Annotated in this window: 101 protein-coding genes, 1 other RNA gene and 1 pseudogene (1 of these 103 running past the window's edge); 44 read left to right on the forward strand and 59 right to left on the reverse strand. The window is 71.3% G+C overall.

Going from position 1 to position 114,548, the window contains the following annotated elements:
* Nucleotides 1-238: 238 nt before the first annotated feature.
* The 6 genes from ABD331_RS00005 to ABD331_RS00030 form a co-directional block, all read right to left on the reverse strand.
* Nucleotides 239-2,350, reverse strand: a complete 2,112-nt coding sequence (locus ABD331_RS00005) for an RNA polymerase sigma factor (RefSeq protein WP_344469993.1) — start codon at nt 2,348-2,350, stop codon at nt 239-241.
* Nucleotides 2,351-2,401: 51 nt separating this feature from the next.
* Complete coding sequence (locus tag ABD331_RS00010) at nt 2,402-3,628, reverse strand: FAD-dependent oxidoreductase (RefSeq protein WP_344469994.1); 1,227 nt, start codon at nt 3,626-3,628, stop codon at nt 2,402-2,404.
* 37 nt (nt 3,629-3,665) lie between these two features.
* The gene (locus ABD331_RS00015) at nt 3,666-4,412 is read right to left on the reverse strand and encodes a maleate cis-trans isomerase family protein (RefSeq protein WP_344469995.1); all 747 of its coding nucleotides are present in this window, start codon (nt 4,410-4,412) and stop codon (nt 3,666-3,668) included.
* Between the two features lie 59 nt (nt 4,413-4,471).
* On the reverse strand, nt 4,472-4,702 hold the full coding sequence (locus ABD331_RS00020) for a hypothetical protein (RefSeq protein WP_344469996.1): 231 nt from the start codon (nt 4,700-4,702) through the stop codon (nt 4,472-4,474).
* A gap of 8 nt (nt 4,703-4,710) precedes the next feature.
* Nucleotides 4,711-5,382 (reverse strand): hypothetical protein, encoded by a 672-nt coding sequence (locus ABD331_RS00025; RefSeq protein ID WP_344469997.1) that lies wholly within the window; start codon nt 5,380-5,382, stop codon nt 4,711-4,713.
* Between the two features lie 185 nt (nt 5,383-5,567).
* Nucleotides 5,568-6,320 (reverse strand): hypothetical protein, encoded by a 753-nt coding sequence (locus tag ABD331_RS00030; RefSeq protein ID WP_344469998.1) that lies wholly within the window; start codon nt 6,318-6,320, stop codon nt 5,568-5,570.
* A gap of 226 nt (nt 6,321-6,546) precedes the next feature.
* Here ABD331_RS00030 and ABD331_RS00035 point away from each other — a divergent pair, with 226 nt between their 5' ends.
* Both ABD331_RS00035 and ABD331_RS00040 read left to right on the forward strand, forming a co-directional pair.
* Entirely contained in the window at nt 6,547-7,803 is a 1,257-nt protein-coding gene (locus ABD331_RS00035; protein WP_344469999.1) for a Scr1 family TA system antitoxin-like transcriptional regulator, read from the forward strand.
* 173 nt (nt 7,804-7,976) lie between these two features.
* Nucleotides 7,977-8,810: an SAM-dependent methyltransferase gene (locus ABD331_RS00040; protein ID WP_262379416.1), complete on the forward strand. Its 834-nt coding sequence runs from the start codon at nt 7,977-7,979 to the stop codon at nt 8,808-8,810.
* Nucleotides 8,811-8,873: 63 nt separating this feature from the next.
* Here the strand turns inward: ABD331_RS00040 and ABD331_RS00045 are convergent, their stop codons facing one another.
* From ABD331_RS00045 to ABD331_RS00055, 3 genes are read right to left on the reverse strand one after another with little or no spacing between them, the layout of a single operon-like run.
* Nucleotides 8,874-9,293 (reverse strand): hypothetical protein, encoded by a 420-nt coding sequence (locus ABD331_RS00045; RefSeq protein ID WP_344470000.1) that lies wholly within the window; start codon nt 9,291-9,293, stop codon nt 8,874-8,876.
* A complete protein-coding gene (locus tag ABD331_RS00050; RefSeq protein ID WP_344470001.1) occupies nt 9,290-10,807 on the reverse strand; it encodes a hypothetical protein in 1,518 nt (505 codons plus the stop codon). Before ABD331_RS00050 ends, ABD331_RS00045 begins: the two co-directional genes overlap by 4 nt.
* Nucleotides 10,808-10,837: 30 nt before the next feature.
* The gene (locus ABD331_RS00055) at nt 10,838-11,656 is read right to left on the reverse strand and encodes a DUF4253 domain-containing protein (protein ID WP_344470002.1); all 819 of its coding nucleotides are present in this window, start codon (nt 11,654-11,656) and stop codon (nt 10,838-10,840) included.
* Between the two features lie 112 nt (nt 11,657-11,768).
* Between ABD331_RS00055 and ABD331_RS00060 the strand changes: the two genes are divergently transcribed.
* A complete protein-coding gene (locus ABD331_RS00060) occupies nt 11,769-12,347 on the forward strand; it encodes an HAD family hydrolase (RefSeq protein ID WP_344470003.1) in 579 nt (192 codons plus the stop codon).
* On the opposite strand, the gene ABD331_RS00065 is transcribed toward ABD331_RS00060, so the two are convergent.
* Nucleotides 12,320-12,988 carry a TenA family protein gene (locus tag ABD331_RS00065; RefSeq protein WP_344470004.1) on the reverse strand — a complete coding sequence of 223 codons (669 nt, stop codon included), beginning with the start codon at nt 12,986-12,988 and terminating at the stop codon, nt 12,320-12,322. The genes ABD331_RS00060 and ABD331_RS00065 overlap by 28 nt on opposite strands.
* 109 nt (nt 12,989-13,097) lie before the next feature.
* A complete protein-coding gene (locus tag ABD331_RS00070; RefSeq protein WP_344470005.1) occupies nt 13,098-14,135 on the reverse strand; it encodes a TIGR03118 family protein in 1,038 nt (345 codons plus the stop codon).
* A 217-nt stretch (nt 14,136-14,352) separates the two neighbouring features.
* Between ABD331_RS00070 and ppgK the strand changes: the two genes are divergently transcribed.
* Nucleotides 14,353-15,087, forward strand: a complete 735-nt coding sequence (ppgK, locus tag ABD331_RS00075; protein ID WP_344470006.1) for a polyphosphate--glucose phosphotransferase — start codon at nt 14,353-14,355, stop codon at nt 15,085-15,087.
* A gap of 89 nt (nt 15,088-15,176) precedes the next feature.
* Here the strand turns inward: ppgK and ABD331_RS00080 are convergent, their stop codons facing one another.
* On the reverse strand, nt 15,177-15,614 hold the full coding sequence (locus tag ABD331_RS00080) for a MarR family winged helix-turn-helix transcriptional regulator (RefSeq protein WP_344470007.1): 438 nt from the start codon (nt 15,612-15,614) through the stop codon (nt 15,177-15,179).
* 61 nt (nt 15,615-15,675) lie between these two features.
* Between ABD331_RS00080 and ABD331_RS00085 the strand changes: the two genes are divergently transcribed.
* Nucleotides 15,676-16,035, forward strand: a complete 360-nt coding sequence (locus ABD331_RS00085; RefSeq protein ID WP_344470008.1) for a VOC family protein — start codon at nt 15,676-15,678, stop codon at nt 16,033-16,035.
* A gap of 94 nt (nt 16,036-16,129) precedes the next feature.
* Nucleotides 16,130-20,002 carry an ATP-dependent RNA helicase HrpA gene (gene hrpA, locus ABD331_RS00090; protein ID WP_344470009.1) on the forward strand — a complete coding sequence of 1,291 codons (3,873 nt, stop codon included), beginning with the start codon at nt 16,130-16,132 and terminating at the stop codon, nt 20,000-20,002.
* Here hrpA and ABD331_RS00095 read toward each other — a convergent pair.
* Complete coding sequence (locus ABD331_RS00095) at nt 19,992-20,639, reverse strand: Uma2 family endonuclease (protein WP_344470010.1); 648 nt, start codon at nt 20,637-20,639, stop codon at nt 19,992-19,994. The genes hrpA and ABD331_RS00095 overlap by 11 nt on opposite strands.
* Before the next feature lie 127 nt (nt 20,640-20,766).
* On the opposite strand from ABD331_RS00095, the gene ABD331_RS00100 reads away from it, so the two are divergent.
* Nucleotides 20,767-21,420 carry an HAD family hydrolase gene (locus tag ABD331_RS00100; protein ID WP_344470011.1) on the forward strand — a complete coding sequence of 218 codons (654 nt, stop codon included), beginning with the start codon at nt 20,767-20,769 and terminating at the stop codon, nt 21,418-21,420.
* On the opposite strand, the gene ABD331_RS00105 is transcribed toward ABD331_RS00100, so the two are convergent.
* From ABD331_RS00105 to ABD331_RS00135, 7 genes are all read right to left on the reverse strand, one after another.
* Nucleotides 21,413-21,736, reverse strand: coding sequence for a DUF5709 domain-containing protein (locus ABD331_RS00105; RefSeq protein WP_344470012.1), 324 nt, complete (start codon nt 21,734-21,736; stop codon nt 21,413-21,415). The genes ABD331_RS00100 and ABD331_RS00105 overlap by 8 nt on opposite strands.
* A gap of 33 nt (nt 21,737-21,769) precedes the next feature.
* Nucleotides 21,770-22,306 carry a hemerythrin domain-containing protein gene (locus ABD331_RS00110; protein ID WP_344470013.1) on the reverse strand — a complete coding sequence of 179 codons (537 nt, stop codon included), beginning with the start codon at nt 22,304-22,306 and terminating at the stop codon, nt 21,770-21,772.
* Nucleotides 22,307-22,329: 23 nt separating this feature from the next.
* Entirely contained in the window at nt 22,330-23,877 is a 1,548-nt protein-coding gene (locus ABD331_RS00115) for a gamma-glutamyltransferase family protein (protein WP_344470014.1), read from the reverse strand.
* 24 nt (nt 23,878-23,901) lie between these two features.
* Entirely contained in the window at nt 23,902-24,213 is a 312-nt protein-coding gene (locus ABD331_RS00120; protein WP_344470015.1) for a MerR family transcriptional regulator, read from the reverse strand.
* Nucleotides 24,214-24,269: 56 nt separating this feature from the next.
* Nucleotides 24,270-24,704: an Hsp20/alpha crystallin family protein gene (locus ABD331_RS00125; RefSeq protein WP_148434199.1), complete on the reverse strand. Its 435-nt coding sequence runs from the start codon at nt 24,702-24,704 to the stop codon at nt 24,270-24,272.
* 111 nt (nt 24,705-24,815) lie between these two features.
* Nucleotides 24,816-26,069: an MFS transporter gene (locus ABD331_RS00130; protein WP_344470016.1), complete on the reverse strand. Its 1,254-nt coding sequence runs from the start codon at nt 26,067-26,069 to the stop codon at nt 24,816-24,818.
* Nucleotides 26,070-26,173: 104 nt separating this feature from the next.
* Nucleotides 26,174-27,907, reverse strand: a complete 1,734-nt coding sequence (locus tag ABD331_RS00135) for an ABC transporter ATP-binding protein (RefSeq protein ID WP_344470017.1) — start codon at nt 27,905-27,907, stop codon at nt 26,174-26,176.
* Nucleotides 27,908-27,977: 70 nt separating this feature from the next.
* Here ABD331_RS00135 and ABD331_RS00140 point away from each other — a divergent pair, with 70 nt between their 5' ends.
* Nucleotides 27,978-28,397 carry a MarR family winged helix-turn-helix transcriptional regulator gene (locus tag ABD331_RS00140; RefSeq protein WP_344470018.1) on the forward strand — a complete coding sequence of 140 codons (420 nt, stop codon included), beginning with the start codon at nt 27,978-27,980 and terminating at the stop codon, nt 28,395-28,397.
* A 19-nt stretch (nt 28,398-28,416) separates the two neighbouring features.
* Here the strand turns inward: ABD331_RS00140 and ABD331_RS00145 are convergent, their stop codons facing one another.
* Together ABD331_RS00145 and ABD331_RS00150 are read right to left on the reverse strand one after the other, a co-directional pair.
* The gene (locus ABD331_RS00145; RefSeq protein WP_344470019.1) at nt 28,417-29,418 is read right to left on the reverse strand and encodes an amidohydrolase family protein; all 1,002 of its coding nucleotides are present in this window, start codon (nt 29,416-29,418) and stop codon (nt 28,417-28,419) included.
* A 64-nt stretch (nt 29,419-29,482) separates the two neighbouring features.
* A complete protein-coding gene (locus tag ABD331_RS00150; protein ID WP_344470020.1) occupies nt 29,483-30,640 on the reverse strand; it encodes a PucR family transcriptional regulator in 1,158 nt (385 codons plus the stop codon).
* A gap of 106 nt (nt 30,641-30,746) precedes the next feature.
* Between ABD331_RS00150 and ABD331_RS00155 the strand changes: the two genes are divergently transcribed.
* Both ABD331_RS00155 and ABD331_RS00160 read left to right on the forward strand, forming a co-directional pair.
* Entirely contained in the window at nt 30,747-32,873 is a 2,127-nt protein-coding gene (locus ABD331_RS00155) for a M6 family metalloprotease domain-containing protein (RefSeq protein ID WP_344470021.1), read from the forward strand.
* Between the two features lie 130 nt (nt 32,874-33,003).
* The gene (locus tag ABD331_RS00160) at nt 33,004-35,475 is read left to right on the forward strand and encodes an ATP-binding protein (protein ID WP_344470022.1); all 2,472 of its coding nucleotides are present in this window, start codon (nt 33,004-33,006) and stop codon (nt 35,473-35,475) included.
* Nucleotides 35,476-35,481: 6 nt separating this feature from the next.
* Here the strand turns inward: ABD331_RS00160 and ABD331_RS00165 are convergent, their stop codons facing one another.
* Entirely contained in the window at nt 35,482-36,354 is an 873-nt protein-coding gene (locus ABD331_RS00165; protein WP_148434205.1) for a hypothetical protein, read from the reverse strand.
* A 64-nt stretch (nt 36,355-36,418) separates the two neighbouring features.
* Between ABD331_RS00165 and ABD331_RS00170 the strand changes: the two genes are divergently transcribed.
* Nucleotides 36,419-37,210 carry a tyrosine-protein phosphatase gene (locus ABD331_RS00170; RefSeq protein WP_344470024.1) on the forward strand — a complete coding sequence of 264 codons (792 nt, stop codon included), beginning with the start codon at nt 36,419-36,421 and terminating at the stop codon, nt 37,208-37,210.
* A gap of 16 nt (nt 37,211-37,226) precedes the next feature.
* Here ABD331_RS00170 and ABD331_RS00175 read toward each other — a convergent pair whose 3' ends face one another.
* Together ABD331_RS00175 and ABD331_RS00180 are read right to left on the reverse strand one after the other, a co-directional pair.
* Nucleotides 37,227-38,270: a Gfo/Idh/MocA family oxidoreductase gene (locus ABD331_RS00175; RefSeq protein ID WP_344470025.1), complete on the reverse strand. Its 1,044-nt coding sequence runs from the start codon at nt 38,268-38,270 to the stop codon at nt 37,227-37,229.
* A gap of 27 nt (nt 38,271-38,297) precedes the next feature.
* The gene (locus ABD331_RS00180; protein WP_344470026.1) at nt 38,298-39,197 is read right to left on the reverse strand and encodes a proteasome assembly chaperone family protein; all 900 of its coding nucleotides are present in this window, start codon (nt 39,195-39,197) and stop codon (nt 38,298-38,300) included.
* 94 nt (nt 39,198-39,291) lie between these two features.
* On the opposite strand from ABD331_RS00180, the gene ABD331_RS00185 reads away from it, so the two are divergent.
* Both ABD331_RS00185 and ABD331_RS00190 read left to right on the forward strand, forming a co-directional pair.
* Nucleotides 39,292-39,684 carry an ankyrin repeat domain-containing protein gene (locus ABD331_RS00185; protein WP_344470028.1) on the forward strand — a complete coding sequence of 131 codons (393 nt, stop codon included), beginning with the start codon at nt 39,292-39,294 and terminating at the stop codon, nt 39,682-39,684.
* Nucleotides 39,685-39,808: 124 nt separating this feature from the next.
* Nucleotides 39,809-40,759, forward strand: a complete 951-nt coding sequence (locus ABD331_RS00190) for a terpene synthase family protein (protein WP_344470029.1) — start codon at nt 39,809-39,811, stop codon at nt 40,757-40,759.
* 68 nt (nt 40,760-40,827) lie between these two features.
* Here ABD331_RS00190 and ABD331_RS00195 read toward each other — a convergent pair whose 3' ends face one another.
* Nucleotides 40,828-42,948: an ATP-binding protein gene (locus ABD331_RS00195; protein ID WP_344470030.1), complete on the reverse strand. Its 2,121-nt coding sequence runs from the start codon at nt 42,946-42,948 to the stop codon at nt 40,828-40,830.
* A 109-nt stretch (nt 42,949-43,057) separates the two neighbouring features.
* On the opposite strand from ABD331_RS00195, the gene ABD331_RS00200 reads away from it, so the two are divergent.
* Complete coding sequence (locus ABD331_RS00200; protein ID WP_262379474.1) at nt 43,058-43,189, forward strand: hypothetical protein; 132 nt, start codon at nt 43,058-43,060, stop codon at nt 43,187-43,189.
* A 47-nt stretch (nt 43,190-43,236) separates the two neighbouring features.
* Nucleotides 43,237-43,683, forward strand: coding sequence for a GNAT family N-acetyltransferase (locus ABD331_RS00205; RefSeq protein WP_344470031.1), 447 nt, complete (start codon nt 43,237-43,239; stop codon nt 43,681-43,683).
* A 128-nt stretch (nt 43,684-43,811) separates the two neighbouring features.
* On the opposite strand, the gene ABD331_RS00210 is transcribed toward ABD331_RS00205, so the two are convergent.
* Nucleotides 43,812-45,488: a glycerol-3-phosphate dehydrogenase/oxidase gene (locus tag ABD331_RS00210; protein ID WP_344470032.1), complete on the reverse strand. Its 1,677-nt coding sequence runs from the start codon at nt 45,486-45,488 to the stop codon at nt 43,812-43,814.
* A 96-nt stretch (nt 45,489-45,584) separates the two neighbouring features.
* Here ABD331_RS00210 and ABD331_RS00215 point away from each other — a divergent pair, with 96 nt between their 5' ends.
* Together ABD331_RS00215 and glpK are read left to right on the forward strand one after the other, a co-directional pair.
* On the forward strand, nt 45,585-46,391 hold the full coding sequence (locus tag ABD331_RS00215; RefSeq protein WP_344470034.1) for an MIP/aquaporin family protein: 807 nt from the start codon (nt 45,585-45,587) through the stop codon (nt 46,389-46,391).
* 19 nt (nt 46,392-46,410) lie between these two features.
* Nucleotides 46,411-47,925, forward strand: a complete 1,515-nt coding sequence (gene glpK / locus ABD331_RS00220; protein ID WP_344470036.1) for a glycerol kinase GlpK — start codon at nt 46,411-46,413, stop codon at nt 47,923-47,925.
* A gap of 304 nt (nt 47,926-48,229) precedes the next feature.
* Here glpK and ABD331_RS00225 read toward each other — a convergent pair whose 3' ends face one another.
* From ABD331_RS00225 to ABD331_RS00240, 4 genes are all read right to left on the reverse strand, one after another.
* Entirely contained in the window at nt 48,230-49,078 is an 849-nt protein-coding gene (locus tag ABD331_RS00225; protein WP_344470038.1) for an ABC transporter permease, read from the reverse strand.
* Entirely contained in the window at nt 49,075-52,392 is a 3,318-nt protein-coding gene (locus tag ABD331_RS00230) for an alpha/beta fold hydrolase (RefSeq protein WP_344470039.1), read from the reverse strand. The genes ABD331_RS00225 and ABD331_RS00230 overlap by 4 nt, the downstream gene beginning before the upstream one ends.
* A 125-nt stretch (nt 52,393-52,517) precedes the next feature.
* Entirely contained in the window at nt 52,518-52,946 is a 429-nt protein-coding gene (locus ABD331_RS00235; protein ID WP_344470041.1) for a nuclear transport factor 2 family protein, read from the reverse strand.
* A gap of 87 nt (nt 52,947-53,033) precedes the next feature.
* Nucleotides 53,034-53,441 (reverse strand): PaaI family thioesterase, encoded by a 408-nt coding sequence (locus tag ABD331_RS00240; RefSeq protein WP_344470043.1) that lies wholly within the window; start codon nt 53,439-53,441, stop codon nt 53,034-53,036.
* Between the two features lie 222 nt (nt 53,442-53,663).
* On the opposite strand from ABD331_RS00240, the gene ABD331_RS00245 reads away from it, so the two are divergent.
* The 3 genes from ABD331_RS00245 to ABD331_RS00255 are packed head-to-tail and all read left to right on the forward strand — an operon-like array spanning nt 53,664 to nt 57,032.
* Nucleotides 53,664-54,971 carry a cytochrome P450 gene (locus ABD331_RS00245; RefSeq protein ID WP_344470045.1) on the forward strand — a complete coding sequence of 436 codons (1,308 nt, stop codon included), beginning with the start codon at nt 53,664-53,666 and terminating at the stop codon, nt 54,969-54,971.
* Nucleotides 54,972-54,997: 26 nt separating this feature from the next.
* Nucleotides 54,998-55,789, forward strand: a complete 792-nt coding sequence (locus ABD331_RS00250) for a class I SAM-dependent methyltransferase (RefSeq protein ID WP_344470046.1) — start codon at nt 54,998-55,000, stop codon at nt 55,787-55,789.
* A 49-nt stretch (nt 55,790-55,838) separates the two neighbouring features.
* Nucleotides 55,839-57,032, forward strand: coding sequence for a hypothetical protein (locus tag ABD331_RS00255; RefSeq protein ID WP_344470048.1), 1,194 nt, complete (start codon nt 55,839-55,841; stop codon nt 57,030-57,032).
* 129 nt (nt 57,033-57,161) lie between these two features.
* Here the strand turns inward: ABD331_RS00255 and ABD331_RS00260 are convergent, their stop codons facing one another.
* Together ABD331_RS00260 and ABD331_RS00265 are read right to left on the reverse strand one after the other, a co-directional pair.
* The gene (locus ABD331_RS00260; protein ID WP_344470050.1) at nt 57,162-58,193 is read right to left on the reverse strand and encodes a copper resistance D family protein; all 1,032 of its coding nucleotides are present in this window, start codon (nt 58,191-58,193) and stop codon (nt 57,162-57,164) included.
* Complete coding sequence (locus tag ABD331_RS00265; RefSeq protein WP_344470052.1) at nt 58,190-59,029, reverse strand: copper resistance CopC family protein; 840 nt, start codon at nt 59,027-59,029, stop codon at nt 58,190-58,192. Before ABD331_RS00265 ends, ABD331_RS00260 begins: the two co-directional genes overlap by 4 nt.
* A 50-nt stretch (nt 59,030-59,079) precedes the next feature.
* Here ABD331_RS00265 and ABD331_RS00270 point away from each other — a divergent pair, with 50 nt between their 5' ends.
* Entirely contained in the window at nt 59,080-59,850 is a 771-nt protein-coding gene (locus tag ABD331_RS00270; RefSeq protein ID WP_344470053.1) for a class I SAM-dependent methyltransferase, read from the forward strand.
* On the opposite strand, the gene ABD331_RS00275 is transcribed toward ABD331_RS00270, so the two are convergent.
* Both ABD331_RS00275 and ABD331_RS00280 read right to left on the reverse strand, forming a co-directional pair.
* The gene (locus tag ABD331_RS00275) at nt 59,807-60,796 is read right to left on the reverse strand and encodes an AurF N-oxygenase family protein (RefSeq protein ID WP_344470054.1); all 990 of its coding nucleotides are present in this window, start codon (nt 60,794-60,796) and stop codon (nt 59,807-59,809) included. The genes ABD331_RS00270 and ABD331_RS00275 overlap by 44 nt on opposite strands.
* Nucleotides 60,797-60,871: 75 nt before the next feature.
* Entirely contained in the window at nt 60,872-61,471 is a 600-nt protein-coding gene (locus ABD331_RS00280; protein ID WP_344470056.1) for a TetR/AcrR family transcriptional regulator, read from the reverse strand.
* Nucleotides 61,472-61,752: 281 nt separating this feature from the next.
* On the opposite strand from ABD331_RS00280, the gene ABD331_RS00285 reads away from it, so the two are divergent.
* Genes ABD331_RS00285 through ABD331_RS00295 form a run of 3 tightly spaced genes read left to right on the forward strand, consistent with a single transcriptional unit; the run spans nt 61,753 to nt 65,440 of the window.
* Nucleotides 61,753-62,919 (forward strand): acyl-CoA dehydrogenase family protein, encoded by a 1,167-nt coding sequence (locus ABD331_RS00285; RefSeq protein ID WP_344470057.1) that lies wholly within the window; start codon nt 61,753-61,755, stop codon nt 62,917-62,919.
* A complete protein-coding gene (locus ABD331_RS00290) occupies nt 62,916-63,938 on the forward strand; it encodes an acyl-CoA dehydrogenase family protein (RefSeq protein ID WP_344470059.1) in 1,023 nt (340 codons plus the stop codon). Before ABD331_RS00285 ends, ABD331_RS00290 begins: the two co-directional genes overlap by 4 nt.
* Entirely contained in the window at nt 63,938-65,440 is a 1,503-nt protein-coding gene (locus ABD331_RS00295; RefSeq protein ID WP_344470061.1) for an AMP-binding protein, read from the forward strand. The genes ABD331_RS00290 and ABD331_RS00295 overlap by 1 nt, the downstream gene beginning before the upstream one ends.
* Here the strand turns inward: ABD331_RS00295 and ABD331_RS00300 are convergent.
* The 6 genes and pseudogenes from ABD331_RS00300 to ABD331_RS00325 form a co-directional block, all read right to left on the reverse strand.
* Nucleotides 65,407-66,522 (reverse strand): C45 family autoproteolytic acyltransferase/hydrolase, encoded by a 1,116-nt coding sequence (locus tag ABD331_RS00300; protein ID WP_344470063.1) that lies wholly within the window; start codon nt 66,520-66,522, stop codon nt 65,407-65,409. The two genes, ABD331_RS00295 and ABD331_RS00300, sit on opposite strands and share 34 nt — an antisense overlap.
* A gap of 35 nt (nt 66,523-66,557) precedes the next feature.
* A complete protein-coding gene (locus ABD331_RS00305) occupies nt 66,558-67,517 on the reverse strand; it encodes a helix-turn-helix transcriptional regulator (RefSeq protein WP_344470066.1) in 960 nt (319 codons plus the stop codon).
* 17 nt (nt 67,518-67,534) lie between these two features.
* A complete protein-coding gene (locus tag ABD331_RS00310) occupies nt 67,535-68,443 on the reverse strand; it encodes an NADP-dependent oxidoreductase (RefSeq protein WP_344470727.1) in 909 nt (302 codons plus the stop codon).
* A 12-nt stretch (nt 68,444-68,455) separates the two neighbouring features.
* Nucleotides 68,456-69,502 (reverse strand): annotated as a pseudogene (locus ABD331_RS00315) (zinc-binding dehydrogenase); the annotation flags it as partial.
* 34 nt (nt 69,503-69,536) lie between these two features.
* The gene (locus tag ABD331_RS00320) at nt 69,537-70,970 is read right to left on the reverse strand and encodes an Nramp family divalent metal transporter (protein WP_148434229.1); all 1,434 of its coding nucleotides are present in this window, start codon (nt 70,968-70,970) and stop codon (nt 69,537-69,539) included.
* A gap of 154 nt (nt 70,971-71,124) precedes the next feature.
* Nucleotides 71,125-71,946 carry a GNAT family N-acetyltransferase gene (locus tag ABD331_RS00325; protein ID WP_344470068.1) on the reverse strand — a complete coding sequence of 274 codons (822 nt, stop codon included), beginning with the start codon at nt 71,944-71,946 and terminating at the stop codon, nt 71,125-71,127.
* A gap of 186 nt (nt 71,947-72,132) precedes the next feature.
* On the opposite strand from ABD331_RS00325, the gene ABD331_RS00330 reads away from it, so the two are divergent.
* Nucleotides 72,133-72,531 carry an SSI family serine proteinase inhibitor gene (locus tag ABD331_RS00330; RefSeq protein ID WP_344470070.1) on the forward strand — a complete coding sequence of 133 codons (399 nt, stop codon included), beginning with the start codon at nt 72,133-72,135 and terminating at the stop codon, nt 72,529-72,531.
* Nucleotides 72,532-72,742: 211 nt separating this feature from the next.
* On the opposite strand, the gene ABD331_RS00335 is transcribed toward ABD331_RS00330, so the two are convergent.
* Complete coding sequence (locus ABD331_RS00335) at nt 72,743-73,285, reverse strand: DinB family protein (protein WP_344470072.1); 543 nt, start codon at nt 73,283-73,285, stop codon at nt 72,743-72,745.
* A gap of 98 nt (nt 73,286-73,383) precedes the next feature.
* On the opposite strand from ABD331_RS00335, the gene ABD331_RS00340 reads away from it, so the two are divergent.
* The 3 genes from ABD331_RS00340 (at nt 73,384) to ABD331_RS00350 (ending at nt 76,606) form a co-directional block, all read left to right on the forward strand.
* Complete coding sequence (locus ABD331_RS00340; protein ID WP_344470074.1) at nt 73,384-74,340, forward strand: helix-turn-helix transcriptional regulator; 957 nt, start codon at nt 73,384-73,386, stop codon at nt 74,338-74,340.
* Between the two features lie 464 nt (nt 74,341-74,804).
* Complete coding sequence (locus ABD331_RS00345; protein ID WP_344470077.1) at nt 74,805-75,377, forward strand: P-loop NTPase family protein; 573 nt, start codon at nt 74,805-74,807, stop codon at nt 75,375-75,377.
* A gap of 728 nt (nt 75,378-76,105) precedes the next feature.
* A complete protein-coding gene (locus tag ABD331_RS00350) occupies nt 76,106-76,606 on the forward strand; it encodes a DinB family protein (RefSeq protein ID WP_344470078.1) in 501 nt (166 codons plus the stop codon).
* A gap of 576 nt (nt 76,607-77,182) precedes the next feature.
* On the opposite strand, the gene ABD331_RS00355 is transcribed toward ABD331_RS00350, so the two are convergent.
* The 3 genes from ABD331_RS00355 to ABD331_RS00365 form a co-directional block, all read right to left on the reverse strand.
* Entirely contained in the window at nt 77,183-78,283 is a 1,101-nt protein-coding gene (locus ABD331_RS00355) for a M20 family metallopeptidase (RefSeq protein ID WP_344470079.1), read from the reverse strand.
* Between the two features lie 55 nt (nt 78,284-78,338).
* On the reverse strand, nt 78,339-79,367 hold the full coding sequence (locus ABD331_RS00360; RefSeq protein WP_344470081.1) for a dipeptidase: 1,029 nt from the start codon (nt 79,365-79,367) through the stop codon (nt 78,339-78,341).
* Nucleotides 79,368-79,756: 389 nt separating this feature from the next.
* Nucleotides 79,757-81,196 carry a flavin-containing monooxygenase gene (locus tag ABD331_RS00365; RefSeq protein WP_344470083.1) on the reverse strand — a complete coding sequence of 480 codons (1,440 nt, stop codon included), beginning with the start codon at nt 81,194-81,196 and terminating at the stop codon, nt 79,757-79,759.
* A gap of 121 nt (nt 81,197-81,317) precedes the next feature.
* Here ABD331_RS00365 and ABD331_RS00370 point away from each other — a divergent pair, with 121 nt between their 5' ends.
* The 4 genes from ABD331_RS00370 to rnpB all read left to right on the forward strand — a co-directional run bounded on the left by ABD331_RS00370 (nt 81,318) and on the right by rnpB (nt 84,676).
* Nucleotides 81,318-82,118, forward strand: coding sequence for a Nif3-like dinuclear metal center hexameric protein (locus ABD331_RS00370; protein WP_344470085.1), 801 nt, complete (start codon nt 81,318-81,320; stop codon nt 82,116-82,118).
* 2 nt (nt 82,119-82,120) lie between these two features.
* A complete protein-coding gene (locus ABD331_RS00375; protein WP_344470087.1) occupies nt 82,121-82,861 on the forward strand; it encodes a zinc ribbon domain-containing protein in 741 nt (246 codons plus the stop codon).
* On the forward strand, nt 82,858-84,126 hold the full coding sequence (locus ABD331_RS00380) for a bifunctional RNase H/acid phosphatase (protein ID WP_344470089.1): 1,269 nt from the start codon (nt 82,858-82,860) through the stop codon (nt 84,124-84,126). The genes ABD331_RS00375 and ABD331_RS00380 overlap by 4 nt, the downstream gene beginning before the upstream one ends.
* Nucleotides 84,127-84,284: 158 nt before the next feature.
* Nucleotides 84,285-84,676: RNase P RNA component class A (gene rnpB / locus ABD331_RS00385), an RNA gene on the forward strand.
* Between the two features lie 37 nt (nt 84,677-84,713).
* On the opposite strand, the gene ABD331_RS00390 is transcribed toward rnpB, so the two are convergent.
* Nucleotides 84,714-84,950, reverse strand: a complete 237-nt coding sequence (locus ABD331_RS00390) for a hypothetical protein (protein WP_344470090.1) — start codon at nt 84,948-84,950, stop codon at nt 84,714-84,716.
* Nucleotides 84,951-85,131: 181 nt separating this feature from the next.
* On the opposite strand from ABD331_RS00390, the gene ABD331_RS00395 reads away from it, so the two are divergent.
* The 3 genes from ABD331_RS00395 to ABD331_RS00405 all read left to right on the forward strand — a co-directional run bounded on the left by ABD331_RS00395 (nt 85,132) and on the right by ABD331_RS00405 (nt 87,007).
* Nucleotides 85,132-85,941: a hypothetical protein gene (locus ABD331_RS00395; protein WP_344470091.1), complete on the forward strand. Its 810-nt coding sequence runs from the start codon at nt 85,132-85,134 to the stop codon at nt 85,939-85,941.
* 179 nt (nt 85,942-86,120) lie between these two features.
* Nucleotides 86,121-86,738: a chemotaxis protein CheB gene (locus tag ABD331_RS00400; RefSeq protein ID WP_344470092.1), complete on the forward strand. Its 618-nt coding sequence runs from the start codon at nt 86,121-86,123 to the stop codon at nt 86,736-86,738.
* Between the two features lie 65 nt (nt 86,739-86,803).
* Entirely contained in the window at nt 86,804-87,007 is a 204-nt protein-coding gene (locus ABD331_RS00405) for a hypothetical protein (RefSeq protein ID WP_344470093.1), read from the forward strand.
* A 279-nt stretch (nt 87,008-87,286) separates the two neighbouring features.
* Here the strand turns inward: ABD331_RS00405 and ABD331_RS00410 are convergent, their stop codons facing one another.
* From ABD331_RS00410 to ABD331_RS00435, 6 genes are all read right to left on the reverse strand, one after another.
* A complete protein-coding gene (locus ABD331_RS00410; protein ID WP_344470094.1) occupies nt 87,287-87,922 on the reverse strand; it encodes a class I SAM-dependent methyltransferase in 636 nt (211 codons plus the stop codon).
* A gap of 330 nt (nt 87,923-88,252) precedes the next feature.
* The gene (locus ABD331_RS00415) at nt 88,253-88,927 is read right to left on the reverse strand and encodes a serine hydrolase (RefSeq protein ID WP_344470095.1); all 675 of its coding nucleotides are present in this window, start codon (nt 88,925-88,927) and stop codon (nt 88,253-88,255) included.
* A 583-nt stretch (nt 88,928-89,510) separates the two neighbouring features.
* The gene (locus tag ABD331_RS00420; RefSeq protein ID WP_344470096.1) at nt 89,511-90,524 is read right to left on the reverse strand and encodes an NAD-dependent epimerase/dehydratase family protein; all 1,014 of its coding nucleotides are present in this window, start codon (nt 90,522-90,524) and stop codon (nt 89,511-89,513) included.
* Between the two features lie 4 nt (nt 90,525-90,528).
* Entirely contained in the window at nt 90,529-92,763 is a 2,235-nt protein-coding gene (locus ABD331_RS00425) for a SulP family inorganic anion transporter (protein ID WP_344470097.1), read from the reverse strand.
* Between the two features lie 78 nt (nt 92,764-92,841).
* The gene (locus ABD331_RS00430; RefSeq protein WP_344470099.1) at nt 92,842-94,296 is read right to left on the reverse strand and encodes a hypothetical protein; all 1,455 of its coding nucleotides are present in this window, start codon (nt 94,294-94,296) and stop codon (nt 92,842-92,844) included.
* 184 nt (nt 94,297-94,480) lie between these two features.
* Complete coding sequence (locus ABD331_RS00435) at nt 94,481-95,029, reverse strand: YbhB/YbcL family Raf kinase inhibitor-like protein (RefSeq protein ID WP_344470100.1); 549 nt, start codon at nt 95,027-95,029, stop codon at nt 94,481-94,483.
* Between the two features lie 568 nt (nt 95,030-95,597).
* Between ABD331_RS00435 and ABD331_RS00440 the strand changes: the two genes are divergently transcribed.
* Nucleotides 95,598-96,110, forward strand: a complete 513-nt coding sequence (locus ABD331_RS00440) for a PH domain-containing protein (protein WP_344470728.1) — start codon at nt 95,598-95,600, stop codon at nt 96,108-96,110.
* A gap of 323 nt (nt 96,111-96,433) precedes the next feature.
* Entirely contained in the window at nt 96,434-97,870 is a 1,437-nt protein-coding gene (locus ABD331_RS00445; RefSeq protein WP_344470102.1) for a PH domain-containing protein, read from the forward strand.
* A gap of 403 nt (nt 97,871-98,273) precedes the next feature.
* On the opposite strand, the gene sepH is transcribed toward ABD331_RS00445, so the two are convergent.
* Together sepH and ABD331_RS00455 are read right to left on the reverse strand one after the other, a co-directional pair.
* Nucleotides 98,274-101,315, reverse strand: coding sequence for a septation protein SepH (gene sepH, locus ABD331_RS00450; protein WP_344470103.1), 3,042 nt, complete (start codon nt 101,313-101,315; stop codon nt 98,274-98,276).
* Nucleotides 101,316-101,475: 160 nt separating this feature from the next.
* Complete coding sequence (locus ABD331_RS00455; protein ID WP_344470104.1) at nt 101,476-102,423, reverse strand: protease inhibitor I9 family protein; 948 nt, start codon at nt 102,421-102,423, stop codon at nt 101,476-101,478.
* A gap of 113 nt (nt 102,424-102,536) precedes the next feature.
* On the opposite strand from ABD331_RS00455, the gene ABD331_RS00460 reads away from it, so the two are divergent.
* Nucleotides 102,537-103,301: a hypothetical protein gene (locus ABD331_RS00460; protein WP_344470105.1), complete on the forward strand. Its 765-nt coding sequence runs from the start codon at nt 102,537-102,539 to the stop codon at nt 103,299-103,301.
* Here ABD331_RS00460 and ABD331_RS00465 read toward each other — a convergent pair.
* From ABD331_RS00465 to ABD331_RS00475, 3 genes are read right to left on the reverse strand one after another with little or no spacing between them, the layout of a single operon-like run.
* On the reverse strand, nt 103,274-104,551 hold the full coding sequence (locus tag ABD331_RS00465; protein ID WP_344470106.1) for a D-arabinono-1,4-lactone oxidase: 1,278 nt from the start codon (nt 104,549-104,551) through the stop codon (nt 103,274-103,276). The genes ABD331_RS00460 and ABD331_RS00465 overlap by 28 nt on opposite strands.
* 37 nt (nt 104,552-104,588) lie before the next feature.
* Nucleotides 104,589-105,311, reverse strand: coding sequence for a polysaccharide deacetylase family protein (locus ABD331_RS00470; protein ID WP_344470107.1), 723 nt, complete (start codon nt 105,309-105,311; stop codon nt 104,589-104,591).
* Between the two features lie 54 nt (nt 105,312-105,365).
* Complete coding sequence (locus ABD331_RS00475) at nt 105,366-106,568, reverse strand: MFS transporter (protein WP_344470108.1); 1,203 nt, start codon at nt 106,566-106,568, stop codon at nt 105,366-105,368.
* 91 nt (nt 106,569-106,659) lie between these two features.
* Between ABD331_RS00475 and ABD331_RS00480 the strand changes: the two genes are divergently transcribed.
* Nucleotides 106,660-107,856 carry a lytic transglycosylase domain-containing protein gene (locus ABD331_RS00480; RefSeq protein ID WP_344470109.1) on the forward strand — a complete coding sequence of 399 codons (1,197 nt, stop codon included), beginning with the start codon at nt 106,660-106,662 and terminating at the stop codon, nt 107,854-107,856.
* Here ABD331_RS00480 and ABD331_RS00485 read toward each other — a convergent pair.
* On the reverse strand, nt 107,847-108,797 hold the full coding sequence (locus ABD331_RS00485) for a ferrochelatase (RefSeq protein WP_344470111.1): 951 nt from the start codon (nt 108,795-108,797) through the stop codon (nt 107,847-107,849). The genes ABD331_RS00480 and ABD331_RS00485 overlap by 10 nt on opposite strands.
* Nucleotides 108,798-108,808: 11 nt before the next feature.
* Here ABD331_RS00485 and ABD331_RS00490 point away from each other — a divergent pair, with 11 nt between their 5' ends.
* Both ABD331_RS00490 and ABD331_RS00495 read left to right on the forward strand, forming a co-directional pair.
* Nucleotides 108,809-110,830 carry a S9 family peptidase gene (locus ABD331_RS00490; RefSeq protein WP_344470112.1) on the forward strand — a complete coding sequence of 674 codons (2,022 nt, stop codon included), beginning with the start codon at nt 108,809-108,811 and terminating at the stop codon, nt 110,828-110,830.
* A complete protein-coding gene (locus ABD331_RS00495) occupies nt 110,830-111,618 on the forward strand; it encodes an inositol monophosphatase family protein (protein WP_344470113.1) in 789 nt (262 codons plus the stop codon). Before ABD331_RS00490 ends, ABD331_RS00495 begins: the two co-directional genes overlap by 1 nt.
* Nucleotides 111,619-111,734: 116 nt before the next feature.
* On the opposite strand, the gene ABD331_RS00500 is transcribed toward ABD331_RS00495, so the two are convergent.
* The gene (locus tag ABD331_RS00500) at nt 111,735-111,899 is read right to left on the reverse strand and encodes a hypothetical protein (RefSeq protein WP_165974805.1); all 165 of its coding nucleotides are present in this window, start codon (nt 111,897-111,899) and stop codon (nt 111,735-111,737) included.
* 233 nt (nt 111,900-112,132) lie between these two features.
* Here ABD331_RS00500 and ABD331_RS00505 point away from each other — a divergent pair, with 233 nt between their 5' ends.
* From ABD331_RS00505 to ABD331_RS00515, 3 genes are all read left to right on the forward strand, one after another.
* Nucleotides 112,133-112,786, forward strand: a complete 654-nt coding sequence (locus ABD331_RS00505) for a response regulator transcription factor (protein ID WP_080036256.1) — start codon at nt 112,133-112,135, stop codon at nt 112,784-112,786.
* Nucleotides 112,787-112,824: 38 nt separating this feature from the next.
* The gene (locus tag ABD331_RS00510; RefSeq protein ID WP_425565924.1) at nt 112,825-114,090 is read left to right on the forward strand and encodes a sensor histidine kinase; all 1,266 of its coding nucleotides are present in this window, start codon (nt 112,825-112,827) and stop codon (nt 114,088-114,090) included.
* A gap of 310 nt (nt 114,091-114,400) precedes the next feature.
* Nucleotides 114,401-114,548: the beginning of a DUF4193 domain-containing protein gene (locus ABD331_RS00515; RefSeq protein WP_020542847.1), read on the forward strand. 152 nt of this gene lie beyond the right edge of the window; 148 of the gene's 300 nt are visible here — the first part of the coding sequence; its start codon is at nt 114,401-114,403; its stop codon lies off the right edge, out of view.

The raw sequence follows: 114,548 nt of genomic DNA on the forward strand, positions 1-114,548 counted from the left end.
CTTCTTTCCCGCCGGCAACAGCGGCTCCAGCACAGCCCACTGCGCGGCGGTCAAATCACCCCGACCCACACAAAGATCATCTCGGAAGTGGATCACCCGGGTGATCCACTTCTGAAACACGCCCTAGAGCGCCCGCACGCACGACGACCCCCGCCGCACCCAGCGCGGCGGGGGTCGTCCCGCAAGGTCAGCAGCGGCGCGGACGCCGAGGCAGGCAGCGACGGCGGGCCGTCCGAGGTCAGCAGCGGCGCAGGAGGTCGCCGTCGGCGTCCACCATCAGGATGCGGTCGTCCGCCGGTCGCCGCCCGACGGTCCAGGCCACGTTCATGGTCAGCGTCCCGGCGGCGGTCGTGACGCCGCCGGTGGTGCGGCCGTCGCCGGTGGCGCGGCCGGTCCACCGGACGGCGATCTTCCCGCGCCGCACGCCCGGCTCCAGGTCACACGCGTCCGAGCGGACGCTGAAGCGGTTGCCCGAGACGGCGATGCCGTTCGTGCCGGAGGCCGAGACGATCTCGCACCGGCCGTCGCACGCCAGCGAGAACGTCCCGCCGCGCCCCGATCCGAGCCACGCCGACGAGGGCGACAGCCGGGCCACCGGCGGGTCGGGACGGGGCAGGTTCGCCTTGCGCGGCACGGACTCGATCGCCGCCCCGGCGGCGGTCTGGGGGGTGACCTCGGCGGCCCACCGCGAGGGCTCCTCCAGCAGGACGCTCGTCTGCGCGGCGGCCTTCGTGAGCGTGGCGGGGTGCGACTGGGCGTTCAGCACGGCCCAGATGAGGCCGGCCGCCAGCAGGCCCACGCCCAGGATCAGCGCGAGCCTGGCCACGGCCCTGATCGGGGTGCCCGGCTCGGGATCGTCGTCATCGTCGGCCGGCAGCCGCCAGTACTCCTGCCACTGCACGGCGTCGCCGTTCGCCGGTTGTTCCAGGGCGGACAGGGTGATGCCGCCGTAGCGGATGACCGCGCCCTCGTGGTGGGTGCCGTTGCTGTCGCCCTTGGTGGCGGCGGTGAAGACCAGCTTGTCGCCGTACGCGCCGCCGCGGAAGGGCCGCGTACGGCTCGGCGGCGTGAACGGATGCCGCCCACGCACGGCAGGCGCACCCGGATGCCCGAGCCCACCACCGGGCCGCTCCACCTCGTCACCAGGCTGCCCCGCCGGACGGTCCGACTCACCGGGCCGTCCCAGCGCCGCGGCGGGACGGTCGCCGGCCTGACCCGGAGCCACGCCCGGCCGGTCGCCGGGCTGACCTGGCACCGTGCCTGGGCGGTCGCTGCGCTGGCTCGGAACCGCGTATGGACGGTTGCCGGGCTGGCCAGGAAGCGCGCCTGGGCGGTCGCCGGGCTGGCTTGGAGCCACGCCTGGGCGGTCGCCGGGCTGGCCCGGAGCCGCGCCTGGGCGGTCGTTGCGCTGGTTCGGGATCGCGCCTGGGTGGTGGTGGCCCGGCGTCGTGGCCGGGTGGTCGGGGTCGGTGGGGTGCTCCTGGTCGGCGGCAGCCGCGCCCGCCGCCGACCAGGGCTTTCCCGGGGTCGCCGTCGTGGGGCCGGCGACCGGGGCGGGCGGCGTGACGTCGGCGGCCGGAGGAGCCGGCGACGAGGTGCCGGTCTCCACCAGTGTGCGGGCCTGCACAGGAAAGCCGTCGGCCCGCCAGAGTGGCCCCTCGCCGGGCAACGGCTGCGCCGACGCCAGCCGGTTGGGAAGTGTGCCGGGCAGTGCCGCGATGGGCAGGCGGCGCAGCAGCGCGCCCGCCGTCATGGTCCTGGGCGCGGCCCGGCAGGTCGCGCAGGACTGGATGTGCCGGCCGATTCTGGCCCTGGCCCGCCGTCCGGGGGCGGCGACCCATTCGGCCATGCGGGCGGTCAGGTCGGGGCAGCCGTCGCGGGAGCGGGCGGCGATGATCGCGGCGAACCACTCCTCCAGGGCCGCCGCGGCCCGCGTCACGATGGCGCGCACCTCGGGCTCGGGCAGCTCGAAGATCGCGGACAGCTCGCGGTCGGCCAGCCCGTGCCGTACGGACAGGTCGAGCAGCTCCCGCTGCGGCCGTTCCAGGGACAGCAGCGCCTCGGGCAGCAGCTCCGACATGCGGCCGGGCCGCGACCACGAGCCGATGCTCGCGGGCTTGGCGACGACCGCCCGGTGGGCTCGGGCCACCGCGTACAGCCAGGGCCGCCGCAGGGCCGGATCCACCACGCGATCCGCGTACAGGTGCACCGTCATCGCCGCGCCGGCGACGGCCTGCTCGGCGTCGCCCGCCGCGAGCTCGGTGCGGCAGTAGTCGTAGAGGCGGGCTCCGTGCTTGTCGCACAGGTCACGAATGGCCTGGCGCGCGTCGTCGGACAGGGTTCGCCACATCCGGTGTTCACCTCCTCCAGGTCGGTACGCGGTCACGGGTGCGTCGTGGTGCTAGGTCCTCCCGGCCGAGTCGGCGGCGCTCGCGGTTCTGGGAGTGCTCGCGGCGCCCGTAGAGCCGGCGGCGCTCGGCGTGTCCAGCAGTGACGCCTGGGCCAGGTAGGCTCGGGTGGCGTCGGGGTCGCCGGCGATGGCCCGCAGCCCCGCCATGGCCGCCGCGAGCCGTGCGCTGTCACGTTCCCGCACCCCTGCCAGCCGGGTCTCGCCGCGCGGGATCACCCGTTGCAGCAGCACCGAGCGGCGCCGCCAGGCCCACGCCTCCAGCGCGGCGGGCCGGGCGTGGCCGCCGAGCACGGCCGCGAGCACCTGCCCGGCCTCGGCCGCGTCGTGGATGCCGGCGTTCATGTTCAGCCCGCCGACGGTGGACGTCAGGTGGGCGGCGTCGCCCACGAACAGCACCCGCCCGCACCGGTACGACGTCAGCACCCCCCGAGACAGCCCGAACCGGTCGGCGCCGGTGATCCTGACCGGCTCGGAGGTCCCCGGCAGGGCGCGCCGGATCAGCAGGGACAGGTTCGACGGGGACAGCGGCTCGTGCGTGTCGCAGGGGATCTTGAAGATGATCCGCCAGTGGTCGGGCAGCGCGAGCAGGGTGCACGACTGCTGGACGTCCCGTACGTACGTCAGCGGCGCCACGCTCGGCAGCAGCCGGTCGAGCGGCGAGTCGGTGAACACCCGCAACGCCTGCGCCGGGCAGGCGGACCGGGGGAAGGGCAGCCGGAGTGAGCCGCGCACGGTGCTGTTCGCGCCGTCGGCGGCGATCATGTACCGGGCCCGCGTCCAGGTGTGGCCGACGCGGACCCGGATCCCTGTGCCGCCCTCAGCCACGCCGTCCACGTGGGTGCCGAACCGCACGTCCACGTCCGGGTAGACGTTCAGGGCCTCGAGCAGCAGCGGGGTCAGAGAGGCCTGGTCGGCGTGGATCCTGAACGGGTGCTTGGTCAGGCCGTTGAGCCGGTTCATGCCCATCTCGGCCAGCACGATGCCCGACCGGTCGCGCCACTGCACCCGGTCGACCACCCGGCCGGCGCTGACCAGCCTGGCGGCCACGCCGAGGTCGTCCAGCAGGTCGAGGGTGGCGGGGTGGAAGGTGCAGGCGCGCGCCTGCCGGGGCAGCTCGTTCTCGCGCTCCAGCACGGTGACCGGGATCCCGGCCCTGGCCAGGCAGAGCGCGGCCGTCAGGCCGGCGGGCCCGGCTCCGACGACGATCACGCCGTTCATGGCCGGTCTCCGGTGGCGATCCTGGGGGTGACGCCGTTCATGGCCTGCCTCCCATGCGGGCCGCGGCTGCCGCCATGTGGCGGCGGTACGGCACGCGGCTGAGCGTCACGTGCCGGCCGACGGCCTTGGACAGGGCCCACCAGGCCATGCAGAGGTTCGAGGTGAGCAGGGTACGGTCGTTGCCGCTGGTCAGCGGGCGCAGCACGGGCAGAGTGGGCAGCCCGGTGCCGGTGAAGAGCAGCACGGCGTCGCCGGGCAGCTCCGCCACCTCGACCTGGGTGATCAGCGAGTCGGGGGTGTGCCCGTAGGGCGAGTATCCGTCGGGCGCGCGTACCTGGACGACCTGGGTGACGTTCAGCCCGGCCGTCTTCCAGAACCGCTCGGCCAGGTCAGTCACCCACGGCTGGTACGGCGAGACCAGCACGATGTCGCTGACCATCACGTGCTCCAGCGCCTCGCGCGTGGCCTGCGTGGCGGTGGCGAACGGCACCCCGGTGGCGGCCGTCAGCTCGGCGCACTGCTCGCGGTCCTCCTCAGGGGCGAGCAGGTAGCGGGGCTCGCTGCAGGCCATGACCATCGCGTCCAGCCGCAGGCCGTCGAACGCGCCGATCATGGCGGGCACGGCCGCGTTGTAGCTCTCCAGCCGGTCGAGCAGGGACGGCCCCGGCCGCGCGGGAAGGCGGGCGACGTGCATGTCGGCCCGCGAGCCGAGCAGCCTGGTCAGCTCCGGTTCCGCCGACGGGTTCGCGGGCGCCACGAGCACGCCGACCCTGCGGCGGCTCATCGTGTGCCCCGGACGGTGCGCATGGTTCGTGTCCTCCTGTGCGGGAAGGCGAGAGTGAGTCAGTGGGCGGGGTGCCGCAGCATTTCGTCGATCTCGGTGATGGCTTCTACGGACACCTGCCGGATGCGGCGCAGCCGGTGCACGGTGCGCGCCGATCCCGCCGTCTGTTCCTCGCCCCGTGGTTCCTCGCCTCGTGGTTCCCCGCCCCAGGACGGTGGCGGCGCGCCGGGCCTGATGCCCCGCGCGTGAACTTCGTGTGGTTGTGACCTGCGCGACTCGTCGGTGAGCATGATCACTCCTATGTGCAGCGGGTGGTTACTCGGGGTGGTTCTCCCAGGCGGGCCGGTGGTCGCCCGGCCGTGCCGTGTACCCGTTCGAGAGTTGCGCGCGGCCCGGCGAGGGGCCGGCGGCGCGTCGCCGTCGGCCCCTCCTGTGCCGCGCGTCGGGATCGAGGTCCGGTCTGACGTTCCGACGCCCCGGCGACCCGCACCAGCGCCGTGGCGGCGAGCAGAACGGTGGCCGGCAGGACGGCCATGGGCACGCAGCCGTGCCCGGGTGCCGGCCTCCGCCGGCCGATCGGCACCGTGGCGCCCGTCACGGCGATCGTTCCACCCGGCGTCGCTGCCGTACCGATGATGCCGTCCAGGCCGGAATCACCGCCGTAGACGACCCTGCGGAGCCCGACGCGGCGGACGACCGGCACGGCCGGAGGCGCCGCCGCCATCGTGGCGGCCCTGGTGGCGGCCCTCGGGGGGCCGCCGGGCCGCGAATCGGCGGCTCCCGAGGAGCCGCTCAGCCGCCGCGGGTCGCGGGTACGCCGCCGCCACGTGTTCAGCGGCAGGGCGGCGGACGTGTCCGCGCGACCCGGCGGACGGTAAGAAAGCCAGCCCCAGGCGCCACCCTCCGAGACGGCCAGCACGCCAGCCGCTACCGCGCTGGCCGACAGCACCGCGCCGACTGAGTCGGGCACGTGCCGCACGGTGCCGGGGGGGTGGGGAAGCGCCGGGGCCAGCGCTGAGAGCGCTGCCACGCGGGCCGCGTACGGATCGCGCCCGCCGCGAGCGGCAGGCGGCCGTGCGCCGCCGGGTGGCAGCGGCAGCCGGGACGCGGACGGGATGACCGCCGTCGCGCCTCGGCAGGTGGGGGTAAGGAGTCTCATCGAGCCGTCACCGCGCTCTCGGCGCTCTCGGCCACGTTCGGCACGCTGACGCAGACCATGCGCTCCGTCAGCCCGGCTCTCGGGCCGGCCGCCCGCGTACGGGCCGCCCCCGAACCGCCGGCCGCCCGCGTACGGGCCGGTCCCGCACCGCCGGCCACCGCGCGCGCGACCTTGGAGGCGAGCGCCAGGTGCTCGCCGCAGCGGCGGCCCACCTTGGCCTCCAGGCCGGCCACCTGGGCCAGCCGTAGCCTGATGGGCTCCAGCGACGAGCGCCGTTCGAGTCCGTCGAGGTCGGCCAGCCTGGCCGGCCAGCGCAGCTCCTCGGCGCAGTGTGCCTCGACCTCGACGGGCAGCTCCGCGGCCGGCAATCCCTCGTGCCGCAGCCGGGTGGCGACCATGACGGCGGTGAACGCCGTCCTGTCGAAGTCGGCCAGCCGTCCCGTGAGGGCCGCGCCGAGCATCCTGACGCGGTGACTCAGGCAGACCGCACTCCACCCGAGCAACAGCAGCCGGTCGGGGCCCGTCTCGGTGTGCCAGCCCGCCAGCCGCAGCTCGCGGGCCATCCGGTGGTGGAAGCGCCAGCGGTGATCCGGGTCGTCGAGCCAGACCTGGACGCCACCGAGCGGCAGGCTCGCGACGTGCACGCCCGGCCCGGCCACCGGTCCCGCGACGCGGGCGCAGATGCGCTGGACCACCGGCTCCTGGCCAGGGACGGCCGGGCCGTCCAGGAAGGTCGAATCCATGGTCACGTCCGGCCACCTCCTCGCAGGGGGATCTCTCCAGAACCCCTGGGGCCTGTTAAGCCCCAGTTACCACGTGCTCCGATAGTCCGCTTCTGCAGGGGGCTATGTCAACTGACAGTTTGCGCATAAGTTGATACCTGCCTGCGTGGCAGAGCTTGCCCGCATGGCAGGGGACAGTGGGGCTCGCGTCCCTTACGCTGGACCATGTTCACGGGCGGCTAGGAGGTGTGCCGTGGCGAACTTCGCCGAGCGGCTCGATCTCGCGCTGACCAAGCGCGGCTTCACCGGCGCGCAGGTCGCCTCCGCCCTGACGGAGGCCGGCATCCCGATCACCCGTGCCTACGTCAGCCAGTTGCGCACCGGCAAGCAGACCAACCCCACGCTCCAGGTGCTCAGGGCGCTGGCCGCCTGCCTCCAGGTGAGCGTCGGCTGGCTGGTCGGCGACGACTACCTCGAGTCCGGCTCGGTCGAAGACCTGCAACTGCGCGCGGCCACCATCGGCCTGTCCGCCTCCGGGCTGTCGGAGACCTCGCTGGCCGTGCTGCGCGGCGTGGTCGAGCTGGCCCGCAAGGCCGAGGGGCTGCCCGAGGAGCCCGAGCCGACCGCCGACATCCCCGAGGCGGTCGCGCCGCTGAGCGGCCCGCAGCGCCGGGCGCTGGGCAAGCGCCTGCACGGCCTGCGGCTGTCCGCGCAGCTCTCCGTCGAGCAGGTCGAGACCGCGATCGGCAGGGGCGCGGCGGCCATCCCGGCCATCGAGGAGGGCCGCATCGCGCCGCCGCCCATCACCGTCGAGCGGCTGCTGACCGTCTACGGCGTCTGCGTCGCCCCCATCCGCGAGTACGTGCTCTCGCTGGCCAGGGGCGAGCGCGAGGCCGCCTGGTACGACGCGCAGTCCGTGCCCGTCTGGCTCGCCACCGGCTACGCCCTGGAGGGGCGCGCCACGGTGATCCGCACGTACCACAACCAGTTCGTCCCGCCGCTGCTGCAGACCGAGGAGTACGCCAGGGCCGCCATCACCGTGGCCGGGCCCGCGACGCTCGGGCAGCAGACGGTGGAGGAGGCGCTCGCGCTGGTGCTGGCGCGCCAGGAGGCGGTGCCCCGCGACAACGGCGTGGTGCTGTGGGCGGTGGTCGACGAGAGCGTGCTGACGCGCTCGATCGTGGGCCGGCACGTCCAGCTCCGCCAGCTCGACGTGCTGATCGAGCACGCCAAGCGGCCCAACGTCTCGCTGCACGTGGTGCCGATGGAGGATCCGGCGTACGTGCCGCGCACCGGCCCGTTCACGCTCTGGCGCTTCGCCGAGGCCTTCGAGCCCGACATCGCCTGCGCCCATGGCATCGAGTCCGACGCGCTGATCACCGACTCCGCCGCCGTGGAGGCCTTCCACCAGGCGTTCACGAAGCTGTCGGTGACGACGACCACCCGCGACGAGACCTTCGAGATGCTGAATTACCACCGCGAACGACTTTCACGTTCTCTGGGCATCTGATCAGTCCAGACCATTCGTACCAACCATTGGTAACGTAGGTATATCCATAATCAATGGCTTTTGCGGTTGTCTTTGGCCGTGGGGCGAGGATCATATGGTCTGGGTCATCGAGTGGGGTCCGAAAGGATCAGCTTTTCCCGAGATAGTGGGCGAGGGGAAAGGGGTAACACTCAATGCGTCAGCGTGCCATCCGAAACCTGGCGAAGCTGGAGATGACCCACGCACGGCTCACTCGCATTCTCGACGCAGCCGCGGGTGGGAAGAACAACTTCGTGGCGGACCGGGATGTCATACGCCGTTATGATCAGGCCGCGCCCATCACGACGACGGCCGCCAGGGCCGTGCTTGAATATTTACGCCGCGTGGTCCGTCATCTGGCGAATGAGGGCGTGGACCAGTTCGTGATCGTCGGGAGTGGTGTCCCGAGCGGCCTGCCACCTGGCAGGCAGTTGCACGACGTGGCAGCGGACGCCCTGCGCGTCTCGGTGCCGCGCGTGGTCTACGTGGAGAACGACCCTATGGTGCTGGCCGGCGCGAGGGCGACCATCGAGCCCGTCACCGATCTCGTCCGCGTCGTAGAGGGCGACGTGCGCGAGATCGACGACATCCTCGACGACCGGGTGCTGCAGACGTTCCTCGACTGGGACCGGCCGATGGCCGTGTTGCTGCTGTCCACCCACAGCCTGAACGACGACGAGTACTTCCATTACGTGATCAAGCGCATTCGGCAGGTGGTCCCAGAGCGGAGTTACCTGTCGGTGCTGCAGACCACGTTCGACGCCATTCCGGCGGAGTTGTTGCCGGCCATTCACGACCTGCTGGCGATGACACTGCCGGGGCACGCGATACGCACGCGGGAGGAGGTGGAGGCGTTGCTCGAAGGTCTCGTGCTGGTCGATCCGGGATTGGTGTGGATTCCGGAATGGCGGCCCGACGACCACGACACCGCCTGTGCTGATCAGCCCAGCGCGTCGGGCAATTACGGCGCCGTGGCCCGGATTCCCTGACTTCTGTCGATGCCTGCGGTCGCGGGCCCGGCCGGGTGCACCGGCCGGTCCCTTGGCCGCCCATCACAGGAGGCGGCCGCCCCTGAGCCGCCACTGCACGAACAGCACCCGCATGGGTCCGTTCACGAACAGCCACTGACCTAGCCAGACGACCCCGAACATCACGCAGAAGGCCCAGAAGGACACCGGCCCGCCGACCCCCGGCACCAGGCCGGCATCGAGCAGCAGCCACATGACCAGCCCCTCCGGCACGGCCGTGAGCAGCCCGAACAGCGTCGGCCAGTCCTTGTCCCAGCGGAACTGCATGAGCAGGTGGTACAGCAGCTCCCAGCCGGCGCCGACCACGGCGACGGCCAGCAACACCAGGAACGCGTCCCCGAAGGACATCGGCAGCACGAGCGCGAGCAGCGCCGTCAGCACCACGCCCACCGTGGCCAGCACGAACAGCCGGGTCTGCAACCGCCCGGCCAGCGTCGGGATCAAGCCGGTCTCCTGTTCGCCGCCCATCTCACCCACTGGGACACCGACCTGAGCGGCCCCAGCCCCTTGCAGAAGCCGCGCCTGGCCAGGTCGTCGGCGATGTCGAGAGCCGCCGTCTGCATGCCGAGGAAGCTGTCCACCGCCAGGAAGTGGTTGCCCGCGGTCGCCGCGCCCGAGGCGTACAGGCGGCCGTCGCCGTTCTCCGCGCCCAGCACCTCGAAGCTCTGCCCGACCTGCAGCCTGCCCGCCCTGTTGGGGCGGGCGCCGCCGTGCTGGAGCAGGTCGGCCAGCACCCGGTGCTCCGGCATGTCGGCCTCCAGGCCTGTGCAGTCGATGATGAAGTCGGAGACGTACTGCATGGGCGCCGCGCTGGCGCTGCGGGTGTAGGTGACCAGCCGGCCGTCGGGCGTCAGGTCGATCCGCTCCACCTCGGCGTGCGCCGGGTGGTACCAGCTTCCCCGCCTGGCCCTGCCGAGCTGCTCCTGCCAGCGGGCCAGCTTCGGCGTGGTGGTGCCCGCCACCAGCGCCGCCAGCCTCGCCCGCCGCTCCGGCGTCGCCTTGCGGAACTGCGCCTTGAGCTGGCCGCCGAACGCCGACTTGGGCATCGTGAACGCCTGGTACGCCCACCCGTCGCCGCCCTTGCGCCGCATGAACGCGTGCGGCCCGTGCGAGCCCGTCACGTACGTGCGGAACAGGTGCACGATCGTCGTCTGCAGGCCGTACCGCTCCCTGTCGTCCATGAGGCGCTGCAGCACCCGTGAGGCCACGATGCCCGCGCCGCGCACCACCACCACGCCCGGCCGCTTCCTGAGCTGGTCGTAGACGTGCTCGTGCGGCTCGTACGCGTTCACCACCCGATGCCGCTCGCCCCGCCGCTGCCGGAACTCCTGGAGGTCGTCGAGGAACTTCAGCCCCGGATACCCGACGGCCAGGTGCACGTACCGCGAGCGGAGCGCCACCCGCTTGGTCGGCCCGCTGCCCGCAGGCGGCGTCAGCACGGTGAAGTAGCCGCCGCCCAGCCGTTTCCTGACCATGCGGACCTGCCCCTTGGCCAGCATCTCCCAGTAGCCGATGCGCTCGGCCTCGCGCTGCACGCCGCGCATCACCAGCGCCGCGGGCGGGCTGTAGAAGTCGGCGGCGACCGGCTCGGTGAGCACCTGCAGCAGCGGCTCCATGGAGCGCTCCTGCCAGGCCTCCTGCAGCGCGTACGACGGGAAGCCCCAGATGTTGTCGGGCCGCGCCCCCGAGTCGGAGCGGATGCGCTCGTGCGCCGGGAGCTGCGAGACCCGCGTCAGGTACTCCCACGTCTGCCAGGGGGAGTCGCTGGTCGACAGCACCCGCATGTCGGCGGTGGCCACGCCGCGGATGCGCAGCACGTCGAGCAGTGTGAACGAGCCGATGCCGCCGCCCACCGACACCAGCAGCATGTCATAGAGGGGAATGCCGGCCGCCTCCACCAGCCCGTCGGCCCAGACGGAGGAGTGCAGCAACTCCGGCGTCAGATCTCCCCAAGCCACGAAAGTTAAAGGTAGCGCAAAAGAGATCTTTCAGTCCCACCAGAATGACCATACGTGTCCGCCCGTGATCTGAGCGGCATAACCCTGCAGATCGCCGGGGCCCTGCACCACGTTGTCCGGGCAGAACGCCCAGTGCTCGGCCGCCACGTGTAACGCGTGCTCGAAGTCGCCCGGCGGCGCGGCCACGCTCAGCTCCAGCGTGTTGAACCCGACGCTCACCACCCGTGCCCCGAACCTGTCCTCCCAGCTCCGCACCACCGCCGCCATCGGCACCATCCACTCGTTGTGGTGCAGGGCGCCCTGCCAGCCCATCACCGCCAGCGCGTCCGAGCTGCGGTCGGCGGCGACCAGGCCGAGCGGCATGCCCCTGGTGGCCAGCTCGCCCGCCAGCCAGTCGGCGACCGCCCCTGGAACGGCCTTCAGCACGCCGGGCGCGGCCGGGCCCGGGCAGATCGCGCCGAACGGCTCCAGCTCGTCCAGCGCGTCCGGCGGCATCTGCATGACCCACTCCTGCCACACCTCCGCCATGAACCCCTCGGCGGTGAAGTGGTCGATCTGGCGGGGATCGTCCGGCACGACCTGCCCCACCGCCCAGGGCTGCGCCGACTCGTCCAGCAGCAGCGGCCACAGGCCGCTGTGGGGGTGCCACTCGCGCAGCAGCGTCCAGTCCGCCCCGGACACCGGCTCCTCGCTCATCCAGAACGCCGGCCGCGGCGCGTCCCCCTGCCCGGTGTAGCCGGGATCCGGCCAGACCACGTCACCGGGCGGCAGCGCCACGGGCAGCCTGCGCCCCCTGCCGCCGTCGGCGAACAGGGCGCCCAGCTCGCGTGGCAGCCGATGATCGCTCATGCCCTACCGTTCCGATACCGAATCCTGTCTCGGAGATGGTAGTGCCGCCGGTCACTCCGGCACCTGTGGCGGGGGAGCCCTGGAGTGCCGGTGTGGGGCAGAATGCTGTTCCGTGTTCCCCTTCGACGCGGTTCTCACCGACTTCGACGGCGTGCTGCGCCACTTCGACCACGCCGCCCAGGCCGAGATCGAGGCCCGCTACGGGCTGCCTCTGCGCAAGACGGCCTTCGACCCCGGGCTGATCCTGCCCCCCACGCTCGGCCACCTGTCCGAGGCGCAGTGGGCCGAGTCGGTCGCGACGGCGCTCGGCGGGGACGAGCGCGCGCGGCAGGCCGTGGCCGAGTTCATCGCCATCGAGTTCTGGGTGGACGAGGAGGTCAAGGCGCTGCTCGCCAAGGCGCAGGAGCGAGTGCCGGTGATCATCGTGACCAACGCCATGGACACGCTGGAGGAGCACATCGACCGGCTCGGGCTGACGTACTTCGCCGACGACGTGGTCAGCAGCGCCAGGGTCGGCGTGGCCAAGCCCGACCCGCGCATCTACGAGATCGCGGCGGAGCGGGCCGGGGCCGACCCCCGGCGCTGCCTGTTCGTGGACGACCGGCTGCCGAACGTGGAGGCCGCCGTCGCCCTCGGCATGACCGGCGTCCACTACCGGAAATTTCAGGACCTGTCGGACGTCCTGGGCTGACCGGCGGCCATGTCGAAAAAGGCCCGCTCCAGCTCCACGGCCCGCCGGAACACGTCCAGCACCTCCTGACGCCGCTCCTCGCTCATCCCGGCGCCCAGCCGGTCCAGCTCGCCGCGCAGGAAGGCCACCCAGGCGCGGAACTCCGGCCCCTCGTGCAGCTCGATCCACTCCCGGTGCACGAAACGCTCGGGGAGCGGCTGCGCGGCCCGCGAGGCCCAGCCGAGGTAGCACCACTCGGCCACGCACAGCACGGCGGCGATCAGCGGGTAGTCCTGCGAGAGGCGGACCTCGTCCATGAGCCGCCTGAACGCCGCCGTCACCGGCTCCAGCGGCACCTCGGTGCGCCCGCCCAGCTCGGCCAGCGCCCGGTGGAAGTACGTCTTCTCCTCGGTGGTCGCCACCTGCCCGAGGAACGTGCCGTACGGCACCCGCGCCTCGAACGTGTCGGCGGCGGCCACGGCAGCGCCGAGCAGTGCCGTGAAGGAGTCCACGAACTGGAAGTCCTGCTCCAGGTAGCGCCGCAGGTCATCGTCGGCCGCCGATCCGTCGTTGATGGCCATCGCGAACGAGTGGGTCACCACCGCCGTCCACTCCGGCTCGCACTGCTGCCTCAGCCACTCGCTGAACGTCTGCTCACTCATGGCCTCCAACCGTAGAGGCCGCCGGGCCGGATGGACCGCCGCCCCCTCGCCGTGCTGGGCGAGCTGCGCTTCTCGCCATGGCCAGGGGGCGGCGGCGACTGAGCGCCTGTCAGTACCCGCCGTACGGATTCTGGGAGGTCGGCTGGGTGTTCGGGGCGCTCGACTGGTGGCCCGCCGGATGCGTCGGGCTGCTCGACGGCGTGCTCGCCGCCCCGTTCGAGCTCACCTTCGTGCCCTGCGGGGCGATGACCCCCAGCAGGCCGTGCTTGGTGCCGTCGATGCCGGCGGAGAACCACAGCGAGCTCTCGCCGCCGGTGGCGGCGGTGCCGGGCTCGAGATCCCAGAGGCCGGGCAGCACGATCGCCTTGCCGTCGGAGGAACGCAGCGCGCCCAGGTGGCGGCCGCTCCTGTAGGCGTGGACGGTGCCGTCACCGAAGTTGCCGACCAGCAGCGCGTTCCTGTACTGGCTCCAGCCCTTGGGCGCCGCGGTGATGCCCCAGGGGGCGTTCAGGCCGACGCGGGAGATGCGGCCGGTCAGGCGCCCGCCGGCGTTGAAGCGGCTCACGAAGCCCTTGCCGTTGCCGAAGACGGGCTTGCCGGTGCTCGGGTCGCGCAGGGCGTAGGCGACCCAGATGTTGCCGTTGGCCACCGCCACGTTGTAGGCGTTGTAGCCCTCCGGCAGCGCCCGGTCCCTGAACTGCCACTTGGCCAGCCGGATGCGCCGGAAGTCCTCGTCGAAGGCGTGGATGCGCCCGCTGGCGAAGTCCGCCGCCAGCAGGAACGCCTCGTCCTCGGTCTGGACGAGCTCCAGGCCCTTGTAGTCGGCGCCGCGGGTGAAGGCGGCGATGATCGCGTTGGCCGGGTCGACCTCCGCGTTCCAGCCGCTGATGGCGCCGCTGGGGCTGGAGAAGATGAAGGTGGCGGGCTTGCCCTTGACGGTGAAGCCCTCACCGGGGTTGAACACCTGGCCTGTCGGGGCACCGCCCGGGATGGCCACCTCCGTCTTCTCCTTCTTGCCCGTGCCGGAGTAGACGGTGGCACTACCGGTGCCGGTGTTCGACACCCACAGAGTCTTGCCCATGGCCAGGCCCCACGGGTTGACGACCTTGGGGTCGGTGACCGGGGCTTTGCCCTGAACGTCCGACACAAGGTTGATGACGTCGAATCGCGTCCTGGTGGTGGCGTGTGCGGGAGAGGTGAGAGACGCTCCCAAGACGACCGCAACAGCGCAGAGTGTGATGATGCGTGGCCGCATCCGTTGCCTCCTAGTTAGCGCTTGTGACGCGAGATACGCGGAGGGAAGAGGCGGGGTTCAGCCCGGCCAGAAATAGAGTTATTTGCGCCTGCGGGGAAGATAGACAGTCATGAACGTGCTGGGCATCGACATCGGCGGCTCCGGAATCAAGGGCGCGCCCGTCGACACAGAGGCCGGTGAGCTGCTGGAAGAGCGGCTTCGCATCCCCACTCCGCAACCGTCGTCCCCCGATGAGGTGGCCGGGGTGGTGGAGTCGATCTCCCGTCATTTCGGCTGGACCGGTCCGATCGGAGTGACCTTCCCCGGGGTGGTCGTGAACGGCGTCATCAGGACCGCCGCGAACGTGGACCGCTCCTGGGTGGGGGTGGACGCGGCGCACCTGTTCGGCGGCGCGACCGTGCTCAACGACGCCGACGCCGCCGGCTTGGCCGAGGTGCGCTTCGGCGAGGGGCGTGACAGGCGGGGGACCGTCCTGGTGCTGACCTTCGGGACGGGCATCGGCAGCGCCCTGTTCGTGGACGGGACGCTCGTCCCCAACACCGAGCTGGGGCACCTGGAGCTGAACGGCAAGGAGGCCGAGCACCACGCGTCGGACCGTGCCAGGGAGAAGCACGACCTGAGCTGGGAGAAGTGGGCGGAGCGGGTCGAGGAGTACCTGCGGCACGTCGAGATGCTGTTCTCCCCGTCGCTGATCGTGATCGGCGGGGGCGTCAGCAAGAAGGCGTCCAAGTTCCTGCCGCACGTCCGGCTGGACACGCCCGTGGTGCCGGCCGCGCTGCAGAACCAGGCGGGGATCATCGGCGCGGCGCACGCGGCGGCGGGCCGCATGCAACGCGTCCACTGACGCCCGCCCTCGCGCCGCCTGGGCGCACCCGCGCCCAGGCGATCACGCCGAGCCCGCATCCCCGCGCCCAGGCGGTCACTTCGAGCCGGTCACTCCGGGCCGGACAGCGCCTCGGCCATGGCGTCGAGCTGCCGCAGCAGCACCTCCGCCTGAGCCCGGTCCAGCCCGGCCGTCATCCGCCGCTCGATCGCCAGCACGTCGGCCCTGGCCGCCTCCAGCACCCGCTCCCCGGCCTCCGTCAGCCGCGTCGGCAGCGCGCGCCCCGACGGAGCGGTCGCGGGCCGCGACACCAGCCCCGCCTCCTCCAGGTTGCGCAGCACCACGTTCATCGACTGCCGCGTCACGAACCCCCCGCGCGCCAGCTCCGCGTTCGACAGCTCGGGCCGGCGCCCGAGCAGCTCCATGCACACGTACTGCGGCGTGGTGAGCCCGTGGGCCCGCAGCGCGGCGTCCATGGCGGCCCTGAGGGCGGCCTGCACCCGCTTGAGCTGATAGCCGACGGTCCGGGTGGCATCGTCTTGCGTCATGTCAGAAGTCTGACATAAGCTCCTCGATGTCAAAACTCTGACATCCGCACCAGGGGGCACCATGACCGTCACCGGAATCGACTTCGTCGCACTGCAGGTCCGCGACCTCGACCAGGCCGCCGCCTTCTACGAGAAGCACCTCGGCCTCAAGCGCGACCCGGGGGCCCCGCCGCACGCGGTCGTGTTCGCCACGGAGCCCATCGCCTTCGCCGTCCGCGAGCCCCTGCCCGGCGTGGAGCTGCCAGAGCGCCCCGGGGCGGGCGTCGCGCTCTGGCTCAAGGCCGACGACGCCCAGCGGCTGCACGACGACCTCCAGACGGCGGGCGTGCCGATCGTCACCCCGCCGATCGACGGCCCCTTCGGGCGCACGTTCAGCTTCGAAGGCCCCGAGGGTTACGTGATCACGATTCACGATCGCTGAGACACGGGCGATATTGGGATGCGCGAGGCGGGCGCGTCAGGCACCATGGGCGGTTGGCTCCGGGGATGCCGGGCTCAAATATCCTGAAAGCAGTATGGGAACGCCTTCGTTGTCCTCTCCACTCGCCGAGCTCCAGTCCCGCCTGCCCGAGCTCATGCCGCGCGACCAGCGGCGGTTGCGGCGCAGGCTCGACGGCATGCGCCGGGTACGCTCCCGGGAAGCGCGCGACAAGATCGTCGCGGAGATCCTCGCCGACGTGGAACGGGCAGAGCAGCGACTGGTACGGCGCCGCGCAGCCGTACCAGTAGTGAAATATCCGGAAAACCTGCCTGTGTCGCAGCGCAAGGACGACATCCTGGAGGCCATCCGTGACCACCAGGTCGTCATCATCGCGGGCGAGACCGGCTCCGGCAAGACCACCCAGATCCCCAAGATCTGCCTGGAGCTCGGCCGGGGCGTGCGCGGGCTGATCGGCCACACGCAGCCCCGCCGCATCGCCGCCCGCACGGTCGCCGAGCGCATCGCCGAGGAGCTCGGCACCGGCCTCGGCGAGGTGGTCGGCTACAAGGTCCGCTTCACCGACCAGGCGAGCGACCGCACCCTGGTCAAGCTGATGACCGACGGCATCCTGCTGGCCGAGCTGCAGAACGACCGCCTGCTCGACCAGTACGACACGCTGATCATCGACGAGGCCCACGAGCGCAGCCTCAACATCGACTTCATCCTCGGCTACCTGAAACAGCTCCTGCCCAAGCGCCCCGACCTCAAGGTGATCATCACCAGCGCCACGATCGACCCCGAGCGCTTCTCGCGCCACTTCGACGACGCGCCGATCATCGAGGTCTCCGGCCGCACCTACCCCGTGGAGGTGCGCTACCGGCCGCTGGAGGAGGACGACGACCAGACGCAGGGCATCGTGGACGCCTGCCGCGAGCTGATCGGCGAGGGCCCCGGCGACATCCTGGTGTTCCTGTCGGGCGAGCGGGAGATCCGCGACGCCGCCGACGCGCTGGCCAAGGCCGAGTTCCGCAACACGGAGATCCTGCCGCTCTACGCCCGGCTCAGCGCCGCCGAGCAGCACCGCGTCTTCCAGCGCCACACCGGCCGCCGCGTCGTGCTGGCCACCAACGTCGCCGAGACCTCGCTCACCGTCCCCGGCATCAAGTACGTCGTCGATCCGGGCTTCGCCCGCATCTCCCGCTACAGCCACCGCACCAAGGTGCAGCGCCTGCCCATCGAGCCGATCTCGCAGGCCAGCGCCAACCAGCGCAAGGGCCGCTCCGGGCGTATGTCCGACGGCATCTGCATCCGCCTGTACGAGGAGGAGGACTTCCTCAACCGGCCGGAGTTCACCGACCCCGAGATCCTGCGCACCAACCTGGCCTCCGTCATCCTGCAGATGACCTCGATCGGGCTCGGCGACATCGAGGCGTTCCCGTTCGTCGAGCCGCCGGACCGCCGCCAGGTCAAGGACGGCGTCAACCTGCTGCACGAGCTGGGCGCGTTCGACGCCCAGAACAACCTCACCGGAGTCGGCCGCAAGCTCGCCCAGCTCCCCGTCGACCCGCGCCTGGGCCGCATGGTCCTGGAGGCCGAGAAGAACGGCTGCCTGCGCGAGGTCATGGTGATCGCCGCCGCGCTGTCCATCCAGGACCCACGCGAGCGCCCGTCCGACAAGCAACAGCAGGCCGACGAGAAGCACCGCCGCTTCGCCGACCCCGACTCCGACTTCATGGCCTACCTCAACCTGTGGAACTACCTGCGCGAGAAGCAGCAGGAGCTGTCCTCCAGCGCGTTCCGCCGGTTGTGCAAGGCCGAGTTCCTCAACTACCTGCGCGTCCGCGAGTGGCAGGACATCTACAGCCAGATCCGCCAGTCGCTCGGCGCCCAGCCCAACAGCAGCCCCGCCGACGCCCACCACGTGCACACCTCGCTGCTGGTCGGCCTGCTGTCGCACATCGGCGTCAAGGACGTCATGGACAAGCGCGGCGGCGAGGGCGGCCGCAGGCCCATCCAGGAGTACATCGGCGCCCGCAACGCCCGCTTCGCCGTCTTCCCCGGCTCGGCACTCGCCAAGAAGCAGCCGCAATGGATCATGTCGGCCGAGCTGGTCGAGACCTCCCGCCTGTGGGCCAGGGTCAACGCCAAGATCGAGCCCGACTGGGTCGAGCCGCTCGCCCAGCACCTCGTCAAGCGCACCTACTCCGAGCCGCACTGGGAGAAGAACCAGGGCGCCGTGATCGCGCTGGAGAAGGTCACCCTGTACGGCGTGCCGCTGGTGACCGGCCGCAAGGTCAACTACGGCCGCATCGACCCCGACCTGTCGCGCGAGCTGTTCATCAGGCACGCGCTGGTCGAGGGCGACTGGGACACCCACCACAGGTTCCTCAAGGACAACCGCCGGCTGCTCGGCGAGGTCGAGGAGCTGGAGAACCGCGCCCGCCGCCGCGACATCATGGTAGACGACGAGGCCCTGTTCGACTTCTACGACCAGCGGGTGCCCGCCGAGGTCGTCTCCGCCCGCCACTTCGACTCCTGGTGGAAGAAGACCGGCAAGGAGCAGCCCGACCTGCTCACGTTCTCGCCGGAGATGCTCGTCAACGAGGGCGCCGACATCAGCGCCCGCGACTACCCCGACACCTGGAAACAGCTCGGCCAGCGGATGAAGCTGACCTACCAGTTCGAGCCGGGCGCCGACGCCGACGGCGTCACCGTGCACGTGCCGCTCCAGGTGCTCAACCAGGTCAGCTCCGACGGCTTCGACTGGCAGATCCCCGGCCTGCGCGAGGAGCTGATCACCGCGCTGATCCGCTCCCTGCCCAAGCACCTGCGCCGCAACTTCGTGCCCGCCCCCAACTACGCCAAGCAGGTGCTCGCCGGCGTCGAGCAGGGCGGCGAGCCGCTGCTGGCGGCCGTCGAACGCGAGCTGCTGCGCCTGACGGGCGTCCGCGTGCCGCACGACGCCTGGCAGCTCGACCAGGTGCCCGACCACCTGCGCATCACCTACCGGGTGATCGACGAGCGCAGGCGCACGGTCGCCGAGGACAAGGACCTCGACGCCCTCAAGCGCCGCCTGGCGCCGCGCCTGCGCCAGACGCTCTCCCAGGCCGGTGACGACCTGGAGCAGACCGGCCTGCACACCTGGAGCTTCGGCACCCTGCCCAAGGTCTTCGAGCAGGGCCGCATGAAGGGCTACCCGGCGCTGGTCGACGCCGGCGACTCCGTCTCCATCAAGATCTTCGAGACGCAGGCAGAGCAGCGCCGCTCCCACTGGCCCGGCGTGCGCCGCCTGCTCCTGCTCAACGTCACCAACCCGGCCAAGTCGCTGCTCGGCGGCCTGTCCAACCAGGCCAAACTGGCCCTGTCACGCAGCCCCCACGGCGGCGCGGTGGCGCTCTTCGACGACGTCGTCAACGCCGCCGTCGACAAGCTCATGCTCGACTGCGGCGGCCCCGCCTGGGACCCTGTCGGCTTCGACCGCCTCTACCAGCACGTCCGCGCCCACCTGTACGACACGGCCGCCGACGTGCTGGGCCGGGTGGAGCAGATCCTCGCCGTCTGGCACGAGTCGAACGTCCGCCTCGACGCCCTACGGGCGAGCGCGGCCACGCAGGACGTGCGCGACCAGCTCGGCAAGCTCGTGTACAAGGGCTTCGTCACGGCCACCGGGTATCGGCGGCTGCCCGACATCCTGCGGTACATGCGGGCGATCGACCGCCGCCTCGCCAAGCTGCCTGAGGAGTCGTGGCGGGACCAGGAGTGGATGGACCGGGTGCACAAGGTCGAGGACGACTACCACGACGTGGTGGAGCGGCTGCATCCGGCGCGGCGAGGGGATCCGGACGTGGTGGAGATCCGGTGGATGATCGAGGAGCTGCGGGTCAGCTTCTTCGCTCAGACGCTGGGGACGCCCACGCCTGTGTCGGAGAAGCGGATCGGGAAGGCGCTGGAGAAGCTCACACCATGAAGATCGCGGTGTCGAGCTCGAAGTCGATGGGGGAGGGCAGGTGCAGCGGCTTGCCCATCGGGACCGTGCTGATCGCGCGGTACGTGCCGTCTTCGAGGTCGCTGTGCACGGTCACGCTCGGGGATTCGGCGATCGGGTCGATCAGCAGGTAGATCGCGACCCTGCCGAGGGCGTAGAGGCGCAGCTTGTCCACGCGGTCGATGCGGACGCTGCTCGGTGAGATCACCTCGGCGGTCATGAGCACCCCGGATGACAGCAGCTCATCGCCCCAGCGCCGGCAGCCGGGCTCCCACACGACGTAGTCGGGCTGAACGGCGTCGCGCGGGCCGTCGATGCAGACATACGGGCCGTAGGAGCCGTGCCAGCCGCGTTCCTTGCACGCCCGGTGCAGGGCGTGGTGCAGCTCACCGCCTATCAAGAAGTGCTCGGGGGTGCCGGAGGGGCTCACGATCAGTTTCCCTTCGATGACCTCTACCTGGAAGCCAGGGAGGGGGGGTTGGGCATCGAACAAGTCTCTTGCGGTTCGAGGCATGGGCTCGCTGGTCTTCTCGGGCTGGGTCGCCGGAGGTTCGATCGCCATGGCTAGCATCGAAACTGTCCCTTCGTGTTCGAACGGGTACGCTAAGTATGCCACCATCCCATCACCCTCAGCGATCGAATCGGCCGCCTTCGGTGCTTCGCGTCCCGCTCCCAAGGCATGAAAAAATCCCCCTTACAGGTATTTCGTCCGGTGTCGCCTAGGGCCGGACCACTAAGGGGGATCGATGATCAGAGCTGTGGTGTTCGACGTCGGCGAGACGCTGATCAGCGAGACCCGCATCTGGTCCCGCTGGGCCGAACGCCTGGGTGTGAGCCACTTCCTGCTGATGGGCCTGCTCGGCGGGATGGCCGCCCTGGACCGCCCGCACGGCGACGCCTTCCGCCTCGTCCGCCCGGAGTTCGACCTGGAGGCCGAGGACGCGGCCTGGGAGCGGGACGACCCCGGCGGGCTGCGCAACCACTTCGACGCCGACGACCTCTACCCCGACGTGCGCGAGGCGCTGTCGGCGCTGCGGGTGGCCGGGTACCAGGTGATCATCGCCGGGAACCAGCCCAGCCGCGCCTACGACGCGCTCGTGGCGATGGAGCTGCCGGCCGACTCGGTGCACACGTCCGAGGGGTGGGGCGTGTCCAAGCCGGAGCCCGGCTTCTTCGCCAAGGTGGCCGCGGTCGCGGGCCGCGAGCCGGGCGAGATCCTCTACGTGGGCGACCGGCTCGACAACGACGTGCTCCCGGCGGCCGCGGCGGGCATGCGCACCGCGCTGCTGCGCCGCGGCCCCTGGGGCTACCTGCACGCCGACCGGCCGGAAGCGCGGGCCGCCGACGTGGTCGCCGACGACCTGCACGCGCTGCTGCCCGCTCTGGAACGCCTTACGTGAGGTTCTCGTCGGGATCGATGCGGACCGCGCGCTCCTCGGCCGACAGGTCGTCATCGTCGTCGAGGTAGTCCACGCCGATCTCCTCGCCGTCCCTGTCCGGCTCCAGCCCCTCGTCCGGCTGTGTCAGCCGGTGTTTGGGGCGGGGCTCGTGCAGGCGCTCGGGTGCCTCCCGGCGCAGGCGTTCGTCGAGGGTGTCCCGGCGCGCGGGATCGTCCTCGACGACTTCGTGGCGGAGGCCGAGATCGTCAGTCCACTCACTGACTTCGATCTCCTGCTCATCTGCCATGCCGTGCCGGTTCGGAGGTGTTTCGGTCATATGCGCCCCCTACCCATAGAGCGGGCCGAAATCCTAGGACTTGCCCTCCTGAATGGCCTGCGCCAGCTCTTCCTTGTCCATCTGGGAGCGTCCGGAGATGCCGGCCTGCTGCGCCTGCTCGTACAGCTCGGCCTTGGTGGGCTCGGTGGGGGAGCCGAGCGCCGCCAGTTCCTCGGCCCTGCGCTGCTGGAACGCCTTGCCGAGCCGCTCCAGCTCCTTGGCGTCGGCCGACTTCTTCAGCGAGGGCAGGAGTTTGGTCTCCTCCTCCTCGACGTGGTGGTTGATGGACTCGATGAGGTCGTCGAGGGCCTTGGCGAACTCCGCGGTGCCCGGCTGCGCCCGTACGAGCGAGTCGAGCAGGACCTCCGCCTCCTTGTGCTCCTCGACGCTGTGGTGGGCGTCGATGCCCGGGTAGACGCGGTCCTCCTCGGCGCGCGCGTGCGCGATCAGGAGCGCGTGCAGCTCGTGGACGAGCGCCCGCTGGTCGCCCTGCCCCTTCTTGAGCTTGTCGAAGATGCCTTCCACGACCCTGTGGTCCTGCGTGATGAGAGTGATGACGTCCGTAGCCATGGTGTGGCTCGCTACCCGGACGGTCAGCGTCCAATCGCCGCGCCCACCAGGGATCGCGGGTCGGCGGCGCCCGCCAGCATCCCGTCGGGGCGCACGTCGATCAGGTGGGCGTGGCCGAACGAGCCCCCGTACGGCAGCGCCGCCACCCGGTGCCCCACGGCCGTGAGCCCGTCGGCCCAGGTCGCGCCCTCCTCCAGGTCGAGCACGGCGTCGTCGGGGGCGTCCCAGGTGTCGAAGCCGGTGCCGCCGGTGCCCAGCCGCCAGCGCGGCGCGGAGACCGCCTGCCCCGGCTCCTCGCCGTGCAGCAGCAGGCGGGTGATGACCTGCAGCAGGATCTGGGGCTGTGCGTCGCCGCCCATCGTGCCCGCGACCGAGCGGAGGGCGCCGTCGCGGCGGGTGATCAGCGCGGGCGTGAGCGTGTGGGGCGGGCGCCTGCCGGGGCCGTACTCGGCGGGGTGGCCGGGCTTGAGGGAGAAGCCGATGCCGCGGTTGTGGAGGTTGATGCCGGTACGGGGTTCGAAGAGCATGCTGCCGAACCCGGCCGCGTTCGACTGGATCAGCGACACGCCCATGCCGTCGGCGTCGACCGCGCACAGGTACGTCGTGTCGCCGGCCTCGGCGGGGGCGCGCAGCCGCAGCCGGGAGGCCGGGTCGATGAGCGCCCGCCGCCTGGCGGTCTCGGCCGGGTCGAGGAGGTCCTTGGCGGCCTCGTGCAGCACGTCGAGCCGGTCGTGCCCGGCGACCCTGGCGGCCTCGGCCAGCAGGTGCGCCCAGGCGGGATGGCGGGGCGAGGCGGGCAGGCCGAGCCCCTCGGCGATGGCCAGCGAGCGCAGCAGCAGGTAGCCCTGCGAGTTGGGCGGCATCGACCAGACGTCGTGGCCGAACGCGCGCACCTTCAGCGGCTCGACCCAGTCGGCGCCCGGCGCGGCCAGGTCGGCCTCGGTGTACTCGCCGGCGCCCAGCCCGATCAGGCCCTGCCCGAACTCGCCCAGGTAGAAGCCGTCCCGGCCGTGCCCGGCCACGGCACGCAGCGCGCGGGCCACGCCGGGCCTCGTCATGCGGTCGCCCGCGGCGCGTACGGAGGCGAAGTCGGAGCCCCCTGGCCGCCGCGCCGCGCCCGGAGCGCCCGCCACCATCAGCGGCGAGGCGGGAAAGCCGTGATCGGCCAGCCTGATCGCGGGCGCGAACAACTCCGCCAGCGGCAGGCGGCCGTGGTGGCCGTGCAGCGCCACCCAGCCGTCCACGCAGCCGGGCACCGGCACGGACCTGATGTCGTGCAGGTGCGGCATGCGCGTGTGCCCCTCGGCGCGCAGCCGTACGGGGTCGGCGCCGGATCCCGCCCGCCCGGAGGCGTTGAGCGCGCTCACCCCGCGGCCCGGCTCGTGGACCAGGGCGAACAGGTCGCCGCCGAGGCCGCACATGTGCGGGGCGACGACGGCGAGAACGGCGTTGGTGGCGATGGCCGCGTCCGCGGCCGACCCGCCACGCTCCAGCATCGTCAGCCCGGCCGCCGAGGCCAGGTGGTCGACGCTGCACACCATGCCGGAGGGCGCGTATCTGGTGTTGTGCACGTCACGAGATTACGCGCTACGTGCTCACTCCTGGTCGCGCAGCCGGGCGCGGGCCTCCTTGAGCTGACGGCGGAGCGCGGCGACCTCGTGCTCCAGCTCCAGGATGCGGCGGATGGCGATGAGCGTCATGCCCTCCTGGGTCATGCGCGTCACGTGCTGCACCACGATGATGTCGCGGCGGGAGTATCGCCGCTGGCCGCCGCTCGACCGGCTCGGCCTGATGACGTCGTGCTGGTCGAGCCTGCGCAGGAACGCCTGCTGCACCTGGAGCATCTCCGCCACCTGCCCGAGCGAGTAGAGCGGCGCGTGTTCGTCGTCGAACGGCAGGTCCGGCATGCTTCCATTCTCCTCGTGGCGCGGGGGCGGGGGAACGCCCGCCCCCGTACCGCGCGTCAGGCCTTGATCGCCTTGGCCTGGCCGCGCTGGATCGCCACCTTGCGCGGCTTGGCCCGCTCCAGGACCGGGATGCGGACGGTGAGCACGCCGTCGGCGTACCCGGCGTCGATCTTGTCGCTGTCGAGGTGCTCGGACAGGTAGACGCGCCGGGTGAACGTGCCCATGGTCCGCTCCCTGACGAACAGGCGCTCGTCCTCGGCGATCTCCTCCTCGCGGCGGGCGCTGACGCTCAGGACGCCGCGGTCCACCGTCACCTCGATGGAGTCGGGGTCGATGCCGGGCAGGTCGAACCGCAGCAGCACGTCGTCGGCGCGACGCAGCCCGTCCATCGGCATCACGGCGCCGCCGCCGTTGTCGAAGCTCTGCCGGGCCAGGCGGTTGAACTGCCGCTCGAACTCCTGGAAGAACGGGTCGATCGAGGTCAACAACATGTTCCACCCTCCTCGTGGATGCTCGGTTGCAGATAACCTCTAACTTCAGTTGTAGGTTACCTGCTCGCTGAGATCAAACCAAGAGGGGGAGCCAAGAAATTTCGCTCGGGGTCAGGCGTTCTCGAGGCTCGGCCGCAGCCTGACCGCCTGCCTGAACGTGCGGCCCGACAGCCGGGCCAGCGCCACGGCCGTGAGCAGGGCGGCGGCCACGCAGGACACGCCGCCGACCTCCAGCGCGATCCGCGGGCCGAGCGTGTCGCTGAGCCGGCCCAGCAGCGGCCCGCCGACCGCGCCCGCACCCGCGCTGACGATGGACAGGGCCGCGATGACCCGGCCGCGCATGTCCTCGGGGCTGTCGAGTTGCGCCCTGGCGGAGACGGTGGTGTCGAGCGCCACCGCGCCGGCCGCGATCGGCAGCATCAGGGCCGCGAACGTCCACACCGACGGCATCAGCCCGCTCAGCGCCTGCGCCACGCCCGTCACGAACGTCGTGATCAGCAGCAGCCTGAGCGTCAGGTGCGGCCTGGTGGCGGCCAGGAAGCCGCCCAGCACGGTGCCGACGGCGAAGACGGTGGACAGCAGGCCGTAGCCGGCCGCGCCCGACTCCAGCGGGCCGGCGCTCATGGCGGCCATGGTGACCTGGTAGTTGCGCCCGACGCTGCCCGAGACGAACCAGAGCGCGAGGACGGCCAGCAGCCACGGCGTGCGCAGCACGTACCGCAGTCCGTCGAGCACGGCGCCCGGCTGCCGCCCGGCGGCGGCCAGCACGTGGAACTCCGCGCGCCGCATGGCCGCCACGGCGGCGATGACGACGAAGAAGCTGGCGGCGTTGATCACGAAGAGCCCGCCCATGCCGGTGAACGGCAGCAGCGCGCCCGCCAGGCTCATGCCCAGGATGCGGCCCGCGGAGTTCAGGATCGAGCCGAGCGCCATCGCGTTGGGCAGGTCGGCGGGCGGCACCACCTCGGCGCCGAAGCGGCCGAGCGCGGGGCCGCCGAGCGCGTTGACCACGCCGCCGGCCAGCGCCACGGCGTAGATGGGCAGCACGGAGCGCACGTCGGAGAACGCGATGACCGCCAGCACGGCGGCGAGCGCGGCCTGCGCGATCTGGGCGGCGACCACGACGGGCCTGCTGGGCAGCCGGTCGGCCAGCGCGCCGCCCCACATGCCGAGCAGCAGCGTCGGCAGGGCCTGCATGACGAGGCTCAGCCCGACGCTGGTCGCCGAGCCGGTGAGCGTGAGGATGAGCCAGTTGACGCCCAGCACCTGCATCCAGGTGCCGGTGACGGAGACGATGTCCGCTCCCGCCCAGAGCCGGTAATTGTGGTGACGCAGGGCTCTGAACGTGGAGGATGAGGGGAACAAAACGGATCCTTGCCTTGAAGATGCACCGCGGGAACAAACGCACCGTTCCGGCGGGCCGATTCCGGTCTGACCGGAATGTGAGGCAAGACACGTTTAAAAGTGGTTCAAACGAGTTCGAGGGGTTGGTCGCGGCTCACGAGGGCCGCGTAGTGGCCGCCGCGGGCCATCAGCTCGTCGTGGGTGCCGCGTTCCACGACGTGCCCGCGGTCGAGCACCACGATCTGGTCCGCGTCGCGGATCGTGGACAGGCGGTGGGCGATCGTGATCGTCGTACGGCCCCGCGCCAGCGCGTCGAGCGCCTGCTGCACGGCCAGCTCCGTCTGCGTGTCCAGCGAGCTGGTGGCCTCGTCGAGGATCAGCACCGGCGGGTCGCGCAGCAGCGTGCGGGCGATGGCCAGGCGCTGCTTCTCCCCTCCGGAGAAGCGGTAGCCGCGTTCGCCGACCAGGGTGTCGTAGCCGTCGGGCAGCGCGGCGATGTGGTCGTGGATGCGCGCGGCGCGCGCCGCCGCCTCCAGCTCCTCGTCGGTGGCGGAGGGACGGGCGAAGCGCAGGTTGTCGGCGATCGAGGCGTGGAACAGGTACGTCTCCTGCGACACCACGCCGACGGCGTCGCTCAGCGTCTCGAAGGTCAGCTCCCGCACGTCCACGCCGTCGATCGTGACGCGGCCGCCGGTGACGTCGTACAGGCGGGGGAGCAGGTAGCTCAGCGTCGTCTTGCCCGAGCCCGTCTCGCCGACGATCGCCAGGCTGGTGCCGGCGGGGACGGTGACGTCCACGTCCGCCAGCGTCGGCTCGTCGCCGTAGGCGAAGTCGACGTGCTCGAAGCGCACCTCGCCGCGCACGCCGTCGAGCCGCCGCGCGCCGGGGTGGATGTCCACCGGCAGGTCCAGGTACTCGAAGATGCGGCCGAACAGCGCCAGCGAGGTCTGCACCTCGACGCCGAGCCGCAGCAGCGAGACCGCCGGCCTGAACAGGCTCGTCTGCAGCGTGGTGAAGGCCACCAGGGTGCCCACCGAGATCGCCCCGGTGTGGCCGACGGCCCAGTAGATCGCCGCCGGCATCGCCGCCATCACGATCTGGATGGACGACTGCCGCCACCGCCCGGCCATGCTGGTGCGCACGCCCAGCTCGGCCAGCTCGTCGGAGGCCTTGCCGAAGCGCTCGGTCAGCTCGGCGGAGCGGCCCATCGTGCGGCCCAGCAGGATGCCGCTGATCGACAGCGACTCCTGCACCATGGAGGCGATGGTGGCGAGCTTGCGCTGCCGCTCGGAGGTGATGCGCTTGCGCTCGGCGCCGACCTTGCGGCTGATCCACACGAACACGGGCAGCAGCACGAGCGAGATCAGGGTGAGCCGCCAGTCGAGCGCGATCATGGCGACGATCGTGGCGATCACGGTGGTCAGGTTGGAGACGAGGGAGGCGGCGGTCGAGGTGACGACCGCCTGCATGCCGCCGATGTCGTTGGCGATGCGCGACTGCACCTCGCCGGTCCTCGTCCTGGTGAAGAAGGCCAGCGACATACGCTGGAGGTGGTTGTAGACCGAGATGCGCAGGTCGTGCATCACCCGCTGGCCCACGGTGGTCGACACCAGCGTCTGCAGCGTGTCGAACACGCTCGTGACGACCGCCACGACGACCATGCCCAGCGCCAGCAGCGTGAGCAGCGCGGCGTCGCGGGCCGGGATCGCCACGTCGAGCACCTCGCGCAGCAGGAAGGGCGAGGCCAGCGAGACCAGCGAGGACAGCAGGATGAGCGAGGCCACCACGCCGAGGCGGGCGCGGTAGGCGCCGAACAGTTTGACGATGCGCCCGAGCGGCGCGCGTGGTTCCTCCGCCAAGTCGGGACCCCCTTTCAGATGTCCACTCAAACAGAGGTTAGCTCATAATTGTTCCGCTAAACTGATCCGTATGGCAGAAAAGGAGCTCGCCGAGCTCTTGTTCCTGGTCGGCAAGCGGTTGCGGCACGGTTACGCACATCGGCTCGTGCCCCTCGGGCTCAACCCCGGCCAGGCGCGGGCGTTGCGGGCGCTCGCGGACGCGGAGCGGCCCATGCGCATGGTCAGGCTCGCCGACGAGCTGCGGATCGTGCCGCGATCACTCACGCCGGTCGTGGACGCGCTGGAGGAGGCCGGGCTGGTGCGCAGGGAGGTCGATCCGGCCAACCGCCGCTCGACGCTGCTCGTGATCACGCCCGAGGGCAGGGAGCTGGCCGAGCAGGCCCGCGACGCGCGCAGGCGGGCGGGGGAGGAGCTGTTCGAGGTGCTGTCGGAGGAGCAGCGCGGGCAGCTCGGGGAGCTGCTGATGCTGGTGGACGCCCAATTCCGGTGAGCGCGGTTCCGGTGGGCGGTCAGGCGGTCTGGGCGGGGGTGCCGCCGACGACCGTGGCCAGGCACGGCGGCCCGGCCAGCAACGCCGAGTACGGGTAGCGCCCCCGCGCGTCGTACACCGCGAAGTCGGCGCGCGCGCCGGGCGCCAGCGCCCCGATCCTGCCCTTGCCCCGGTCCATGCCCAGCGCCCTGGCCCCGCCCAGCGTCGCGGCCTCCACCAGCCGGCGGTCCAGCCCGCGAGGCCGCAGGCCGCGCTCGCGCACGTGCCGCCGCACGGCCGCCGCCGACCCGAGCGGCCCGGCCGGGCCGGTCTCGCAGAAGGCGACGACGTTGCCCTCCTCCAGCAGGGAGAGAGCGTCCTCCGCCGCCGGGTACAGACCGACCACGGTCCTGCGCAGCCGCAGCAGCTTGCGCTCGCCGGGGTCGAGCGGCCTGGCGCACACCACGTGGCACAGCGAGCCCAGCACCCCCGCCTCGTCCAGCGTGGCGGGGGAGTGCCGGTCGAGGTCGACCAGCAGCCGCAGCCCGAACGTCCTGGCCAGCACGGCCACGTCCTCCAGCACCAGGGAGTCGCGGGTGTGCACGGCGATTCCGACCGCGCAGGGCCGGTCGATCTCGCGGATGGCGGTGATGACGGCGTCCCGCTCGACGTCCTCCCACTCCTGCTCGCTGCCGCTCGTCACCTCGATGTAGGAGACGCCGGGGAAGCAGCCGGGGTCGGCCAGGTCGGAGACCACGCGGGCGCGCGCCGTCACTCCCGGCGCGGCGGACGGCCCGGCCGAGCACGCGTCCACCAGGCCCGCCACGATCATGCCCCGCCAGCGCACCTCCTCGGCGGCCGGGTGGGACGTCAGCAGGTCGGCCCGGAGACCGACGGAGATCACCCGCTCGTCCCGCGTGGCCACCGCGCCGTCGCGGACGGGCTCGGCGCACATGGGCAGGACGAGCGGCGCGGAGTGGATCACCACCGGTGCGGGCGCGCGCCGGCCCAGCATCGGCCTGGCACGCTTCACGGACGGCATTTCCTACTCCCCGTCAGAAATCAGCCCTCAAAGCATTAAACGTGAATCTGTGACATCACCGCAATCAGGGCGAATGATGTGAATCCCTAGGTAAGTAGCGCCCCGACAACCGGGCGAGCTTGAGGCTGAGATGCAGCGCCAGCCGCTCGCCGCCGTCCTTCAGATCCGTGCGCGCCAGCTCCTCCACGCGTTGCAGCCGGTAGTACAGCGACGTGCGGTGCAGCCGTAGCGCCCGCGAGGTCGCCACCGCGCTTCCCGCCAGGTCGAGGTAGGTCTCCAGCGTCTCCAGCAGCGGCAGGTACTGCGCGTCGGCGAGCAGCCCTTCGAGCCCCGGATGCAGCTCCTGGTCCGGCACCCGGGTCAGCATCCGGTACACGCCCAGCCGCGCCCACTCCGCCGTCCGCCCGAGCCCCGGCACCCGCGCGACCACCTCGGCCGCGTGCCTGGCCTCCTGGTACGACCCCGCCGCCTGGGCCAGCGCCGCCCTGGGCCTGCCGATCCCCACCACCACCGGCACCGGCATGGCCGCGTGCAGGTCGTCGGCGGGGGCCGGCGGCCCGGCGGTGAGCAGCACGGCGTGGTCGTAGCGCACCAGGTGCAGCGGATGGTGCCCGCTCAGCCGCCGCCGCAGCGCGAGCAGCCCCTGCTCCAGCGCCAGCCGCAGCGCGTCGTCCGGCTCGGCCGTGCGCGGCCTGGCCACCTGCACGCTCACCGGTTGCGCCTGCGGGAACGCGCCGGCCTCGATGAGCTGCTCGGCGGCGTCCCGTTCGCCGAGCAGCAGCCCGGTGACGGCCTCCAGCTCGCGGTGCGAGGCGAGCCCGCTGGCCAGGCTCTCGTGGAACAGGGCCAGGGCCAGCCCGGGCGCGGTAGCGGCGGCCTCGGCGACGCCGTCGTCCGTCATGGGCGGGTCGGCGTCGATCAGCCAGAGGAAGCCGAGCAGCGCGTCCGCGTGTCTGATCGGCACGCAGACGCGCGGCAGCAGCCCCAGGTGCGGGGCGCCGGGCGTGCGCAGCGGCTCGGTGGCCTCGTGGATGCCCGCGTCCCGCAGCCACTGCCGCACCTCCGGCACGGTGTGGCGGCGCAGGATGGAGTCGCGGCGCACGTCGTCCATCGCGCCGCTCTGCTCGCTGTACGCCACGACGCGCTGGACGCGGTCCTCCAGCAGCGCAGGGCGGCCGAGCCGGGCGGCCAACTCGTCAACGGTCCGCTGGAGATCCGCCACATTCCCACCTCTACGTGGATTTTTCGTCAAATGACGGAACCGTCACTACGAGTCTTCCCTACAACTGCTCGGTGATCTCCGTCAATAACGTCTATACCGTCAATCCGTGAACGCCCCGAAGAAGCTGCTGAAGGGTTTGCTGGCGGCCATCGTGCTGATCCCGGTGAGCCTGATGGCGACCCCTGCTTCCGCAGCACCCCCCGAGGATCCCGAGCACCCGTGGCGGCTGGACCACTGGCCGCAAACGCAGCCCTGGCAGTCGGACACCCCTCTCGACGACGCCCAGGCCCTGCGCGCCCGCCCCTTACCGGGCGACCTCAAGCCCATCGACCCGCAGAACTGGGAGAATCCCGACAACATGACCTGGGCGGACTACCAGAAGCCGCCCGGCACCACCTGGAACGACCCGGCGGTCAAGGGGTCGCAGCGCACCTTCAAGGGCGCGCTCGTCCTGCTTGACTACCCCAACCAGCAGTTCGTGGTGACCCAGCCCAAGGGCTCGACGGTCTTCGGCAACCCGAGCGCCGAGGCCCACGACGTCCCGCGCGAGCAGGTCGCCAAGTTCTACCAGGACTTCCTCAACACCCCGAACGACCTCAACAAGGGGCACACCATCCACGAGTACTGGATGGAGGACTCCGGCGGGCGGATCGGTGTGGAGCTGACCGGGTTCGGCCCGTACACGATGCCCGGCAAGGACCACGAGTACGCGATGGAGTACCAGCGCAGCGCGTGCCCCGCGGGTGACGTCTGCACCAAGAACCTGCGCACCGACGGGAACGCCGCCTGGCTCGCCGCCGTCGGCCCCGACGTGGCCGCGCAGTACGACTTCGTCTTCTACCTGAGCGCCGGCCAGGACGAATCGTCCACCTGGCAGGAGTTCGGCATGATGAAGTTCCCCGCCAAGGAGGACGTGACCGACGAGTGGGGCCCGCCGGACCCCGCGCTGCCCAACTGGTCGCCCACCCGCTACGTCGAGTGGACCTCCTGGCAGGCCGGATCCACGTTCTGGCCCAACGCCCGCTTCGGCGTCGACTCGGTGCAGGCCGAGAGCTCGGGCATGGCGGTCTACGCCCATGAGCTGAGCCACATCATGGGCATCGCCGACAACTACAACAACCCCTACGCCACACCGGTGAACAGGGCCTACACCGGCATCTGGGAGATGCTCAGCCGCGGCAGCTTCAACGGCCCCGGCGGCCCGCACTCCCGCTGGCTGATCCCGCCCACCGGCGGCGCCTCCATGGGCGCCCACCACATGCTGCGCAACAAGATCAAGCTGGGCATGGTGGACGAGCAGAACGTGCTGCGGCTCTCCCGCGAGGCACTCGACGAGTCGGGCCTGGTCACGGCCAAGGTCACGGCCCGCTCCGTGCAGCCGGGCGAGAACGGCCTGTCGGGCGTCAACATCTCCTTCGACACCGGCGACAAGAGCCCCGCCTGCGACGTCACCACCAACCCGCTCTGCGACGGCGGCGGCTGGGAGAACTACACCGTCGAGGTCGTGGACCGGATGGGCAGCGACTCCTTCACCCCCGACGCGGGCGTGCTGCTGGCCAAGACCAAGAACGAGGACCGCGGCCCCGGCTGGAAGCTCCCGGCGTTCGAGTGGGTGATCGACGCCAACCCGCAGGACATCGGCATGACCGACTACGTCCTGCCCGACGGGACCAAGGTGCCGATCACGATCGGCGACTACCGGCAGCTCTCCGACGCGCTCTTCCACGCCGGCACCGACTCCGGCAGCGAGTACGAGTACGTCGACGAGGCCAACCGCCTGCACTTCTACATCACGGACGTGCACCGCAACCGCGAGGGCGAGCTGTCCTACACCGTCGCGATCCGCTCGCTCGACGGCGCGGGGCCGCAGCGGCGCGGGCTCAAGCTGCTGCCCGCCGCGGGCGTCCCCACCGCCAGGAACATCTCCACCTGCAAGTTCCCGCTGTTCAACACGGGCAAGGCGGCGGCGGCCCAGGGGCAGCACCCGGAGGACGTCAGCGCGTTCCTGAAGTCCGACCTCTACCGGCTCAAGGCCGAGGTGCAGGGCAAGGGCTGGACCGCCCAGCTCCCCAACGCGCTGGCCTCCGTGGCGTTCGGCAAGCAGTCGCTCGTGACCGTCAACGCCGTGCGTGAGGCGGGCGGCGACCGGCTGGCCAGGGTCAAGCTCACCGCCACGTCGGAGAGCGATCCCAGCAAGACCATGACGGCCACCTGTCATGTGATCGGAATCTGAGTGAACGATGGGGTACGGCTGGCGCAAGCCGTACCCCATCGGCTTGAATCACCCCCAAAGGGGGTGTTCGTTGACAGGGGACAACCTTCCGGATAAACCGCGACGCAGAAAGGTGCCCTGGGCGGCTCCGGTGTCCGCCGGACTGGCGGCAGCCGCCGCGAGCGTGCTGGCCGCGTCCGTGGAGTGGGAGATCCCGCCCGCCGCCAAGGTCGGCGTGACCGTGGCCGCGGCCCTCCTCGTCGGCCTGACCACCTGGGCCACCACCGAGTCGCGCGGCGCGGCCAAGAGCCGGCCCCGATTAGAGCCCGGCCCGCTGGCGCCCGACCAGTGGCCGCCCGTGCCCGAGCACTTCACCGGCCGCGCCGAGGCGCTGTCCGAGCTGCGCGGCGTGTTCGCCGCCCGGCGCAAGGCCTCCGACCTCTCGCCGCCGCTGGTCGTCTCCGTGTACGGGCGGGGCGGCGTCGGCAAGTCGGCGCTGATGACCAGGTTCGGTCAGGAGGTGGCCGGCTGGTTCCCCGACGGCCGCCTCTACGCCGACCTGCGCGGCGGCGTGGACGCCCCGGTGCGGCCCGACGAGGTGCTGATCGGCTTCCTGCGGGCCCTGGACGTGCGCCTGACCACCGACCCCGGCGGCCTGGAGGAGCTGCGCAAGCTCTGGCTGACCTGGACCAAGGGCCGCAGGATCCTCATCGGCCTGGACAACGCGCACGACGCCGAACAGGTCAAGCCGCTCATCCCGGCCGAGCCGGGCTGCGCGGTGCTGGTCACCTCGCGCGCCCCGCTGTTCCTGAACGGCACGCACGACACGCGGCTCGGCGAGTTCAGCGAGGCGCACGGGGTGGAGCTGCTGGCCAGGCTGGCCGGCGGGGCCAGGGTCGTGGACGACCTGGAGGCCGCCAAGGAGGTCGTGCGGCTGTGCGACTACCTGCCGCTGGCGATCAACATCTGCGGCGGCCGGCTGGCCACCCGCGAGCAGTGGACGATGCGCGAGATGGCTCACCGGCTGGCCGACACGCGGCGCATCCTCGACATGCTGGAGGTGGCGCCCACGGTGGACAAGAGCGTGCGCGCCTCCGTGCAGCTCAGCTACGACGACTGCACCGGCATGCAGCGCCGCCTGCTGCGCCTGCTCAGCGCGCTGACCTCCCCGGACGTGCCCGGCTGGGTGGCCGGCGAGCTGCTCGACATCTCCGGCCTCGACGGCGCCGACCAGCTCGAAGCGCTCATGGACGCCCAGCTCGCCGAGTGCTCGGGCACCGACCAGACCGGCGCCATGCGTTACCGCCTGCACGACCTGGTCCGGGTGTTCGCCGCCGAGCTGGCCGATCATGACGAGGACGAGCGGCGCAGGGCCGCCATCGAGCGCGTGCTCTACGGCTACCGCCGCCGCGCCGAGACGGCGGCGCAGAACCGCTGGCCGCAGGACTGGAGCAGGGGCGGCCGGCGGGCCAGCGCCGACGGGCAGCTCGGGGCTGGCGACTGGCTCAACGCCGAGCGGCTCTCCCTCATCGCCATGATCCACCTGGCCCACCAGCTCCGGCTCTGGGAGCTGACGTGGGGGCTGGCCAGGGCGTTCTGCTCGCTGTGTCACTCGCTGCGCGCGTACTGGGCCGACTGGGTGGCCGTGGCGGAGCTGGGCTGCGAGGCCGCGGAGAAGACCGGCGACCGCCGCTCGATGGCCATCGCCCTGCTCGACGCCGCCGCCGTGCACGGCGGGCTGGGCCTGCGCGAGCGCGGGCTGGCGGAGTCGGAGCGGGCGCTGGCGCTCTTCACCGAGCTGGGCGAGACCTGGTGGGCGGCCAGGGCCATGCGCACGATCGGCATGACGCTGTTCAGCGACGGCCACCTGGACCGCGCGCAGGACTTCCTGATCGGGGCCATCACCGGCTTCAAGGGCGAGGACGACCTGTGGTGGATGGCCCGCACCCAGCGCAACCTGGCCGAGATGCGGATGGCGGAGCGGCGGCCCGAGGAAGCCAGGGAGCTGCTGGAGGACGCCCTGGAGATCTTCAAGCGCGAGGGCAACCGCTACTCCGAGGCCCAGACCCTGCGCGTCTACGGCGAGGTGCTGGCCGCCCAGGCGCGCGGCGAGCACCGCGACGGCGACCACCGGCTGGCCGCCAACCTGTTCACCAGGGCAGGCTTCAGCCTCGACCGGGCCGGCGAGATGTTCAAGCAGCGCGGGGAGCTGTGGGAGGAGGCGCGCTGCCTGCGGGCCGCCGGCGAGGTGGGCGACCCGGACAACGGGCTGCGCGAGCTCGACTACGTCCGGCGGGCCGAGGAGATCCTGGTCGCGCTGGGCGACTCGTGGGGGGTGGCCAGGACCGCGGTGTCGGCCGGGCGGGCGCTGGCCAGGCTCGGGCGGATCGAGGAGTCCGAACAGGAGCTGCGCCGGGCCGTGCGGGAGTTCGCCGAGCTGGAGGACCGGTGGTGGATGGCCAGAGGGCTGCGCTACCTCGGCGAGGCGCACCTGGACGCGGGCGGGCGCGGGGCCGCGGTGGAGCCGCTGGAGCAGGCCAGGGAGATCTACCGCAGCCTCGGGAACGAGGCCGGCATGCGCAGGACGCTGGAGCTCCTGCGGCGCGCCGCCCCCTCTGCCTGAGCAGCTTTACGTGAGCGGTGATCGCAACAGCTCTCCGGCCGCCTGCCTGGCCTGGAGGATGCTCTCCTCGAACAGCTTGCGCACGTGAGCCGCCTGATCCGACAGCTCCCTGATCCGCTCGTGCGCCAGCTCGTCCCGTACGGTCTCGGCGAGGAGCTGCTGGTACTCCGGGGTCTTGGCGGCCAGCTTCTCCAGCCGGGTGTGCGCGTGGTACACCTTGTCCGCCTTGAGCACCTGTTTGGCGTACTTCTCCAGGTGGCGCACCCGCTGGGAGAGCGACGTCCAGGCGGCGTCCAGCGCGCTGGTGTACGGCTTGAACGCGTCCTCCATGCCCGGCGGCAGCTCACGTGGGATGATCTTGCCGTGCTCCGCGTGCATCGACGACAGCTTCCGCAGCCGGGTGGCGATCTGCCAGATCTCCTCCGGCAGCGACACCTGGTTGTCGATGCTGTCGATCAGCCCCGCCTTGTGCACCGCCGAGGCCATGATCGCCTCGACCGCGTTCTGCGCGCGGCGCAGGAGCTGCTGGCAGGGATAGTCGAGGTCCTCCGGCAGGATGTACTGGTTGGCGTGCTCCCTGGCGAGGCGGAGTCTTCGCTTGGTCGATCTGTAGGTGCTGTCCATCGCCATCCACCGGATCAGGACGATGAGGCCGACTCCCATGCTCGCGATGAAGAAGTATTCCGGGCCGGCCACGAACATCAGGAACATCAGGAAGGCCGGCAGGACGAAGAGCAGGGCGGGGTTGCGGGTCGTGTCCATTCGCGCGCCCGATCGAGCCATGCGGAGAATGTGCGGACTCGACCGCAGCTCGACCGAGATCTCCGGGTGCAGCGATGGATCGATCACCAGCCGTGGAGGCAGAGCACGTGGATCCATACGTTCATGCTGCGTTATGAACCGCGAATCCGCTCATAGTTGAGGGACATATAGGGTCGTAATAATGAGTGAGACGACGAGGTGGATCGATCTGGAAGGCGCGGTCAACGCGCGTGACCTGGGCGGACTGCCGACGAGCGACGGTGGCCGCACCCGTCGCGGGCAGATCTTCCGCGCCGACAACCTGCAAGGGCTGACCGCCGCCGACGTGGCGCTGCTGGTGGGCGAGCTGAACCTGCGGCACGTGGTGGACCTGCGCTCGAACGCCGAGGTGTCGCTGGAGGGGCCGGGGCCGCTGACCCGGGTGCCCGAGGTGCGCCACCACCATCTGACGCTGTTCGCGGAGGGCGGCCGGCACACCGACGTGGAGGCCGACACCATCGACGGCGACCGGGTGCTGCCCTGGGCCGAGCGGGTGGTGGACGAGGAGCTCCGGGTGACCGGCTTCTACTTCGGCTACCTGCGCGACCGGCCCGACTCCGTGGTGGCGGCCCTGCGGGCGATGGCGCTGAGCGACGGCGCGTCCCTGGTGCACTGCGCGGCCGGCAAGGACCGCACCGGGGTGCTGTCGGCGCTGGCCCTGGAGCTGGCCGGGGTGACCCGGGAGGCGATCGTCGAGGACTACGTGGCAACGGGCGAGCGGCTGGAGCTGATACTCAAGCGGCTGCGGGGCAGCGGCACCTACCGCGACGACCTCGACTCGCGCCCGGCCGACGACCACCTGCCCAGGGCGCGCTACATCGAGCAGTTCCTCGGCGTGCTCGACGACCGCTTCGGCGGGCCGTTGGGCTGGCTGTCCCGCAACGGATGGACGGACGAGGACACCGCCGCCATGCGCGCCCGCCTGCGCGGCTGACCCTCCATGGATTCAGCTATGCGTCGAGGTGGACGACGATCCGCTCGGTCGCGGACAGGCGCGCCGCCTCGATGATCGCCAGCACGTCCACCGCGCTCTCCGGATCGACGGGCGGCGCCGCGCCCTCGCGCAGCGCCGCCGCCACGCCCCGGTAGAAGTCGAGGTACGCCCCCGGCTCCGTGCGTACGATCTCGCGATCGTCCTGCGTGCCCAGCACGCCCCAGCGGTCCTCCACGTCGTCGCCGAACCCCGGCGAATCGGGCGTCATCCCCGCCCTGAGCCGCTCCTCCTGCACGTCCATCCCGTACTTCACGAAGCCGGCGGCCGAGCCCAGCACCCGGAAGCGCGGCCCGGGCATGGCCGCCATCGAGCTGGCCCACAGGTGCGAGCGGGCACCGCCCGCGTGGGTGAGCGCGATGAACGTGTCGTCGTCGGCCGAGACCTGCGCCCGCCGGACGTCGCTCTCGCAGTAGACGTCGCGCACCGGCCCGAGGAGCTGCACGGCCTGGTCGACGAGGTGGCTGCCCAGGTCGTACAGCAGGCCGCCGACCTCCTCGGGGCCGCCGGACTCCCGCCAGCCGCCCTTCGGCACCGGCCGCCAGCGCTCGAACCTCGACTCGAACCGCAGCACGTCGCCCAGCCGCCCCTCGCGGGCCAGCCGGCGCACGGTGCGGAAGTCGCCGTCCCAGCGCCGGTTGTGGAACACGGTGAGCATGAGGTCGCGCTCCTTGGCCAGCCGGACCAGCTCGCGGCCCTCCTCGGCGGTCCTGGCCAGCGGCTTGTCCACGACGACGGGCAGGCCCGCGTCGAGGGCGGCGGTCGCGGTGGCCACGTGCGTTCTGTTGGGCGAGGCGACCACGACCAGGTCGCACCGCTCCCACAGGTCACGCACGTCGGCCACCCCGGCCGCGCCGTACCGGCCGGCCACCTCGGCCTGGCGATCGGGATTCCTGGTGACGACGGCCACCAGGGACAGGCCGGGAGTGGCGGCGATCAGCGGGGCGTGGAAGTACGCCCCAGCGGTGCCGTAACCGACGAGGCCGACGCGAATCTCACTCATCGACCCAGCGTATCGAGGGGGCGCCCGCTACTCGTCGTCGCGTTCGGCCAGGAAGCGCTCGAACTGGGCGGCCAGCTCGTCACCCGTGGGCATGGGGGTGGTCTCGGCCATCAGGTTCTCGCGCTCCGCGCCCGCGGCGAACGCGTCGTACTGTTGCTCCAGCCCGCTGATGGCGGTGGACAGCTCGCTCGATGCCCGGATCTGCTCCTCGATTTCCGTCGTCGTACGGCGGGCCGCGTCGCGCAGCGCGTCCATCGGGAACACCAGCCCCGTCCCCCGCGTCACGGCCTCCAGCCCGCTCACCGCGGCGGTCGGGTACTCCGCCTGCGACAGGTAGTGCGGCACGTGCACCGCGTAGCCCAGCGCGTCGTGGCCCTGCGCCCCGAGCCGCAGCTCCAGCAGCGCGGCGACGCTGCCCGGCACCTGGACACGCCCGAACGCGCTGGTCTGCGCGTTGATCAGCTCCGGCCTGCTGGCGTGCATCGTGATGCCGAGCGGGCGGGTGTGCGGCACGGCCATCGGGATGCCGTGCAGCGTCACCAGCTTGCTCACCTTGAGCTCCGCCACCAGCGCCCCGACGGCCTTGGTGAACAGCTCCCACTCACGGTCGGGCTCGGGCCCGCTCATCACCAGGAACTGCGTGCCCGTCGAGTCCTTGGCGACATGGACGGCCAATTCGGGGTTCTCGCACTCCATCCACCGGTCGGTGTCGAACGTCATGATGGGTCGCCGCGACCGGTAGTCGAGCAGCCGGTCCACGTCGAACGTCGCCACGACCCGGTGCTCCAGCTCGGCCAGCAGGTGGCCCACTGCCAGCCGTCCGGCCGAGCCCGCGTCGACGAAGCCGTCGAAGTGGTACAGCAACACCGGATCGGCAAGCTCGGGCGCGTCGGCTGCGAGCTCGTAGAGATCCTTCGGGTCGAACACGGTTAAACAGCCTTTCCCTAGGTACTCTTCTCCAGAACCTACGGCGGGTCGTATCGATTCCGCGCACGGCACCCTATCGAGGGACAATGGACCCATGGACGGGGATCCAGAGCTGGAAGAGTTCGCCACCAAGCTGTTCGACCTGGCCAGGGCGGGGGAGACCGAGACGCTGCGCGCCTACGTCGCCGCCGGGGTGCCGGTCGACCTGACCAACGGCAAAGGTGACACTTTGCTGATGCTGGCGGCTTATTACGGTCACGTCGAGACCGTACGCATGCTTGTAACAAGCGGGGCCGATCCGAATCGTGCCAACGACCGTGGGCAGACGCCGCTCGCGGGCGCGGTCTTCAAGAAGGAGTCTGCCGTGGTCAGAGCCCTGCTGGACGCGGGGGCCGATCCGGAGGCCGGGCAGCCGTCCGCGCTGGAGACCGCGCGAATGTTCGCGAATGACCAGTTTATCCAATGGTTCGCGCAAAGAGATTCATAGTATGAAATAAGCATTAAAGGGCTCGAAGTTGCCGAGTGTGGCCTTTCGAACACTCGATAGTCATGCTGGGGGCGTGGCTACTTCTGCGCACTCCTTCAGTAGGCGACCGCTCCACATCCCTCCGTTGCCATGTCCGTTCCCGAGTGAGATCAACGTTCATGCCTCGGAGGTCGACGCGGAGAGCCACGCATGGCTGGCCGCCTCACACATGCTCAACGGCGCCGACACCATCGAGCACTTCCGGCGCTCAAAGATCGGCCTGCTCGCGGCACGGACCAACCCCACCATGCCGCGGGACAGCCTCCGGTTGATCAACGACTGGTACAACTGGCTCTTCGCCTTCGACGACGCGTTCTGCGAAGGCGAGCTCATGGGGCACCGGGCCTCGGCACTGGCCCGCGCCCTGCCGCCGCTCCTGGAGATCCTCGACGGACGCCGGGAACCCGACGCCGGCGACCCGTTCGGTCTCGCACTCAACGAGCTGCTGCGCCGCATCTCCGCGTACGCCACCCCCGCCCAGGTGGACCGGTGGCGCATCACGGTGAAGGAATACCTGTTCGCCCAGATCTGGGAGGCCGCCAATCGCGAGGTAGACCTCATCCCCACCCCCGAGGACTACGTCCTCATGCGCCGCATCACCGGCGCGACCTACACCTGCTTCGCCCTCATCGACGCGGGCGGCGGCTACCGGCTGGAGGCGGAGGAGTGGCACCACCCCGACGTCCGCACGCTCTCCGACCTGGCGTGCGACCTCATCGGCTGGGACAACGACCTCCTGTCGTACGCCAAGGAACGCGGCAACGACAAGGCCCGGCACAACCTCGTCACCGTACTGGCCACCCACAAGGCCCTGTCACTGCAGGACGCGCTGCACGAGGTCGCGCAGATGCACAACGACGCCATCGCCGCGTTCCTCGACCGGCGGGCGGCACTCGAACAGTGGGCCCCGCTCCCGGTCCGCAAGTACGTACGAGGCCTCGAGCACTGGGTGCGAGGCCACATCGCGTTCTCCCTCGGCAGTGCCCGTTACGTGCACGCCTGGCCTGACGGCACCCAGTGGCCGCAGGCCGTCTGACGGTCCCCCCGGCCTGACGGCACCCCGCCGCAGGCCATCGGAAAGTGTCTGAAAACGGTCCCGCAACCTCAGCTCTCGTCGGGGGCGTCCGGGTCGTCCAGCGCGACCGCGGACGCCTCATCGAGATCCAGCCGGGCGCCCTCCTCGAAGGCGTCCTTGTAAGCCAGCTCGCCCATCCGCCGCCGGCAGTCGCGCATGCACGCGTTGTGCTCCTCGGTCATCCACGGCGCGCCGAGCTGCGGCAGCCCGGCCGTCTTCCAGTTCTGCTGCAGCGCCCCGAGCAACTGGGCGGCCAGCGTGAGCTTGTCGGACAGGACGAAGATCCGCGCCGCCGTCTCCAGCGCCATCAGCGTGCCCAGCGTGTCGTGGAAGTGCCGCTTGATCCGCAGCGCCTCCCTGGCGTTCTGCAGCGCGTCCGTGATCCTGCCGGTCGCGATGCGGGTGCCGGCCAGCGCCCACTGCGCGTACGAGCTGACCCACAGCTCGCCGCGCTCCTTGCACACCTGGAGGCAGTCCTGCAGCAGCGACTCGGCCTCGTACAGCTCGCCCTGCGTGGTCAGCACGATCGACAGCTCCACGATCGCGGGCAGCAGGCCCGGGTTGAGCTCCCTGTTCTCGGTGTTGAACTCGATCGCCACGCCGAGCAGCGCGCTGGCCTTCTGCAGGTCGCCCTGCAGCAGCGCCGCCGTGCCCTGCATCTTCGAGGCCAGGATCACGGCCCGCGAGTCGCCCACCCGCACCGCCTCGGTGCTGCACGTCTCGGCCGCCGCCAGCGCTCCCGCGCTGTCGCCCTGCGCGCTCTTGACGTACGACAGCACCCACAGCGCCTTGCAGCGCTCCTTGCTCACCGTGGGGTTGGCCTCCAGCGCCCGCTCCAGGTACAGGCGCCCCTCGCGGGCGAAACCACAGCACACCCACATGAACCACAACGACGACAGTAACGTCAGCGCGAGCGCCGACTTGCCCGGCGACCTGAGCGCGTGCTCCAGCGCGACGCGGACGTTGTCGTGCTCCTGCCGCATGCGGACGAACCAGTAGATCTGCCGCGGGCCCGACCAGGCGTCCTCGCTGCGCTGGGCCAGGCTCAGGTAGTACTCCAGGTGCCGCTGGGCCATCTGCTCCTTCTGGCCGAGCTTGTCGAGCCACTCCTCGCCGTACTCGGCCAGGGTGTCGATCAGCTTGTACCGTACGCCCGCGTGGTTGCTCCTGATCAGCAGGATCGACTTCTCCACCAGCCCGGTGACCAGGTCGGTGATGTCCTCCGACGGCAGCCGGCCGTCGGAGCAGACGAAGCGGGCCGCGTCCAGCTCGAAGTCGCCCGCGAAGACCGACAGCCGCGCCCACAGCAGCCGCTCGGCGGGCTCGCACAGCTCGTGGCTCCAGCCGATCGCGGCGCGCAGCGTCTGGTGGCGGGGCAGCGCCGTCCGGCTGGCGCCGGCCAGCAGGCTGAACCGGTCGGCCAGCAGGCCGAGGATCTGCTCCACCGACAGCGCCCGCAGCCGCACCGCGGCCAGCTCGATCGCCAGGGGGATGCCGTCGAGCCTGCGGCACAGCTCCGCCACCGGCGCGATGTTGTCCTCGTCCAGCACGAAGTCGGGCACGCTGCCGCCCGCCCTGGCCGCGAAGAGCTGCACCGACTCGTTGGTGAACAGGCTCTCGGCCGGATCGTCGCCAGGCACCTGCAGCGGCGGCACCGGCACCACGTGCTCGTAGGGCAGGTGCAGCGACTGGCGGCTGGTGGCCAGCACCTTCAGGTTGGGCGCCGCCTCCAGCAGCTCGTGCACCAGCTCGGCGCAGCCCTGCACCAGATGCTCGCAGGTGTCGATGATGAGCAGCATGTCGCGCTCGCCCACCCACTCCGACAGCGACTCCGACTCCGCCCGCGACGACTGGTCGGCGATGCCGAGCGCGGAGGCGATTGTGTGCTTGACCATGCCCGCGTCCTGCAGCCGCGCGAGATCGGCGAACCAGACGCCGTCGGGGTAGTGGGAACGCACCTGGTGCGCCAGCCGCAGCACGGTGCGGGACTTGCCCACTCCTCCGATGCCGGTGACGGTCACCAGGCGCGACTCGCTGAGGTGCCGTTTCAGGTTGGCGAGCAGGCGAGTCCGGCCGATGAAGCTGGTGAGCTCCGCCGGCAGATTGCCTTCACGCCGCCATCCGGTCGGGGTGGCCATGGGCAGCCTCACGGGGGGTAGGCGACACCTGCCTTCGCATCGTACCGCCGTGGTCGCGGCCTGTCCTTGGACCGGCGGACACGCTCGGTGCCGGTTTGTACGCCTGGGTAGCATGTCCGTCGTGGAGGATTTTCTACCTGAGCAGCTGCTGCCCGAACAGAGCGCCGACGACACCGATCTCGGCTGGGGTGACTGGCGCGAGCCCGACACCGACGCCTTCTACCTGGACAACCGCCCGCCGCACTGGGACTAGCATCCCTCTGGACAACCGCCCGCCGCACTGGGACTAGCCTCCCTCGCATGTACGCGCTGCGCCCCGCCACCCCCGCCGACTACGACGCCATCGCCGCCGTCCTCGACTCCTGGTGGGGGCGCCCGATCCAGGGCGCCCTGCCCCGGCTCTTCCTCGATCACTTCCACCGCACCAGCCTGGTGGCCGAGGGGCCGTCCGGCGAGCCGGCGGGCTTCCTGATCGGCCTGCTGTCGCCGTCGCTGCCCGACGAGGCGTACATCCACTTCGTCGGCGTCTCGCCCGATGCGCGGCAGAGCGGGCTGGCGCGCGCCATGTACGAGCGCTTCTTCGAGCTGGCCCGCGCCGACGGGCGGCGTGTGGTCAAGGCCATCACCGCGCCGGTCAACGGGGCTTCGATCGCCTTCCATCGCCGCATGGGGTTCGACGTGAGCGAGCCGACGCCGGGCTACAACGGCCCCGGCACGAGCCTGGTCACCTTCAGCCGCCCGCTGTAAGGTCCTCGCGCGGGTTCAAGCCTGTCGCGGAGGCCCTTCAGCCGTTCGTTGCGGGAGGTCCTGCGCTTCAGCCGTCCGCTGCGGAGGTTTTGCGCCCTCAGCCGCCCACTGCGGAGAGTCCTGCGCCCTCAGGCGTCCGTTGCGGTGGTCCTGGCCTGGGCCAGGGCGGTGCGTTCCGCCTCCACCAGGCTCCGGCAGCGCGCCACCTCCTGCTCCACCCGCGCCTGATCCCACCCCAGCACCCCCGCCATCAGCCCCGCGATCACCGGCGCCGCCTGGTCGGCCAGCTCGTTCGACTCGATGAGCATCCGCGTCCTGCGCGCCACGATGTCCTCGGCGTGCAGCGCGCCCTCGTGGGTGACCGCGTAGCAGACCTCCGCCTTCAGCCACGGGCCAGGCTCGATCAGCGGCTCCCCGAGCGAGGGGTCCGCCCGGATCAGGCCGAGCACCTCCATGGCCAGGTTCCCGTAGCGGCGCACCAGGTAGGCCACGGAGTCCACGTCCAGGTCGTGGTCCTCGGCGATGCGGCGTACGGACCGTTCGAGCGCGGGCAGCCCGTCCGCGCCGAGCAGCGGCAGCCGCTCGGTCACCGACTCCGGCACGTCATACCCCTCCAGCGCCGCGTCGATCACGTCCTTGGCCATGATCCGGTACGTGGTGTACTTGCCGCCCGCGATCGTGGCCAGGCCGGGCAGCGGCACGTCCACGACGTGCTCGCGCGACAGCTTCGTGGTGGACGAGCTCTCGTCGGCGGCCACCAGCGGCCGCAGCCCCACGAAGAGCCCGACCACGTCGTCCCTGGTCAGCGGGCGGGCCAGCACCGAGTTGGCGTGCTCCAGCAGGTAGTCGACGTCCGCGCCGGTGGCGGCGGGCTCGGCGCGGTCGCCCTCGTAGTCGGTGTCGGTCGTGCCGACGATCCACCGCCGCCTGGTCCACGGGATGATGAACAGCACGCTCTTCTCGGTACGGATGATCATGCCGGTCCGCGAGTCGATCGCCTCACCCGGCACCATGACGTGCACGCCCTTCGACATCCGCACCTTGAAGCCCGGCTCCGCCGCCCCGGGCAGCGCGGCCACCGGATCCGTCCACACGCCGGCGCAGACCACCACCGCGTCGGCGGCGACATCCCCCTCACGGCCCGTCTCCTCGTCGCGGACCCGCGCCCCGACCACCCGCTCGCCGCGCTCGTCGCGCAGCATCGCCACCGCCGCGGCCCTGGTCGCGATCACGGCGCCGTGCGCGGCGGCCGTGCGGGCCAGGGCGAGGGTGAAGCGGGCGTCGTCCACCTGCGCGTCGTAGTAGATCATCGCGCCGGTCAGCACGTCGCTCCGCAGGCCGGGCGCGAGCCTGCGGGCCTCCTTGAGCGACAGGTTCCGGTGCCTGGGCATCGGCCGCCGCACGCCCTCCAGCGCGTCGTACAGGGTGAGCCCCGCCGCCACGTACGGCTGCTCGATCACCTTGCGGCGCAGCGGGTACAGGAACGTGACCGGCCTGACCAGGTGCGGCGCCAGCCGCGAGACCAGCAGGTCGCGCTCCTTGAGCGCCTCCCTGACCAGCTTGAAGTCGAACTGCTCCAGATACCGCAGCCCGCCGTGGATCAGCTTGCTCGACCTGCTGGACGTGCCCGCCGCCAGATCGCGGCTCTCCACGAGCGCCACCCGCAGCCCGCGCGAGGCGGCGTCCAGCGCGGCGCCCGCCCCCGTCACGCCCCCGCCGACGACCAGCACGTCGAACGTCTGCCCGGCGAGCCGGTCGATCGTCTCCTGGCGGTTCCTGGCGTCGAGCGCGCCGGTCAGCCCCATACCGCACCAGTCGCTTTCCGTAATAGATCAATCACAGAACGTGTTCGTTCCCTGGATCAGGGAATGGCACACAACGCCGCATCAAGGAGGTGACCGGTGGCCGGACGTCCCACCCACAGGGAGCTGACGGGCGAGCTCGTCGCCGAGTTCGCCGGGACGATGGTGCTCATCCTGTTCGGCGCCGGAGTCGTCGCCCAGGTCGTCGCCGCCCAGCTCGGCGACCACGACAGCATCGCCTGGGCCTGGGGCATCGGCGTGATGCTCGGCGTCTACGTCGCCGGGCGCACCACGGGCGCGCACCTCAACCCCGCCGTCACGCTCGGGTTCGCCGTCTGCAGGGGCTTCCCCTGGCGCAAGGTCATCCCGTACGCCCTCGCGCAGACCGCCGGAGCCTTCGTCGCCGCCCTCATCGTGCGCTGGAACTACTCCGAGGTGCTGGCCATGTTCGACCCGGGCCACACCCTCAAGACGCAGATCGTCTTCTCCACCCTGCCCGGCAACGGCACCTTCCCCGTCGACATGTGGGGCGGCCTGCGCGACCAGATCATCGGCACCGCCATCCTGCTCTTCGTCGTCTTCGCCCTGTCCGACACGGCCAACATGGCGCCGGGCGCCAACCTCGGGCCGTTCGTCATCGGCCTGCTCGTCGTCGGCATCGGCATGTCCTTCGGCACCGACGCCGGCTACGCCATCAACCCGGCACGCGACTTCGGGCCCCGCCTGGCCAGCTTCCTCACCGGCTACGGCGGCGCGTGGCGCGACCAGTACGGCGACCTGTACTGGTGGGTCCCGATCGTCGGCCCGCTGATCGGCGGCGTCCTCGGAGCCTCCCTCTACCAGGCGTGCATCGCCCGTTTCCTCCCCCAGGGCGAGGACCGCGACACCGTGAAGCCGTCCGACTGAACCAGGGGAGCAGAGCACCATGCCGGACTTCGTCGGCGCCGTCGACCAGGGCACCACCAGCACCCGCTTCATGATCTTCGACCATGACGGCGCCGAGGTCGCCAAGTACCAGCTCGAACACGAGCAGATCCTGCCCAGGGCCGGCTGGGTCGAGCACAACCCGATCGAGATCTGGACCAGGACCGCCGCCGTCATCCAGACCACGCTGCAACGCACCGGCCTGCACGACACCGACCTGGCCGCCCTCGGCGTCACCAACCAGCGCGAGACCACCGTCGTGTGGAACCCGCGCACCGGACGCCCGTACTACAACGCCATCGTCTGGCAGGACACCCGCACCGACCGCATCGCCGCCGCGCTCGAACAGGACGAACGCGGCCAGGTCATCCGCGACAGGACCGGCCTGCGGCCCGAGGCCTACTTCTCCGGCGGCAAGATCCAGTGGATCCTCGAGAACGTGCCCGGCGTCCGCGAAGCCGTGGACCGCGGCGAGGCCGTCTTCGGCAACACCGACACCTGGACCCTGTGGAACCTCACCGGCGGCGTCAACGGCGGCGTGCACATCACCGACGTCACCAACGCCAGCCGCACCATGCTGATGGACCTCGACACGCTCGACTGGGACGACGAACTGCTGTCGTACTTCGGCATCCCCCGCGCCATGCTCCCCGAGATCCGCCCCTCCGCCGACCCCACCGGCTACGGCGTCACCGCCCGCTACGGGCCGTTCGGCGGCGAAGTGCCGATCACCGCCATCCTGGGCGACCAGCAGGCCGCCACCGTCGGCCAGGTCTGCTTCTCACCCGGCGAGGCCAAGAACACCTACGGCACCGGCAACTTCCTGCTGCTCAACACCGGCACCGACCGCGTGCGCTCCCAGTCCGGGCTGCTCACCACCGTGGCCTACAAGTTCGGCGACCAGCCCGCCGTCTTCGCCCTGGAAGGCTCCATCGCCGTCACCGGCTCCGCCGTCCAGTGGCTGCGCGACCAGCTCCACGTCATCACCTCCGCCGGCCAGAGCGAGACCCTGGCCCGGCAGGTCGCCGACTCCGGCGGCATGTACTTCGTGCCCGCCTTCTCCGGCCTGTTCGCCCCCTACTGGCGCGCCGACGCCCGCGGCGCCATCGTCGGCCTGTCCCGCTACAACAACGACGCCCACCTCGCCCGCGCCACCCTCGAATCCATCTGCTACCAGAGCCGCGACGTGGTCGAAGCCATGCAGCGCGACTCCGGCGTCGTCCTGGACGTGCTCAAGGTCGACGGCGGCGTCACCGCCAACGACCTGTGCATGCAGCTCCAGTCCGACATCCTCGGCGTCCCGGTCAGCCGCCCCGTCGTCGCCGAGACCACCGCCCTCGGCGCCGCCTACGCCGCCGGACTGGCCGTCGGCTACTGGAAGGACACGGGTGAGCTGCGGGCGCACTGGGCGGAGTCGCGGCGGTGGAACCCGAGCTGGAACGAGGAGCGGCGGGAGAAGGCTTACGCGGGCTGGAAGAAGGCCGTCACCAAGGCCTTCGACTGGACCAACGACTGAAACCCCCGCCTTCTCGCCCCAACTCCAGCCCACCACACCCTTCACCGCTCAACTCGCGACGCCCTCCACGCACACCGCTGCTTTGCCTCGCGACGCCCTCCACGCAGTGCGGCCTTGCCTCGCGACGTCCTTCACAGCGCGGCCTTGCCTCGCGACGTCCTTCACACAGCGCGGCCTTGCCTCGCGACGCCCTCCACACACCGCAGCCTTACCTTGCGACGTCCTTCACACACCGCAGCTCCAACTCGCCACGTCCATCACACACCGTGGTCTTGCCTCGCCACGTCCTCCAGACACTCCGGCCCTAACTCACCACGTCCTTACGCCGGAACCGCCGGAACGCCACCGCGATGAGAATCACCGCATACGTGATCGACACGGACGCCCCCTTCACCATCCCGCTCCAGTCCAGCTCAGGCACCAGAGCATCGGTCCAGGCCGTGTTCCAGAACGTCGGCAGGAACTCCCGCAACGCCCCCAGCGCCTCGACCGCCTGCAGAATCGTGGAGACGATCCACAACCCGACCGCCCCGCCCACGGCGCCGAGCGGGGAGTCGGTCATGGTGGAGATGAGAAACGCCAGGGCGGCCACGACAAGCTGGCTGACCAGCGCGTACCCGATCACGATCCCGAAGCGCGGCAGCACGTCCAGAGCCGGGATGGTCTCTCCCGTGCCGGGCACCGTGATGTCGTCCCAGCCGAACGCCAGCGTGCCCGCGAGCAACCCCATCAGCGGCAGGCAGATCACCGCCGCCGCCGAGTAGCCGAGCGCCACGATCAGCTTCTGCCGCAGCAGCCGGTCGCGCGGGATCGGCGCCGCCAGCAGGTACCGCAGCGACGACCAGTTGGCCTCGCTGGCCACCGTGTCGCCGCAGAACAGCGCGACCGCCACCACGAGCAGGAAACTGGCCGACACCGACAGCACGAACGCGGCGAAGTTCAGCCCGCTCTGCGTCGCCAGATCCGACATGCGCAGCGCCGACTGCCCCTGCGAGCTCGACTGCGGCCCGATCTGGAACGCGATCACCAGCACCCACGGCAGAGCCAGCAGCAACGCGAACATGCCCAGCGTGCGCCGCCGCTTGAACTGCCTGACGATCTCCACCCGCAACGGCAGCGTACGGTTCGGCGCGTAGCCGGTCGCGGCGGTCATTGCTTGTCTCCGATGAGGTCGAGGAACACGTCTTCCAGTCGCGGCCCGTGCCCGTTGGCGACAGTGGGGGCCGAGCCGAGCAGCCGCGACACGGGACCGGCCGACACCAGCCGTCCGCGCTGCATCACCACCACATGGCTGCAGGTCTGCTCCACCTCGGCCAGCATGTGGCTGGACACGATCACGGTACGGCCGTCGCGCGCGTACCGCTTGAGCACCTCCCGCATCTCCCGGATCTGGGGCGGGTCGAGCCCGTTCGTGGGCTCGTCCAGCACGAGCAGGTCCGGCAGCCCGAGCATCGCCTGCGCGATGGCCAGCCGCTGGCGCATGCCCTGCGAGTACGTACGCACGGCGCGTTCGAGCGCCTTGCCGAGGTTCGCGATCTCCAGCGCCTCGTCGAAGTGCGCGTCGGCCGGGGGCCGGCCGGTGGCGGCCCAGTACAACTGGATGTTGTCGCGCCCGGACAGGTGCGGCAGGAAGCCCGGCCCCTCCACGAACGACCCCAGCCTGGACAGCACGGGCGCGCCCGGCGTCACCTGCTCGCCGAAGATGCGGATCTCGCCTGCGTCCGGCTGGATGAGGCCCATCATCATGCGCATCGTGGTCGTCTTGCCTGCGCCGTTGGGGCCGAGCAGGCCCAGGACCTGGCCGCGCTCCACCCGGAACGACAGGTTGTTGACGGCCAGCTCGCCGTTACGGTACGCCTTCGTCAGCCCGCTGATCTCCAACGGCACCTCGGCCGGGCCACCCACCGACGCACCATTACTCGCGGCCGACGTCCCGCTGTCAGCCGCCGATGCGCCGCTGCTTGCGGCCGACGTCCCGCTGTCCGCCGACAACGCGCCGCTGCTCGCCGCCGACGTCCCGCCGCCCGCTGCCGATGCGCCACTGCTCGCCGCCGATGCGCCGTTGCTCGCGGCCGATGTTCCGCTGTCCGCCGACAACGCGCTGCTGCTCGCCGCCGACGTCCCGCCGCCCGCTGCCGATGTGGCGCTGCTCGCCAACGACGCACCGTTGCTCGCCGCAGACACCTCGCTGCTTGACGGTGACGCGCCGTCGCCGTTGTGGGCAGCCACGCCGTCCTCCCGGCCGCCCACAACCACCCGACCGGCGTCACCATCGCGCCCGCCGTCATCGCTTCCCCCGTCGGCGGCGCCACCGTCGGCACCACTCCCGGCGGCGGCGGTCACGAGAACGGGATCATCCTGCGCCGACCCGCCACCCGTCACCCCAGCAGTCCGAATCCGGGACCGCGTCGTGGTACGCCCGGTAGCCAGCACGATCCCCGCGACCACCACAGCGGCCAACGGCATCGCCCACACCCACCACGCCACCCCGGTAGGAGCAGCGGCCAAGGTGCCGACGGTGGGAACGCTGACGGCGGGCGACGCCAGCGCCACCCGGTAGGCGGCAGGCTGCGCAGGAGTGGCGAAGCCCATGTCGGTCGTGGTCACGACCAGCCGCAGCCGATGCCCCACGGCGAAGCGATGATCCACGGCAGGCAGGCTGACCGTGGCCTCCGCACTGCCCGCCCCCTCCGGGATCATCACCCGGATCGGTGCCACCAGCCCGGCGGGCAAGGTGGGTAGCTGGGTGTCGTCGGCCACGTCGTACAGCTTCGCGAAGAGCGTCGCCTCGCCCTCACCCGTCACTCTGATCTTGGCACTGGGGCTCCCGGTGAGCTGAAGGGGAGCGGTGAGAGGCCCTGACTCGAACGTGGCGCTCTGTCCCGGCATGTCGATCGAGACGCCGCTGCCGGTGTTCTGGCCGCCCAGCAGCCCGCCGATGCCCGGCACGGTCGAGATCGAGGCGGGGGCGCCGCCGGGCGGGTTGACGATGTTCTGCTCGGGGCCGTTGAGGGCGACGGTGGTGGTGTCGGTGCCGGTGAGGCCCGGGTAGGAGGCGGCCTCCGGGTGGAGACGGATGCGCTGGCGGGTGCCGGGGTCGCGTCCGCCGTCACGCGTCACCGTGAACGCGCTTACCGGCGGCGCGGCCTGCCCGGCGCCCTCGCCCTTGAGGTAGCGGGCGAACCAGGCGGCCGACTGGTCGAAGAGCCAATCGGCCTCGCCGTTGCCGCCGTCGTGGCCGCCGTCGAACCAGGCCAGGCTCACCGGGGTGCCCGCCGCGGCGATGGCCTTGGCGTTGGCGTCGGCGTGGCCGAGGGGGAAGAGCGAGTCGCGCTGGCCCTGGATGAGCAGGGTGGGGGCCTTGATCTGCCCGGCCACGGTGATCGGGCTGGACTTGCGCAGCAGCTCGACCGCCTCCGGGGTGGCCCGGCCGTCCTTGGCGACCTGCTGGTAGATGGCGCAGACCTCGGGCAGGAACCTGCCGCACCGCGCCTGCTCCTCCGTCAGCGGCCCGGCCGCGGCCTCCCTGCGTCCGAGCAGCGACGTGGCGTCCAGCGAGACGCCCTGGCCGAAGAAGATCCCGGCCCACATGCGCTTGAAGACCCCGCTCGTGGCAGCACCCCCGGCACCCTGACCCCCGGCCTGCGTGGCCGCAACCCCAGTGCCGGTGCCGCCAGGCTGCGCGGCAGCCGCCCCGGCGTCGGTCGGCTGTGCGGCCATCGCCCCGGTGCCGGTCGGCTGGGCGGCGTTGGTCGGCTGTGCGGCAGTCGTCCCGGTGCCGGAAGGCTGGGCGGTGCCGGAGGGCTGGGCGGTGCCGGAGGGCTGGGCGTCAGCGGCGTCGGCGTTGCCGTCGGTGTCGGTGTCGGTGTCGGACGGTTGCGTGTCAGTGGCCCCAGTGCCGGACGGTTGCGTGGCTGCGTTGGGGAAGAGGGCGTCGGCCAGGTCCGACCAGGTGATCTGCGGGACGATGGCGTCCACTCGCTGGTCGAAGGCCGCCGTCATCAGCGCGATGGCCCCGCCGTACGACCCGCCCGCGATCCCCACCCGAGGGTCGCCGGCGGCGTCGAGAGCGACCTCGGGCCGTTTGGCCAGCCAGTCGATGAGCTGCTTGACGTCCTTGACCTCGTAGTCGGGCGAGTTGAGCGCGATCTGCCCGGTCGAGCGCCCGAAGCCGCGAGCCGACCAGGTCATCACGGCGTAGCCCTGCTGGGCGAGGCGGACCGCCTGGTCGCGCATGCTCTGCTTGCTGCCGCCGAACCCGTGGGCGAGCAGCACGGCGGGCGCCTTCCCGCCGTCGGGAGGCGCGAAGAACGTCGTATCGAGCTCGACCCGTTGGTCGTCGGCTGGTCCGTCGACGACGGTTATCTGCTGGTCCTGGCCTCGCACCTCGGGTGCCGACGGCCACACGAGCCAGGTCGTCACCCCGATGAGGGCGAGTGCCGCAACCAGGGCGGCCACACGCTTCATGCGGTGAGCCTACTTTCCGCACCTGAGAGATCCCTGAGACGGAGTGGCGCCGGGACCTGCTGAAAGGTGCTAAGAGAGGTGGGCGGGTGGGTCGTGGACTCGCCGCAGAGGGACGGGGGCGCCGGTCATGACGCCTGCAGGTTCTCGGCGGAGAGCGCTCTGGCCACGGTGAGGCTGTCCTCGTAGATGTGGTAGCGGGTGATCAAGCCGTCGGTGACCGTGAGGTGCAGGGCGAACGGGGAGGTGTAGGAGCGGCCGGTGGCCGCGACGGTCTGCGCGATGTCGCCGAGCACGACGGCGTCGTCGCCGTCGACCAGGATCCGCGCGACGGAGGTGCCGTTGAGCTCGGGCACGTGGTACGCCCCCAGCATGCGGAAGTGCTCGGCCACGTCGGCCCGGCTCGAACGAGGCCGGATCCACGGCACCGCGGGATGCCCCTCGGCGGGCCAGTTGAAGCGCCACTCGCTCTTCTCGGCGAACAACTCGGCGACCCGCTCGGCGTCACCCTCACCGATCCGGCGCAACAGCTCCTGCACAGTGTCGTAAGTAGTCATGATTCATCCCATAAGTCCGATTAAGCGGTCGATGCATGTGTCAGTCTCCTCGGATAGGTGCGGCGTGGCGATTACCTGAGAGGTAAGTCAGCCCATGATCGCGTAGACGGTGGTGGCGTGGGCGGCCGTCTCCGTGCTGCCCTCGGCCGTGAACGTGATCTCGGTGAACGCCAGCGTGCGCCCCAGCTTCGTGATGCGCACGTCGAGCAGCACGTCCTTGCCCACCACCGGCCGCTGGAACGTCGTGGACTGCTGCACCGTGGTCATCGGCACGAACCCGCCGCGCGCCGACGAGACGGCGAGCACCGTGGCGGTGTCGGCCGCCGCCATCATGGCCTGCCCGCACAGCCCGCCCCCCTCTCTGGCCAGGTCGTCGGACCAGGGGAGCCGGACGAGGGCGTGGCGGTCGCCCACCTCCTCCACCCGCAGGCCGAGCTGCTTGATCCAGGGGGCGAAGTATTCCTGGAGAATCGCCTCTGCGTCTTCTGGAGTCACGGGCTCATCATGCACGCTGGACGGGGTGCTGGAGAGGCCCTGCGAAGAGCCTGTGGACAAGGCGCCGCGGCCCCGGACGAGGCTGTGGGCAAGGTGCTGCAAGCCGGGGCGCGGCTGTGGGCAAGGGGCTGCAACCCCGGGCGCGGCTGTGGGCAAGATGTGGCGGCCCCGGGTGCGGCTGTGGGAAACCGGTCCGGGAGAACGGGAGAACGGGAGGACGGCATGTCGAACGGTGCTCACCCGGCGGCCCGTGTGGACGACGGCGCGCAGCCGTCCGTGGTCGAGATCTTCACCCCGTCCACCTACGAAACGGCCGTCCCGTACGAGCTGTTCGCCCGCCTAAGGGAAGAATCGCCCGTCCGCTGGATCCCCGAGCCGCCCATCGGCCCCTGGCGCGAGGGCCCCGGCTTCTGGGCGGTGTTCAGGCACGCCGACGTCAAGCACGTACTGCGTACCAGCGAGGACTTCTCCTCGCACCTCGGCGCCACCCAGATCCGCGACCCCGACACCCCCGCCGACCTGCGCTTCGTCCAGTCGCAGATGCTGAACATGGACCCGCCTGGCCACTCCAGGCTGCGCAGGATCGTGGCGGCGGCGTTCACGCCGCGCGCCGTGCGGGCGCTGGAGCGCACGATCGCGGAGCGGGCGGCGGCGCTGTTCGAGGCGGGCGAGTGCGACTTCGTGGAGGTGGCCGCCGACCTGCCCGTGTGGACGCTCGCGCACGTCATGGGCGTCCCCGCGCAGGACAAGCGGCTGCTGTACGACTGGGCGTCCCGCGTGATCGGCTACCAGGACGACGACTACGCGCGCCTGTCCACGGCGGACGTCGCCTCGCTCACCCCCATGGGCCGACTGGCGCTCGCGGCCAGGCCCGAGCTGAGGCCGGGCGTCAACCCGCGAGCGAGGGCCGCGCTGTCCGACATGTTCGCCTATGCCCACGCGCTGGCGGAGACGCCCGTGGACGGCGAGTCCGTCATGGCGGCGATGCGCGAGGGTGGCCTGACCGAGGCGGAGTTCGAGAATATGTTCTTCCTGTTCGCCGTCGCCGGCAACGAGACCCTGCGCAACGGCATCCCCGGCGGCCTGCTGTCCCTCCTCCAGCACCCCGCCGAGCTGGCCCGCCTGCGCGCCGACCCCTCCCTGCTGGACTCCGCGATCGAGGAGATGCTGCGCTTCTGGCCGCCGGTCATGCACTTCAGGCGGACGGCGACGCGCGACCTCACCCTCGGCGACCGGCGCGTCAAGGCGGGCGACAAGGTCGTCGTCTACCACGCCTCCGCCAACCGCGACCCGTCCGTCTTCCCCGGCCCCGACCGTTTCGACGTCGCCCGCACCCCGAACGACCACGTCAGCTTCGGCTTCGGCCCGCACTTCTGCCTCGGCGCCCATCTGGCCCGCGCCCAGTTCCGCTCCCTGTTCAGGGAGCTGCTGGCCTGGGACGTCGAGCTCGCCGGCAGCCCGCGCCGGCTCACCTCCAACTTCCAGAACGGGCTCAAACACCTCCCGGTACGCCTGCGCCGCCGGAACTGAACGCGAAAAACCTTACGATCACCGGCATGGACGACTATCTGCGGATCAATGAGGCCAGTTGGAACGCCCGCGTCCCCATCCACGTCGCCAGCGACTTCTACGACGTGGCAGGCTTCAAGGCCGGCCGGAGCCCGCTGCGGGCGTTCGAGCTGGCGGAGATCGGCGACGTGGCCGGGCGCCGCCTGGCGCATCTGCAGTGCCACTTCGGCCTCGACACCCTCTCCTGGGCCAGGCTCGGCGCCGAGGTGACCGGCCTCGACTTCTCCGGCGCCGCGATCGAGCAGGCCAGGAGCCTCGCCGCCGAGTGCGGCCTGCCCGCGAGGTTCGTGACGGCCGACGTCTACGACGCGCCTCAGGCGCTCGGCGAGACCTACGACATCGTCTACACGGGCCTCGGCGCCCTCGTGTGGCTGCCCGACCTCACCCGCTGGGCCGAGACGGTGGTCGCCCTGCTGAACCCCGGCGGTTTCCTCTACCTCGCGGAGTTCCACCCGTTCCAGAACATGCTGGACGACGACACCGGCACCCGCGTCGTGCGCGACTACTTCAACCGCGAGGCGCAGGTCTGGGAGTACCCGTACACCTACACCGGCGACGACGTCCTCGAATACCAGACCTCCGTGCAGTTCGACCACGGCGTCGGCGACGTCGTCAGCGCGATCGCGGCGGCCGGGCTGCGCGTCGAGTTCCTCCACGAGCACGACCACACGCTGTTCCGCCGCTTCGCCGGCCTGGTCGAATCCGACGGCGCCTACCGGTGGCCCGCCGGCGCCCCCAGGATCCCGCTCATGTACTCCCTGCGCGCCTCGGCGAGGTGAGGCCCCGCGATCGGACTGTACGGGGCAGATGACCGTAAGATTCTCTGCCGTGAAGTCTCCAGCATCGTTCAAGAGGGCCGCCGCCTGGGCCCTGCCCTACTGGACTCGCGGCGAGGCGGGCCGCGAAACCCCCCAAGACCTGTTCAGGGTGCTCTATTTCGGCTGGCTGGCGGCGTTCACGCTCAAGGTGCTCGGCTCGGCATGGGACGTCTCGTGGCACTTCAAGTGGCTGCGTGACGACCTCGCCCCACCGCACCTGCTCAACTCCGCCGGCACGGCCATCGTCGTCGCCCTCACCATCATCCACGGCTACACCGGGTACGGCGTCGACAAGATCGCGCTCCGGCTCATCCAGTGGGGCACCGGCACCTTCCTCGTCGCGGTGCCGCTCGACCTGATCAACCACCGCGTCAACGGGCTCGACATCACCTCGTGGAGCCCGTCGCACATCCTGCTCTACGTTGGAACGTTCTTCATGATCGCGGGCGTGATCCGCGGCTGGTACCTGGGTGCGCGGCAGGGCCGGGAACGGGTCGTCGTGCTCGGCGCGTTCTTCGCGTTCTTCCTGGAGAACATGCACTTCCCCGAGCAGCACCAGGAGTACGGCATCCTGTCGCTCGGCGCGTGGGACAACGGCGCGACCTACGCCGAGCCGATCCTGCTCCAGTTCGCGGCCGACCAGATGGGACGGCCCATCGACCGCACCATGATGGCCGGCTTCACCCTGCCCGTGCCCGACTACCTGTATCCGGTGTACGCCGTGGTGGGCGTGCTGACGGTGCTGGTCGTGGCCAGGGCGATGGTCGGCAGGTTCGGCGCGGCCACCCTGGTGGCGGGCAGCTACGTGCTGTTCAGGACGCTGATCTGGCCGCTGCTGACCTTCACCGGCTTCCCGCCGTCGGCGGTGCCGTTCTTCATGGTCGTCGCCGGGCTGCTGGTGGACCTGGCGTTCCTGGTACGCGTGCCGGTGGTGCGCGCGGTGCTGGGGGCGGCCGGGGTGACGGCGATCGCGTACGGCGCTCTGGTGGCGCAGAACGCCATCATGGGGCCCGTGTACGGCGCGATCACCGGGCAGGAAGGGCTGTCGGGGGCGCCTCCGCTGGCCACGCCGTCCGCTGTGTGGGCGGGGCTGGGGCTGCTCGTCGCCTGGCTGGCCATCGAGTGGATGGCGGGCAGGCGCAGGCAGCGGCCGATCGAGGCGCTGCCGCGGCCGGTGATCGCACCGGCCGCGCCGCTGGCTTAGGAGATCGGACGGAGAACGGCCCCTTGTCTTTCGGCAGGGGGCCGTTCGCGTGGCGCCGCTCGTGGACGGGAGCGCAGTCTGGACGGGTTCACGGCAGGCGCGGAGGTCACGCGGGCACGACGGTGGGGGTCAGGCGATCGAGGCGCGGGTGATCGCCACCGCGACCCCGTACGCCAGCCCCATGATCCCCACCTCGGCCGTCGCCCACCCCGCCAGAGCGGTGGCCCCGCCACGGCGGATGACCGGCAGCAGCCGGAAGCGGATGTGCGCCGCGAGCGGCACCAGCAGCGCCACCAACGCCGTCTTGACCACGACGAGGAGTCCGTAGTGGCTGGTCACGATGGCGTCCGGCAGCGTCACGCCGGGTGTGAGCGCCATCGTCCCCAAGCCGGTAACCAGCCCGGACAGCGCCACCAGCGACAGGCAGACGGTGGCCATCCTGGAGAACTTCGGCAGCACCACGGCCAGCAGGTCACGGTGCGGCGCGACGAAGATGGCGGTGGCGATCAGCCCGCCCGTCCACGCCGCCGCGCCCATGACGTGGATCTCCATCGAGATCATGATGGGGTCGTGCCAGACCGAGTTCACCGCGTGGCCGGTGACGGGGATGGGCAGCAGCCCGAACAGCGCCACGATGATCCGCAGCTCGGCCGGCACCTTCTCGCCGAACCGCACCGCCATCAGGCCGATCCCGGCCGCCGCCAGGGCGCACGCGGCGCTGAACAGCAGCCCCTGGCCCGTGCCGACACTTCCGATATATCCGGCGATCATGCCGAACGTCGGGACGGCGCCGGGGTTCAGCTCGGCGGTCTGGAGGACGATCGTCACCAGCGCGCAGATCGCCCACGCCCAGGCCGCCATCACGGCCAGCGGGCGCACCCGCAGCATGACCGGCTCCGTACGTTCTGGCGCCTTGAAGCCGAGCAGCTTGGGCAGCAGGCTCAGGCCGACGACGGCCACGGCGGACACGTCGAGCAGCACCCGCACGATCGGCAGCCCGATCGACACGACGGGGCCCGGCATGGGGATGCCCGGTACGGACTGCTGGGCGGTGAACGAACTGGCGGCGATGGCGGCGATGATCGCGCACACGCCGAACGCGCCGGCCACCAGCCGGCCGCCGATCTGCTGGCGGGGCAGGGGAGGGGCTACGGCGGTCACGCGCCCGCCCCTTCGCCGCGACCCGCCACCCCGGCACCCTCCGCGCCCCCGGCCCGGCCCGGCGCGCTGGCGCTCTCGGACGCAGCCGTGCTCGCGGTCCGGCTGGCGATTCCGGCTGCCTCTGCGCCCGCGGTCCCCGCGCCGGAAGCCTGCGTGCCGACACCCGCGCGCGCGACGCCCGCAGCGCCGGGTGCGGCCGGAGCCGGAGCGCCGGGTGCGGGCTGGGCGCCGGTGGGCTGCGCGGCGGTGAGCTGGGCGCCGGAGTGCTGCGCGGCGGTGGGCTGGGCGGCGGTGGGCTGGGCGGCGGGTGCGGTCGGGGTGGTGCGGCGCAGGGCGACAGCCGTCCCAGCAGCCAGCACCAGCAAAGCGCCCACGACCCAAACCACAGCCATCCCAGCCCCCCCATTGGCCGCCGCCTCGGCCGCATCGGCGCTGGAACCACCCACAGGACCCCCGGAAGCCACCCCGGAAGCCCCCGCCGCCACAGTGAAGCTGATCTTCCCCGTGACCGGATGCCCATCGGCCGACAAAATCCGATACCCCACCACGTAAGCCCTCCCGGCAGGCAACGGCTTGACCTTCACGGACACCCGCTCGGCCGCCACCACGGCACTCCCGTCGGCCCAGGCCGACCCGTCCGCCCCCGTAACGCCCACCTGCGCGTACCCCTGCCGCACCGCCTGGTCGAACACCAGCGTCACCTGCGCGGGCGAGGCCGTCAGCGTGGCCCCGTCCTCCGGGTCGCTGCCGATCAGCACGTTGTGCGCCGACGCCGGGGAGCACATGACTCCGGCGGCGGCGAGCGCGAGCAGCAGGACGGTGAGTAGCCGCCTCACAGATCAGAACCTTCCGTCAACCTCTTGCGGACCCGTATATGGTCCCACCCATGGAAGACCTGTTCGGCGGCGCGGCACCGTATTACGCCAAGTACCGTCCCCGCTACGGCGATCCGGCGATCCAGCACCTGGCGATGACGTTCGGCCAGGGCAGCACGGTGCTGGACCTCGGCTGCGGCCCTGGGACGATCGCGATCCCGCTGGCGGGGCGGGTGGGGCGGGTGCTGGCGGTGGATCCCGACGAGGAGATGCTGGCCGAGGGCCGTCGCCTGGCCGGGGCGACGGGGAACATCCGGTGGATCAAGGGCGACTCGACGACGTTGCACGATCTGCCGGCGTTCGACCACGTCGTGATGGGCAGGTCGTTCCACTGGATGGACCGCCGCGCGGTGCTGGCGGATCTGGACGAGCTGCTGCCGCCGCGCGGCGTCGTGGCGCTGGTCGGCCCGACCAGGGAGGATCCGCAGGAGCCGTGGGAGCCGGTCATGCGGCGGGTCCGCGAGGCGTTCGGGGTGAACACCTTCACCGCGTCCAGCTCGTTCCAGGCCACCGGCGAGCACCATGACGACGTGCTGGCCACCTCGCCGTTCAGCGTGCTGGACCGCGCCCACTACGAGGAGCACCTGCCCTACGACCTGGACGCGGTGATCGGCCTGCAGCTCTCCTACTCCTACTCGGCGCCGGCCCGCCTCGGCGACAGGAGGCGGGCCTTCGTGGAGACGGCCAGGCGGGAGCTGCTGGCGGCCAACCCGTCGGGCCGGTGGGAGCGGACGGCGGTCACCGAGGTGCTGACGGCGCGGCGTCCTCCCAGATCCCCATGACCTGCCAGATGCGCCGGGTGAGCGGGTTGATCAGCCCGATCTCGGCGCACAGCTCGCGCGTCTTGCCCACGGAGTCGCGGATCTCCTGCTTGGCGGCGGGGTTGCGCAGGTAGACCTCGGTGACGACGCTCGCGGGGATGCGGAAGCGCCGGATCATCGGGCCGGGCGGGGCGAGCATGATGCGGGCCATGACGCCGAGGATGATCGGCGAGGCGATCCCGAGCAGCAGCCTGCGGTAGGCGGGCATGCGCGGCACCCGGTTGCGCAGGTAGTGCCGGGCGAAGGAGATGTGCCTGGCCTCCTCCGCGATGTGGATGCGCATGATGGTCTCTTCGAGCGGGTGGTGCACCCGGCCGTCCTTGAGCAGCCTGCGCTGGACGTGGTCGATCGGGTCCTCGCCGCCGAGCACGAACACGAAGAACAGCTCGGTGGAGATGAGCGGGATCCAGGGCGCCACCTGGGCGACGACCGACAGCGGCCCCGGCATGCCGCGGATGGGGAGCCGTGTGCGGTTCACGAACTCCTGGAACATCATCCCGTGATGCGCTTCTTCGGTGGTCTCGTGGTAGACGTACCGGAACTCGGGGGACCCGTTCGGCAGCCGGTAGGCGTAGTTGAGCAGCCCGCGCTTGAGCAGGTTCTCGAACTGCAGGCCCACCTTCATGGCGGTGGCGACCCGCCACAGGCCGATCCGGGCGCGTACCTCGGGGGAGCGGCTGAGGTACCAGGGGTGCCCGCCCAGCCGGTCCACCCCCGGCAGCTCCCAGCGCGGATCGGTCTGGTCCACCTGGAACTCGGGGTCGTCCCAGGGGATGTCGCGGTACGGCTCCCAGTGCTTGTCGACCGACGCCTTCGAGAGGCGTTCGATGACCGCGCGGTAGGCGTTGCGGTTCGCGACCTGCTCGTCGCGTTCTCTGGCGGCGGTAGAGCTCGGTGCGGATGTCATCGCGTGCGCTCCTCTCCTCGCCCAGTAATTGTACGGAGAATCCAATAAGCCTGGGAAGAGTGAGGACCACAGGTTTCACAGCTTGTCCGCGGGCACCCCCAGCTCGCTCGCCGCCGCCGAGCGGATCAGCACGTTGACCCTGCGCCGTGACAACACCTTGGGATGCGCGTGCGTCTGCACGGCCAGCCCGTCGATGAGCGCGAACAGCCGCCACGTCGTCGAGTCGGGGTCGGGGCACTCGAACTCGCCGCAGGCGACGCCGGCCTCGATGATGCCGCGCATCAGCGTGCGGCCCCTGGCGTCGATCCGCCGCGACGTCTCCTCCAGCTCCACGCTGCGCATGGCCTCGGACCAGGCGTCGATCCACAACCGCCAGCCCTCGGTGGGGATCGCGGGGGAGCAGAGCCGCAGCAGGGAGCGCAGGCGGTCGATCGGCGTGCCCGCCGAGTCCTCGACGTCGGTCAGCGCGTTCAGATGCTGACGGGCGGCATAGCTGAACGCCTGGGCGAACAGCCGCTCCTTGGTCTCGAAGTGGTAGAAGAGCAGGGCCTGGCTGACTCCCGCGGCCCTGGCGATGTCCAGGGTCCTGGTGTGCCCGAATCCCTGCTCCGCGATCACCTCGCAGGCCGTTTTCAGCAAATCCTCGCGCCGTAATCGGCTGAAACCTGTTGTCACAGCGTGTAACTCTAACTTCTGATCATTAGTATTTATAGGACAAACCGGGCGTGATCTGTTCTGGTATGAGGAACCCGGGTACGTTCCGGGTTTCCCGTTCACCGACAGTCACGTTGATCATGGTAACCGTGCGGGCCCGAACATGCTTCGGCCGGGGTGCTACAAGTGATCCCTTACCGGCTTCCCGGGGGATGAAACGGGCGCGTTTGTCCAGAGCAATGCTCTGTACGTCCTCGGACGGGCTGACTAGAGTAAGTGAGCACTGATGCCGAGGAGTCGATGTGAACCTTGCTGAGTATCGGCGTGCGGCCGGCGAGTGGCTGCGGGAGAACGCTCCAACCGACGACTACCCGGAGGCCGACGGGATCGCCCGGGCCAAGGAGTTCATGGCCAAGCTCTACGACGCCGGATATTCCGGAATCACCTGGCCGAAACAGTGGGGCGGCCAAGGGCTGACCCAGGCGGAGGACCGGGTCTTCGCCGAGGAGGCGCGCGACTACACCCTCCCCACCTACATCTTCTCGATCGGCCTGGGCATGACCGGGCCCACCATCGTCGACCGGGGCTCCGACGCCCAGCGCGAGCGCTTCGTGCGTCCGCTGCTGCGCGGCGAGGAGGTCTGGTGCCAGCTCTTCTCCGAGCCCGGCGCCGGCAGCGACGTGGCCAGTCTGCAGACCAAGGCCGAGCGTGACGGCGACCACTGGATCGTCAACGGGCAGAAGGTGTGGACCTCGGTCGCCCACTACGCCGACTGGGGCCTGCTGCTCGCCCGCACGGACGTGGACGTGCCCAAGCACAAGGGCCTGACCATGTACGTCATCGACATGCACCACCCCGGCGTGACCGTCAGGCCGCTGAAGGACATGTCCGGCAGGGCCAACTTCAACGAGATCTTCTTCGACAACGTCCCCATCCCGGACGAGCACCGCGTCGGCGAGGTCAACGACGGCTGGAGCGTCGCCGTCACGACGCTGCTGCACGAGCGGCTGTCGATCTCGGCGGGCGTCGGCATGGGCGGCCAGAAGGACAACCCGGCCTCGCTGTCGGCGCTGCGCCAGGCCCTCGACACCAGCGACCCGCTGGTCCGCGACGAGCTGGTCGAGCTGCACATCCGCAGCCGCGCGCTGGCGCTGTTCAACCAGCGGCTGGCCCAGGAGACCAGGGCCGGCATCTTCCCCGGCGCGCGCGGCAGCGCCGCCAAGCTGCTGCTGGCCGAGCTGACCGTCTACCAGGCCGACCTGGCCACGCGGCTGGTCGGGCCCGAGACCGCGCTGGCTGGCCACCCGCTCGCCCGCGCGATCTCGATGGCTCCCGGCATGGCGCTGGGCGGCGGCACCAACGAGATCATGCGCAACATCGTCGGCGACCGCGTGCTGGGTCTCCCGCCGGAGCCGCGCGTGGACAAGAATGTGCCGTTCAAGGACCTGAAGGTGGGGACGCAGGCGTGAAGCTCGTACTCAGTCAGGAACAGCAGGAGCTGCGCTCTGCCGTGCGCGACTTCCTGCGCGCCGCCTCGCCGCTGCCCAAGGCCCGCGAGGGCTACGATCCGCAGGTGTACGCGCGCCTCAACGGCGAGCTCGGCCTGTCCGGGCTGGTCGTCCCCGAGGAGTACGGCGGCGCGGGCGTGGGCCTGTCGGAGCTGGCCGTCGCACTGGAGGAGACCGGCGCGGCCCTGCTGCCGGGACCGTTCCTGGCCACCGCGTTCGCGGCGCTCGCGCTGACCCAGGTGCCCGACAAGGAGCTGCAGACCGGCATCGCGGAAGGCCGGATCGCGGCCACGCTCGACCACACCGAGCTGTCCTACGACGGCGGTAAGGCGAGCGGCACGCTGGCGCAGGTGCTGTCCGGCGGCGACGCCGACGTGCTCGTGGCGCCCGCCCGCGACGGCGACGCCCTGGTCATGGTGGCCGTCGAGCTGGCAGGGCCGGGCGTCACCAGGACTGCGCTGGAGACCCTCGATCTCACCCGCGGCCAGGCCAAGGTCGTGCTGGACGGCGCGCCCGCCCGCGTGCTCGGCCCGGCGCCGGAGAGCGGCGTCTTCGACCGGCTGTGCGTGGCCCTGGCCGCCGAGCAGCTCGGCGTGATGCGGGCGGCGCTCGACGCCATCGTGGCCTACGCCAAGATCCGCGTCGCCTTCGGCCGCTACATCGGCTCCTACCAGGGCGTCAAGCACAAGCTGGCCGACATGCACTGCAAACTGGAGCAGGCCGAGTCCATCGTCAGGTACGCCGCCTGGGCCGCCGACGAGTCACCCGACGAGCTGCCGGGAGCCGCCGCGCTCGCCCAGGCCTACATCGGCCGCGCCTGCTTCGAGGTGGCCCGCGACCACCTGCTGCTGCACGGCGGCATCGGCTACACCTGGGAGCACGACGCCCACCTGTTCTACAAGCGGGCCAAGGCGGACGAGGTGCTGCTGGGCCCGCCCCGGATCCACCGCGCCCGTCTCGGACAACTGCTGGAGCTGTAATGGACGTCAGCGAGCTACCGGGTTTCTACGCCATCGGCGCGGCCGACCCCGGCCGCCTGGCGGTGATCGACACCGACGACACCCGCGTCTCCTACGGCGACCTGCTCGCCCGCGTCAACCAGGTGTCGCACGGCCTGCGCGCCCGCGGCCTGGGCACCGGCGACGTGGTGGCGGGCGTGCTGCCCAACGGCGTGGACGCGCTGATCATGGTCATGGCGACCGGGCAGATCGGCCTCTACTACGTGCCCATCAACTGGCACCTGACCGAGTCGGAGATCGCGTACATCCTGGGCGACTGCGACGCCAAGGTCGTCGTCACCGGGCCCGACCAGGCGGTGCCGGGCGCGGAGGTCGGCACGGCCGGGCTGGCCGAAGGGCAGCCCACGGACGCGCCCGCCGACAGGACCGCCGGCGCCGTCATGTGGTACACCTCCGGCACCACCGGCTTCCCCAAGGGCGTGCAGCGCAGCCTGCCCGGCGCCGAGCCCGAGGCCATCGTGCCCCTCTACCTGTGGTTCTTCGGCGAGGTGGTGGACCTCAGACCGGGCGAGGAGGTGCATCTGGTGACCTCGCCGATGTACCACTCGGCGCCCTGCGCGCACGCCCAGTTCGCGCTGCACCTCGGGCACACCGTGGTGATCACGCCCAAGTTCGACCCGGTCAACATCCTGGAGCTCGTCGAGCGGCACCGGGTGTCCAACGCCATGATGGTGCCCACGATGTTCCACCGGATGCTGCAGCTACCGGCGGACGTCAGGAGCAAGTACGACGTGTCGACCCTGCGCCAGGTCATCCACACCGCCGCCGCCTGCCCCGTCGCCGTCAAGCAGCAGATCATGGACTGGTGGGGGCCGGTGCTGTACGAGTACTACGGCTCGACCGAGTCCACCATCGCCTTCTCCGTCAAACCGCACGACTGGCTGGCCAGGCCGGGCACCGTGGGCAGGCCCGCGCCCACGTTCGAGGCGAAGATCTTCGACGACGGCGGCGAGGAGCTGCCGCCGGGCGAGCCCGGCATGATCTACGTCAAGTCGAGCATGGGCTCCTTCGAGTACCGCAAGGACCCGGCCAAGACGGCGGCCAGCAAGCTGGGGGAGTGGTACGCCCCCGGCGACATCGGCTACCTCGACGCGGACGGCTACCTGTTCCTGTGCGACCGGCGCACCGACCTGATCGTCTCCGGCGGGGTGAACATCTACCCCGCCGAGATCGAGGCCGCGCTGCTGGAGCACCCCGCGGTGGCCGACGTGGCCGTCATCGGGGCGCCCGACGAGGAATGGGGCCACAACGTGGTCGCCCTCGTGCAGCCGGCCGAGGGGTTCGAGCCGGGGCCCCAGCTCACGGCCGAGCTGATGGAGCACTGCGGGCCGCGCATCGCCAGGTTCAAGCACCCGAAGGTGATCGAGTACCGCGAGGCGCTCCCGCGTACCCCCACCGGCAAGCTGTCGCGCTCGAAGGTGCGCGCCGACTACCTCGCGGGGAACACCAGCTCGTCGCTGTAACGCTGCCCCTCGCCCAGGTAGAAGCGGACGGACAGGGTGCGGTCGGCGGTGTCGAAGATCGTGCTCCACAGGGTGCGGATCGGCGCGGCGGCCTCCTCGGGCTGCGCCACGGCGCGCAGGCTCTCGCGGAGGTCGCCGGCCGACATGGTGGCGCCCTTGCTGCGCTCGTACAGCGTGCGCAGCCTGCTGTAGGAGGCGAAGCTCGACGCGCTGTCCGCCGGCAGGTTCATCGGGTCGGGGTGGCGGTGCAGCAGGTGGTTGGTGACGCACAACGGGCCGTCGCCGAACTCCACGATGTGCTCGCTGCCGTCCCTGCCGTGCTCCCACACGAACGCCTGCCCGTGCGCGTCGGCCACCAGGTAGTGCAGCGGCATGCCGTGGTCGTACTGCTTGGCGGCCAGCAGCGCCTGCTTGGCCTGGTCCACGTTCTCGCAGGTGTCGATGAGGAAGCGGGGCAGCTGCACGCTGTTCACGCCGACCTGCGGCCCGAAGGCGTCCGGCGGCTCGGCGCTCTCGAAGTCGGCGATCAGCAGCATGACCGCCAGGCCTGCCGAGTTGACGCCGTCCATGCAGCCGTCGAGCGCCGACATCGTGAGCACCGTGGAGGAGAGCCCCTCGTCGGGGACCGTGGTGATCAGATACGGGCGGGAGGCCATGGGCAGCTCGCCCGGCCGGCGCTCGCCGCCCATGATCTCGCTGGTGGTCGTCGGGAAGAAGTCGTAGTTGCGGCCCACCCGGCCGTGGCCGTCCGTCGCGGCCGACGGCGGGATCCACATCGCCGAGCAGCCGTAACCCGCCGGCACGTACCCCTGGTCGTCCAGGACCAGCTCGTCCTGCTCCGGGTCCAGGCCGAGCGCGGCGGCGGCGCCGTCCATGCGGGCGTGGTGCTGCGGCCAGTGGCGTTCGAACCAGGTCCTGCGCGCCCGGCCGACCACCGGGTCGATCGGGGTGGGCGCCCAGCCGAGCCTGCGGGCCTCCTGCGCGACGTCCCTGCCGATCTCGTACTGGCTGCCGGTGAGCGTGAGGTGCGTGACGAGCTGGAAGTCGTCCTTGCCGCCCGCCACGTGCGTCATGTTCTTCATGGACGTGAGCCTCGCCCGGCCCGCTGACCGGCGCCTTACCGGTCGCTGACCGCCCGCCGGTAACGCTCTGACAGCCGCAGCACGTGCTCGGCCAGCTCCGGCGGGTCGAGCACCTCGAAGTCCACGCCGATGAACCCGATCCACACCGCGATCCCGTTGACGTCGTCGCCGCCCAGCTTGAGCAGGCAGGTGCCCTCGTCCACCGGCTCGACCTCCAGGCCCAGCGGCAGCTCCCGCATCCGCTCGGCGGGGGCGTGCAGCAGCACCGTCGCCCGGTACCGCCACATCGCCGTGTTCAGCCCCTTCTCCACGTACGCCACCAAATCGCCGTCGCCCGGCAGCTCGCGCGGCGTGAAACGGGGCCCCGACGACGGGGTGCGCAGGCGGACCCTGTCCACCCTGAACGTGCGCCAGCCGTCGCGGTCCACGTCGTAGCCGACCAGGTACCAGCGGCCCCGCCGGTGAACGAGACGGTGCGGTTCCACGTTGCGCACGCTCGCCTCGCCCTCGTGGCCCGTGTAGTCGAAGCGCAGGCCCTCGTGGTCGCGGGCCGCGTTCGCGATCGTGGTCAGCACCTCGGGCGGCACGGACGGCGCGTTGCCCGGGATCTGCACCGTGTAGGCGTTCAGCGCGCTCACCCGCCGCCGCAGCCGGGACGGCAGCACCTGCTCCAGCTTGGCCAGGGCGCGGACCGAGGTCTCCTCGATGCCCTCCACGCCGCCCCCGGCCGCCCGTCCGAGCCCGACCGCCACCGCGACGGCCTCCTCGTCGTCCAGCAGCAGCGGCGGCAGCGCCGCCCCCGCGCCCAGCCGGTAGCCGCCCGCCACGCCCGGCGTGGCGTGCACCGGGTAGCCGAGCGAGCGCAGTCGCTCGACGTCGTTGCGGATCGTCCTGGTCGAGACGCCGAGCCGGGTGGACAACTCCGGGCCGGACCAGTCGCGGTGCGCCTGGAGGAGGGACAGGAGCTTGAGCAGGCGGGCCGAGGTTTCCAGCATGGCCACCAGTGTGCCCGCTAATGCGGCAAGGTGGCTTCCGTATTGATGATCAGCTTGCCCAGGAGGTGGCCCTCCTCGCTGCGGCGGTGCGCGTCCGCGATCTGCTCCAGCGGGAACACCTCGGCCACCGGCAGCCGCACGTGCGGCGCCTCCCGCAGCGCCCGCGCCGCGGCGGCGGCCCCGTCGCCCGTCGAGAACCGCACCCCGAGCCGCTCCGCGCCCGCCCGGTCGGCGATCGTGATCACCTTGGCCGGGTCGCCGGTCAGCGCCACCGACAGGTCCAGCTCGCCCCTGCCCGACGCGTCCAGCACCCGGTCCACGGACGGCGGCAGCCGCTCCGCCAGCCCTTCCCCGTACGCCACGGGGTGGACGCCCAGGCCGCGCAGGAAGTCGTGGTGACGCTCGCCGGCCGTGCCGATGACCTCGGCCCCTCGGGCGAGGGCGAGCTGCGCGGCGGCCAGGCCGACGCCGCCCGCGACCGCGTGGATCAGCAACGTCTGCCCCGCCTCCAGCCCCAGGTCACGCAGCGCGCGACGGGCCGTCTCCACCGCCACGGGCAGTGCGGCTGCCTCCTCGTACGTGAGATCGTCCGGCTTGGGCGCCAGCGCTTCCGCGTCGGCGATCGCGTGCGTGGCCGCCGCTCCCGGAGCCGTCTGGCCGTACACCGGGTCGCCGATCCGCAGGCCCGTCACCCCGGGGCCGAGGGCGTCCACCGTGCCCGCCAGCTCCATGCCCACGCCCTGAGGGCCGTCGAGCGCTGCGCCACGGAAGCCGCGGCGCAGCTTCCAGTCGATGGGGTTCACGCCCGCCGCCTTGACCGCCACCCTGACCTGGCCCGGCCCTGGGTCGGGGAGGGGCAGTTCCGTGATTTCGAGGACGTCGGGGTCGCCGTGGCGGCTGTAGCGGGCGGCGTGGGCGGTGGTCAGCAGGACGGCCTTGCCCACCAGGCTGCGGGTCTCCAAGGCTGCGTGCGCCTCGGCTGCTCGTTCCAGGGGCACCGCCAAACCCACCGTCGCCGCCAGGCGGCCTGCCGCCGCCTCCTTGAACGTCTGCTCGGCCAGGCGGGTGAACTCGTCGGGGGTGAACTGGAGCTGTTCCATGCCGATCACTCGTACTGCTTTTCGCTCGGCTTCCGCTGGGTCGATGGGGGCCGTGGAGCCGCTGGGGACGCCGTACGCGAAGAAACTGCCGCCGGGTGCCGTCAGTGCGAACGCCGCCGCGCCGACCTCCCCGCCGACGCCGTCGAAGACGACGTCGAACCCGTTCTCGCCACCCGCGCCTGCACCTGCACCTGCGCCCGCACTCGCGCCCGCGCCTGCACCTGCGCCCGCATTCGTGCCTCCCGCACTCGCATGCGCGTCTGCGCCCGTGTTCTCGACCTCTCCGACCGGTTCGGTTAGCGCGGGGTAATCCACCGCCTTCGCCGCCCCCGCCTCCAGGGCCGCTTCGCGCTTGGCCGGGCCGTGCGCCGCCGCCGTCACCCGCGCGCCCGCCGCACCGGCGAGCCGCACCACCGCCAGCCCCAGCGCCCCACCGGCCCCCGTGACCAGCACCCGCGCACCGGCCCGCAGCTCAGCCGCCGCCACCAGGCTCAGCGCCGCCGGCCCGACCTGGACGAGCGCCGCCGCCTGCCACAGCGCCACCTCGTCGGGCACCGCCACGACCGTGTCCAGCCCGGCCACGACCTGCTCGGCGTAGGCGCCGCCGCCGGGAAGCAGCGCGGCCACCCGCCGCCCGGCCCACCCGGAGTCCACCCCGTCGCCGACCGCGATCACCCGCCCGGCCACGCCGGTGCCCGGCACGAACGGCGGCCGGGCGGGGAACCAGTCGCGCCCCCACCCGGCACGCAGTTGCGCGTCGATGGACATCACGTCCACCACGGACACGCCGATCACGACCTGCCCCGGCCCCGCCACCGGCTCCGGCGCGGAACCGGCCACGAGCACCCCGGGACCGCCGAACTTCGTCACCTCGACAACTCTCATGCCGCCGAGTCTGTAACCTCAAGTCCGGTTGAGGTCAACCTCCCATGAGCCGCCCGGCCTGCTGGACGACCACGATCACGGTCAGCGTCCCGAAGAACGCCACCGACCAGATCAGCGCGCCCAGCCGGAACGAGCGCACCCTGATCGCCTCCGGCAGCGCCCGCCGGTTCAGGATGATCAGCAGGATCGAGTACACGAACATCATCACGGCCGCGAAGCACGCCGAGAACACCAGCAGGATGAGCGGCTGATCCAGGCCCGCCAGCAGGATCGCGGTGCCGATCAGGGCCATCGCCCAGACCGTGTAGAAGTAGACCCGGTTCACCGAGACGGACTTGTCGCGCAGGTAGACCGTCTTGATCGTGTCGGAGGCCAGCCGGGAGGTGTAGTCGACGATGCCCATGGCCGAGGCGAACAGGGCCAGCGCCCCGATCACCCAGAACAGCACGCCGAACCACGGGCCGACCGTCTCCTGCAGCACCTGGCCCTCGACCTCCAGGAAGGCGATGCTGTTCTCCAGCCCCGGCCGGCCGAACACGGTGGAGTGGGCCAGCATCGACATGAGCGCGATCGTCACGAACGACACCATGGCGAACGTCCACGCCTGCTCGACGTTGGCGAAGCGCCACCACTGCTTCCACCGCGCCAGGTTCTCCTTCGTCGGCGCGAACTGGAAGCCGGTCGAGGAGACCGCCTCCTCGTGGCCGGTGACGGGGCTGACCAGGCGCGGCACGTACACGCCCATGCCGAAGCCCTTGTCGCGGATCCAGTTGCTCTGGCACAGGTTCTGGCCGCCGCCCGCTCCGGCGTACGCGATGGCGCCCATCAGCACCGCGAACTCCAGCGGCGGCACCGGGAACGTGGCGTCGACCGTCAGGCCCCTGCCCAGCGCCACCCAGCTCTCGGCGTTGATCGCGAACAGGATCGCCACCACGATCAGCGTGGCCACCAGCGCGATCTTCACGAAGATGACCCGTTCGAGCAGAACGTAGATCACCGGCGCCATGGTCAGCCCGATCGCGATCACCAGCAGCATGCCGATCGCGATCCACCGCACGGAGCCCTCGCCCGAGCCGGTCAGGTACGTCACCATGGTCGCGGACGTGGTCACCCAGCCCGGCCACAGATTCGAGCAGAGCGTCATGATCACGAAGACCAGGCCCCAGTGTTTCCACATACGGCTGAACCCGGTCAGCGCGGTCTCGCCGGTGGCCAGCGTGTAGCGCTCGATCTCCATGTTCAGGAACCACTGGGTGATGATGCCGATCGCGGCTCCCCAGATGAACACCAGGCCGACCTGCGAGGCGATGTACGGCCAGAGGATGAACTCGCCCGAGGCCAGACCGACACCCGCGCCGACCAGGCCGGGGCCGATGATGCGCCAGGTCGACTTGGGTGGCTCGGGTAGGTCGCGGACGGCGACGGTCGGTAGGACTCGCGCAGGAACGGTGGGGGTGAATTCCGCCATGCGGATCTCCTTGTTAGCTTGCCTATCCGCCACATTACAGAGATCCGAAACCCCTGTGGAATACCTAGTTAATTACCACCCCGTACTCACGCCGTCCGGCGGTCGGCGACCACCCTGTACTCACGCCGTCAGGTGGTCGGCGACCACCTCGTACTCACGCCGTCAGGTGGTCGGCGACCACCACGTACTCGCCTCGTTCGGTGAATCCGGACACCCGCGCCCCCGCATCCAGGGCGCCGCCGAGCGCCTCCCGCACCGCCATCCGCCACGCCCGCGCCGCCGCCGCGTCCTGCCGCCGCAACCGTTCGACGTCGCGCGGCGTCCCCACGAGCACCACCCGATGCCCGCCCGCCTCCGCGACGGCGGGCCGTCCGTCCGCCGCCTCCCTGACCACCGGGTACGCCTCACCGGGCGGCAGCTTGTCGTCCTGCTCGCCGGTGACGCGCCACACCGCCAGCAGCCGGTCCGAGGCGTCCCCCTCGTTGATCGCGTCCGCCATCGCCCCGTAGAACTCCGGCAGGTACGCCTCCGGCCGCGCACCCAGCTTGACCAGGTTGAAGTAGGCGTTACGGCGTACCAGCGGGTCGAACGTCCACGTGATCCGCTCCAGCCCCCGCTCACGGCACCAGGCGCGCTGGTGCAGCTTCAACGCGTACCCGACGCCCTTCCCGATGACGGCACCAGTCACATGCGAGTGCAACGCCCCACCCGCCACCTCGCCTGACGCTCCACCCGACACCTCGCCTGCCGCCAGGAACCCGACGGACGCCCCCACCAGCTCATCACCCACGAACGCCCCGGCCACATAGTTGCCCGTGTGCGCGAACCCGGCCATCAACTCCACAGTCACCGGCACGTTCGCCGGCTCGGGATGCCAGATCTCGTCGAAGAGCCGATAGACCTGCTCGAACTCGCCGATCTCCTGCAACTCCCTGATCACCACGCCGGCCCTGGCCGCCGCCTCCTCATGCTCCATCCCTCCATTTACGCACGCCGCCCGGAGCGCACCGCAGCAGGTCTATGAGCTGCACAGATATCTCTCTGTATCTGACTCATCACACTGAGATGTCTACGCAGCTCATAGTTGCGACCAAGCCACCCCCTGTAGTCATGGTGGGTGCGCCGTCCCATGCTGGGACGCCCATTGACCTGGGAGGACATCATGTCGCTCGTGCTGACCGCCGCCCGCAGGCTGGCCGCGCTCGGACTGTGCGCCGCCGCGGCCATCGCCGGCCCGTTCACGACGCTCCCCGCCCACGCCGCCGCCGGCGCGGACCTCTACATCACCGTCACCCCGCGCGACGGCGGCGCATACTCGATGCACCTCACCTGTGACCCGGACGGCGGGCTCCACCCGTACCCGCTGGCGGCCTGCGACGCGTTGCGTTCCGTGGACGGGTATCTGCCTGATCTGGAGGCGGATCCCGGGCCGTGCCCGCTGATCTGGGATCCGGTGGAGGTCGAGGTCACGGGGCACTGGTACGGGCGGCCCAACCCGTACTACGAGGAGTTCGCCAACCGGTGCGTGATGGAACGCAAGCTCGGCCCGGTCACCGGCTGAGCACCTGAAGCATGAACGGCGGCGCTCGCCCCACCCGGGGCAAGCGCCGCCGCGCGCTTCCCCCGCGCGCTTCCCCCGTGCGGGACGGGGACCCCGTGTGCCTCCTCCACGCGGGAGGGGTCAGGCCATGCACTTCCTCCGCGCGCGGGACGGGCACCCCCGGATGCCTCCTCCGCACACGGGGGCAGGTGCCACTGTGCACTTCCCCCTGTCAACCCATGCTCTTCGCACCATCCAGCGACTCCCGGATGATGTCCGCGTGCCCGGCATGCTGGGTCGTCTCCGCGATGATGTGCAGCAGCACCCGCCTGGCCGACCACCGCGCACCGGGCTCGAACCACGGCGCCTCGGGCAGCGGGTGGTCGGCGTCCAGATCGGTCAGGCCGGCGACCAGTTCGTCGGTCCTGCGAGCCACCTCGTCATACTCAGCCAGCACGCCCGCCAGCGTCTCACCGGGCAGCAGGCGGAACCCGTCCACGTAAACGGACGCGTCGGCTTCGGTGGGCGGCGCCATGGACGCAGGGCCCTTCACGATGAAGTCCGCCCAGTTCCGCTCGACCTGGGTCACGTGCTTGATCAGGCCGCCGACGCACAGCACGCTGGCGGTCGTCCGCAGCCCGGCCTGCTCGTCGGTGAGGTCGCGGGCGGTGAAGCGCAGGAAGTGGCGGCTGTTGGCCAGCGCTGCCAGCAGGTCGGCCCGCTCCCCGGTCACGTCGTTGCTGCTCTTGGCCGTGCTCGGCGTGTTCGCGGTCATGGTCGTCGCCTTCCGTTCGGGTCGTTCTGCCGTACGAACAACAGACTGACAGCAATAGCGGTCACTTTCCGGCCTCAATACCCGGAAGAATCTCAGACATGGCGAACACCAGCACCCGCACCCTCCGCCTGCTGTCCCTCCTCCAGACCCACCGCTACTGGCCCGGCGCCGAACTCGCGGACCGCCTCGGCGTGTCGCCCCGCACCCTGCGCAGGGACGTCGACCGGCTGCGCGAGCTCGGCTACCCCGTCGAGGCGCAGCGCGGCGTCGACGGCGGCTACCAGCTCGCCGCCGGCGCCGCCCTGCCACCCCTCGTCATCGACGACGAGGAAGCGGTCGCCCTGACCGTCGGCCTGCAAGCCGCCGCCCAGAACCCGGTGGAGGGCATCGCAGAGTCGTCGGTGCGGGTGCTGGCCAAGGTGGTGCAGGTCATGCCGGTACGCCTGCGCCGTCGCATCGACGCCCTGCGCGCCATGACCGTCTCCGCCGGTTGGGACGGCCAGACCCGCGCGGGCGTCGACCCGTCCGTCCTCACCACCATCGCCGTCGCCTGCCGCGACAACGAACGGCTCCGCTTCTCCTACACCGCCGCCGACGGCCGGCACACCGAACGCCACACGGAACCGCACCGGCTCGTGTCCCTCGGCCGCCGCTGGTACCTGGTCGCCTACGACCTCGAACGCCACGACTGGCGCAGCTTCCGCGTCGACCGCCTGTCCGCTCCCCAAGGCACCGGCTCCCGCTTCCGCCCCCGCCCCTTGCCCGCCGGGGACGCCGCCGAGTTCGTCCGAGCCGGACTGGACAACGTCCCCCGGTCGTATCGCGTTGAGGTGGTGGTGCGGGCACCGGCCGAGGTGGTGCGCGAGCGCGTCGGCCGGTGGAGCACGGTCGAGGAGGGCGACGACGGAGAGTGCCTGGTTCGGATGGTCGTCGACTCCCTGGAATGGCCGATCATGGCACTGGGACTGATCGGTGCCGAATTCCGTGTTGTCAGCCCACCCGAGCTGCTCAATCAGGTCCGCGAATGGGGAGCCCGCTTCAGCCGAGCCCAGTAGCCCCTCTCGCAACCGCCCAGCCCGCACGCCACCCTCCCGAAACGAGCGCTCCCGCCGGACGGCACTTCCCCGAAAGGCCTTCCCTCTCGGAACGGGCGCACCGCCGAACGGCACTCCCGTCCCTCGAAGGCGCGGCCTTGGGCGAGACTCCCTGCTTTTGGACGGGACTCGCTCGGAGCGTGCGGCTTCAAGCGGAACTCTGGAGACTGACTGCCGAATTCCGGACGACCCTCTCAAACTCAGACCACCTTGCCCAGCGCTCCCGGAGGGGATGGCTCTCAGACGGGATCGCTCTTGAACGGATGGCTCTCGAATGAGATCGCTCTCGGACGGGACCGCCTTCGGACGGATGGCTCTCGAATGAGATCGCTCTCGGACAGGATCGCCTTCGGACGGATGGCTCTCGAATGAGATCGCTCTCGCACAGGATTGCTCTCGGGACAGCACTCTCGGAAAGGGCGGCCATGGACCGAAACGCAGGCATGGCACAACACGCCATCCAACGCCCTCGCCGCATAGCGATACTCGGCTGCGGCGGCAGCGGCAAGACCGTCCTGGCCAACCGCCTCGGCGCAACCCTCAACCTCCCCGTCACCCACCTCGACGCCCTCTACTACGACGACACCTGGCAGCCCACACCGCCCACCCAGTTCGCCGACCAGCAGCGGTCCCTCGTAGCCGGTGACGCCTGGATCATCGACGGCAACTACGCCTCAACCCTCCCCATCCGCCTCGCCGCAGCAGACACCGTGATCTTCCTCGACCTCCCCGCCGCGACCTGCCTCTGGGGCATCGCCACCCGCCGCTGGCGCTACCGCGGTGGCCAGCACTCTCGCACCGGCGTCTACGACCGCATCACCTGGAACTTCATCCGGTACGTCTACCGCTACCGCACGGACATGGCCCCGCGCGTCCGCACCCTGATCGCCGAACACGCCGCCCACGCCAACGTCCTGGTACTACGCAGCAGAAGAGCCGTCGATCGATGGTCCACCACCCTCCCCACCCAACAACCGAACGCGCCACACACCGACTGACACTCACCCGCACACAGCACGCCCGAGACACCCGCCATCCCGCGCCACCTATGCACGGACCGACCGCTCGCATACCGCGTGCACCGAAAACTACCCCTACGCACCGCGCCGCCCTGCACCACCGCCACATGCCGCAGGTACGGGAACCACCCTCACGTGCCGCGCCGCCCTGCACGACCGCTACATGCCGCAGGTACGGGAACCACCCTCACGTGCCGCGCCGCCCTGCACGACCGCCACATGCCGCAGGTACGGGAACCACCCTCACGTGCCGCGCCGCCCTGCACGACCGCTACATGCCGCAGGTACGGGAACCACCCTCACGTGCCGGGCCGTCCTGCACGACCGCCCACATGCCGCGTGTACCGGAAGCCATCCCAACGTGCCGCGCCGTCCTGCACGACCGCCCGCATGCCGTACGTCCCGGACCACCGTTACACGCCAGGACACCCGCCGTCACTCGCCGCACCGCTCTCACCCGCCGCACGCGCCGCACAATCCTCACCCGCCTCACCCGCCTCACCCGCCTCACCGTCCTCACCCCGCCGCCCACCTGCCGCGCGTACCGAATGATGGCCGTCGAGCATCGCGCAGCCCTGCACGACCATCGCACGCAGCCCGCCCTGACGACCGCCACCTCACGCACCCCGACCTAAATGCGTTGCGCCCACGAACAACAGCCAAGCAACATCATCACGACTTGCCGGACAACAACGCAGAGGACAGCCATGAACGAAATCCTGCTCGACACGATCCGCCACAACACCTGGGCAACCCAACGCCTCATCGAGTTCTGCCAAGCCCAGAACCTCTCGGCCGATCAACTCGAAGTGCGCGGCGTCGGCACATTCGGCGACATCCCCGCCACCCTCCACCACATCGTGCACTGCGACGCCAGCTACGCCCAACGCCTGGCCGGCATCGAGCTCCCCTGGGTCCACAACGAGGACGCCGACACCGACCTAGGACACCTTCTGTCACGAGCCTCGGAAACCGAACAAGTCTGGGAAGACCTCCTCGCCAAACCGATCGACGTAGAACGCGTCATCGTCGTGGACCAGGGAACCCGCGAGGTCCGCGTCGGCATCTTCCTGGCCCAGGCCGTCAACCACGCCAATCACCACCGCGAGCAGGTCTGCGCCATCCTGACGGGCCTCGGCATCGAACCGCCGGACATCCAGGCTTGGGAGTACGCCTGGAACACGGGCCGCATCTGGGACCGCCCCTGAGCAGCACACCGCCCCACCTCCTGAGGCCCACCTGACACCCGCCCGCCCGGCCACCTCGAGACGCCGCTGCACCACGCCGTGCTGCGCGCCAGTGCACCACGCCGTGCTGCGCGCCGGTGCTGTGCGCCTGTCGGGCTTGCGCAAGAGATCAGGCGCCACACGCAGCACCATGCCCCATCCCCGCGCCGCCGCGCCCTCGCACAATGCCCCCGCTGCCGCGCCCCGTCGCGCCTCGTCGCACGTTGGCAAGCTGTGCCCAGCACGCCTGCGCCATATCCTGCCGCCACCCTCAGCGCCGCACCGCCGCCGCAGCACCGCACCGCGCCGCCCGCGCACTGCCGCACCGCACCGCACCCCAACACCGCACCGCACCCAACACCGCACCGCCGCGCAATGCCGCGCCGTGCTGCACTGCCACTCCGCGCCGCCGCCTCGTGCCGTCACAGCCACAACGTTGCACTGCACTGCCACTTCGCGCCGTGCCGCCACTTCGCGCCGTGCCGCCACTCCAGGGCGCGTCGCACCACCGCGCCGTGCCGCAGCGTTGTGGCAAGTGCCGTGGCCGACACCGGGTCCCTACCGGACCGCGTCGATGAGTGCTCGTAGCAGGGCCACACGTCCAGGCAGCTCACCCACGACCACATGCTCATGATCCGCATGAGCCCCACCCCCCACGGCCCCCAGCCCGTCCAGGGTTGGGCAACCCACGCCGGCGGTGAAGTTCCCGTCGGACGCCCCGCCGACCGAGGCCGACGTCAGGGAGCCCAGCCCCAGACCCACCGCCAGTTCCTGGGCGAGGGTGAAGAGGGCGGCCGACATCGAGCTTTCCAGCGGCGGCCGGTTGGGGCCGCCGAGGATTTCCAGGCGGGTGCCCGGGACCACGGGCTGAAGGGCGTGCATGGCAGCGTCCACGCGGGACTGTTCGGCGATCTCGGCGACCCGAACATCGACGCCGACCGAGGCGGCGGCCGGGACCGTGTTGAAGGAGGTGCCGCCAGAAAGGACCGTGGGGGTGACTGTGGTCGGGCCGGTGCCCATGGCGGCGATGGTGAGGATCTGGTGGGCCAGCTCGATGCCCGCGTTGGCGCCCTTCTCCGGTTCGAGGCCGGCGTGGGCGGCCTTGCCGTGCACGTTGACGGTGTAGTTGGAGGTGCCTTTGCGGGCGGTTTTGAGGGCGCCGCCGTCCGCGCTGGCCTCCATGACGAAGGTGGCGGCCAGGCCGCGGGCGGTGTCCTGGATGAGGGGGGAGGAGGTGAGGGAGCCGACCTCCTCGTCGCCGGTGATGAGCAGGGTGATGCCGTCGAGCGAGCCGAGGCCGGCCAGGGCGTGGAAGGTCTGGACAAGGCCGGCCTTCATGTCGAACACGCCCGGCCCGCGCGCGACCCCGTCCACGAGGGACCACGGGTGGGTGGCGAGGGTGCCGATGGGCCAGACGGTGTCATGGTGGCCGAGCAGCAGGACCTTGGGGGTGCCGAAGGACCAGCGCAGGTGGGTGACGCCGTCGATCACCAGGAACTCGGGTGCGGTGCCCAGGTGGCGGGTGCCCATCGCGGCCACCACCTTGGCGCTGCGGGCCACCGCCTCCAGGTCGCTGGAGAAGGACTCGCACAGGACCAGCTCCTCCAGGTCCTGGACGAGGTCGGCGGTCTGTTGGGAGGTGTTGCCTGGTGTGCTCATGATGGTCGTCCCCCGAGGAAGTAGTCGCTGGTGGGGTGGGTGGGTGAGGTGTCGGTCATGCGAGCAGCTCGCCGAAGAAGCGGTGGACGTTGCCGCCGATGATCTGCATGACCTCCTTCTCCGGCAGCCCGCGGGCGAGCAGGCCCTCCGTGACCATGGGCAGCCCCGCGGGCCCTTCCAGACCGGGGACGGCCTGCTTGGGGTCGACGCCTCTGGTGTGCAGGTCTTCGCAGCAGGGCGGCGTCAGGTCGTCCATCACCTCGCGGATGAAGTCGGGGCCGAGGCCCACGTGATCGACGCCGGCGACGGACACGATGTGCTCGATGTGGTCGAGCAGGCGGTCGAGCGTCATGTCCTCCTCGCGTTCGGCGAGGAACGGGGCGAAGAAGTTGACGCAGATGACGCCGCCGGTGTCGGCGATGGCGCGGAGCTGATCGTCGGTGAGGTTGCGGTGGTGGTCGCGCAGGGCGCGGGCGGAGGAGTGGGTGGCCAGGACCGGTCTGGTGGCCAGCTCCAGCACGTGTGCCACACCGGTGGCGCCCAGGTGGGAGACGTCGAAGACCATGCCGAGGCGCTCCATCTCCTGCAACGCGGCGACGCCGTGGGAGGTCAGGCCGCTGCCCGTCGCGTCCTCGCCGCTGCCGTCGGCCAGCGGGGTGCGGCCGAAGTGGGCGATGGAGGCCACCCGGACGCCCAGCCGATGCATGGTCGAGATCAGCTCGACGCTGGCGTCGAGGCCGGGCATGCTCTCCATCGCGAGCACCAGGGCGATCTTGCCCTCGTCGATCGTCCGGTCGATGTCGGAGGCGTCGAGGCAGAGGCGTACGTGGTCGGGATTGCCCTCCGCCAGCACGTGCGCGCACTCGATCATCCGCAGGGTCTGCCGCAGTGCGCCCTCCGGGCGGTACTGGTCGTCGATGAAGACGGGCAGCACCTGGAGATCGACGCTCCCTTCGAGGAGCTGGGGCAGCCATCTCTGCCGGAAGAAAGAGGCCCACTGCTGCGGCGGCCTGGCGGAGACCGCCATCAGGAGGTCGTTGTGAGTGTCGGCCACGACTGCGCGCTGGTGCAGGGGAAAGGTCATGGCAGGACGTTATCGCGAGGCTGGGACCTGCTCCAATGCGTCCCAGGTTTGATCTTTTGGATCACTTGTACGACTGGGGTTTGATGGGGGAGGTGTCGGTCCAAGGGGGGCGGCGCTGCTCAGGTTTGGCGGGGCGGAGGGCAGGCGCGGCGGTTCGAGGGCGGGGGGCGGTTCAAGGGTGAGGGCGGCGGTTCAAGGGCGAGGGCGGCGGGTAGAGGGCGGCGGGCTGAGCGTGGCGGTTCGAGGGCGGCGAGGGTGAAGGTCTGAAGGCGAGTGCGGCGGGTCCAGCGTGGTGGGTCGACCGTGGTGAGCCGAGGGCGAGCGCGCCAAGCCCAAGGGCGAGTTGAGGCGAGCGTGGCCGGTTCAGGCCGACCGAGGTCGGACGCGCGCTACCCGGCCCCGATCACCCGATATGCGGGTCGCGGCGGCCGCGCCGTGAGCCGCCGGTACAGCGTCGTAGTCCCCGGCCAGTTGTTCGTGACCCGCCCGGACGCCGTCTTGTACCAGCTCTGACACCCCGCCCCCCAAACCATCCGATCCATGGCCGCGTCAAGCTGCCGCCGCCACGCCGCCATCACCTCGGGCCGCACCTCGATGGGCCCACTCCCGCCCAGGTACGGCAGGCAAGCCATGACATGATCAACCTGGCACTCGATCATGAAGACGATCGAATTGTGCCCCAGGTTCGTGTTGGGCCCGTACAGCATGAACATGTTCGGGAACCCAGGCACCGAGATCCCGAGATAGGCCTCGGCCCCGTCGGCCCACCGCTCCTCCAGCGTCTGCCCGTCGCGCCCGACGACCTCCATCGGCGCAAGGAACTCGGTGCTTTTGAACCCGGTCGCGTACACGATCGTGTCCACCTCGTACGTCCCCTCGGTGGTCTCGACCCCCTTGGACGTGACCCGGACGATCTTGTCCGTCACCACGGACACGTTCGGCCTGGTCAGTGCCGGATAGAAGCTGCTGTCGATGACGACCCGCTTGCACCCCGGCGGATAGTCGGGCGTCAGTTTCGCCCGCAGCGCCGGGTCGGGCACCTGGTCGCGCAGGTGCCGCAGCGCCCGCTGCTTGAGCAGCCCCACGCTCCACCCCTGGGAGAGGGCGGGGTAGAGGGTGCCTTCGGCGTACCGGTAGATCCATTCGCGGTAGGCGCGCTGCAGCCCAGGGACGTAGTGGAAGGCGAGCCGCGTCAGCGGCCCGAAGGCGGCGTCGGGCTTGGGGATCACCCAGTTGGGCGTGCGCTGGAAGACGTGCAGGTGCTCGGCGCGTTCGGCGACGCGGGGGATGAGCTGGGCCGCGGAGGACCCGTTCCCGATGACGGCGACGCGGCGGCCGGTGAGGTCGTGCTCGTGGTTCCACCGGGCGGAATGAAACGAGACCCCTTCGAACTCCGCCATACCCGGAATGTCAGGCATACGGGGACGGTTGAGCTGCCCCACCCCCATGACCAGCACGTCGAACGCCTCCGTACCGTCCGCCGTGCTGATCTGCCACTGCGCGCCGTCGAAGACAGCCCGCCGCACTTCGGTGCTGAAGCGGATTTTTCGCCTGACGTCGTATTTATCGGCGCAATGTTCGAGATATCCGAGAATCTCGGGCTGCTCGGGGTAACGGCGCGTCCAGCTCGCATACTTCTCGAACGAGTACGAGTACAGATGCGAGGGAATGTCGCACCCCGCCCCCGGATAACTGTTGTCCCGCCAGGTGCCGCCGAGATCCCCGGCCTTCTCGAAGACCGTGTACGAGCGAATCCCCGCCCGTTCGAGCTGGATCGCCATGCACAGCCCGCCGAAGCCCGCTCCGACGATCGCGACGCGTGGTGCCATGCCGCCCTCCGCACGTAAGTCAGGATTCACTTACATTACGCCGAACCGCGTTCTGAAGACACCCCTCGCCGCGCCCGCCGCGAGCCGCCCCGCGGGCCGGTAGTCTGCGCAGGTGGCTGCTGTGACGTTGACTGACGTGATCGAGGTGCTCGAGGCGGCCTACCCGCCCGCCCGGGCCGAGTCGTGGGACGCGGTGGGGCTGGTCAGCGGCGACCCGGCCCAGGCGGTGCACCGGGTGCTGCTCGCGGTCGATCCGGTCGCCGCCGTCGCCGAGGAGGCGCTCGACTGGGGCGCCGACCTGATCGTCACCCACCACCCCCTCTACCTGCGCGGCACCACCTCCGTGGCGACGACCACGCCCAAGGGCAGGCTCATCCACACCCTGATAAAGAACGACATCGCCCTCTACACCGCCCACACCAACGCCGACGTCGCGAACCCGGGCGTGTCCGACGCCCTGGCCAGGGCCGTCGGGCTGGTGGGCGACCTGGTCCCGCTGCAGCCGTTCCCCGATGACCCGTGGCGCGGGCTGGGCCGCATCGGCGAGCTGCCGGAGAAGACGACGCTGGGGGAGTTCGCGCGGCAGGCGGCCGACGGGCTGCCGCGCACGCCGGCGGGGATCCGCGTGGCGGGCGACCTGTCCCGCCCGGTCCTGCGCGTGGCGGTCAGCGGCGGCGCGGGCGACTCCCTCCTCGGTACGGCCGCCGCCGCGGGCGTCGACGTGTTCCTCACGGCCGACCTGCGGCATCATCCTGCCAGCGAGTTCGTGGAGTCGGGCGGGCCCGCGCTGATCGACGCCGCGCACTGGGCCACCGAGTGGCCGTGGCTCGACAGCGCGGCGTCCATCCTGCGCGCGAGTGGCGTTACCGTTGAAACACGTGTCTCCGCCACGGTCACCGATGCTTGGACAAGAGGATATTGATCATGAAAGCAGCCCCCGAGGCACAGAAGCGACTGCTCGACCTGGCAGAGCTCGACTCCGTGATTGATCGGCTGGCGCACCGCCGCCGCACCCTGCCCGAGCTGGCCGAGATCGACGAGCGCTCCAAGTCCTTCGCCAAGCTCTCCACTCAGGTGATCGAGGCCGAGACCGAGGCCGGCGACCTCGCCCGCGAGCAGACCAAGGCCGAGAACGACGTCGACGCCGTCCGCACCCGGGCCGACCGCGACCAGAAGCGCCTCGACTCCGGCGCCGTGACCTCGCCGCGCGACCTGGCGAGCCTGCAGTCCGAGATCGCCTCGCTGCAGAGACGGCAGGGCGACCTGGAGGAGGTCGTGCTGGAGATCATGGAGCGCAGGGAGGCCGCCGACACCAAGGTGCGCGACCTGGCGGCCAAGCGCGACGAGGAGCGGGCCGCGCTGTCCGCGGCGGAGGACCGCCGCGACGCCGCGCTGGGCGACATGGAGAAGGAGGCGGGCGAGGTGCAGGGCCGCCGCACGGGCGTCGCCGGCGACATCCCCGCCGACCTGCTCAAGCTCTACGAGAAGCTCAAGGAGCAGTACGGAGTGGGCGCCGCCATGCTGCACGGCGGCCGGTGCCAGGGCTGCAAGGTGGCCCTGTCCATCGCCGAGATGAACCGCATCAAGGCCGCCCCGCACGACGAGGTGCTCCGGTGTGAGGAGTGCCGCCGCATCCTCGTCCGCACCGCAGAGTCCGGCCTGTGACCTCGTACGTCATCGAAGCCGACGGCGGCTCGCGCGGCAACCCGGGCCCGGCGGGCTACGGCGCGGTCGTCAAGGACGCCTCCGACGGCCAGGTGCTGGCGGAGACGGCCGAGGCGATCGGCGTCACGACCAACAACGTCGCCGAGTACCGCGGCCTGATCGCCGGCCTGCGGGCCGTGCTCGACCTGGCCGGCGACGGGGCGGCGGTGGCCGTCCGGATGGACTCGAAGCTGGTCGTCGAGCAGATGGCCGGGCGCTGGAAGATCAAGAACGAGGGCCTGCGCCCGCTCGCCGCCGAGGCCGGCGCGCTGGTCAGGCGGCTGCGGGTGACGGAGTGGACGTGGATCCCCCGCGAACGCAACTTCCACGCCGACCGCCTGGCCAACGAGGCCATGGACGCCGCCGGCAAGGGCCTGACCTGGAAGGCAGGCGGCACCAGCACCTCCACGGCCGATCCGGAGCCCGGCGAGGGCCCGTCCAAACCCGCCCGTAAGAGCGCCGGCCCGTCCAAACCCGCGCGCCAGACCGACCTCCTCGACGCGGGCGACATGTCCGAGCTGTCCGCCCCCACCGCCTCCGTGGCCACCGCCCAGCAGACCGCCAGAGCAACCCCCTCGGGCAAGGGCACCGGCTGGGCCCCGCCGACCCGCGTCGCCACGTCCCTGCTGCTCCTCAGGCACGGCGAGACCGAGCTGTCCCTCGAACGCCGGTTCTCCGGCCGTGGCGAGGCCGAGCTCACGCCGAACGGCCTGGCCCAGGCCTCGGCGGCCGCCGCCAGGCTGTCGCGCGACCCGTACCGTGTGGACGTGGTCGTCACCTCGCCGCTCAAGCGCGCCAGGCAGACCGCGGAGGCGGTCGCCGAGCAGGCGGGCGTCGAGGTCGAGGTGTTCGAGGACCTCAGGGAGGCCGACTTCGGCGCCTGGGAGGGGCACACGTTCACGGAGGTGCAGCGCCGCTGGCCCGCCGAGCTGTCGGCCTGGCTGGCCGACCCCGACGTGGCCCCGCCGGGCGGCGAGAGCTTCGCCGAGACCGCCCACCGCGTGCAGGCGGCCAGGCAGCACCTCGTCGAGCGGTACGAAGGCAAGACCGTGGTCGTGGTCTCCCACGTCACGCCCATCAAGCTGCTCCTCAGGGACGCGCTGCTGGCGCCCCTCGAATCCCTCTACCGCATGCACCTCGACCTGGCGTGCCTGTCGCTGGTCGAGTACTACGCCGACGGGCCTGCCGTCGTGAAGACCTTCAACGACACCGCCCACCTGCGCTGACGCCGCATCGATGGGTGGCCGTGCCGGGAACCGCCAGTGACTGCCCGGCACGGCCGCCGCGTCGCCACCGCCCCCCTCAGGCGGTGACTCCGCCATTCCAGCGAATCGATCTTGTCGCTGAGTTGGGAACGGCTTGAGATTTGATAAGGTCACCCAGACGAGTCGGCCGGGCGACCGCGTCGGGCCACACCAGGCCCGCCGAGGAAGGTCCGGGCTCCACAGGGCAGGGTGGTCGGTAACGCCGACCCGGGGTGACCCGCGGGACAGTGCCACAGAAAGTAGACCGCCCTCCGGCCTGGCCGGGGGGTAAGGGTGAAAGGGTGGTGTAAGAGACCACCAGCGCCCACGGTGACGTGGGCGGCTAGGTAAACCCCACCCGGAGCAAGGTCAAGAAGGGACGCTCTACGGAGCGTTCCGCGCGCGACGTTCGAGGGCTGCCCGCCCGAGCCGCGCGGGTAGACCGCTCGAGGCCGCCGGCAACGGCGGCCCTAGATGGATGGTCGCCCCTTCATACGAAGGACAGAACCCGGCCTACAGGCCGACTCGTCACCTACCGGCCCGGCTTGTGCCCGAGCCCTCGGGACAGCTCACAGCCTTACTCCGTGGCTCGGATGCTTCGGCCTGCCTTCTTTGGGCTGCTGAGGACGTCTGCGGTTGTCCACTCCGATGGCCAGGGCCACAGCGCCGATCATGAAGCCTGCGCCCACGATGGCGAGAGCTACGGCCTTGCCGATGTCCGCCATCGAATCGACGACCAGAGCGCCGCACCCGGCGAAGAACAGGATCACCGAGCCAACGGCCAAGCACACGTTTCGCCCCATCACGGGAACGATCGTAGAGGCGTGGCAGGGGCAGTTGGATGCGGCCGACAGCTCGGTAGCGCACGTCAGAGTGGACTGGCCCTACCCGCCTGGGGTCCCCGGTCGGCCATTCCGCCATATCCGGAGGGAAGGATGTCGGCCCGTCGGGTGGCGCGCGGGCGCGGGCAGGCTGACACTCGAAGCCATGGACATCGGCAACGGCGCGGACATGGGCGCGCGCCGGGAGCGCGTCGCCCGCCTGCTGGAGAGATCACAGTCCGCGTTACGGCGGGCCGAAGAGCTGAAACTGAACGCGGACGCGAGCTGGCAACGGCTGGCGATCCGGGAGGCGGACGCCCGCGAACGGCTGGAGCGCCTGCGGGCCGACGGCCGGACCTCCGGGGCCGTGGGCCGCTTCCTGCTGCCGTGCATGGACTACGCCGATCCCCGCGACGTCGCGGCGACGGCGCTGCGGGCGGCACTGGAGCTCACCGGCGCCGACATGGGTGACGTGCAACTGCTCGACGGGGCCGAGGGTGGGCTGACGATCGTGGTGCAGCAGGGGTTCCGTCCACCGTTTCTGGACTTCTCCGCGGTCGTGCACGACGCGGTCACGCGCGACGCAGGCACGCGCGACGCAGGCACGCGCGACGCAGGCACGCGCGACGCAGGCACGCGGGATGCGGTCACGCGCGATGCCGTCACGCGGGATGCGGTCACGCGCGATGCCGTCACGCGGGATGCGGTCACGCGCGATGCCGTCACGCGGGAGGTGGAGCGGGACCTGGCTGAGACGCCCGTGGGGCGGGTGCTGCTGGATGCGGAGGCGCGTACCGTGCACGCCATGCCCATCCTCGACGACCAGGGCGCGCTGCTGGGGATGATGTCGATCCACTACCGCACCGTGCGCGACCTGACGATGGCGGAGCGCGGCCTGCTGCGGGTGCTGACGCACCGCCTGGGCCGGCTGCTGCAGGCGACCAGGCTGCCGCCGCTGGCGACCTCCACGCTATGATCTTCAAGGACGTCCTGCGCCGCGCCACCACGCGGTCCCATCCCGCACCCGTCCCGTGAACCCGTGGCGCCCCTGCTGATTCAGACCGGTCGTTTCGCGGCATATCGATCGGTGTCGGTACCCGAGCCGATGCCATGGGTCCGGCGCGGCCCGTGAACGTGCCGTGGGGGAGGGAAGAAATGGAGATCGGGGACTACGCCCTCGGAAAGACACCTGTGGTGGCGCTGGTGTGCTCCGCGGGAGGGCTGCCGGCGCTGAGCACGGTGCTGTCCGGGCTGCCCGCCGACCTTCCCGCGGCGGTGCTGGCCCTGCAGCACATGCCGCCCGACCGGCCCAGCCTGCTGCATGTCCTGCTGGACAGGGCGACGGCGCTGCAGGTCGAGCAGGCCGAGGACGGGCAGCCGCTGACGGCGGGCCGGGTCCTGGTCGCCCCGCCGGGACGGCACACCTTGATCACCACGGAGGAGACGATCGCGTTGATCCCCTCCGGCAGCACCCCGCCGTACCGTCCCTCGGCCGACCTGCTGCTGACCACGCTGGCCGTCGTGACGGGGCCGCGGGCGATCGCGGTGGTGCTGTCCGGCCACGGCAACGACGCCGCCACCGGCTGCACCGCGGTGCACCGCTTCGGCGGCACCGTGATCAGCGCCAGCCTGGAAAGCTCCGCCCAGCCGGCCATGCCGCAGGCCACGATCGGCCGCGACGCCATCACCGATCACGTGGTTCACGTGGACGATCTCGCCGCCATGCTGCTCACCCTGACCACCACACCGCTCCTCGAACCGCCCGAGAGGTGACGGCGCGGGCGTTGAATGTGCCGGAGAACAAGGGGTATGTGCGGGCCATGAGCGAGGTGACGTCCTTGAGCGAGCACCAGCACGACTGGTTGCGGCAGGCTCGGGAGAGGGGCCGGCGAGCCAGGGAACGGTCGGAGCAGGCCCGGGAGCGGCTCCACGCGGCGCTCGACCAGACGGAGGCCGCTCTCCGGCGGCTGCACGAGCTGGAGGTCGAGACGAAGCGGCCCGGCGGTATGCGGGAGGCGGAGGCGGGCCTCCCGGCGGGGTGACGTCCGGGGAGGCGGCTTCCCCGAAAGGCGACGTTCGTGGCAGGGGGGAGACGGCTTCCCCGCAGGGTGATGGCTGCAGCAGGCGGGGGCGGGCTCTCTGGCAAGGCGGCGTTGCGTGGCCCGTGGAGGCGGGCTTCCGCGCAGAGTGACGTCTGTGGCAGGCGAGGTGGCTTCCCGGCAGGGCGACGGCTCGCGGCACGGGGAAGCCGGGCTGCCGTGCAGGGGGACGTCAGCGGCGGGTGGAAGCGGGCTTTTCGCCAAGTGACCGCTCGGGGCGGGTTACCGTCGCGCGTGCCCCAGGATGTGCGTCAGTCGCGGCATTCCCGGTTGGGGCGCGAATCCGAACCTTTCCGACTCGATCACCTCGAACCCGGCTTGCCGGATCGCTCCGAGCGTGTCCCGATTCGGTCGGCAACCGCCCGCCGCTCGTCGCCACACCGGTGTGACGATGTCCTCCAGCAGGCCGAACGCCGGGTTGGGTGAGCGTACGTGCTCGTAGAACCGCAACCGCCCGCCGGGCCCGAGCACCCGTGCCGCCTCCGCCAGCGCCCGGGCCTGCGACGGGACCGAGCAGAGCACCAGCGACACCACCACCTCGTCGAACGCCCCGTCATCGGCCGGCAGCTCCTCGGCGTGCCCGGACACCACCGACACCGGCACCGGTGTCGACGCGGCCTGCGCCCTGGCCAGGTCCCGCAGCGTGTCGTCCGGCTCCACCGCCACGACCCGCGTGACCGCCGGAGGGTAGTGGGCGAAGTTGCGGCCGTTGCCCGCTCCGACCTCGAGCACCGTCCCCTCTGCCCCGGCCAGCAGCCGTCGCCGGTGCTCGTAGCCGCCCCGCCGGTCCACGAGCTCGGCCACCCGCGCGTACGCCTGGGCGAAGCGCGGGTGCTGGAAGTCGGTCTGTCGTGTCATCGCATCCCCTCGGAACGGTTCCTTTCCAGCATGCCTCACCACCCGATCATGACCCTGCCCGATCGCCCGGCCGGATTTCCCTGGTTGGATCGGGCTGGGGGGTCGGCCTGCGGGATGGGGTCTGCGGGGTCGGGCTGGGGGGTCGGCCTGCCCGGTAGGCCTGCGGGGTCGGGCTGGGGGTGGGCCTGCGGTGTGGGTCTGCGGGGTCGGCCTGCGGGATGGGCCTGCGCGAATGGGCCTGCGGGATGGGGCGGCGGGGTCGGGCTGCGGGGTCGGGCGGCGGGATGGGCCTGCCGGATCGCCTCACCGGATCGCCCCTCTGGATCGGCCTTACAGGAGCGCCCGGCCGATCGCCTTGGCGACCAGTTCGCTGACGCGCTCCACCGCCTCGATCCCCGCCCCCAACGACCGATGCCGCCGCGAGACCACAGCGATCAGGTACGTCCGCCCACCCTCCCGAACCCGCCCGATGCTGTTGACCGTCCACCGCCCCCCATCCCGCTCCCGAGGCAGCCACCCGTTCTTGACCTCGGCCTTCTCCCCGGCCGCGCTCACCCCCCACGCCTGCTCCGGCGCCACGTCCCGCATCAGGCCCAGCACGTACCGGCGGTGCCGCGCCGACAGCGGGCTCTTGGCCGACACCAGCGCGTTCAGCAGCCGCACCTGGTCGGCGGCGCTGGTCGTGGTGGAGCCCCACGACCCGCCGGGGCCGGGCCGGGTGTCCCGCAGACCCAGCTTCTTGTTGGCCTTGGCCAGGCCGGAGCCGCCCCCGATGGCCGCCCACAACCGGGACGCGGCGGCGTTGTCGCTGACCTTGATCGCCTGCGCCGCCGCCCGCCTCTCCCACCCCGTCAGCGCGCGCCGCTGCCGCTGGGCGCGCAGCAGCAGGGCCATCACCATGTCGACCTTGACGATGCTGGCCGTGGCCGTCCTGAGGCCGGGGTTGTAGGAGTAGGACAGGCCGGACGAGAGCTCCCGCACCGGCACGGCCAGATCACCGTCCACGCCCCGTAGGTAGCGGTCGAGCGAGCGTGTGAGGCCTTTCCGATAAGAGCGGTACGAGGGCGCCGGGTAAGAGGTGTACGTGGGCGCTGGGTGAGAGGTGTACGAGGGCGCCGGATCAGACGGATACGTGGGCGCCGGATCAGACGGGTACGAGGGCGCAGCGGCGGTCACGGGGCCGAGGGGGAGGGGCGGAGGCTCGGGAACCCCGCTGAAGGTCAGAAGAGCGAAGGCGACGGCCGCACCGGCCCACCGCCCCGAGGGATACGCGGGCACGTCAAGCTACCCGGAAGCCGACAAGTCGTGCCATGCCATGAAATGCATGGCAGGCAGCATCCCGGCCCAGGTGTTTCCACCGTGTTAGCTGAGCTGCATGAGAACACGGTGAGGGGCGGAGGTGATCCGTCCCGCCGTCGAGCTACCATCGGCGGCCCCGTCCAGAGGGCATATAGCTCGACGTCGGGCACCTCCGCCCCTCCGGCCCCTGGGAGTCAGGACCGGCGTCGCGAGGAGCGCCATGGGCAAGTGGAGAACCTCGCTGGCAAAGCGACCTTAACCCCGCCCCCGCCGCCCGTTCTGCGGAGGATTACGCAGAACGCGACTCCCATGCGGAAAGAATGGCCGCCTCCTTCTCCGGGGCCATGCCGTGCCGGTTGTTCTTGCCGTAGTTGCGTTTGTCCTCGGGGATCTCGCGCAGCCAGGCCCACGTGTCGCGCACCGTCTCGGCCACCGGCCTGGTACGCAGCCCGGCCGCCACGGCCTTGGCCGTCGGGACGCTCCAGAAGTTGTCCCTGATCTCCGACGGCGGGCTCCACAGCGGCAGCTCCACGAACGCCCCCGCCTCCTGCTCCACCAGGAACGCGTCGTCCACCCACACCAGCTCGGCGCCGGACTCGGTGGCCGCCACGCACTCGGCCAGCCACGCGCCGTACGTCGTCTCACCGACCCGGCCCGTCACCAGGAAGCTGCCGGACGCGCCGCGCGCCGCCTGGTCGAGGGTGAAGACCGCCACGTCGCGGGCGTCCACGATCTGCAGCGGCCCGGAAGGCTCGCCGGGGGCCAGGACCCTGCCGCCACGGGAGATCCTGGTCAGCCACCACGGCAGCCTGGCCACGTCCTCGTGCGGGCCGAGGATGACGCCGGGCCGCACGATCAGCGCGTCACCGTCGAAGCCCTCCTCGACCGCCCGCTCGCAGCCCGCCTTCAGCACCCCGTAGTCGCCGTCGTCGGGCCCCGCGTCCGGCGCGCACGCCCAGCCGGGCGCCTCCTCGACGGCGGGCTTGGCGGGGAAGCCGTCGACCGCCGAGACGCTGGACACGAACGCGTACGTGGCCACCCGCCCCGACAGCACCGCCACCGACTCGCCGACCACGCGCGGCACATAGCCGCAGGTGTCGACCACGACGTCCCACTGGCGGCCCTCGGCCAGCCGCTCCAGGTCCGCGCGCACCTCCCTGTCGCCCCGCACGGCCTCCACGCCGGGCACGTCGGCCCCGCTGCGCCCTCTGTTGAACGTCGTCACCTCATGGCCCCGCGCCAGCGCCGCCTCCACGACAGCGCGCCCCAGGAACCCCGACCCGCCCATGACCAGAACCTTCATGGGTTCAATCCTCGCTCGTGACCACCGTGCGATCGAACGTCTTCACGCAGAGCGTAGGGCGCAGCGGCGGCACCAGGTGCACGCGGGCGGAGCCGATGTCGAAGTACAGCCCGACCAGCTCCAGCTTGCCCGCCCGCACCTGCTCGTCGACCTTGCGGTAGGTGCGCAGGTTCTCGAGCTGCTGCTGGACGTTGACGCGGCACAGCACGTCCAGCGCCCCGGCGTGCAGCCGCTCGCCCTCGGTCTCGATGAACGTGGCCAAACTGTGGTCACCGTGCCGCAGCCACCTGCGCAGCCCCGGCAGGCTGCCGGCCTGCACCCCGCCGCTCAGCACCCCGGCCATCGCGCCGCAGCCCGAATGCCCGCACACGGTGATCGTGTGCACGCCCAGCACCTGCGTCGCGTACTCGATCGCCGCCACCACCGAGTCGTCGTGCGGCTCGGAGCCCTTGCGCGGCACCAGGTTGCCGATGTTGCGCACGGTGAACAGGTCGCCTGGGCCGCTCGCGGTGATCAGGCTGGGCATGATGCGGGAGTCGGCGCACGTGATGAACAGATGCGACGGCTGCTGCTTGCGGGCCAGCTCGGTGAAGATGGGCCGGACGAGCGGCGCCGTACGGCGGTGGTACTCGCGCGCGCCCGCCGTCAGCAGGCACTCCGGCGCGCCGTCGTGGGACACGCTGACCGGCTCCTGCTCGCGGCGCCGGTGCGCCCACGGCAGCCACCAGCGGTCCGGCGCCTTCAGCGGCGACTTGGCGGGCAGCGTGCGCGCCCCGCTGGCCGCCAGCGCGTACCACTCGTCGTGCAGCTCGTCGATGACCACCGTGCCGCCCATGCGCTCGTGGTCGAGCCGCCAGGAGTGGATGGCCTCGAAGGCGCCGTTGTCCATGAAGTCGATGTTCAGGTCGAGGTCGACGGTCGTGGCCGCGGGGATCGTCCGCAGCTCGTGCGTCAGCCTGGGCACGCCCAGGAACGTCAGCGACCCCGAGATCGTCACGTTCAGCCGCCCGTCGCGGTCCTCCCGCTTGAGCACCGTCACCCACGTCAGGCGGCGCAGCGCGAGCAGCGCGGCCAGCGCCAGCCCCGCCAGCACCCCCTCGGCCAGGCCGAGCAGGATGACGGCGGCCATCGTCACCATGTACACCGGCACCTCGCCGTGCCCGTGCACCTTCCTGATGTGGCCCAGGTTCACCATCTGCACGCCGATCAGCACCAGCAGCGCGGCCAGCGCCTCCAGCGGGATCAGCGTGATCGTCCAGCCGAAGCCGAGCGCGAACACCAGCACCCACACGCCGTGCAGGATCGCCGACCAGCGTGTACGGGCGCCCGCCCGGACGTTCGCGGTGCTGCGCACGATCACCCCGGCCACGGGGAGGCCGCCGAGCGCGCCGCTGACCATGTTGGCCACGCCCTGGCCGGTCAGCTCCTGGTCGAGGTCCACCCGGCGCCCGCCGTGCATGCCGTCGATCGCCACCGAGCACAGCAGCGACTCGCACCCGGCGAGCAGCGCCACCAGCAGCACCGAGGTCACCACCAGGTGCCAGTCGCCCTGCGGCAGCACGGGGAAGGCCCACTCGCCGAGGCTGTCGGACAGGTCCACCCGCGTCACGTCCCAGCCGAACGCCCACGCCGTCACCGCCGCCGCGGCCAGCGCCGCCAGCGGCGCGGGGATCACCTTGACGCGTCTGGGCAGCCGCGTCCACAACGCCAGGACGGTGATCGTGAGGATGCCGACGGCCACCTTGTGCCCGTGCAGGTCGGCGATCTGGCCGGGCAGCTCCAGCACGTTCGCGACGGCGGACTTCTGCGGGCTGCCGCCCAGCACCACGTGCAGCTGCGACAGGGCGATGATCACGCCGACGGCCGCCAGCATGCCGTGGATCACGGCCGGCGACACCGCCAGCGCCGCCCTGGCCGCCTTCAACACTCCCAGCACGAGCTGGACGGCCCCGGCCAGCAGAGTGATCATGCAGGTGGCGCGCCACCCGTACGTGTGCACGAGATCCACGACCACCAGCGACAGCCCGGCGGCGGGGCCGCTCACCTGGACAGCCGAACCGCCCAGCGCGCCCGCCACGACGCCGCCCACGACGGCGGCGATCAACCCGGCGGCCAGCGGCGCTCCGGAGGCCATCGCGATGCCCAGAGAGAGGGGCACCGCGATGAGGAAGACGACGAGCGAGGCTGGCACATCATGCCGGAGGGTGCTCATCCAGCTACTCTGCGTGTCGCGGAACATGGAGCAAACCCTATGGCTCCGTCGTCCTCGCTTTAGGGGGGAGTCGCGCTGGTTTTACCTATTAATGGGTACTGGAGATCACCGGTAGTAGTCGTGCGGATAGTCCTGCTGATCCGGGCCGCGCCGGTGGTTGCCGCGGCCGTCGCCGCGCGCCTGCGCGGGCTGGCCGGGCCACGTCCCCGCGGCGCCGTTGCCCGCCGACGGCGGGTCGGGCCAGGCTGCGGGACTGGTCGTGATGTCGCCGGTCTCGTACGCGCCCGCCGCGAACGGGGAGGCGGGCGGAACCGGCGGCGTCGGGGTGGACGACGACAGCACGTCGTAGTTGGAGACGGCCCTGCCGGGCACGGTCGGCGTGCCGCTGGCGGGGGAGGGGCCGGTGAGCGGGTCGGAGTCGTCGGCCACGGCCCAGCCGGAGCGCACCTCGTACGAGGCGGGATAGGACGAGGACGACGACGAGCGCGCGGCGGGCTGCTCGAACGCCGGCCACGAGCTGGCGCCGGGGTAGGGCGTGGCGGAGGGGGCGGGGGCCGGGTCGTCCAGGATGTCGGCCGAGGCCGCCCAGGAGCCGGACGTGGTGCCCGTGGGCTGCTGGGTCCACGTGCTCTCGAGCGCGTCTGCCGCGCCGCCGCCGTATGCGGGGAACGGGTCGCTCGTCGGCGCGCCGTGGATGGGGCCGGGAGCGGCCGGGAAGTTGCCGCTGGAGGTCGGGCTCACCGCGGGGAACGAGCCGCTGCCGTTCGCGGTGCCGGGGTAGGCGTTGGAGGAGATCGCGTTGGACGAGACGGGGGTGGGCCGGGGGGAGGGGGCCGGCTCGGGACGGGTGGGGGCGGGCACCGGCTGGGCCGCCGCGCCGAGGATGCTCAGCACGTCGGGCGTCGGCGCCGCGAACGTCATGGTGCGCTGGTCGGCCAGCTCGGCCTGGCTGGGAGCGCGCTTCTGCGGCTCGACCAGGTCGGCCAGGTTGGCCGACGCGGCGGCGGGCTGGCGCTGCGGAAGAGGAGCCTGAACGGTGGCCGCGTTGGGGTCGACGCCCGCGGAGGCGGCGGCGGGCCGCGGCTTGGCGGCGCGCTCGGGCCGCTTGGCGGGGCGCTCGCCACGCTTGGGCTGGCGCTCGGCCTCGGGACGTTCCACCGGACGGGACGCGCCCTTCCTGGCGGCCACGGTGCCCCCGGCGCCGAACTCGCCCTCCTCCGCGTCACTGCGGATGTTGGCCCAGAACTCCTCGTCATCGTCGTCGGTCGTCGGGTTGCCCCACTCGTCGACGCCACGCCTGCCACGCTGACCGGTACGCACCGGTTTGGCCTTGACCTCGTCGATCGGACTGAAGTCAGGGCTGAAATTGGCCATCCGCGGCTCGTGCGCCGCGAACTGGTCCGTCGAACGAGTCTGTGTCTGCTCCTCCTTCTCGGCCATCTCCTTCAGCCGTTCCGGAGGAAGCGAGCTCTCCCTGCGGTTCATCGAGCGCATGCCCAGTGCCACGACGACGAGCACGAGGAGCACGACAGCGACCAAGCTCACTACGACCGCGATCATTGCACCACCCTCAAAGCCATGGCCTCCCTCTGGCACCGATGAGATCGCGCGGCCATCGACGCGATCTGCCCCCTTTGATCACCAGTGCCTAACAATTGGATCTGATTGTGTCGGACCACTATGAGAGTTGTCACACCCTACGTGAATAATTGGTACACCGGCACTACCTGCCGTGATCGGCCTCTCACTGGATGTCCACCACCGTGAGACGGCCGCGGGCGATGGTCTGTTCCGCGATCTTCTTCAGGACCGCGGGCAGCGGGGAGCCCGCCGGAAGACCCACCTTGCCGCTCAGCGTGTACACCGTGAACCGATAGCCGGCCTTCGCCTCGCACGGAGCCTCGTAACCGACCTTGCCACTGGTCACCCGCGCCTGCCCCGTGCCCGCTGGCGGGTCGGCGGCGGCGTTGGGGCCCAGCTCCGTCGTGGTGGCCGGGATGTCGTAGAGGACCCAGTGCACCGCTGCCTTCTCGGACGTGTGGCTGTCGACCACGATGGCGATCGACTTGGCCTCGGACAGCGGTTGGCTGGACCAGCGCAGCGGCGGGCTTCCCTGGTCGCCCTTGCAGGAGTAATCGCTGGGCAGCGGCTTGCCCTCACGCAGCTCAGGACTGGAGACGTTGATCTCGGCGATGTCCTGCGCCTGGGATCTGCCGATGAAACCGAGACTGGCGCAACCCGACAGCGACAGTGCGATCGCCGCCGCCGTCACACTGACAGCGAAGCGTCGCATGCGCGATGCCGCGTTACACAGCCCCATGCCGGACGATGCTACGCGGCTCTCGGCGGTGCGCAGACCGTTTCTCGATGGTCGGTGGTCGGTAAAGGATCCGAAAAGCGCAAGATTGAGGGCATTCGCGTAGTGAGGTTGGCCACATCGACGCCCTCCGGAGCGCATGTGGTGTTCGCATTCGCCCCCGGAAGGCCGCCCGTGCCGGTGAAACGGACATGGGTTTCGGACCGTCGGCGTCCCCAAAATAAGCTGCGCCCAGATGGGGGCATGCGGTACACGCTCGCTTCGAACGGGCGGCGGCTGCCACGTTGCGTGAGGCACTCGCGCAGTGGTGCGGTCACACGCTGGCCGGGCCTGGCTGGCACGTACGTGGCGCCGCCGACGTGGCCAAGCTCGACAGCCTGCGGTTGGCCGCCACGAGCATGGCACCGACGCCGCGCGCGGGCGCGGCAGACACGCCGGGACGGGCGGCGGATCTTTACGCACGAATCCGCGCCCGCGCCGCGCTTACTGGGCCGTGGACAGATCGCCTGCCGGGTTCGCGCCATAAGCTGGCCTTGTGACGTCAATGGGCGCTCTGCGCGATCCGGCGAACCGCGTCTCGCCCAAGGCCATCCGGATGTGGCTGCTGGAGTCGCTGGTCGCCTTCGTGTTCCTCCTGGGAGGCTCACTCCTGGTGTCGCGGTGGATCGACGGCACCGACTGGTCGTGGGTGCCGCGATGGCTGGCCGCCGACGCGTGGCTGCTGCCCGTCGGGGTCATGGCGGTCACGCTGCCGTTCCTGGTGGCCGAGCCGTTCGTACGGTACTTCGTGCATCGCTGGGAGCTTTCTGGGGACGTCGTCTACGCCAGGTCGGGGTTCCTGACCAGGGAGTGGGTGTTCGTGCCTGTGAGCCGCATCCAGACGGTCGACAAGGGGCAGGGGTGGTTCGAGCGGATGCTCGGGCTGGCCACGCTCGAGATCAGGACGGCCTCCCACGCGGGGTCGTCGACGATCAAGGGGCTCGACTATCGGGTGGCGGCCGAGGTGGCGGAGCAGCTCGCTCGGCGGGCGGAGGAGCTCAGGGACGACGCGACATGAGCGCGCCCGAGGATCGCCCCCACGGCGATGAGCCCCCTCCCACTCCGCCGGCCAATCCCCCCGCTCACCCGGCGGCTCCTCCCGCTCCGCCGGCCGATCCTCCGGCTCCGCCGGCCAATCCCCCCGCTCACCCGGCTGGTCCTCCCGCTCACCCGGCTGGTCCCCCCGTTCATCCGGCCGGTCCTCCCGTTCATCCGGCAGGCGCCCCCGCTGGCTGGGCGCCACCCGCGCCCGGCGGGCCGGTCGGCGGTTTTGGGGGCCCGACCCCCGCGCCCGGCGGGCCGCCGCTGCCGCGCCGGGCACCGCAGCGCCTCCATCCCAAGGTGCTGCTCATCGACCCCGTCCGGATGCTGCCCTCCCTCCTCCTCCCCCTGGTCGGCGTCCTGTTCGTGGGCGGCTTCTCAGCCAGGTCGTACGCCTACGCGGCCGTCGGCGTCGTCGCCGCCGTGGTGTTCTCGACCATCCGATGGGCCACCTTCACGTACGAGATCGTCGGCGACCGCCTGGAGACCAAGCGCTCCCTGATCAGCCGCTCCGTCCGCACCATCCCCCTGGAACGCATCCGCGGCGTCGACGTCTCCACCCCGCCCCTGCACCGCCTGCTCGGCCTGACCATCCTCAAGATCGACACGGGGGCGAGCGGCGACGAGGAGGAGGCCAAGCTCGCCGGCGTCTCCCTGGAGGAGGCCGAACGCCTCAAAGCGCTCCTCCTGCGCCGCACCGCCGTCCCCGAGGACGCCCGCGTTCCGCACGCCGCCCCCGGCCCCAAGGAACGGCCCATCATCGGCGTGCCCCGCAAGTGGCTCCTGTACGGGCCGCTGTCCGGCGCGTACCTGCTCACCCCGTTCGCGTTCATCGGCGGCGCGATCGGGCTGGCCCTCCAATGGGGGGACGACCTGGGCCTCAGCCAGGACGACGCCCTGAGCGCGGGGGAGTGGCTGTGGGGACACCCCTCCCTCCTGCTCGGCGTGGCGGCGCTGCTCGTATTGGCGATGCCGTTCGCGGGCGGCCTCATGTACGCCGTCTTCAACTGGAACTTCGTCCTCAAACGCCGCGACGGCTACCTGGTCGCAGAACGCGGGCTGATCAACCGGCGCAGCGTGTCGCTGGAGTCCAAGCGGGTGCGCGGCTACGAGATCGTGGACGGCCTGGCCGAACGGTGGGCCGGCGTCGTACGCGTGTGGGCCATCGTGACCGGGCTCGGCGACTCGGAGACACGCGGGCAACTCCTGCCCGACGTGCCGCGCACCGTCGCCATCCAGGTCACCGGCGACGCGATCGGCCCCTACCACGCCCCCCTCCGCCCCCACCCGCCCGTCGCCCGCCGTCGCCGCCTCTTCCGTGCCGTCTTCCCCTGGCTCCTCCTCACCGCCGCCGGCCTCGCCGGGCTGTGGCTCGCCGGGGGCTTCCTGTGGTGGGCCCTGCTCGTGCTGGCGCTGCTCCTCGCGGGGACGGGGGTGCCGCTCGGGCTCGATCGGTACGCGTCGCTCGGGCACGGGTACGACGGGGCGCGGCTGGCGGTGCGGTCGGGGTCGCTGCGACGAGCCCAGGCCGTGGTCGAACGGCGGGCCGTGGTGGGGTGGCGGTTGCGGCAGACGTGGTTCCAGCGGCGGGCGGGGGTGCTGACGTTGATCGCCGGGGTCGGGGCCGGGAAGGGCGGTTATTCGGCGATCGACGTCGCGGAGGCGCAGGGGGTGGAGTTCGCGGCGGAGGTGACGCCCGAGTGGCTGGCCCCGTTCCTGGAGCGCGGCGAGTCGTGACGGGGCTCCCCGCCTGAGGCGTCGCGATGGGGGTTCGCTGGCGTTGCGGCGCAGCGAGTCGCGACAGGGGTTCGCCGGCGTTGAGGCGCAGTGGGTTGCGACGGGGGTTCGCCGGCGTTGAGGCGGAGTGGGTTGCGACAGGGGCTGGCCGGCGTTGAGGCGCGGCGAGTAGCGACAGGGGCCGGACGGCGTTGAGGCGGAGTGGGTTGCGACAGGGGCTGGCCGGCGTCGGTGACTGGCGCGGTTGCTCGTGACGCGGTCGGCCGACGCCGGTGGCGGGGCGCGGCGGACCCGGGCCGGTCACTCTTGCGGGGACGCGGGGTGCGGCCATGGAGGGGTTCCTGGCATGCAGCCCGCCGCGTGCCCGACGTGACGGCGTGATCGGTGGTGTCGTCTCCTGCGGTCAGTCCTGGCGGCGGGCGCCGAACATGATCTCGTCCCACGTCGGCACCGACGCCCGGCGGCCCCTCGAACCCTTGCGCGCCTGACGGGCGGCCGGGGCGGGCGGGGGAGACGGCACCGGCACCGGCGGCTCCTCCTTGCCCTCGTCCTTGCCGCCCGCCCGCGCCGCCGGCACCGCCGGAGCGGGCTTGGGCTTGGGCTGGGGTGCGGGAGGCTTCGTCTCCTGCACGGGCTCCGGCTCGGGCGCCTCCTCCTCGGACGCGACCCGCTCCTCGGCTGCTGGTTCGGCGACCACCTGCTTCTCGGCGGCCGGTGCCGCTTCGGTGGCCTTCGTCTCGACGGCCGGTGCCGCTTCCGTGACGGCCTGCTTCTCAGCCGCTGCGGCCGGTTCGGCGGGCTGCTCCGTGGCGGTGGGCTGCTCGGTGGCGAGGTGCTCCGTGGCAGCGGGCTGCTCGGTGGTGGTGGGCTTGTCCGGGGTGACCGGCTCCGGCTGAGTCGCCGCCGACTGCGCCGGAGCGGTCGCGGCCGGTGGCTCCGGTGCGGTCGCGGTCGGCTGCTTCGGCGCGGGCACGGGCGTGGTCGGCTGCTCGGGCGCGGTCGCGGGCGCGGGCGGCTGCGCGGCCGAGGGCTGAGCGTCGGTGGGCTGGTCGGCCAAAGGCTGGACGTCGGCTGGCTGTGTGGCAACGGGCTGAGCGTCGGCTGGCTGCGCGGTAGCGGGCTGAGCGTCGGACGGCTGCGCGGTGGCGGGCTGAGCGTCGGACGGCTGCGCGGTAGCGGGGCGAGCGTCGGCTGGCTGCGCGGCAACCGGCTGAGCGCCGGTCGGCTGTGTGGCAGTGGGCTGCGCGGCTGCGGTCGCTTGTGCGGTCGTGGGCGACGGCGGCTGCTCGGAAGTGGTCGCCGCAGGTGTGGAGCCGGTCGCCTGCTCGGTGGCTGCCGGTGCGGGCTCCGAGGTGGAGGCCTGGGCCGGGGCGGTGTCGATGCTCGCGACGGCTTGAGCGTGCTCGACCGCTTCCGCCTGCTTTGCGGCTTCGGCGTGCTTGACGGCTTCGGTCTGCTCGGCGACGTTCGGTGTGGTGACGTCTGCTGTGGCCACGTCTGCTGTGGCCGCGTCTGCCGTGGTGGCGTCTGTCTTCGTGGCTGGAGCGGAGCTTGCGGTGAGTTCGGCCTCGGGTGCCTCAGCGGCCTCAGGTGCGTCAGCCTGCGCAGGCGATGTGTCCGCCGCCTGTGCTTCTGCCACCTGCGGCTGGGTCTCTGCCACTTGCGGTTGAGCGGAGGCGATTGCCGTCTCGGGCTCCGTCGCGGCTGCGGGCTCCTTGCCCGTCTCCACGCCTGCGGTCGCGGCGGCGGGCGCTGCCGGGGTCGCCTCGGCGGGCGGCGGTGTGGTGGCCTGGGGTGCGGTGCTCCGCGGCGCGGTGACCTGGGCGTCCGCGGGGCTCGGCGGTGCCGCCGGGCTAGGCGTGGTGGCCGCGACCTCGGGCGCGGCGGTGGCGGCTGGTTCCGGGGTGGTGGGCGTCTTGAGCTCGGTGGGCTCGACGGCAGAGCCCAGCGCGGGCTCGGCTTGGACGGTGGGCTCCGTGGCGGGCCGCGTGTGGGCGGCGGGCTCGGGTGCAGGCCCGGTCTGAGGGGCGGGCTCGGCGGCGGGCCGGGTGTGGGCGGCGGGCTCCTCGGCGACCGGTGTCGGCCGGGACTCCACCAGCGAGGCGTCAGGCTGAGGCGACGGCGCGGCGTCGGGACGGAATGCCGGAGCGGCGTCAGGACGCGACGGCGCTGCCGTCTCAGGCCGGGACACCGACGCTGCCGTCTCGCGACGAGGCGGCGGCGCGCTCTCGGGACGAGGCGACGGCGCGCTCTCGGGACGAGGCGACGGCGCGCTCTCGGGACGAGGCGACGGCGAGGCGTCAGGGCGAGGCGACGGCAGGTTCTCGGGACGAGGCGACGCTGCGCTCTCCGGACGAAGCGACGGCGCGGCGTCGGAACGAGGCAACGGCGCGCTCTCGGAACGAGGCGGCGGCGCAGTGTCGGGACGGGTGTCGGGACGGGTGTCGGGACGGGTGTCGGGACGGGTGTCGGGACGGGTGTCGGGACGGGCGTCGGGGTGGGTGTCGGGGCGGGAAGGTGGCGGGGTGGCTGGAGCGTAGATGGACTCGTGCTCCCCCCTCCCCGACCCAAAATCGGGCAACCACGGCGAAGACCCGCCACGACGGGACGAGGTGTCCACGGGACGGGCATAGCCGGTTTCACGGGCGGGCGGTTCGGGCCGGAAGGGCTCACGTGCCACCGGTTCTTCTCTGACCGGGGCAGGGGCGGGCGGCGGGGTGAAGGGGACGGCTGGTTCCTCGGGCTCGCCGCGCACCACGGAAGGGAACGCGAGCGTCTCGGAGGACAGCGGCGGCACCGGCTGCAGCTTGGCGACCCGGGGCGCGAAGGGCGTCACCGTGGTGTCCTCGACCACGGCAGGGTCGGGGTCGAAGTCGGCGGCCGACAGGCGCATGGCCTCGTCGTCGTGCGGGGTGACGTGCCGCTTGCGCGGGTCGAAGAGCCATTCGGCGTGGCGGGTGTGACCGTTCCACACGTAGCCGAGCTTGACCCGCCACAGGCCGTCGTCGCGCTTGGCGGAATCCCAGTCGATCTCGTCGGTGGGGACGCCGCGCCTGGTCAGCCGTTCGGCGACGAGCTCGCCGAGGGTGGGGCCAGGCGCGGATTCGCCTGGCATGCGGACGGCGACGCGCTGTGCCTGCTGGGCGACGTACTCGCGTTCCTGGAGCACGGGCCCCTCGAACCAGCGGACTCGTTCGACCGGGATCCCGGCGGTCGCGGCTATCTCCTCTGCCGTCTCTCCGGCACGGATGCGGGCCTGGATCTCCTTGGGGCGCAACGGACTCTCCACTTCGATCTCGTACTGGCCGAGACGGGAGAAGTTGCCGCGGACGGCAGCACGGAGCCGGTCGTCCACGGGAAGCGTGAAGCGCGTACCCCGCCCGGCAGTAGCCAGCACGAGGTAGGTGCCGTCCTCACTCACCGCGACGAGTCGGAGCTCCTGCATGCGAGTCCCTTCGTCAGCGTCGCCATTCTTCCCCCGGACCCTTGAGTCTCTCGCGTGTGCCGGTTGCCTGCCAGCACCGTACCCGGCATGTCCGAACATCGCCTTCCTGGGATAGCCCCGGGGCGATGTGACGCCGGTCACATTTGTGGTGTCCATGCCTTCAGAGCCCGCCGTTGCGTACCAGGAGGTTATTTGGCCTCGACGGGTTCTGGCGAATCGCGCCTCGGGCGGGGGTGCAGTCCAGCCAGGTGGAGAGGGTGGCGGGGTCGGCGTTCGGATGACGTTCGAGATGGCGGGCGGCGACTCCGGCGAGGTACGGGGCGTGGGCGGAGAAGACCCGGCCGTCGGGGGCGAGCCGGCAGGCGTCGCCGTTGGCGGCGCCGACGACGAACACGCCCGAGCGGACGAGGGAGCGCGCGGACCTGGCGAGGGCGGGCGAGTCGGCGCCGTCGGTGGCCAGCAGCGCGACGGACTGGCCGCGGGCGTGCCGGTGGATCCAGTCGAGCCCCGCCAGCACGTCGGCGAGCGTGCCCGTGCCGCCGCAGCCGAGCACCCGCACGGAGGCGAGGCCCGCCTTCGGGGCGACGTCGTGGGCACGCGCGGCGACGCGGGTGCCGTGGTCGCCGCAGGCCCGCCCGGTGCCGCCGGTGGCGTCGAAGGCGCGCCAGGCCCGGTCGTCGAGCGCGGGGCGGCGGACGGCGACGCCGCTGTCCACGACGTACAGCGTGGTGCCAGCGCCGCTCGCCCGCACCGATGGGGCGCGTTCCGTGGAGCGCACGGCCATGGGGTGGATCTGGCGGTCAGGCTCGATCGTGCGCACGCGCGCGTCGGCGCGCAGCTCGTCCAGCTCGCCCGGGGTGAGGAAGGTGGCGAAGCCGGGCAGCGCGGAGGTGTAGTAGCGGCGCACCCGCCACCGCACCTCGCCGACGAGGTCGCGGGCGGCCTCCCGGTCACGGGCGGTGACGATGTAGGGCCGGGCGGGCTCCGGCTGTTCGGGGTGCAGGGAGAGTCCCGCGGCGGGTGTCATGGCGAGAGGGACGGCGGTCGTGGCGGCCGTTGCCACGGCCGCGGCGAGGTATACGGAGGGCAGGCCGAGTCGTCGGGGCACGAGTGAGAAGGATGCCTGTCACGCAGGTCACAGGAACAACAGGACACGCACTCGCGTCTATTCACGAGACAGCTCTTTACCGAACGCATGGCCAGGAAGGACTGATCCGGGGGATGAGCGGTGAGCAGCGGAAGTTCGAGCTGAGCATGCCGCAGATCCTGGGCAGCGCCCTGGCCGCGGTGACGGCGGCGGTGGCGGCGTCGTATCTCGGCGTGGCGGGCACGGTGATCGGGGCGGCGGTGGTCAGCGTCGCCAGCACCGTCGCGACGGCCGTCTACACGCACTACCTCAAGCAGACGGGCGAGCGGGTCAAGCAGCACGCGCCGCTGAAGAACCGGCGGGGGGAGCCGGTCGAGGAGGAGCGGGACACGACCCTGGTCATGCCCGCGGTGCGGCGGGCGGCGTTCAGGCTGCCGTGGCTGAAGGTCGGCGCGGCGGCGGCGATCGTGTTCGGCGTGAGCATGGGCGGCATCCTGGTCTACCAGGCGGCGGCCCAGCAGACCGTGCACGAGCAGGTCACCGGCAAGACGCCGGCCAAGGCCCAGCAGCAGCAGGAGCAGCAGCGGCGGCAGGAGGAGGAGCAGGCTCCGGCCACCCGGGAGACGCGGACGTGGACCGAGGAGCCCGCCTACCCGCTGCCCGAGACCCCGGATCCGACGCCGACGGCGACCCCGAAGCCCACGCCCACCAGGTCGCCGAGCGTGCGGCCCACGCCGACGCCCGCGCCGACGCCGTCGGACACGGTGGAGCCGTCGCGGGAGGCCACGCCCAGCGCCACGCCGACCCAGGAGGAGGAGTTCGAGGAGGTGCCGTCCCATGAGGAGCAGGGGGACGGCGGCGTCCCGGCGAGTCAGGGCCCGAGGACGGTGTCCAGGTAGGGGTTGGTGAACAGGCGGCCGGGGTCCAGGCGGTCGCGCAGCGCGGCGAAGTCCGCGAAGCGGGGGTAGACCTTGGCGAGGTAGGCGGCGTCCCTGGTGTGCAGCTTGCCCCAGTGGGGCCGCCCGCCGAGCCGGGTCATGATCTCCTCGACGCCCTCGAAGTACGCGGGGTTCGGGGTGGGCCGGTAGACGTGGCAGGCGATGTAAGCGGACTCCCGTCCGTACGCCGTGGACAGCCAGGCGTCGCTGGGCGGCGTGACGCGCACCTCCACCGGAAAGGTGATCTTCCAGTCCATCAGCTCGATCAGGTCGCGCGTCTCGCGCAGCGCCTGGGCGAGGCGTTCGCGCGGCACGGCGTACTCCATCTCCAGGAACCGCACGTCCCGCCGCGCGGTGAACGCCTTGTACGACACGTCCACCGACTCGGAGTCCCCGAGCGCCGCCGCGCTGAGCGCGTTGATCCGGGGGATCAGCCCGGGCAGGCGGGCGCCGAGGGCACAGGCGGCGCCGAAGACGGTGTTCTCCAGGAAGACGGTGTCCAGCCAGCGGCGGAAGGCGCCGGGCGGCCTGGCCGGGCCGGGGCTGCGGTCGTTGGTCTTGACCAGGCAGGCCTCGGTGTGCGGCAGCCAGAAGAAGTCCAGGTGCTCGGCGGTGGTCAGCTCGTCGAGTGAGGCGACGACGTCGCCGAGTGCGAGCTTGCGCCGGCGGTTGTGCAGGAGGAAGGCGGGCTCGACCCGCAGGGTGACGGCTGTCAGGATGCCGAGCGCGCCCAGCCCGACGCGGGCGGCGTCGAACAGGTCCTCGCCGGGCGCGGCGGTGGCGACGGAGCCGTCGGCGAGCACCAGCTCCAGCTCGGTGACCTGGTCGGCGAGGCCGCCGCTGTCGCGTCCCGTGCCGTGGGTGCCGGTCTGGATGGCGCCTGCGACGGTCTGCTCGGTGACGTCGCCCATGTTGGCCAGGGCCAGGCCGCGGCTGTCGAGCAGTTCGTTGAGCACCCGCAGGGGCGTGCCCGCCAGCACGGTGACGCGGTCGCCCGCCCAGGTCCTGACCCCGGTCAGGGCGTCCGGTTCGAGCATGATCCCGTCGGTGAGCGCGACGCCGGTGAAGGAGTGGCCCGTGCCGACCATGCGGACCCGCCGCCCGGTGGCGGCGGCGTCCCGCACGGCGCGCACGACGTCCTCGGCACAGGACGGAGTGCGCACCTCGGCAGGGGTGCCCGACTGGTTGCGCGCCCAATTCACGAAGGCCACGGGCACCCCTTCAGTTCCGGTTAGACGCGAACGATACTCACTTCTCCCAGCCCGCGGGAACGGGGAAGATGTCTCCGGGTTCGAGGTTCTCGCTCTTGACCACGTCGGAGACCGTGACCAGGTGGTAGCCCTTGTTCTGCAGCGTCTTGATGAGCGCGGGCATGCCGTCCACCGTCTGCTTCACCCAGTCGTGCATGAGGATGATCGCGTTCGGCTTGGCCACGGCCAGGGTCTGCTTCTGGATGGCGTCGACGTTCTTGGTGCTCCAGTCCTGCGAGCCGGCGGTCCACAGGATCATCGGCATGCCGAACTCCGCGGCGATGTCGGCGACCTGGAGGTCGGCCAGCCCGTACGGCGGGCGCAGCAGCTTGGGCTCGACGCCCGCCGCCTTCTTCACCGCGTCCTGGGTCTTCTGGATCTCGCTCTTGATCGTCGCCGCCTCGCTCTTGGTGAAGTCGGGGTGGCTGTAGCTGTGGTTGCCGAGCTCGTGGCCCTCGGCGGCCATGCGCTTGACGTACTGGGGGCGGCTCTTCACGTACTGGCCCTCCAGGAAGAACGTCGCTTTCGCGTCGTACTTCTTCAGCGTGTCCAGCAACGTTCCCGCGTACTTGCCCGGGCCGTCGTCGAAGGTCAGCGCGATGCACTTGACCTGCTCGCAGTCGACGGGCTCCTTCTTCGGCGCCTGGGCGAAGGCCGGCGCGGGAGCGAGGGTGACGCAAACAGCCGCGATAGCTAGGAGTGAACTGATTTGTCGGGACATAACTAGTGCTTCCAGTGTGATGGGTGTTGCGAGGGATGTCCCGACCGTAGCGGATCAGCTCTGCGAGGGTGAAGGAGCCGCGGGAAGTCTCAGCAAACCCGAACCTCCGATGCCCACGACCACGGCGACGGCCGCGGCGACGATGGAGAACAGGTACGCGTCCGACGCCCCGTACGTCTCGGTGAGCTGCCCGCCCGCCCACGAGCCGAGCGCCACGCCGAGCGTGATCGCGGTCGAGATCCACGCCATGCCCTCGGTGAGCAGCGACTGCGGCACCAGCCGCTCGGTGAGCGAGAAGCAGGTGATGAGCGTCGGCGAGATGGCGAACCCGGCCAGGAACAGCGCCGCCGCCATGATCCCCGGGCTGCCGATGAACAGGATCGGCAGCAGTCCCACCACGAACAGGATCAGCGCCCGGACGAACCGCGCGCGCAGCGAGATCCGCCAGTTGCGCGAGCCGAACCAGAGCCCCGACACCATCGACCCGCCCGCGAACGAGGCCAGCAGGAACCCCGAGGCCCACTTGACGCCCTGCTCCTGGGCGAAGGCCACGGTGATCAGGTCGACGGAGCCGAAGATCGCGCCCAGCGCCAGGGAGACGCCCGCGAGCAGGGCGACGCCGGGGATCAGGATCGGCGTGCCCCCCGACGACTTGACCAGTTGCACGGGCGGCTGGGTGCGCCGCTGCGCGGCCAGGGCCAGCGAGCCGATCAGCATGCAGACCAGCGCCACGGTCAGACCCGCGTACGGGTTCACGGTGGTCGCGAGCACCGTGACCAGCGCGGGCCCGGTGACGAAGACGACCTCGTCGGCCACCGACTCGAACGCGAAGGCGGTGTGCAGCCGGTCCGTGCCGCCGTGGATCACCGACCAGCGGGCCCGCACCATGGAGCCCAGCGACAGCGAGGTGGCGCCGATGACCAGCCCGGAGGCGTACAGCGTCCACTCGGGCAGGCCGCTTCCCGCGGAGATCATGAGGGCCGCCAGCGCCAGCGCGTTGACGACGGCGAACGGGGGGATCACCCGGTTCTGCCCGAACGTGTCGGCCAGCCGGCCCGACAGCGGGGCGGCGGCGGCGAAGGCCAGGTTGGAGGCGGCGCCGACGGCTCCGGCGGTGGCGTAGTTGTCGGTCAGCCCGGTGATCAGCAGGATGACGCCGATGCCGAGCATGGACATCGGCATCCGGCCGACGAGCCCGGCCAGCACGAAAGCCTTCGTGCCGGGCCTTTCGAACAACCCCCGGTAAGGCCCGACCACGCTGTTTCCCCCTTACTCAAGCAGCTAACCCTTGCGTACATATGTCGGGATCGCAAGTGGTTTCGGGCTGGCGTGAGTTAACGTGTCCCGAGTGTCCGGTCTTCCCACTGTCCGCGCGGTCATGCTCATGGTCACCGCCGTGCTCGCGGTCACCGCGGCGGCCGGCGGTGTCGTCGTGATCATGGACGGTGACCTGCTCAGCGCACAGGAGCCGGCACGCGCCAAACCCCGCGCCACCGCGCTGCGGACGGACGCCGCCGCACCCCGGCTCGACCAGCTCGTGCCCACCACCGAGCCGGTCAAGGACTTCGGCGCGGGCGGCGCCGGCGTCACCTCCACGCCGGCCCGCGTGCTGGCGATCGCCCCGGGCACGGTGCCCAAGGAGACCAGGCTCAAGCTCGCGAAGCTCAAGCACGTGCAGAAGGTCACCATCGTGGACGCGGGCGCCGTCAAGGTCTCGGGCACCGGGCTGAACCTGCTGGCCGTCGACCCCTCAGGCTTCCGCTCGTGGACGCCGCAGCCCGTCGCCGACCAGCCCGCCGTGTGGAGCGCCCTGGCCAGGGGCGAGCTGGTGGCCGACGCGGGCGCGATGCGCAAGTACGGGATGGTGCTGGGCGCCACGTACCAGGTGGACGGCGGGCCCAGGCTGCGCGTCGCGGCCTCCGCCTCGCTCGGGCTGACCGGCGTGGACGGGCTGGTCAGCGCGGAGGTCGGCAGGACGCTCGGGTTCGCGCCGGGCGTCGCGGTGCTGCTGCACGGCAAGGAGGGCAAGATCGGCCAGGCGGGCGTGCGCAAGCTGCTCGGCAAGGGCGCCCAGGTCGTGGTGCTGGACGCCGCCGCGCGCGCCCCCAAGCAGCAGCAGCCCGCCCAGCGGCAGCCTGCCCAGGAGCAGCAGGTCAGCGTGGGCAGGCCGAGCAGCTACCTGGAGCTGTACAAGGTCTCCGCCACCCGCTGCCCCGGGCTGTCATGGACGGTGCTGGCCGCGATCGGGCAGGTGGAGAGCAGCCACGGCCGCAACAACGGGCCGTCGAGCGCGGGCGCGCTGGGCCCCATGCAGTTCATGCCCGCCACCTGGAAGCACTACGGCGTGGACGGCGACGGTGACGGCAAGAAGGACATCTGGAGCCCCTACGACGCCGTGCCCGGCGCGGCGAACTACCTGTGCGCCAACAAGGCCGGGCAGGGCGGCGAGAGGCTCCGCAAGGCGATCTGGTTCTACAACCACTCGTGGGACTACGTGAACAAGGTCATGGGGATCGCCGAGGCGTACGCCAGAACTTACGCCTGAGGCCGCCGCTTCGGCGGCGGGCAGCAGGTGAGCGGGCAGGGCACCGGCTCGGGCTCCTCCATCAGCTCACGCACCATCTCCACGAAGCGCGGATGCGTGCCCGCCGTCGCGGCCCGCTCCATGGGCAGGCCCAGCTCGGCGGCCACCGCCCTGGCCTCGGTGTCGAGGTCGTAGACGACCTCCATGTGGTCGGAGACGAACCCGATCGGCACCAGCACCACGGCCGGCGCCTCGATCTTGCGCAGGTGGTCGCAGACGTCCGGCTCCAGCCACGGCACCTGCGGCGGGCCGCTGCGCGACTGCCACACCAGGTCCCACGGCTCGGTGCGGCCCAGCGCCCGGCTGACCAGCTCGGCGCTGCGGCGGAGCTGCGCCTCGTACAGGCCGCCCTCGGGGCCGGCGGTCTCGGCCATGGTGACCGGGATGCTGTGGGCGGTGAAGACCAGCCTGGCGTCGTCGCGGCCGAGCCGCTCCAGCGCCGCCCGCGTGTGGTCGGCCATCGCCGCCACGAAGCCGGGGTGCTCGCCGTAGTGCCGCATCTTGATCAGCTCGGGGCCGCCCTCGAACGAGATGCGCTTGATGTCCTCGTAATACTGGCGGCAGCTCGAGTAGCCGGCGAACGCCGAGGTGGCGAAGACGGCGGCCTTCCTGACGCCGTCGGCGTGCATCTGGCGCACGGTGTCCTCGCCGAACGGGTGCCAGTTGCGGTTGCCCCAGTAGACCGGCACGTCGAGGACCGGGCGCAGCGCCTCGATCAGGTCGCGGTTCTGCTGGTTGATCGGGCTGACCCCGCCGAAGCTCTGGTAGTGCTCCGCCACTTCGAGCAGGCGCTCGCGCGGCACGCCACGGCCGCGCACGACGTTCTCCAGGAACGGCATCACGTCGTCCGGCCCCTCCGGGCCGCCGAACGACAGGACCAGCAAGGCGTCGTAAATTCCCACGTGACAACCCTATGCGGGAGTGTCGACGGTCCCTTCTGCGAGGTAGGTTCGATCGAGTGAGCGCATTCAACGACATTCGTGACTATGTGGCCATTCCCCGGGTCCTTTCTCTCCGGCTTTCGCCTGATGGATCCAGGCTGATCTCCACCGTCCAATCTCTCAACCCCGACGGCAAGTCGTACGGCACCGCGCTCTGGGCAGTCCCGCTGGACGGCGAGCCGTACCGGCTGACGCGCTCGGCCAAGGGCGAGTCGGCCGCGGTCTTCACCGCCGGGGGCGACGTGCTGTTCACCTCCGCCCGCCCCGACCCGACGGTCAAGGACGCCGGCGAGGAGGTGCCCGCGCTGTGGCTGCTGCCCCGGGCGGGCGGCGAGGCCCGCCAGGTGGCCACCAGGCCGGGCGGCATCGGCGGCGTGCGGACGGCGGGCGACGTGGTCGTGTTCGTCTCCGACGTGCTCGACGGCGAGGAGTCGGCCGACGAGGAGCGGCGCAAGGCCCGCAAGGAGGCGGGCATCAGCGCGATCCTGCACGAGAGCTACCCCGTCCGCTACTGGGACCACGACCTCGGGCCGGGCCGGCCCAGGCTGTTCGCGGCCAGGCTCGGCGCCGACCGCCTGGAGGACGTGCGCGACCTGACCCCCGACGCGGGCGACGCGCTGCGCGAGGGAGGCTTCGAGCTCACCCCCGACGGCAGCACCGTGATCACCACCTGGCGCGTCGCCCTGCCGAAGGGCGAGCTGCGCACCGAACTGGTCGCCATCGACGTGGCCACCGGCGAGCGGCGCGTGCTGCTGTCCGACGAGGCCTACGACTTCACCGGGCCGCTGGCGGTCTCGCCCGACGGCACCAAGCTGGCCTGCTCCCGCGACCGGCTCACCGGGCTGGACGTCTCCGCCCGCAGCGAGCTGTGGATCGCCGACCTGGCCACCGGCGAGGGCCGCGCGTACGCGGGCGAGCTGTTCCCCTCGGACGTCGACTGGGCGCCCGACTCCTCGGCCGTCTATGTCGCCGCCGACCACCAGGGCCGCCGCCCCGTCTTCCGCGTCCCGCTGGACGGCGAGCTGTCCAGGCTCACCCAGGACGACGCCTCCTACCTCGGCCTCAACCCGTCGCCCGACGGCCGCTGGATCTACGCCCTGCGCAGCGCCGTCAACCTCGCGCCCGCCCCGGCCAGGATCGACGCCGCCACCGGCGAGATCGCCGACCTGCCCACGCCCGCGCCGCGCCCCGAGGTGCCCGGCACGCTCACCGAGGTCACCGCCACCGCCGACGACGGCACCGCCATCCGCGGCTGGCTCGCCCTGCCCGAAGGCGCCTCCGCCGCCAACCCCGCCCCGTTCGTGCTGTTCATCCACGGCGGCCCGCTCGGCTCCTGGAACGACTGGCAGTGGCGCTGGCAGTCGTGGATCCTGGCCCAGCACGGCTACGCGGTGCTCATGCCCGACCCGTGCATGTCCACCGGCTACGGCCAGGACATGATCGACCGAGGCTGGGGCAACTGGGGCCCGCGCACCCAGGCCGACCTCGACGCGATCGTGGACGCCACCCTGGCCAGGGACGACATCGACAGCGAGCGCGTCGCCGCGATGGGCGGCTCGTTCGGCGGTTACATGGCCAACTGGCTGGCCGGTCACACCGACCGCTACAAGGCCATCGTCACCCACGCCTCGCTGTGGAACCTCGACCAGTTCTCCGGCACCACCGACGCCGCGATGTACTGGCAGCGCGAGTTCGGCCTGCCCGGCGCGGAGCGCTACTCGCTGCTGTCGCCGCACAACGCCCTCGACCGGATCACCACCCCGATGCTCGTCATCCACGGCGACAAGGACTACCGGGTGCCGATCGGCGAGGCGCTGCGGCTGTGGTGGGACCTGCGGCGCACCGAGGTGGACGCCAAGTTCCTGTACTTCCCCGACGAGAACCACTGGATCCTGAAGCCGGGCAACGTCATCGCCTGGTACGAGACCGTCCTGGCCTTCCTCGGCCAGCACGTGCTCGGCCAGGAGTGGAAGCGCCCGGACTCGGTGGCGTGATGACGGACTTCCTGACGCTCGCCGAGGACATCGCCCGCGAGGCCGGCGACATGCTGCTGGCCAAGCGGCCCACGATGTCCGGCGAGATCGAGACCAAGTCCAGCCCGACCGACGTGGTCACCACGCTGGACAAGGCCTCGGAGGAGCTCATCCGCGAGCGCGTCCTGGCCGCCAGGCCCGGCGACCGCATCCTCGGGGAGGAGGGCGGCGAGGAGCCCGGCGAGTCCGACGTGCGCTGGATCGTCGACCCGATCGACGGCACCGTCAACTTCCTGTACGGCCTGCCCGACTGGGCGGTGTCGATCGCCGTCGAGGTGCGCGGCGAGATCGTGGCCGGGGTCGTCAACGTGCCGGCGCGCGGCGAGGTCTTCACCGCGGCGCGCGGCCAGGGCGCCTGGCTGAACGGCTCGCCGCTGCGCTGCAACACCGGGGTGCCGCTGGCGCAGGCCCTCGTCTCGACCGGCTTCGGCTACCTCGTCGGCCGGCGGGAGGTTCAGGGACAGGTGGTGGCCCACGTGCTGCCCCGCGTGCGGGACATCCGGCGCGGCGGCTCATGCGCCGTCGACCTGTGCTCGCTGGCCGCCGGCCGGGTGGACGCCTACTACGAGCGCGGCATCAACCCGTGGGACTACGCCGCGGCGGGCCTGGTCGCCACCGAGGCGGGGGCCAGGCTCGCCGGGCTGAACGGCCGTCCGGTCAGCCCGGACTACGCGGTGTGCGCCGCTCCCGGGCTGTTCGAGGAGCTGCACGACCTGCTGGCACCGCTCAATCCCGAACGCGACTCCTGATCGCCCTTCCCTCCCTCCAGAAAGACCGCGACCGGAGTACGGCGGGTCGGTCTCGCGGAAGTGGGAGGAGCGACGAACGGCCGGAGCCGGACAGGCTCCGGCCGTTTCGCATGGGGTCAGCGGGGCAACGGGATGCCGTGATCGTCGGCCAGCCGGCGCAGGTCCTCGATCTCGGCGGTGAGGGTGTCGGCGAGGTAGTCGTCGCCGACGCTACGGGCCTCCCGAAGGCCCTTGTAAGCCTGGTCGAGGCGGTGTTCGATCGTGGTCGTGAACTCGCCCATCTCACCTACTCTCTGGGGGGTTCGACTCGTGCAGGGGGCGAATCTCCCATTGCCGGATGAAGACCGGGCAAGGGGTGTCCCGCAGGCATACCCCGGGTTGTCGCCCTCCGAAACATGAATTTCGCGCCACTCTGCCTGACGGTTACGTCACCGACCCCTGAACATGCCTTACCGTGCGCTTATCGAGCCTGTGGGCAGAATGAGTGCCCAGAATCGGAGAGAGGTGTACCGGCGTGCGGGTGCTGGTTGTAGAGGATGAGCGGGTGCTCGCCGACGCGATCGCGACGGGGCTGCGGCGCGAGGCCATGGCGGTGGACGTCGCCTACGACGGCGGCGGCGCCCTGGAACGGACCTCCTACATCGACTACGACGTCATCGTGCTGGACCGCGACCTGCCCGTGGTGCACGGTGACGAGGTGTGCCGCCGGCTGGTCGAGCAGCGCACCGCCTCCCGGATCCTCATGCTGACCGCTTCGGGCGACGTGGACGACAAGGTCGAGGGCCTCGGCCTGGGCGCCGACGACTACCTGGCCAAGCCGTTCGTGTTCATCGAGCTGGTCGCCAGGGTCCGCGCGCTGGGCCGCCGCTCCGCGCCCGCCCTGCCGCCCGTGCTGGAGCGGGCCGGGATCAAGCTCGACCCCGGCAAGCGGCTGGTGGAGCGCGACGGCAGGGAGGTCGTGCTGACCAAGAAGGAGTTCGCGGTCCTGGAGGAGCTGATGCGGGCCGAAGGGGCCGTCGTCAGCCAGGAGGACCTGCTGGACAAGGCCTGGGACGAGAACATCGATCCCTTCACGAACGTGGTCCGGGTGACCATGATGACGCTGCGGAAGAAGCTGGGCGAGCCTCAGGTGATCGAGACTGTGCCCGGGGTTGGGTACAAATTGTGAGTGAACGGTCAGACCGCGAGGCGGGCCCGACGCATCCGATGATCAGCCCGCACTCGGCCAGGAGGGCGACGCGCGTGCAGGAAGCGCCGCCGCCCAAGGGGCCGCCCGCCTGGGACGGCCCGCCCCCGCCGACGCAACGGCCCGCTCCACGCTCCACCATGGAGCGTGTGAAGGAGCTTCCCGGCAAGGTGAGCATCCGCTGGCGGCTGACGATCACCTACAGCGCGCTGGTCTTCGCGGCGGCGGCCGCGTTGCTGTTCTCCGTCTACGCCATCGTCGGCAACGCCATCAGCGCCGCGTGGCCGATCTTCGAGACCAACCTGCCGCCCACCGTGGACGCGCAGTTCCAGCAGGCCATGCAGAGCTTCCAGAAGCTGGCGGTGCAGAACGCCAGGGACGCCCTGCTGACCAGCTCGGTGATGGCGCTCGTGGGTGTCGGCATCCTGGCGCTGATCATCGGCTACTTCGTGGCCGACCGGGCGCTCAAGCCCGTGGCGCAGATGACCGCCACGGCCAAGAAGCTCTCCGAGAGCACCCTGGCCCACCAGCGCATCGGCCTGGAAGGCCCGAACGACGAGCTGAAGGAGCTGGCCGACACGTTCGACGCCATGCTCGCCCGCCTCAACGTCGCCTTCGACACCCAGCGCAGATTCGTCGCCAACGCCTCCCACGAACTGCGCACCCCCCTCACCATCAACAGGACGGTCCTGGAGATCGCCCTGTCCGATCCGGAGGCCTCCCAGGACCTCAAGGCGCTAGGCCGCACCCTCCTGGAGGTCAACGCCCGCAACGAGAAGCTCATCGAGGGCCTGCTGCTGCTCGCCAGGAGCGAACGCGAGCTGGCCGTGCGCAAACCCCTCGACGTCATGGAGGTCGCCCAGACCGCCGTGGAACAGGTGACGCCGTTCGCGGAAGAGCACGGCGTAACGGTCTCCACCGAACTGGTCAGCGCGCCTACCATCGGCGATCCGGTGCTCCTGGAACGCTCTGTCAGCAACCTGCTGGAGAACGCCGTCAAGTACAACATTCCCGAAAACGGAAAAGTCTGGATCCGAACGGGAATGGCGGACGGTGCCTTGGTTGTTCAGGTGGCCAACACAGGACAGCATGTGCCGGCGTACGAGGTGAACAGCCTGTTCGAGCCGTTCAGGAGGCTTCACGCGGACCGCGTGGATTCGGCCAAGGGATCGGGTCTGGGGCTGTCCATCGTCCGTGCGGTGGTGCAGGCGCACGGCGGGAACGTCACCGCTGTGCCGCGCGATGGTGGAGGGCTGGTCGTGACCATTCGGCTTCCGTTGCGATGACCGGCTGGGCCGCTCTGTCGCGTTCGTGTGCGTGTTGAGTCACGGGGGGCGTCTCATCCACGCCGCACATGTGGTTGGATGTGCCGTCGAACACGGTGGTGCATGACGCCAAGGCTGTGGGTTTCGCCATATTTGGCTAACCATTGCCGTCGGCAGCAGGCCCTGACGTGTTGGGAGGTTCGTTGTCCGTTTCCGCGGGGTACCGATGGGAAATCTCCCCGACGGAACGGGCACAAGATGGGCTTCCCGGACGTTAGAAGACGCGCGATGAGCGCGAAGACATATAGATGAGGGGGATGGAGTAAGCACAATGGCTACCGACTACGACAGCCCGCGCAAGACAGACGACGACCTGGGGGAGGACAGCCTCCAGGAGCTTCAGGCGCGGCGCACCGACAAGTCGTCTGGCAGCATCGACATCGACGAGACCGACCTGGCCGAGTCGCTCGAGCTGCCCG

The organism is Nonomuraea monospora (genome assembly GCF_039531895.1).
Classification (GTDB): Bacteria; Actinomycetota; Actinomycetes; order Streptosporangiales; family Streptosporangiaceae; genus Nonomuraea; species Nonomuraea monospora.

Bases quoted from the DNA above. Each gene is read 5' to 3' on its own strand.
- ABD331_RS00365 (WP_344470083.1), bottom strand. From the start codon at position 81,196: ATGGCACCACGCGTCGCGATCGTCGGAGCGGGCTTCGGCGGGCTGTGC.
- ABD331_RS00235 (WP_344470041.1), bottom strand. From the start codon at position 52,946: ATGACTACTTACGACACTGTGCAGGAGCTGTTGCGCCGGATCGGTGAG.
- ABD331_RS00395 (WP_344470091.1), top strand. From the start codon at position 85,132: ATGGACATCGGCAACGGCGCGGACATGGGCGCGCGCCGGGAGCGCGTC.
- ABD331_RS00125 (WP_148434199.1), bottom strand. From the start codon at position 24,704: ATGTTGTTGACCTCGATCGACCCGTTCTTCCAGGAGTTCGAGCGGCAG.
- ABD331_RS00275 (WP_344470054.1), bottom strand. From the start codon at position 60,796: ATGACATCCGCACCGAGCTCTACCGCCGCCAGAGAACGCGACGAGCAG.
- ABD331_RS00375 (WP_344470087.1), top strand. From the start codon at position 82,121: ATGAAAGCAGCCCCCGAGGCACAGAAGCGACTGCTCGACCTGGCAGAG.
- ABD331_RS00305 (WP_344470066.1), bottom strand. From the start codon at position 67,517: ATGCTGGAAACCTCGGCCCGCCTGCTCAAGCTCCTGTCCCTCCTCCAG.
- ABD331_RS00005 (WP_344469993.1), bottom strand. From the start codon at position 2,350: ATGTGGCGAACCCTGTCCGACGACGCGCGCCAGGCCATTCGTGACCTG.
- ABD331_RS00400 (WP_344470092.1), top strand. From the start codon at position 86,121: ATGGAGATCGGGGACTACGCCCTCGGAAAGACACCTGTGGTGGCGCTG.
- ABD331_RS00110 (WP_344470013.1), bottom strand. From the start codon at position 22,306: ATGGCTACGGACGTCATCACTCTCATCACGCAGGACCACAGGGTCGTG.
- ABD331_RS00460 (WP_344470105.1), top strand. From the start codon at position 102,537: ATGAGCGGTGAGCAGCGGAAGTTCGAGCTGAGCATGCCGCAGATCCTG.
- ABD331_RS00300 (WP_344470063.1), bottom strand. From the start codon at position 66,522: ATGAAGAACATGACGCACGTGGCGGGCGGCAAGGACGACTTCCAGCTC.
- ABD331_RS00145 (WP_344470019.1), bottom strand. From the start codon at position 29,418: ATGCCGTCCGTGAAGCGTGCCAGGCCGATGCTGGGCCGGCGCGCGCCC.
- ABD331_RS00490 (WP_344470112.1), top strand. From the start codon at position 108,809: ATGCGGGAGTGTCGACGGTCCCTTCTGCGAGGTAGGTTCGATCGAGTG.
- ABD331_RS00185 (WP_344470028.1), top strand. From the start codon at position 39,292: ATGGACGGGGATCCAGAGCTGGAAGAGTTCGCCACCAAGCTGTTCGAC.
- ABD331_RS00100 (WP_344470011.1), top strand. From the start codon at position 20,767: ATGATCAGAGCTGTGGTGTTCGACGTCGGCGAGACGCTGATCAGCGAG.
- ABD331_RS00435 (WP_344470100.1), bottom strand. From the start codon at position 95,029: ATGCGACGCTTCGCTGTCAGTGTGACGGCGGCGGCGATCGCACTGTCG.
- ABD331_RS00470 (WP_344470107.1), bottom strand. From the start codon at position 105,311: ATGTCCCGACAAATCAGTTCACTCCTAGCTATCGCGGCTGTTTGCGTC.
- ABD331_RS00230 (WP_344470039.1), bottom strand. From the start codon at position 52,392: ATGAAGCGTGTGGCCGCCCTGGTTGCGGCACTCGCCCTCATCGGGGTG.
- hrpA (WP_344470009.1), top strand. From the start codon at position 16,130: ATGGGAACGCCTTCGTTGTCCTCTCCACTCGCCGAGCTCCAGTCCCGC.
- ABD331_RS00040 (WP_262379416.1), top strand. From the start codon at position 7,977: ATGCGTCAGCGTGCCATCCGAAACCTGGCGAAGCTGGAGATGACCCAC.
- ABD331_RS00020 (WP_344469996.1), bottom strand. From the start codon at position 4,702: ATGCTCACCGACGAGTCGCGCAGGTCACAACCACACGAAGTTCACGCG.
- ABD331_RS00440 (WP_344470728.1), top strand. From the start codon at position 95,598: ATGGGCGCTCTGCGCGATCCGGCGAACCGCGTCTCGCCCAAGGCCATC.
- ABD331_RS00430 (WP_344470099.1), bottom strand. From the start codon at position 94,296: ATGATCGCGGTCGTAGTGAGCTTGGTCGCTGTCGTGCTCCTCGTGCTC.
- ABD331_RS00325 (WP_344470068.1), bottom strand. From the start codon at position 71,946: ATGGAGCATGAGGAGGCGGCGGCCAGGGCCGGCGTGGTGATCAGGGAG.
- ABD331_RS00320 (WP_148434229.1), bottom strand. From the start codon at position 70,970: ATGGCGGAATTCACCCCCACCGTTCCTGCGCGAGTCCTACCGACCGTC.
- ABD331_RS00095 (WP_344470010.1), bottom strand. From the start codon at position 20,639: ATGGTGGCATACTTAGCGTACCCGTTCGAACACGAAGGGACAGTTTCG.
- ABD331_RS00010 (WP_344469994.1), bottom strand. From the start codon at position 3,628: ATGAACGGCGTGATCGTCGTCGGAGCCGGGCCCGCCGGCCTGACGGCC.
- sepH (WP_344470103.1), bottom strand. From the start codon at position 101,315: ATGCAGGAGCTCCGACTCGTCGCGGTGAGTGAGGACGGCACCTACCTC.
- ABD331_RS00330 (WP_344470070.1), top strand. From the start codon at position 72,133: ATGTCGCTCGTGCTGACCGCCGCCCGCAGGCTGGCCGCGCTCGGACTG.
- ABD331_RS00055 (WP_344470002.1), bottom strand. From the start codon at position 11,656: ATGAGCGATCATCGGCTGCCACGCGAGCTGGGCGCCCTGTTCGCCGAC.
- ABD331_RS00225 (WP_344470038.1), bottom strand. From the start codon at position 49,078: ATGACCGCCGCGACCGGCTACGCGCCGAACCGTACGCTGCCGTTGCGG.
- ABD331_RS00085 (WP_344470008.1), top strand. From the start codon at position 15,676: ATGACCGTCACCGGAATCGACTTCGTCGCACTGCAGGTCCGCGACCTC.
- ABD331_RS00295 (WP_344470061.1), top strand. From the start codon at position 63,938: ATGGACGTCAGCGAGCTACCGGGTTTCTACGCCATCGGCGCGGCCGAC.
- ABD331_RS00355 (WP_344470079.1), bottom strand. From the start codon at position 78,283: ATGAGCACACCAGGCAACACCTCCCAACAGACCGCCGACCTCGTCCAG.
- ABD331_RS00105 (WP_344470012.1), bottom strand. From the start codon at position 21,736: ATGACCGAAACACCTCCGAACCGGCACGGCATGGCAGATGAGCAGGAG.
- ABD331_RS00360 (WP_344470081.1), bottom strand. From the start codon at position 79,367: ATGACCTTTCCCCTGCACCAGCGCGCAGTCGTGGCCGACACTCACAAC.
- ABD331_RS00510 (WP_425565924.1), top strand. From the start codon at position 112,825: ATGATCAGCCCGCACTCGGCCAGGAGGGCGACGCGCGTGCAGGAAGCG.
- ppgK (WP_344470006.1), top strand. From the start codon at position 14,353: ATGAACGTGCTGGGCATCGACATCGGCGGCTCCGGAATCAAGGGCGCG.
- ABD331_RS00410 (WP_344470094.1), bottom strand. From the start codon at position 87,922: ATGACACGACAGACCGACTTCCAGCACCCGCGCTTCGCCCAGGCGTAC.
- ABD331_RS00065 (WP_344470004.1), bottom strand. From the start codon at position 12,988: ATGAGTGAGCAGACGTTCAGCGAGTGGCTGAGGCAGCAGTGCGAGCCG.
- ABD331_RS00350 (WP_344470078.1), top strand. From the start codon at position 76,106: ATGAACGAAATCCTGCTCGACACGATCCGCCACAACACCTGGGCAACC.
- glpK (WP_344470036.1), top strand. From the start codon at position 46,411: ATGCCGGACTTCGTCGGCGCCGTCGACCAGGGCACCACCAGCACCCGC.
- ABD331_RS00270 (WP_344470053.1), top strand. From the start codon at position 59,080: ATGGAAGACCTGTTCGGCGGCGCGGCACCGTATTACGCCAAGTACCGT.
- ABD331_RS00500 (WP_165974805.1), bottom strand. From the start codon at position 111,899: ATGGGCGAGTTCACGACCACGATCGAACACCGCCTCGACCAGGCTTAC.
- ABD331_RS00140 (WP_344470018.1), top strand. From the start codon at position 27,978: ATGGCAGAAAAGGAGCTCGCCGAGCTCTTGTTCCTGGTCGGCAAGCGG.
- ABD331_RS00495 (WP_344470113.1), top strand. From the start codon at position 110,830: ATGACGGACTTCCTGACGCTCGCCGAGGACATCGCCCGCGAGGCCGGC.
- ABD331_RS00165 (WP_148434205.1), bottom strand. From the start codon at position 36,354: ATGGATCCACGTGCTCTGCCTCCACGGCTGGTGATCGATCCATCGCTG.
- ABD331_RS00250 (WP_344470046.1), top strand. From the start codon at position 54,998: ATGGACGACTATCTGCGGATCAATGAGGCCAGTTGGAACGCCCGCGTC.
- ABD331_RS00170 (WP_344470024.1), top strand. From the start codon at position 36,419: ATGAGTGAGACGACGAGGTGGATCGATCTGGAAGGCGCGGTCAACGCG.
- ABD331_RS00335 (WP_344470072.1), bottom strand. From the start codon at position 73,285: ATGACCGCGAACACGCCGAGCACGGCCAAGAGCAGCAACGACGTGACC.
- ABD331_RS00015 (WP_344469995.1), bottom strand. From the start codon at position 4,412: ATGAGCCGCCGCAGGGTCGGCGTGCTCGTGGCGCCCGCGAACCCGTCG.
- ABD331_RS00210 (WP_344470032.1), bottom strand. From the start codon at position 45,488: ATGGGGCTGACCGGCGCGCTCGACGCCAGGAACCGCCAGGAGACGATC.
- ABD331_RS00120 (WP_344470015.1), bottom strand. From the start codon at position 24,213: ATGCCGGACCTGCCGTTCGACGACGAACACGCGCCGCTCTACTCGCTC.
- ABD331_RS00175 (WP_344470025.1), bottom strand. From the start codon at position 38,270: ATGAGTGAGATTCGCGTCGGCCTCGTCGGTTACGGCACCGCTGGGGCG.
- ABD331_RS00420 (WP_344470096.1), bottom strand. From the start codon at position 90,524: ATGAAGGTTCTGGTCATGGGCGGGTCGGGGTTCCTGGGGCGCGCTGTC.
- ABD331_RS00425 (WP_344470097.1), bottom strand. From the start codon at position 92,763: ATGTTCCGCGACACGCAGAGTAGCTGGATGAGCACCCTCCGGCATGAT.
- ABD331_RS00345 (WP_344470077.1), top strand. From the start codon at position 74,805: ATGGACCGAAACGCAGGCATGGCACAACACGCCATCCAACGCCCTCGC.
- ABD331_RS00205 (WP_344470031.1), top strand. From the start codon at position 43,237: ATGTACGCGCTGCGCCCCGCCACCCCCGCCGACTACGACGCCATCGCC.
- ABD331_RS00245 (WP_344470045.1), top strand. From the start codon at position 53,664: ATGTCGAACGGTGCTCACCCGGCGGCCCGTGTGGACGACGGCGCGCAG.
- ABD331_RS00080 (WP_344470007.1), bottom strand. From the start codon at position 15,614: ATGACGCAAGACGATGCCACCCGGACCGTCGGCTATCAGCTCAAGCGG.
- ABD331_RS00340 (WP_344470074.1), top strand. From the start codon at position 73,384: ATGGCGAACACCAGCACCCGCACCCTCCGCCTGCTGTCCCTCCTCCAG.